The following is a 112194-nucleotide window of genomic DNA, read 5'->3' on the forward strand; positions in this document are numbered from 1 at the left end:
CCTCGCGCTCGTGCTCGGCGTGCTGTTCCTCGTGGTCGAGGCCCGCTTCGCCCGCGAGCCGCTGGTCCGGCTCGGGCTGCTGCGGCAGCGGTCCCTGGCGGTCGCGAGCGTGCTGGTCTTCTTCATCGCGCTCGGCCAGTTCGGGGCGTTCTACCTCGCGTCGATGTACCTGCAGAACGTGCTCCACTACTCGCCGCTGCAGGCGGGCCTCGCCTTCGTGCCGTTCAGTCTCGGCACGGTCGTCGGGACCATGGTCGGCATGCGGCTGGTCGCGGCCCGCGGTCCCTGGCTCCCGGTCCTGCTGGGGCTCGGCCTCACCGCCGTCGGCATCGGCTGGTTCGGCGCGATCAGGCCCGACGGCGCCTTCGTCACCGACATGCTCGGCCCGTCCCTGCTCGCCAGCGTCGGGCTCGGCACCTGCCTGGTCGCCAACACGTCCATGGGCACCACCGGCGTCGACCCGGCCGAGGCGGGCCTCGCGAGCGGCATGCTCAACGCCGCGCGCCAGATCGGTGGCAGCATCGGCCTCGCCGTCCTCGTCACGGTCGCCGGGTCGGTGACCCGGAACCACGACGGTGCGCCGCTGGTCGCCCTGAACGCCGGCTATGCGCGGGGCTTCCTGGTGTCCGGCTGCCTGATCGCGGTCGCGACGGTGATCTGCCTGGTCGCGGCACCGCGGGACGCGCGGTCCGCGGTTCGACGGACCTGACGGCGCCGCGCTGGCTACGATTCCGCGGAGAAAGGTGATGCGACGCCCATGACACCCCCCTCCTCCCCCGCGCGGCGGTCGGGTGCGTTCGCGGCGGTGCTGCGTCACCGGCGTGAGGTCGCCGGCCTGACCCAGGCCGAGCTCGCCGAGCGGTCCGGGATCGGTGAGCGGACGGTCAGCAACCTCGAGCGCGGCATCAACACCTCGCCGTACGCCAGCACGGTCCGGTTGCTGGCCGACGCGCTCGGCCTGACCGGGGCGACCCGCCAGGAGCTCCTCCAGGCCGCTCGCCGGGGCCCCGGCGAGCGGCCTGCTCCGACGGGCGGCTATCTCGGTGCGCTGCCGGTGTCGCGGCTGGTGGCGCGGGAGGCGGAGTGGACGACGATCGCGACCGCGCTGGGAGCCGTCGTCGAGGGGTCGGGCAAGGTCGTGCTGCTGGCCGGGGAGCCGGGCATCGGCAAGACCCGGCTAGCCCAGGAGGTCAGCGCTCGCGCCGCGGAGAGGGGCTTCCTGGTGGCGACGGGACGCTGCTACGAGGCGCGGCGGGAGACGCCGTTCGCCCCGATGCTCGAGGTGGCCGCCGCGCTGCACGCCGCTGTCCGGCCGCGGGACCGCGACGGTATCGTCGACCGGTGGCCGCAGCTCGCGACGCTGCTGCCCGACCAGCCGCCGGCGGCGGAGCCGCGGACCTCGGCCGTGCGGGCGATCGCGGCCGCGCCGGACGCGACGTATCGGCTCCACCGGGCCGCGACCGGTCTCGTCCGTGAGCTCGCCGCCGACCGGCCGGTCGCGGTCCTGCTCGACGACCTGCACTGGGCCGACGTCGCGACGGTCGAGCTCCTGGCGCACCTGGCCCGGCACACGGCCGGCGACCGGGTGCTGCTGATCGGGACCTACCGCGACACCGAGGTCGGGGTCACGCACCCGGTACGACGACTCGGCCGGTCGCTGCAGCGGGAGGGCCTGGTCCAGGTGGTGCCGGTCCCCCGGCTCGACCGCGGGGACACGGCCCGCCTGATCACCGACCGCCTCGACGAGGCCGAGGTCGCCGGTGAGCTCAGCACGCTGGTTCACCGCCAGACCGACGGCAACCCGTTCTTCGTCGTCGAGACCCTCGCCGCCCTCATCGATCGGGGTGACCTCGCCCGGCTCGACGGCGCGTGGGTGCGCAGGGAGATCGACGCCCTCGTCGTCCCGGCCAGCGTGAGCGAGGCGATCGCCGAGCGGGCCGACCGCCTGTCGCCGCCGGCGCGGCACGTGCTCGAGGCGGGCAGCGTGCTCGGTGAGGTGTTCGACCCGGCGGACCTGGCGGACCTGGCGGAGGAACCGGGGCTCGAAGCGGCACTCGACGAGGCGGTGGACGCCGGGCTGCTCACCATCGACGGCGGCCACTACGCGTTCGACCACAGCCTGACCCGCCAGACCCTGTATGCCGCACTGTCCCCGGTGCGCCGCCGCCGGCTGCATCTCGCGATCGGTCGCCGCCTCGCGGACCGGCCGGCCGCCGTACGTCGGCGACGGTCGACCGAGATCGCGCGTCATCTCGAGGCCGGGGACGACCCCGTCCGGGCCATGCCCTTCCTCCTCCTCGCCGGTGACGTGGCCGCCGGGCTGCACTCGCAGAGCGACGCCCTGCGGCACTATCGCCACGCCCTCGAGCTCGCCGACGAGGTGGGGGACGAGGCGGCGGCGGCCGCGGCCCGTGAGGGGCTCGGGCAGGTACAGCTCACCACGGCCGGCTACGACGAGGCGGTCGACCACCTGACCCGGGCCGCGGACGACCACCGTCGGCTCGGCGACCTCGGTGCCCGGCTGCGGGCCGAGGGGCTCCTGGCCCAGGCGCAGTATCGCCGGGGTCAGGGGGAGGCGGGAGCCGCCCGGCTCGCGGCGGTGGTGGCCGGCCTGGCGGAGGAGATCGGTCCGGGCGGTCAGGCCCCGGGGCTGTCCGCACTGTCCATCGGGCTCGCCCGCGTCCGGCTCGCGCTGGGCCAGCGCCGAGCGTGCCTGGAGGCCGCCGAGCACGCCGCGGCACTGGCGCGGCAGGAGGGCGCGGTCGCGAGCGAGGCGGACGCGGAGGCGCTGCGGGGCACCAGCCTGCTCTTCCTGGACCAGCCGGACGAGGCCGTCCGGGCCCTCGAACGGGCGCGCACCCTTGCTCGCGACGTCGACGCCCCGAACGTCGAGAGCGGCGCGATCCTCGCGCTGCAGTGGACGCTCACCATGCGCGGCGAGCTCGACCGGGCCGCGGTCATGGCGGACCGGGGCCTGGAGGTGACCCGCCGCACGGGCGACACCGACGCCGAGGCGCTGCACCTCGCCAACGCGGGGCTCACGGCGTTCTACCGGGGGGACCGGGACGAGGCGCAGCGACACCTCGAGACCGCCATGGAGCTCGCCCGGGCACACTCGCGCACCCTCTTCTCCGGCATCCCGCCGGCCTACCTCGGGGTGCTGCGCGCCGGGCAGGGCGACCCGGCGGCCGCGGCGCTCTGCTTCGCCGCCGCCGCGGCGGCGCCCAATCTGCAGACCTTCGAGTTCCGTGCGTACGTCGAGGCGCGGCGGGCGGCGCTGGAGCTGGTCGCCGGCGACCCGCGGACCGCCCTCGCCCGCCTCGAGCCGTGGCTCGACGTCGAGGCACCGACCCAGATCCACGACGTGATGCTGCTGGCCGTCGCGGCCGAGGCTTGTCTCGAGCTCGGGGGCGCCGAGGACCTCGACCGGGCGGAGGTGCTGGTGGCCCGTGCCCGGCGCCGGGCCGAGGCCACCAGGAACGTGATCGACGGGCTCGACGCCCGTCGACTGGAGGGCCGGTGCCTGCTGGCGCGCGGTCGTCGCGAGGAGGCGGCGGCCCTCCTGGAGGAGGTCGCGGCCCACGCGACGGCGGTGCCCTGCCCCGACGTCGTGGACCGGGTCCGCGACGACCTGGCCCGCCGGGCCTGACCGCCGAGCCCGCCGCACCGAGCCGAGCGACCCACCGACTGCCCACCGACTCCGCCGAGCGTCGTCCCCGCGGACGGCCGGGCTCCTAGCCTCGACTCGCCGACCGCCCGACGTCCGGGCCGTGCACGGACGAGCAAGGAGCTGCATCGTGGGGATCCAGCACAGGTACCAGCCGCGCAGGACGGGACTGTTCGTGCTTGCCGCGGCCCTCGTCGTCTCCGCGACCCAGGCGGCCGGGCCGGCCTCGGCCCGGGTGACGGCGGAGGATCCCCCGACCGACACGATCCTGATCCAGACCAACCCGCTGGTCGCCAGCACGAGCGTGCCGCCGCTGACCGTCAACGAGAACATCGGCACCGGGACGATCACGGTCACCAACCCCGGAGGCACCGCGCCGACCACCCAGCAGTGCGTCCAGGGCGTGACCGACGTCAGCTTCTGCCTCGGCACCTCCGACCAGCTCGTGTACCCCGATGACACCGAGCTCGGCCCGATCACCATCACCGACGCCCCCACCCAGGACAGCGGCCTGCCCGGCTCGGACCTGGACTGGATCATCGACGACGCCGTGAGCAGCGTGGCGCGCACCCACGGAGTCCGGGCCGACGACCTGGTGCGCAGCTACGCGCGCCCCGAGATCCGCGCGTTCGTGGCCATGCGGATCAACAGCATCCTCGACAAGAAGCTGTACGGCGAGCCGATGTCCCCGCAGGAGGACCGGGCCTACGTCGCGCTGGCGGAGATCTACAAGGCCAGGCTGGTCGCCAAGTCCAAGCGGGCACTGCGCGAGTACGACCTGTGGTCCGCGAACCCCTGCGGCTATCCCGTGCCCGCCCCTCCGCCGGGTCTGCCGTACGTCGCCAACGAGGTCGCGGCCAGCCCGGCCTGCCTGCCCAACCAGCTGGTGCAGGCCTTCAAGCTGATCAACAACACGCCGCCCGTCGAGGTGTTCGACGCGTGGGCGAGCTATCGCAACCCCTCGCCGCTCGTGGCCCACGGGAGCGACCCCGAGGTCGTGCGGATGCTCGGCGACACGATGGACAACTACGTCACCCTGGGCAGCCTGGGCGCGGCCCTGGCCGTCGGCGGTGCGACGGGCGCCACGATCACCGCGCTCAACCTGGCGTTGATCCACATCTGGTACTGCGAGGCCAGCAGCAACGGCGTCATCACCTGGACCCTGGCGAGCGGTGGCGTGGCCTCGGTCGTCGCGGCGGTGGTGATCGCGGCCCTCGTCGCCGCGATCGCGATCTGGAAGATCGTCGAGGACGCCAAGCCGGGCATCGAGCTGCGGCGCCGCGTGACCGAGTCGATCGCCAACAACGACCCGTTCGGGATCGCGGCCAGCCAGGCCGACTACGCCGGTCTCGACTACGACAGTCCCGACGGCCCGGAGGACCCGGCCGACGCGGGCAAGAAGGCACTGATCCACCAGGAGGACTTCAACCGGCAGCTCGCCTCGAACACCTACGAGTGGATGATGTTCGACGGCGACGGAGAGCTCGTGCCCGACCCGCTGACCGGGTGGAACGAGGCGGGGACGACCACCGAGGGCGACCTCAAGCTCGTCGACGACGGCACCGGTACGCCGGTGGAACCGCTGGTCGTGCTGGCTCCTGACGGCACCCGGGACCACACCGGGAAGCAGGTCTCCGGCTACCGGGTCAAGGTCGCCCGCGGCTGGCTGCTGGTCTCCACGCAGTACCTCGGCGAGGCTCCCTCGAACGTCTACGAGCCGCGGACGAGCCTGCGCTACCGGACTCCGTCCGGCGGCTCGGCGATGGTCTCGCTGTGGCGCGACCTCAACCCCGAGGGCTCCGCGAAGACCCGGTTCGTGCACACCCGGCCGCTCGCCGCGGGCGAGGACCCGATCGTCGAGGGTGCGAGCTTCGAGCCGACCGTCAGCGACACCTGGACGACGTCGTCGATCGGCTTCTCGCCCCGCACGGTGCGGCTCGACGCGGCCGCCGCCGAGCCCGTGGTCCCGCCAGTCTCGGTCGTGCCCAGCGCCCAGGGCTCGATGGTCGCCGGCACCGACGTCCGGCTGAAGGCCAACCTGTCCGACACCTCCGACGGCTCGGGTACCTACGCCTGGACCATCCAGCGCCTCGACGAGTCGGGCGCCGTCGCCCAGATCATTGCGATGCCGGGCAACGTGCCCCCCAACTCGTCCGGCTTCCCGGTCAAGCTCAGCGCTCCGGGCCGCTACCGGGCGATCGTCGACTACACCGACACCTCGCCCGTCCAGCACGCCTCCGGGCGGGTCGAGTTCACCGTCCTCCCACCCGAACCGGAGATCACGGGCACGAGTGCCGGTGATCCGCCGACGGTGCGCGACGACCGGGTCCTCGACGGCTCGTTGTCGCTCGACCTGAGGATGAAGCAGAACACGCCGTCCGACACCTTCGTCGTCGAGGTGGAGTGGGCCGACGACGCCCGCGGCCACAAGGTCGTGCAGACCTACGACGTCCAGTGCGTGGACACCGGCTCGAACACCTGCGACACGGGACCGCTGCCCGTCCCGGCACCGGGTGCGCCGCCGACCAACCCGCAGTGGAGCGCGTCGCCGACGTACCGCATCCCCGATGACCAGAACTACCTGCCCCAGGTGACGGCGCGGATCACCAACGGCTACGGCAACACCGTCACCCGGGTCTTCCCGATCACCGGCGAGCACCGGCCGTCGTACGACGACCTGACGCCGTCGGCGGCGATGCCGGTCGGCACCTTCACGCGGGTCGACCTCGTCGAGGTGTTCCCGTCGCCACTGCTCACCGAGAGCCAGAACCTGACGATCCTGCCGTACGTCTCCGCGATCGCGGACCAGCTGCCGGCGGGGGTGCACGCCGACATCGAGAGGCGCGCCGGGCACTGGTACCTCCAGCTGGCCGGAACGCCCCAGGCCGACGCGGTCGGCGCCTACACGTTCTACTTCCCCTTCGAGCAGGAGCCGATCGGCAAGGCGCTCCGCCCGGCCCCTGCCCTGGCGACCCTGGAGATCAAGGCGGCCACCGAACCCGGCTACCGGGCAGTCCTGCGGGGCACGCCGTCGGAGTTCCTGGACCGGCAGTACCGCAACGCCTATCCCGCCTACCAGGTGCAGGTCGCGCAGGTCCTCGAGGACGAGGAGGACGAGTACGGCACCTTCAGCGGTACGGTGAAGTGCCGGCTGACGGCCGGACCCACCGTGGTCTTCGACAAGCAGTGCGCGGCGAACGCGCCCTTCCCGTGGCCCACCGAGCTCTACAGCGACACGCTCGTCGCGTCGACGTATCTCGAGTCGGGAAGCCAGCCGCTGTCGGCCGACGGCGCGTACACCGTCGACCTCGGCACCCGGTTCGTCGACCCGGTGCTCACCCAGGTCGCCGCGCCCGCCGGAAAGGTGCGCTTCGGCCTGTCCCTGCGCGATCGCGACGCCGTGCTCCCGCCCTACAACGGCTACCAGGTGCTGTGCTCCGTCGACAGCGGCGTGTACGCCGCGTGCTTCGCCGACGGCACCCTGACGCTGCCCCTGCAGGTCGGCGTGCACCGCCTCGACGTCCGCGTCGTCGCGCCCGACCAGGCGGTCGGGACCGCTCAGGCGACCTGGCAGGTCGCCGTACCCGCGGGGCCGGTCAAGGTGAAGACGCCGCACAAGGCGAAGCGCCGCGGCGCGAAGGTGCTGGTCCGGGCGACCGGGTTGCTCCCGGGCGAGCGGTTCGTCGTGCGTATCGACGGGGTCCGGGTCGGGACCGGCACCGTGTCCGCGACCGGCGCCGTGCGGGCGAAGGTGCGGATCCCGCGCCGTGCCGACCTCGGCAAGGTGAAGGTCGTGGTCCGCGGGACGAGCTCCATCCGCAAGGGCACGAGCACGGTGCGGGTCGTCCGCTGACGGGGCGGACCCCGCCGGTCGGTCCCGCCGGTCAGTGGTGGAGGTCCTCCAGCACCTTGAGGTTGTGCCGGTAGCCCACCGTCTCGTAGCCGACCACCGTCACCCAGGGTGTCAGCGAGAGCACGAGCAGGCACCAGACCAGGTCGACGTCGGCCGTCGCCATCAGCACCGACGCGGCGATCGCCACGGCCGAGACGACGAGCAGCACGAGGTGGAAGGTGTCGAAGGTGCGGGTCAGCACCCCGTAGCCGGCGAAGAGCAGCAGGGTGAAGAGGGCGACCGGGATCGCCACCGTGAGCACGGTCGCGACCAGGCCGAGCTTCGAGTGGTGCTCGAGGTAGTAGGCGCCGACGTGCAGGCCGGCGCCGATCGCGACGATGCTGCCGAACAGGCCCATGTGGCCGTAGCCGAAGGAGAAGGAGCGCTCGGGCCGGGCGTGCAGGATGTCGCCGGTCGGCACGACGAAGTAGGACCACCAGATGCCGAAGGTCAGCGCCGTGCCGGCGAGCGCGAAGAGCCCGACGTCCCAGGTGAGGCCGCCCTCCGCGAGGGCGCTGATGGACGCCATCGTGCCGATCATCCCCTCGCCCAGCGCGATGATGACCATCAGGCCGTAGCGCTCCGCCACGTGGTGCGGGTGCCACGGTGTGCCGCCGCGGCGCCGCTCGGCGTACACCGGTCCGCCGATCTCGATGAGGAACGGCACCGCCATCGCGGCGAAGGTCGCGCCCACGGGCAGGTCGACGAGGGCGAGGGCGCACCAGAGCACCTGGGCGGCGAGGATCGAGACGATATAGGTCTGGCACACCGGCCGCCGGGCGGCGTCGTGCCGTCCGGCCCGCCACCACTGGAAGACCATCGCGACCCGCATCACGACGTAGCCCCAGACCATGAGGTCGTTGTTGAGCGTGTCGCCATGGTCGTAGACCGACGTGAACATCGGCCTCAGGCCGAGTGCGAACACGAGCACGCCCACCATCTGCAGCATGGTGGTCAGCCGGTAGATCCAGTCGTCGGTGTCGTACGCCGACGCGAACCAGGTGAAGTTGATCCAGGCCCAGGAGATGCCGAAGGTCGCGAAGCAGAAGGCGGCGATGCCGGCTCCGACGTGGTCCTCGGCCAGCGCGTGCGCGAGCTCGCTCGCCGCCGTACCGAAGGCGACGACGAAGGTCAGGTCGAAGAGCAGCTCCAGCGGGGTCGCGGCGCGGTGGTCCTCGTGCGGGTCGCGGCCGAGCATGCGGCGGGTGCGGTGCCGGACGTGCGGCGCGGTGCTCTCTGACATGGTCGGAAGTGTAGGGAACGCGGACGCCCGCGACGGTTCTGTCGGAGGTGAGCGGACCGGGTCGGGTTACCGGCTCCCGTCCGCGGGTAGGGGGTCGGGGGCCCACGCCGCGGCCCTCGCCATGGATCGACCAGACGGGACCCCCTATGCGCAAGCGACTGACAGCACTCGCCGCGATCGCGACCACCGCCCTCGGACTGGGGGCGCTCGCCGTCCCGACCGCGTCGGCGGCGACGGGATGGGAGACGGTCACGTCATGGGCCGGCGGCCGGACGCTGGTGTGTGCCACACCCAACAGCGACGGCACCTCGACGGTCTACGCCCGGTGGGACGGGCGCAAGTACCCGGACGTCGGCGGTGAGTTCCGGGAGTCCGGTGCCGGTGGTCTCGCACATGTCTCCGACGGCGGCTTCGCCATCTCGGGGTGGACTTACTCGCACAGCGACAAGGGCACGGTCGGCCCGACCGTCTCGCTCCAGCGGCCCAGCAACGGCTGGGTCTACGTGCTCTCGGGCTCGCAGGTGGGGATCACCGTCGAGGCGGTCGTGCCCGTCAAGACGCTCGCCACCTGCCCGGGCGCCGGTCGCGTCGTGTCCGCGGCCCGGCCGGCCGCCGCCGGCGAGGCGGCGCGTGCGGCGAAGTGCGTGTCGAAGAAGGAGTTCCGCCGTATCGACAAGGGGATGCGCCCCGGCGCGGTCAAGCGTGCTGTCGGCTTCGGCGGCCAGCAGGTGACCGCGGCCGAGTTCAGCGCGGTCCGCCTCTACGCCCGGTGCAAGGGTGGCTCCGTGGTGGTCAACTTCAAGCGCGCCGGGGCGGGGAAGCCGCTGAAGGTCGACAGCCGCTTCAAGGGCTGACCTCCTCCGGGGTCAGGGTCGCGGCCTGCGGCCCAGCAGCGCGAGGACGTGGACACCCGCGGATTCGTCGATGTCCACCGGCAGTGGTGGCGCGAACCGCTCGTCGCCGGCGAGCGCGATCCGTAGCGCCGAGGGGAGCAGGGCCGTGGCGAGCGGCTCGGGGAGGGGGCGGCCGTGTCCGGTCGACTGGCGCACGTCCCAGCCGTGGACCGCGATCTCGAGGGCGGCGATCCGCGCGATCGCATCGACGGCCAGCGGATGGCCGCCGACGTCGACGGACGGCTGGTCGGCGTTCATCCAGGCGGCGAGGAGGCTGCAGGCCTTCACCTGCAGTGACTGCACCCGGGTCTCCAGAGGAGTGGGTGCGGCACTGCTCAGGCCCACGGCGCCGTCGGCGGCCTCCGAGAAGGCGTCGAGGGCGTCCTCCATGTGGGCCAGCAGGTCGGCGAGGCTCCATCCGGCACAGGGTGTCGGACGGTCGACGTCGGCGCAGGTGATGGTGGCGAGGGCGCCGCTCGTGTAGTCGAGGGCGCGCTGCAGCAGGTCGAGGCCTGCGACCATCCCGTCCGGCGCGGTGGCGGCGGACACGGGACTCACACCGGGACGTAGTCGGCGGGAAGCCGTTCCGGGAGCCCGAACCGCGCGAACAGCCGGGCATCGAAGAACGCCGTCACGTGCTCGACCCGCAGCTGGTCGCCGGTCCCGGTCAGCTGCAGCACCTGCAGGTGGAAGGGCTCGAAGTGACCGTCGGGCTGGCGCATGTAGAGGCCGAAGGCCGGCTGGCCGTTGGCGACCGTCTCGAGCATCGGCATGTCGTTGCAGCCGCCCGGGCACTTGGTGCCGACGAGCTCGCCGATCGCGGACGCGCCCCGGTAGTGGTTGAGGAACGGGGGCATGTCCCAGGTGGCGTCGTACTTGAGCAGCTGGACGATCTGGTCGATGTCCTTGCGCCAGAACGCCTGCAGATAGGCGTCGAGCAGGGTGCGCTGGGCCTGGTCGAGGTCGGGCTCGACCGTGTCGGGGGACAGGCCGCGCTCGGCGAGCTGGGCGTGGGCACGCTGGAGGGCGGAGTTGACCGCCGCGGTCGTCGTGTCGAGGGCCTGGGCCGTCTCCGCAGCCGACCAGCGGAGCACGTCGCGCAGGATGAGGACGGCCCGCTGGCGGGCCGGCAGGTGCTGAAGCGCCGCGATGAAGGCGAGCCGGATGGTGTCGCGCTCGGCGATCTCGACCGCCGCGTCGGGGATCGGCTCCAGCCACGGCACCTCGTGGTCCTCGAGCAGCTCGTCCGACGGAGCGGAGTCGGCCGTCCCGAGCCCGGTCGGCAGCGGTCGGCGCGGCTTGGCCTCCAGATTGGTCAGGCACACGTTGGTGGCGATCTTGTAGAGCCAGGTGCGCACCGAGCTGCGGCCCTGGAAGCTCGCCGAGGCCTTCCAGGCGCGCAGGAAGGTCTCTTGGACCAGGTCCTCGGCCTCGTGCACCGACCCGCTCATCCGGTAGCAGTGGGCCATCAGCTCGCGCTGGTAGCGCCCGGTGAGGGTGTCGAAGTCGGCGAGCTCGTCACTCGCCGCGCCGGTCGCGCCGGTTGTCCCGGCCGTCACCGTCGTCGCTGTCGTCTTGGCCTCGGTCACCGTGATTCCCATCGCTACCCCCGTGGTCTCGCCAGTCTGCCTGATGGGTGTGACCGGGGTCGATCGGAAAACTCATCGTTGGGTCCTGCGCCACGGCCAGGACCTTCTCGGCGGCGGGGACGGCGAGGGCCCGGTCGGCGGGCACGAGCCCGATCCGGGTACGCCGGTCGAGCAGGTCGGCGACGTCGGCGGCGCCCTCGTGGGTGACGCCGAAGAACAGCTCGGCCCACACGGTCGGGATGCCCGCGCCGATCGGCGCGAGCAGCTCGAGCTCGGTCCAGCCGCTGGCCTCGACGGCCGCGGTGAGCGCGAGGCCCGCGTCGGCGCCGTACCGGCGGACCAGACGGGCCGCGCCGAGGTGGTCGGCCTTCGCGGCCTGCTCGGCGAGGGTCTCGCGCGGCGCGGCACCGGCCAGCGGAAGGGTCGTGGTGACGCACGGACCGGCGGCGAGGCCGGCGTGCGCGAGGGCCGCGTCGACGGCGTCCTCGGCCATCCGGCGGTAGGTCGTGAGCTTGCCGCCGACGATCGTGACGACGCCGGTCGTCGAGGTGAGGACGGCGTGCTTGCGGGAGAGGTCGGCGGTGGAGCCCCCCTCCTCCGGGCCACTGTCGAGCAGTGGGCGGAGGCCGGCGAAGGCGCCGACCACGTCGTCGCGGCGCAGGGGACGGGCGAAGGACGCGCCGACGACGTCGAGCAGGAAGCCGATCTCGACCTCGGTGGGCTCGGCGACGTCCGGCACCGGGCCGTCGACCGGCTCGTCGGTGAGGCCGACGTAGAACTGGCCGTCGGGCTGGGGGAGGACGAGGACGAAGCGGTTGGTCTCACCGGGGATCGGCGCGAAGACCGCGACGTCGAGTCCGGGCAGGGTCTCGGCGCGCAGTACCAGATGGGTGCCGCGCGAGGGACGGAGTCGGACGTCGTCGACCAGGTCGCCGGCCCAGACCCCGGCCGCGTTGATCACGGTGCGGGTGCTGACGGCCGTCGTGGCGCCGGTGAGCTCGTCGCGGAGGTGCACCCGACGGCCGGTCGCGGAGACGACGCGTGCGCGGGTGCGGACGTGCGCGCCGTGCGCGGCCGCGGTCCGGGCGAGGCTGGTGACCAGCCGGGCGTCGTCCTCGAGCTGGCCGTCCCAGCCGAGGTAGGCGCCGCGCAGCCCGGCGGTGCGCAGCGGCGGGGCGAGCCGACGGGTCTCGGCGGCGCTGAGCCGGCGCGGCCGGGGGAGGGTGTCGGCGCTCGTCCCGGCGGCGCGGCGCAGTAGGTCGCCGCCCAGGAACCCGGCGCCGGCGAGGGTGCCCATCGGCCTGCTGACACCGGCGGACAGCGGGATGATCGACGGCAGCGGGCGGGTGAGGTGCGGGGCCGTCGTCTCCATCAGGATCCCGCGCTCGACCGCACTCTCGTGGGCGATGCCGACCTGGCCGGAGGCGAGGTAGCGCAGGCCGCCGTGCACCAGCTTCGAGGAGAAGCGCGACGTGCCGAAGGCCAGGTCGTGGGCGTCGACGGCCAGGACCGAGAGCCCGCGGGAGACGGCGTCGAGCGCGACGCCGGCGCCGGTGACGCCGAGGCCGATCACGAGGACGTCGACCTCGGCGGGGACACCGGCGAGGCCGGGCGTGATGCGGGTGCCGGGCGATCGGGTGGTCATGGCGTGAGGCTCCGGGAGACGAGGGCATGCAGCTCGTCGTCGAGCGCGGGCTGGTCGACCCCGGCCCCCGATTCGTCTGTGTCGACCATGGTGTGGGCGGACAGCACGAAGCCGTGGGCGGCGAGCACCAGGCCGCGGGCGATGGCCCGGGGGTCCCCGTCGGTGATCGCGCCGGCGCGCTGACCTTCGGTGATCGCGGCCTCGAGGACCTGGAGGATCAGCTCCTGCGACCGGCCGCGGCGGGACAGCAGGTAGGGGAGGATCAGCTCGGGGTCGAGCTCGACGATGCGCGTGAACAGCTCGTTCTCACGCAGCGCGTGGACGGTCGCGACCACGGCGTCGGCGATCGCCTCCGGGGTGGGGGTCGCCGAGAGGTCGACCCGGTCGGCGACGAGCGTCCCCCACTCACGGGTCATCAGGTCGCCCAGCAGTGCTGGCATGTCGGACCAGGCCCGGTAGATCGTCATCCGCGAGACGGCTGCCCGCCGGGCCACCTCGGTGAGCGTGGTCCGGCGCCAGCCGACGTCGAGGATGCACTCCCGTGCGGCATCGAGATAGCCGTCGCGGGGGGTGTTTTCAGATTCGCCGTTGTGACGATGTGACGTCATGTGTAACACTGTAACACATGACCATCGAGCGCCCCACCGCCCTGCAGCCCGAGATGCCCGCCACGCGCTGGGGCGACCCGGCCCACGCCGCCGGCCTTCCCGACGGTGTGCGTGACCTCGTCGGCATGGTCTTCCCGATCCAGGAGACCCCCGCCCGGGCCGACGTCGTGGTGCCCGCGACGCGCCTCTCCGCGGCCGAGATCGCCGGCCTGCGTGCCCTCGTCGGCGACGCGAACGTCGTTCTTGACGACGGGCTGCGCCGTCGGCGCACCCGCGGCAAGTCCACGCCCGACCTGCTCCGTCAGCGGGCCGGCGACCTGTCCGACGCGCCGGACGTCGTCGTCCGCCCCGCGGGGCACGACGAGGTCGTCGCCGTGCTCGCGTACGCCGCCGAGCAGCGCATCGCGGTCGTCCCCTTCGGCGGCGGCACCGCGGTCACCGGCGGTCTCGTCGCCGACCCCGCCGGGCTCGCCGGCGTGCTCTCGCTCGACCTCGGCCGGATGCGAGGCCTGCTCGCGCTCGACCCGGTCTCCTCGACCGCGACCCTCGAGCCCGGCCTGCGCGGCCCCGAGGCCGAGGCCCTGCTCGCCGAGCACGGCATGATGCTCGGTCATTTCCCGCAGTCCTTCGAGTACGCCACGATCGGCGGCTTCGCCGCCACCCGCTCGAGCGGCCAGTCCAGCGCCGGCTACGGCCGGTTCGACGCGATGGTCGTCGCGCTGCGCGTGGCCACGCCCGTCGGCGAGGTGCGGCTCGGCGCCTCCCCTGCCAACGCGTCCGGCCCCGACCTGCGCGAGCTCTTCCTCGGCTCCGAGGGCGCCTTCGGCGTGATCACCGAGGTCACCGTCCGGGTCCGCCCGCTGCCCGAGGTCAAGGAGTACGAGGGCTGGCGCTGGGAGTCCTTCGCCGCCGGGTCCGACGCGATGCGCACCCTGGCCCAGTCGGACCTGCTGCCCACGGTCATCCGGCTCTCCGACGAGAACGAGACCGCGATCAACCTCGCCGACCCGGAGTCGATCGGTGGCGAGGGCGATGTCGATGGGGAGGGGGCCGGTTGCCTGATGATCGTCGGCTACGAGGGCACTCCCGCGGCCGTCGCCGCCAAGAAGGCCGCCGTCACCGCGGCGCTCACCGCGCTCGGCGGTGCCCCGCAGGGCTCCGGCCCGGGCGAGGCCTGGGCGCACGGCCGGTTCGACGCGCCCTACCTGCGCGACAGCCTGCTCGACGTCGGCGTCCTCGTCGAGACCCTCGAGACGGTCACCTTCTGGAGCAACCGCGAGAACCTCTACGCCCGCGTGAAGGCCGCGCTGCAGGCGAGCCTGGGCGAGGGCGCGATGGTGCTCTGCCACATCTCGCACGTGTACGCCACCGGCTGCTCGCTCTACTTCACCGTCGCCGCCCCGGGCGGCGGGGACCCGCTCGCCACCTGGCTCCCGGCCAAGGCCGCGGCGTGTGAGGCGATCGTCGCCGCCGGCGCCTCGATCACCCATCATCACGCGGTCGGCACCGACCACAAGCCCTACCTGACCGCCGAGATCGGCGAGGTCGGCGTAGAGGTTCTGCGTGCGGTCAAGAGGGCCGTCGACCCGGCCGGCATCCTCAACCCCGGGGTGCTGATCCCGTGAGCACGGCGGCCCGGGCCTTCGCCTTCCTCGTCAACCCCGCCGCGGGCGGGGGCGCGGCACCGAAGGTCGTCGTCCCGTTGGCGCGGATGCTGCGCGAGGCCGGTGCGGCGGTCGAGGTCACCTACACGACCTCGGTCGCGGAGACCCCCGCACTCGTCGACGCCGCTGTCGCGCGGGACGCGATCGTGGTGTCGGTCGGTGGCGACGGGATGCTCTCCTCGGTCGCGGGCTCGGTCGCCGAGCGCGACGGCGTGCTCGCCGTGGTGCCCGCCGGGCGGGGCAACGACTTCGCCCGGATGCTCGAGGCGCCCACCGACACCCACGCCCAGGCGCGGCTCCTGCTGGCCGGCGAGTCCCGGCGGATCGACCTGCTCCGGGCCACGCAGCCGGGGCCGGCCTGCCCGGCGTCGTACGTCGTGGCGGGGTCGGTGTACGCGGGCGTCGACGCCCGCGCGGCCGAGATCGTGGACCGGTCGCACTGGCTGCCGTCGAGGCTGCAGTACCCCGTCGCCGCTGTCCGGGCCCTCGCGACCTACCGCCCCGTCCAGTGCACCCTCGAGGTCGACGGCGTCCGCACCACCCATCAGGCGGCGACGGTCGTGATCGCGAACTCCCGGTTCTACGGCAAGGGCATGGCGATCGCGCCCGGCGCGGTCGTCGACGACGGCCTGCTCGACGTGATCGTGATCGAGGCGGCCTCCCGCACCGGCCTGATCCGCTCCCTCCCCAAGGTGTACGACGGCAGCCACGTCGCGCTCGACGAGGTGACGGTGCTGACCGGTCGGCGGGTCAGCCTCTCCGGGCGGCACCGCGGGGGTGCCGCGGTCCCGGTGGGCGCCGACGGTGAGGCGCTCGGCGCCCTCCCGGCCGACCCGGCCGATCCACTGACCGTCGAGCTGCTCCCCGGTGCCCTGCGGATCCTCGCCTGATCGCCGCCCGGCCGCTCTCTGAGAACCGTCCCGGTCCCAGGAATACCGGGGGTCGACGGGGCCTTGTGTCTCCATCATTTCAAGTTTGAAATAATGGAGCGACCATGACGACCTGCCCCACCCGTGCCCGCCGGGCGCACTCCGTCGCCGACGTCCCGGCGATCCCGCACGCCCGCGCCGACACACTCGAGCCCGCGGCGGTGCGCACCCGTGTCGTCGTGCCGCTGCGCTTCCCCGACGGCTACGCGGCGACGGCCGACGTGCTCACCTTCGACGGCCTGGCGGACGGCAGGGAGCACCTGCTGCTGGGTCTCGGCGCCTGGCGGACCCGGCTCGACGACCTCGCTCGCGGCGGCCCGGCGCCCCTCGTCCGGCCGCACAGCGAGTGCCTGACGGGCGACGTGTTCGGGTCCCAGCGCTGCGACTGCGGGCCCCAGCTGCGCGAGGCGGTCGAGCGGATCACCGACGAGGGCGGCTTCCTGCTCTACCTGCGCCAGGAGGGTCGCGGGATCGGCCTCTACGCCAAGCTCGACGCCTACGCCCTCCAGGACGCCGGCCTCGACACCTACGAGGCCAATGTGGCACTCGGCCGGGGCGAGGACGAGCGCGACTACCGGGCGGCCGCGCAGATGCTGCGGACCGTGGGCGCCGACCGGATCCGGCTGCTCAGCAACAACCCCGACAAGGCGCGCCAGCTCGGTGCCTACGGGGTGCGCGTCGACGAGCGGATCCCGACCGGGGTGCACCTGTCGCCCGCCAACGAGCGGTACCTCACGGTGAAGCGCGACCACACCGCGCACACCCTCGACCTCAGCGGCCGGCCGGCATGACCGACGCGACCGCTCCCGCCGAGCCGCGCTGGCTGGACGAGGAGGAGATGGCGGCCTGGCTGCCGTTCATCCGGGTCGTCCAGGAGCTGCCGCAGGCGATCGACCGACGGCTGCGGGAGGAGGCCGGCATCACGCACACGTACTACGCGATGCTGGCCAACCTGTCCGCCGTACCGGACCGCGCGCTGTCCATGGGCGAGCTGGCCCGGCTCACGACCACCAGCCCGTCCCGGCTGACCCACGCGATCGCGGTGCTCGAGGAGCGCGGCTGGGTGACCAAGCGGGACTGTCCGCACGACCGACGCAGCCAGTACGCCGTGCTCACCGACGAGGGCCAGGCGCTGCTGGAGCGGATCGCCCCCGGCCACGTTGCGCAGGTGCGTGAGCTGGTCTTCGACCGGCTCGCCCCCCACCAGGTACGCGCCCTCGCCGAGATCACGACGGCCCTCGTCGGCCCGACGGACGCCCTGGGCGAGGGCTGATCGGCCGGAGGCTCAGAGCTCCCACAGCGCTGCCACGGGGAGGCCGTACAACCGGTCGTCCAGCCGGAAGCCGTGCCGACCGGTGTTGAGCACGACCCCGGCGAGGAACCGATCACCGAGTTGGTCACGCAGCTTGCGGAGTCCGGTGAACTGGGCGCTTCGGAAGCTGGAGGCAGCCTTCACCTCGATGGCGATCACCCGCCCGCCGGACAGCTCGAGGACGAGGTCGACCTCGACTCCTGCGCGATCGCGGTAGTGGAAGAGGTCGAACTCGGTGGCGGTCCAACTGCGCTGACGGAGGACCTCCCCGACGACGAAGGCTTCGAGGAATGCGCCGAGGGCTTCGCCATACTCGATCTGACCGAGCTGATCCTCCGAGAGCCGGGCCATGCGGAGGGCCAGTGCGGAGTCGACGACGATGCACTTCGAGCGGCCGACCTCGCGCTTCGCGAGGTTCGGAGTCCAGGGCGCGACCGCGTGGATGAGGCCGGCATCGGCCAGGAGGTCGAGATATCCGGTGATCGTCACCGGCGGCACGGAGGTGCGCTCGGCGAGCCGCGCCTTGACCAGTTCAGAGGCCTGGGAGCCGGCGAGTGCCCGAAGGATCGCCGCTGCCCGGGCCGGGTCGACGTCGCGGCGCATCTCGGTGAGGTCGCGGCGGAGCAGGTTGTCGACGTAGGAGTCGATCCAGCGTCGACGGAATCCAGGGGCCGCGGCGCTCGCCTCGGGATAGCCGCCGGAGGCGATCGCCGTGATGTAGTCGTCTCGCCCCAGCTCGGTGGCGAAGTCCGTCAGCACGGACTGCTCGGACCGGGTGATCCCTGAGGTGAAGTCGTCGGGCCCCTGCCGCAGCTCGCCCTGGCTGAGCGGGTAGAGCGGCAACCGGATGACGCGGCCCGCGAGGCTGTCGGCGAGCCCGCGGACGCGCAGGTAGGACGCTGAACCGGTCAGGATGAACCGGCCCGGCCGCCGGTCGCCGTCGATCGCCACCTTGATGGGAAGGGTGGCTTCGGGCAGACGTTGGATCTCGTCGATGATGATGGGCCGGCCACCAGCGCGATCGATCAGGCCCGGGAGATCATGGGTCGCCGCTGCCCGGGTCTGTTCCTCGTCGAAGTTGAGGACGAGCGCATCCGGGGCCAAGCGCCGAGCCAGGGTGCTCTTGCCGACCTGGCGTGCTCCTTCGAGCACGATGCCGGGTGAATGCTCCAGCATCTCGGTCGCAGTGACCGCCAGGTGACGGTCGACGAAGGTGGGCACGGTCCCCGTGATGTGGGCCTATCCCGTTGAAACGCAACACCTATCCCGTTGAAACGCACAAGCCATCCCGTTGAAACGCAAGTTAGAACGACCAGATCAGCATCTCGGTCGGCACCGCCGCCGTCACGTCGTACGACGCCCCGTCGGTCACGCACAGCGCGTCGCCCGCGGCCAGCGGCTCGGCCAGGGACGAGCGGAGCAGCGCGCCGGTCGTCAGGAAGGCGTGCACGCGGGAGGCCGCGGGAAGGGCGAGGGTCTCGCCGGCGCCGAGCCGGACCACGTCGAGCGCCGCGCCCGCGACCCGCACGGACAAGGGGCCGCCGGCGCCGACCAGGCGCACGGGACCGGTGCCGGGAGCCGCGCCGGCGGTGGCCCGCGCGTAGGCGGGCGGGGCGCCCGGCTCGTCGGGGGTGAGCCAGACCTGGACGAACCGGGCCGGACCGTCGTCGCCCGCGATCTCGGAGTGACGCACGCCCGAGCCCGCCGACAGCACGCCGCAGTCGCCGGCCTGGAGCGTCACCTCGGCCCCCGTGCCGTCGCGGTGCACGAGGGAGCCGGACACCACCCAGGTGACGATCTCGAGATCCTGGTGCGCATGCTCCTCGAAGCCGGTGCGCCGGCCGAGGACGTGGTCGTCATGGCACACCATCGGCCCGAAGGAGAGGCGGTCGGGGTCGAGGTGCGGGCCGAAGGAGAAGCCGTGCTGGCTCAGCCGTCCGGGCTCGCGTTCGACGAACCGGGCGGTTCCCCTGCGGATCTCGACGCTCACGTGTCAGATTGTGCCGGTGTCATGGGAGGCTGGTCCGATGGGGGACAGGGTGGGGGATCTGGCGAGCCGTCTTCCGGCCGAGTTCCGGTTCGGCACCAGCACGGCGTCGTACCAGATCGAGGGGGCCGTGAGCGAGGACGGCCGCGGGCCGTCGGTCTGGGACACGTTCTGCGCGGAGCCCGGCCGGATCGTCGACGGCTCCAGCGGCGCGGTCGCCTGCGACCACTACCACCGTTGGCCCGAGGACGTCGCGCTGATGCGCTCACTGGGGGCGCCGGGCTACCGCTTCTCGATCGCCTGGCCGCGGATCCAGCCGTCCGGCTCCGGCGCGGTCAACCAGGCGGGCCTCGACTTCTACGACCGGCTCGTCGACGGCCTGCTCGAGGCGGGCATCGAGCCGATGGCGACGCTCTTCCACTGGGACCTCCCGCAGGCGCTGGAGGACGACGGCGGCTGGCTGAACCGCGCGACCGTCGACCGGTTCGCCGACTACGCCTCGATCGTCGGCGAGCGCCTCGGCGACCGGGTGACCGACTGGGTCCCGGTCAACGAGCCCAACGTCGTGACCCTGATGGGGTACGGCGTCGCGATGCATGCGCCCGGCAAGGCCCTCATGTTCGACGCGCTCCCCGTGGGGCACCACCTGCTCGTCGCGCACGGCCGGGCCGCGATCGCGCTGCGCGCCGCCGGTGCCACCAGTGTCGGCTGCGCCAACAACCACGCGCCGATCTGGCCGGCCAGCGACGACCCGGCCGACGTCGGTGCCGCGAAGCTCTTCGACCTGCTGTGGAACGCCCACTACCTGGAGGGCATGCTCCTCGGCCGCTACTCCGACGACCTGATGATGCTGCTCGAGGGCCACGTGCGCGAGGGCGACTTCGCGACCATGCGGCAGCCGCTCGACTTCTACGGCGTCAACTACTACAACCCGATGCGGATCGCCGCCGCCGACGAGACCGCCGAGCTGCCGTTCGAGTTCCGTGAGGTGCTCGGCTACCCGATGACCGACTTCGGCTGGCCGGTGGTGCCCGACGCGCTGCGCGAGTGGCTGATCACCTTCCGGGCGCGGTTCCGCGCCGCCGTACCCCCCATCGTCATCACCGAGTCCGGCTGCTCCTACGGCGTCGGGCCCGACGAGCACGGCGTGGTCGACGACCACCAGCGCGTCGACTACCACGCACTGCACCTGACGGCGGTCGCCGAGGCGATCGAGCGCGGCGTCGACGTCCGCGGCTACTACGCCTGGTCGCTCATCGACAACTTCGAGTGGTCCGAGGGCTACACGCAGCGCTTCGGCCTGGTGCACGTCGACTACGAGACCCAGCGGCGCACGCCGAAGCGGTCGTTCAACTGGTACGCCGCGCTGGTGGCCGAGCACGCCCGGCGCTCCGCCGAGGCCTGACGCTACGACGGGACGGTGGCGAGGCTGCCGCTCACCGACCGGTGCAGCTCGGCCGCCCGCGCCGCCGCGGCGGCGCTGCGCTCACCGTCGTCGCGCACGGCCGCGGCCTCCTGGTCGATCTGCCGCGCCGTCTCCGCGACGGTGCTCGTGCGGCTCCGGTCGAGCCGGCGGCGCTTGAGCAGGGCGCCGACGACGAGGCCGGCCCCGGCCCCCAGCGCCAGCAGTCCGAGGAGGAGGAAGCCGCCCGACACCGCGCCCAACAGGCAGCCGACGGCGCCGAGGCCGAGCAGCCCGATCCCGGTGGGCAGCAGGCGCCGGTCGAGGGGATGGCGCCGGTCGAAGCCGGTCATGACCCGCTGCTGCCAGTCGGCGCGGGCACCCTCGCGGTCGACGGTCAGCACCTCGCCGACGACCTCGACGGTCCGCGCGCCGGGTGCGGGCGCGGCGGCCTGCTGGACCAGCTCGTCCCCGATCGCGCCGAGCACGGGTGCGAGGACACGGCGGGCGACGGCGTACCGGCCGTCGGCCACCGGCTCCCCCAGGTCGCGCAGCAGCAGGCTGAGCACGTCGCCGGCACTCGCGTTCCAGATCCTCGCGTCGACCGCGACCCGCTCGTCGAGGAAGCCCATGTCGGCGCGCGCGGTCGCCATCCGGTCGAGGATCTCGGCCTCGCCGGGGGAGCCCTCGTCGATCAGCGAGCGCAGGCAGTCGGCCATCGGGTCCTCGGGCGCCTCCGGCACGGCGCCGCCGGCCGCGGGCTCCGTGGCCGACGGCTCGGCAGCCTCCGGAGCCGCTGACGGGACGCCCGTGCTGAGCACCTGGTGCAGCACCTCCAGCTGAGCGGCGGCCTTCTCGGCGGACAGGGCGTGGCGGTCGGCCGGCACCCGGCCCTCGAGCCACGCCGCGACCTCGTCGGGGCCGGCGCTGCCGGTGGCGGTGACCTGGCGGCCGAGCGCCTCGGCGAGCGCCTCGGCGAACGCCGCCGGGAGGCGGCCCTCGGCGATCGCGAGCCAGGCCTGGCGCTGCGCGTGGGTGACGACGAGGGCGTCGGGCAGGACGCCCTCGTCGGGCGCGGGCGCCCAGCGGGGATCGCGGGTGAGCGCGCCGATCAGGGTGAGGAGAAGGGCGGTCCGGCCGCGGTCACGCAGCGCCGCCTCCTCGAGGAGGGCCGCACCGCCGGCCTCGCCGCGCGCGGTGGCCGCCACCCCGCGCGCCGCCGCGGCCAGCCAGTAGCCGGGGACGTCGGCGGGCTCCAGCGACGCGCGCAGCGCCGCGCCGCCGGTGGCGACCACGGTCGACACGACCTCGCGGGCGTAGCGCCGGCAGGCCGCCGCGTCGGCGTACTGCCCCAGCTCGGAGCGGATGTCCTCATGCTCGACGAGGGCGACCAGGGCCCGGGTGAGCCGGTCGAGCTGGGCCTGGGTGTTGCCCTGCTGGGCCCGCATCTGCTCGGCCAGCCGGTTGCGCGCCCGGCGTTCCGCGGCCAGCTGGGCCTCGGCCTCCTCGATCCGCTGGTCCTGCTTCCAGTCGCCCCACGTGCTGCTCACCCGCGGTCCCTGCCCGGCGCTCGGACCGGGCAAACTCCCGGCGTACGCTCCGGTCCATGCGCGCAGTCCAGGTCGTCACTCCCACCGGTCCCGCCGACGTCGTCGTCCGCGAGGTGCCCGACCCGGCACCCGGTCCGGACGACGTCCTGGTCGAGGTGCACAGCGTCGGGGTGTCCTTCCCGGACCTGCTGCTCAGCCGCGGCCAGTACCAGCTGCGCCCGGAGCCGCCGTTCACGCTCGGCGTCGACTATGCCGGCGTCGTCGTGTCCGGACCGGGCTTCGAGCCGGGCCAGCGGGTCGCCGGCGTCGGCGGGTACGGCGGCGCTTCGGAGCTGGTCGCCGGTCCTCGCCTGTCGACCTTCGCGCTGCCCGACGGGATCGGCTTCGACGAGGCCGTGGCGCTGCCGATGAACTACCTGACCGCACTCTTCGCCCTCGACGAGCGGGCCGGGCTCCGCCCCGACGAGACCGTCCTCGTCCATGGTGCCGCCGGCGGTGTCGGCACCGCCACGATCCAGGTGGCCAAGGGACTCGGCGCCCGCGTCATCGCCGTGGCGAGCACGGAGGAGAAGGCGGCGTACGCGCGGGCGGCGGGCGCCGACGACGCGGTCCTCTTCGCCGGCTTCAAGGACGCCGTCACCGAGCTCACCGGCGGCAGGGGCGTCGACGTCGTCCTCGATGTCGTGGGCGGCGACGCGTTCACCGACTCGCTGCGCGTCCTGGCACCGCAGGGGCGCCTCCTCGTGGTCGGCTTCGCCGCCGGCGCCGGCATCCCCGAGGTCAAGGTCAACCGGCTGCTGCTCAACAACATCGACGTCCGCGGTGTCGGCTGGGGCGCCTACGCCTTCGCCCGGCCCGACTACCTCCAGCAGCAGTGGGCCCAGCTGGTGCCGATGATCGAGTCCGGTGTCGTCAAGCCGCCGGTCGGCAAGGTCTACCCGATGGCCGAGTTCGGCCGGGCGCTGGCCGACATGGACGACCGGGCGGCACTCGGCAAGCTCGTCGTGCGCCTGCGGGACTGATCCACCAGTGCGGCGGCTCGGCGCCCTCCTGTCCGGCTGGAGCGGCGGCGGCGCGGGGCGCGCGGCCGCCGTCCTGATCGTCGCCAACCTCGGTGCCGTGGTCCTGGCCTGGGCCGGGTGGGCGCTGTTCCTGCTCCCCGCGTTCTCCGACGCCCGGCTGCTGCCGAGCATCGTGATGTGGGCGTTCGCGGTCGTCGTGTCGATGACCCTGCTGGTGAAGCTCGGCTTCTGGGGCATGGTGGCGACCAGGGGCGTCGGGCATGGCGAGCACCTGCAGGGCTTCACCCCCGGGAAGGCGCTGGGGCTGGGCCTGCTGCGGTGGGCGCTGCAGATCGTCATGATCAGCGGCGTGTTCGCGGCGGCCGTGGTGACCACCGTCGACCTGCGCTGGTGGCACGTCTTCGGCACCGCCGAGATCCGCGGGCTGCCGGATCGGGTGGCCGCGGTGCCGATCCCGGACGACTGGGAGCCGACCTCGTCCGAGGTGGGCGACGACGGCGGCAACCACCACCCCAACATGCGCCACTGGCTGACCTACGACGTGCCGGCGGCGTACACCTTCGACGACCTGAAGGCCTGGCTGTCCTCGCCGGCCTGGACCGACCGCCCCGACGGCCGGTCCTTCGGCGCCATCCGGGTCGTGGGCTGCGACGCCGAGCAGCAGGCCTGTCGGGCGCAGCTCGTCCCGCCCGACGGCGAGGAGCCGGAGTACTTCGTGTACGTCCAGCGCAGTGATCCGTCGGGCGCCGATCCCGCGGTTGCCGAGGTGGACGTCCAGGTCACCTATCGGCAGTACGTCGAGCCCGACTGGGAGGTCAGCGCCGCCGTGGTGGCACGGGGGAGGGCCATCCCGGTGCCCGACGAGTGGATCCGGGACGACGAGGACTCGTCCGACAGCGACAGCGGGGAGTCCTTCAGCCGCTCCTTCGGCGTGCCCGAGACGTTCACGCCCGCCGACCTCGAGGCCTGGATCACGGGGCCGAGGTTCACCGATCCGGCCGCGGGCTCGCCGTTCGGTGCGATCACCCTGGACGAGTGCCGGTCCTACGACGGGGGCCGGCACGGCTGCGACGCGACCGTCGACGACAGCTGGTACACCGATGCCTACGACATGGAGCGCGCGCGGGACTGGGTCGAGGCGACGCTCGACACCGTGGACCACACGGTGCGGGTCTCGTTCCGGCGCACGGACCGGTACTGATCGGACCGGGTCAGCGGCGGACCAGGTCGATCGTCCACCACAGCTGCCTGCCCTCCGCGTGCACGCCGAGTCCGGCCAGCCGGAGCCGGCAGTCGAGCAGCACCGCGCGGTGCGGCGGACTGGCCAGCCAGCGCTTCAGCGCGCCACGGGCACTCATCGTGCCCATCGCGACCACCTCGCCCATGCGGGAGGCGTCGGCGTACCCCGCCGCGGCGATCCGGTCCCGCAGCGACGCCTCGCCGGGCACCTGGTGGGTGAGCGCGCGATGCGCGGCCATCGCCGTGGAGTGCGCCGCCGCCGAGGCGTGGAGACCCTCGGCGGGGCGCAGGCGGCGGCACCCGGCCTTGCGCCGCGCGCCGTTGACCTGGTGGAGCAGCCGCACCTCGATCCGGGCGGTGTCCGTCGCCGGCGGCACGCGGGCCGCGGCGGCTGTCCAGGTGGTTGCCGGGGCGGCGACCGGGCTGGCTGTTGCGGGCGGTGGCGCCGGGAGCACGGTCAGCAGTGCTGTCGCGACGACGGTGACGATGCTGACGACGGTGAGGAGGAGGGATGCCGAGCGCACGGGCAGCATCATGGCGGTGAACGGGGCGATCCGTCAGCCCCTCAGCGCACCCCGAAGTCCTGGGTCCACCACAGCCGGGGCCCCTCCTGCACCGCGCCGACGCCGACCTCGCGCAGGCCGCAGTCGAGGATGTTGGCGCGATGGGTCGGGCTCTCCATCCAGGCCTTCAGCACCGCGCCCGGGGTGGCGAACCCGGTCGCGACGTTCTCCGCGAGCCGCAGCCAGCCGTCGTACCCCGCCGCGGCCGCCCGCTGCCCGAGCGTCGGCTCGCCCGGCAGGTAGTGCGCCATGGTCCGCGCCGCCGCCATGGCGACGCTGTGGGTGCGGGCCGCCCGCCGCAGCTTGCGGTTGAGTCGCACCGGCGGACAGCCGTGCTCGGCGCGGTGCCTGTTCACGTGCCGGATCACCCGCTGCTCGAGGGCCGGGGCGAGCAGGAGCTCCTCGGCGCCGGCCGTGCTCACGGGCGCGCTTCCCGCCGCGGCCGGCGGCGACTGGAACGGCAGGACGGCGACGACCGCGAGGGCGACAAGAGCGCCGAGGAGTGCCATCAGGACGGTCCGGGAGCAGCGGGGCAGCATGTACCCGATCGTCGTGGGCGGAGGGTCCCGGCCGCGTCGGTGCTCCGTCTCGGCTCTCCTGGCCCCGAAGGGCTAGCAAAATCCGGCGATCGTGTCCCTCAGCGGGTCCCGAAGTCCTGGGTCCACCACAGCTGGTCGTCGTGGAGCACGACGCCGACACCGAGGTCGCGCAGGCGGCAGTTGAGGATGTTCTTGCGGTGGCTGGGGCTGTTCATCCAGGCGGTCATCACCGACTCCGGTGAGCTGAACCCCCGCGCGATGTTCTCCGCCACCAGCGTCCAGCCGCGGTAGCCCGCCCGGGTGATCCGCGTCGAGAACTTCGCCTCTCCTGGCAGCTGGTGGGACATCACACCCGCCACCGACATCGCCACGGTGTGCCGCCGTGCCGCCTTGCGCAGCTTCTTCGACGGCTTCAGCGCCCGACAGCCGTTGCTGGTGCGCTCGGCGTTGGTCAGCTCGAGGATCTGATCCTCCATGGCACGTTGCACCAGCTTGCGGGCCGGTACGACGTCCGGTGAGGCCGGACGCAGCACCGCCGTCGACGTCGTACCGGCGCTCGCTCCGGCCGACATCGGCGCGAGCAGCGCCAGACCGAGCGCGAGGCACCCCACCATTCCGAGTAGGCGGATCATGGAGCACCCATCGGTCACTCCGGTGGGCGGTCTGAGCGTGGTCCCGGAAAGTCAGGACGTTGGTCCCGGCAGGCGTCCCTGGTCCCGACTGCGTAGGCTCGGCGCGTGAGCATCCTCGACGACGCCCGCCCGGGCATGGACCTCGACATCCGCCCCCAGGACGACCTCTTCGGCCACGTCAACGGCACCTGGCTGACCGAGACGGAGATCCCGTCGGACCGGTCCAGCTGGGGGCCCTTCGTCCAGCTCGCCGACCAGGCCGAGGAGGACGTGCGGGCGATCATCACCGAGCTCGCCGCCTCCGCCGGCGAGAGTGCCGACGGGGGCAACGGGGACGCGCGCAAGATCGCCGACCTGTTCAACTCCTTCATGGACCTCGATCGGGTCGAGGCGGCCGGGATCGCCCCCGCCCAACCGCTCATCGACGGGGTCGCCGGACTGCGTGACGTCCGCGACCTCGCGGCGTTCCTCGGCGAGTTCGAGCGGATCGGCGGCTACGGCCTCTTCGGCTCCTATGTCGACACCGACGACCGGCAGTCCGACCGCTACCTCTTCCACCTCGTGCAGGGCGGGCTCGGGCTGCCCGACGAGTCGTACTACCGCGACGAGAAGTTCGCCGAGATCCGCGAGGCGTACGTCGGCTACCTCACCCGGCTGCTCGCCCTCGGCGGTCACGACGCCCCTGCCGCCGCGGCCCAGCGGATCCTCGCCCTCGACACCGAGCTCGCCCAGGGCCACTGGGAGCGCGCCGAGACCCGCGACGTCCAGAAGACCTACAACCTGCTCACCGGCGACGAGCTCAAGGCGCTGTGCCCGGCCTTCGACTGGGACGCCTATGTCACCAACCTGGGCGGACGCGTCGGCGGCGAGCACGCCACGATCGCCGAGGTCGTGGTGCGCCAGCCGTCGTACCTCGAGCACCTCTCCGGCGTCCTCGAGGCGACCCCGATCGAGGTCTGGCGCGACTGGTTCCTGTCCCGCGTGCTGCGCTCGGCGGCGCCGTACCTCACCGACGAGCTGGTGCAGGCCAACTTCGACTTCTACGGCCGCACCCTCTCCGGCACGCCGGAGCTGCGGGCCCGCTGGAAGCGCGCGGTCGCCTTCGTCGAGGGCGCGATGGGCGAGGCGGTCGGCAAGGAGTACGTCGCGCGGCACTTCCCGCCGACGTCCAAGGCGATGATGGACGAGCTGGTCGCCAACCTGCTGGCCGCCTACCGCCAGTCGATCAGCAAGCTCGACTGGATGACCGACGAGACCAAGGAGCGGGCCTACGACAAGCTCGCGACCTTCCGGCCCAAGATCGGCTACCCGGAGCGGTTCCGCGACTACAGTGCGCTGGTCGTCGTACCGGACGATCTGGTGGCCAACGCCCAGGCCGCCGCCGGCTTCGAGACCGACCGTCAGCTCGCCAAGATCGGCTCGCCGGTCGACCGCGACGAGTGGTTCATGCTGCCGCAGACCGTCAACGCCTACTACAACCCCGGCACCAACGAGATCTGCTTCCCCGCGGGCATCCTGCAGAGGCCGTTCTTCAGCCCCGACGCGCTCGCGGCCGAGAACTACGGCGGCATCGGGGCCGTGATCGGGCACGAGGTCGGCCACGGCTTCGACGACCAGGGTGCGCAGTACGACGGCGACGGGAACCTCAACGACTGGTGGACCACCGACGACAAGGCCGCCTTCGAGGTGAAGTCGAAGGCGCTGATCGCCCAGTACGACGGCTTCGCGCCGCGGAACCTGCCCGGCGAGCACGTCAACGGCGCGCTCACCGTGGGCGAGAACATTGGCGACCTCGGCGGCCTGACCATCGCGCACACGGCGTACCTCATCGCGGAGGGGGCGGCGGGCGGCGCGGTCTCCACGGAGGACCGCAAGACCCTGTTCCTCAACTGGGCCTACGTGTGGCGGACCAAGCGCCGTCTCGAGCAGGAGCAGCAGTACCTCACCATCGACCCGCACAGCCCGCCGGAGTTCCGCGCCAACATCGTGCGCAACCTCGACGAGTTCCACGAGGTCTTCGGCACCGCGCCCGGTGACGGTCTGTGGCTGGAGCCGGCCGACCGCGTCCGGATCTGGTGACGCGGATGCCGCACGCCTTCGACCCCGCCGTCGTCGACGCGGTGCTCGCCCACATGAACGGTGACCACCTCGACGACAACCTGCTGATCGTGCGCGCCCACGGAGTGCCCGAGGCGACCGCCGCCTCGATGAGCGACGTCGACGGCGATGCCGGGACCTGGACCGTCATCGGGCCCGAGGGCCCGGTCGGCGAGCGCCGGATCCGATGGCCGGGCGGCCCGATCGTCGAGCGCGCGGAGATCCGTCGCGAGGTCGTCGCGCTGTACGACGCCGCGTGCGCCGCGCTCGGCGTGGAGCCTCGCCCGCACTGATCCGCGTCCGCACTGCTCGGGCTCCGGGCTCAGGCTCCGGGCTCAGGCTCCGGGCTCAGGCTCCGGGCTCAGGCTCCGGGGAGCACGGCGCAGACGGCCCGGAGGGTGAGAGTGTCCCCGCTCTCGCTGAGGCCGGGCGACCACGCGGTTGCACCCGTGGCGGTGATCTCGACCTGGGCCCCGGCGCGACTGCTCGCCAGCCAGGCGTTCGCGGTGACGATCGAGGTGCCGCCGGGGCACGCGGCGACGGCCTTGTTCCAGCCGCCGTTGGGAACGGCCGCCGACGCGTTCACCACCACGACGCCGGTCAGCCCGCGGGCGGCGGCGGCGAGGTCGCTGCTCGTGAGGCTGCCGTCCTGGATGTCCGCACCGCCGAGGGATCCGTCCTTGATGTCCTTGGTGGTGACGGTGTTGTTCTTGATCTGCTTGCCGGTGATCATCGCGCCGGCGACGGCACCGCTCGTGCCGGCCGTCAGGACGAGGCCCGTGGCCACGGCGACGGCGGCGATGCCGGACTTGGTGAAGAGTGCCATGACGGCTCCTGGTCTGTTGCTGGTGGATGAGGGGGCCCGGTCAGGTGGGTCAGGTGGGTCAGGTGGCGTCGACCATCAGCCGCAGCAGCCTCTCGCTGACCGCGACGAGCTCCTCCTCGCTCATGCCGGTGGCCTGCGCGAGGTTGAGCGTGTAGACGACCTGGCCGACGAGCGCGCCCCCACCTACCTGGAGGTTCCCACCGCCGGCGACGGTGCCGATGTCCACGTACGCCGCGTCCCCGATGCCGGCGAGATCGTGTCGGGTCGGCTCGTCCATCGCGCCCTTCGAGCCCGACTGGTAGGCCTCGTACCCGCCGCCGGCCTCGACGTCGATCGCGCCGAGCGAGCCGCTGAGGGCCCGCGGGTCCTCCTGCTCGAACTCGCAGGCGTCGAACGGGCCGGTGCTCGTGGTCATCGCGGCCCCCACCGCCGCGGTGAGCTGGTCGGCGCTCACCAGGTCGCAGAACACCGGCAGGACCGCGTCGTCGGCGTCCCCGCCGTCCCCGTCATCCGTGCCGTCGGCGCTGGGCGCGCCGGTCGCGGCGGACGGCGTCGGGTCCGAACCGGACGCGGCATCGCCGTCGTCGCCGCAGCCCGCCACCAGCATCATCACGAGCAGCAGCCCGCCGATCGTCGCCCCATGCCGCATCTCGGCTCCTCCGTCTCTCGCGACGGCTGACTCTTCCGGACGGGGGTGGGGCGCGTCGGTAGGGAACAGTCGTAATTCGAGAACCGGTCCGATGGCCCCGTGGTCCGTGGGAGCGTTCGAGTCATGGACCGCGACCGCCTGCTCGCCGACGTGCTCCGGCACCTGGCCGACGGGACGGCGGAGGCGGGCCGCGAGGCGGCCCTGGCCGCGGCGCACGACGGTGACGCGGCGGCGTACGGCATCGCTGCGCTCGCGGACTTCTGGCTCGGCGACTTCGCCGACGCCACGCGGCATGCGACCACCGGGCTGGCCGCCGCGGACGACGACCGGGCACGGGGGCTGTGCCTCGCGGTCACGGTGCTCGCCGCGGGCGGCGACCTCGCCGCACCGGCCGCCGACGACGCCGCGCTGCGCGACCTGCTCGCCGCCGTGGACGACGCGGCCTCCCGGTGGTGGTCGGCGGTGCGGTACGTCGCGGCGGAGGCCGCCCTCGTGGGCGCCCGGATCCGCGACGCCGCGGAGCTCGACGCGGCGGGTCCGCCGGCCGGGGCGGCCTGGGCCGGCCACCCGTTCGCGACCCTGATGTGGGTCTGCCAGGCGCGGATCGCCGCCTTCTCCGGCCGGATCGAGCGTGCGGACGCGCTGCTCGGCACGGTCCGGGCATCGGTCGTGCCCGACAGTCGGCTCGCCCCGGTGGTCGAGGCGGTGGCGGTCCTGGTGCGCGGGAACGCGGGCGACGCCGACGGCATCCGGATCGCTGCGGAGATCGCCGCCCACGTCCCCGCCCGCCCGCGCGACTTCATCGACCGCGGGGCGCTGCTCCTGCTGTCGTACGGCGCCATCGCGGTCTACGACGTCGCCGCGGCCGCGGCGCTGGCCTTTCGCGCCGGCGCCGACGAGGCACTGAGCCGATGCACCCTCATCGACCGGGCGATCTGCTTCGAGATGCTGCTCCACGCCGCGCTGCTGGAGGAGGATCGCGGCGCGGTCGAGGCCTGGCTGGCCGCGCTGGCCGACCTCGCCGAGCACCGGGTCAGCGCGCCCACCGTGCAGCGCGCCCGGGCCCGGGTCGCCCTGGCCGCCGGCGACGCCGGCACCGCCGTCGCGCTGCTCACCGACAGCATCGCGGCCTGCGTCGCCGACGAGCGCGGGGTCGAGGCCGCGGAGGGGCAGATACTGCTCGCCCGCGCCCGGATCCTCGAGCGCGACCTCGGTGCCGCCTCGCGCAGTCTGCGCGCGCTCGTCGCCGACAGCGACCGGACCGGCTTCGGCGCCGTACGGCTGGCCGCGGGCGTCACTCTCGCCGCCTCGGGCCGCCGCCTGCCTCCGGTCGCCGGGGCCGGCTGGGACGGCCTGTCCACGCGGGAGGCGGAGGTGGCCCGCGCGGTGCTGGCCGGCCAGGAGGTCGAGGAGATCGCCGCGGCACTGTTCCTCTCCCCGCGCACCGTCCGCACCCATCTCTCGCGGGTGCTCTGTGCCTTCGGTGTCGCCACCCGGGTCGGCCTGCTCGCCGCGGTCAGCACCGTCGGGTCGTCGGGCGCCGGCGCTCCGGTCCTGAGCCCGCGTCAGGCCGAGGTCGCCGCTCTGGTTGCCTCCGGCCGCACCAACCAGCAGATCGCCGGCGAGCTCGGCATCTCCGTGAAGGGCGTCGAGAAGCACGTCGGTGACGTCCTGCTGCGCTGGAACGCCGGGTCGCGGTTCGAGTTGGCGCGGATCTGGTGGTCCGTCGCCTGAGCCGGTCCGTCCAACGGCCGGCAGCGTGGCGCACGGCCGCCAGGCGGCACGGTGCGAAGGTGGCGTGGGGATCGGGCTGGGTGGAGCGGCCGGCAGCGTGGCGCACGGCCGCGAAGCGGCACGGTGCGAAGCCCGCGGGGCGAGCGAAGCGAGTCCCGGGCGGCGAGCGCCGTATGCGACACGCTCGGCCCAACAAAAGAGGCGCAACCGCAGGCGTCTCGGGTCGCCTGCGGTTGCGTGAGCAAGCCTAGGGCACCGTCGCGGGGCGTGTCAGCGGAATCCCGGAAATCAGAGGAGCGGCCGGTGCTGCAGCTCGGTGACGGCCGCGATGGTCTCGAAGTCGGTGTCCTTGTGGAGCAGCGGGACCTCGTGCCGGATCGCGATTGCGGCGATGAGGCAGTCGATCTTCGAGCGCACCGTGCGCCCGTTGCGGCGCACGGCGCGATAGATGGAGGCCGCGGCGTGGAAGTCGAGCTCGGCATCGGCCGAGAGGGTCGTGGTCGAGCCGAGGATCCGCTCGATCCGGCGTACGGTGAGCTCGTCGGTCGGCCCCATCGAGAGCTCCATGACGATGGGCTCCGTCGTCGCCACCTCCTCCCGCCTGACCAGGTCGCGCAGCGGCTCGTTCCCCGGGTGCCCGGGCCGACGGAAGTAGTCGATCCAGACCGAGCTGTCGACCAGGGTCACCATGTCTCGACCGGGTCGTCGCGGATCTCGTCGAGGTCGCCGTCCCAGCCCATGCCTTCGTAGCTGAGGATCTCCTCCGGCGTGAGCTTCGGCCCGGCGGCCCGCCGCAGCGCGAAGTCGACCGCCTCCCGCTTGGTCCGCAGACCGTACTTCTTCATGACACGGGCGATCAGCTCGTCGTCGATCTCGATGTTGGTGCGTGTCATACACATACGTTACACCTCCCGGTTCGGATGCGGCCGACCGTAGCCGAGAAGGCCGACGCCGCGCCCGCGCCCGCCGCGGACCTGTGGACGACCCCGGTTCGGACATCACCTGTGGATGCGCGGGCGACCGTGTCGGGCGGCGCTGGTAGACACGGGACATGGACACCCAGGCCCCGACCGACGCAGCCGTCCGCGAACGCGCGGAGGAGCACCTCCGCGCACTGGTGGGCCGCGCCGACGCGACCTTGTACGACGACCAGTGGGCCGCGATCGCCGCGCTGGTCGTCGAGCGGCGCCGTGCCCTCGTCGTCCAGCGCACCGGGTGGGGCAAGTCGGCGGTCTACTTCGTGGCCACCCTGCTGCTGCGCGAGCGGGGCAGCGGTCCGACGGTCATCATCTCGCCGCTGCTGGCACTGATGCGCAACCAGATCGCCGCCGCGGAGCGGGCCGGCATCCGCGCGGTCACCGTCAACTCCACCAACATGGAGCAGTGGGAGGAGGTGCACCGCGCCATCGCGGCCGGCGAGGTCGACGTGTTGCTGGTCAGTCCCGAGCGCCTCAACAACCCCGGCTTCCGCGACGAGGTTCTCCCGCGGCTGGCGGCGACGTGCGGCCTGCTGGTGGTCGACGAAGCGCACTGCATCTCCGACTGGGGCCACGACTTCCGGCCCGACTACCGCCGGATCCGAACCCTGCTGCGCGACCTGCCCGACGGCATCCCGGTCCTGGCCACCACGGCCACCGCCAACCAGCGCGTCACCGACGACGTGGCTGAGCAGCTCAACGCTGCTGAGTCCGGCAGCGGTGACACCCTGGTGTTGCGGGGCAGCCTGGACCGGTCGTCGCTTCGCCTGGGCGTCGTCCGGCTGACGACCGCCGAGCAGCGGCTGGCCTGGCTCGCCGACCATCTGGCGGAGCAGCCCGGCAGCGGCATCGTCTACTGCCTGACCGTGGCGGCGACCCAGGAGGTCGCCGACTACCTCCGCTCCCGCGGGCACCGGGTGGCCGCCTACTCCGGCCAGACGGAGCAGACCGAGCGGCTGGCGCTCGAGCAGGCCCTCGTGGACGGTGAGGTCAAGGCGCTGGTGGCGACCAGCGCGCTCGGGATGGGCTTCGACGCCGCGCTCGGCTTTGTGGTCAACCTGGGGGCTCCGAACAGCCCGGTCGCCTACTACCAACAGGTCGGCCGCGCCGGCCGCGGTTCGGTCGACGACGCCACCGTCGTCCTGCTGCCGGCCACGGAGGACCGCGACATCTGGGCCTACTTCGCCTCACTCGCGTTCCCGCGCGAGGAGCTGGTCCGAGAGACCTTGACCGTGCTGGCCGAGGAGGGCCGCACGATGAGCACGGCCGCGCTCGAACCACGGGTCGACCTGTCCCGCAACCGGCTCGAGACGATGCTCAAGGTGCTCGACGTCGACGGTGCCGTCCGCCGGGTCCGCGGCGGTTGGGAGGCCACCGGCCGGCCGTGGGACTACGACGCCGAACGCTATGCGCGGGTCGCGTCGGCCCGCCAGTCCGAGCAGCAGGCGATGGTCGACTACCTCTCCTCCGACGTGTGCCGGATGCGCTACCTGCGCCGCCAGCTCGACGACCCGGCGGTGCTGGCCGATCCCGACTGGCGCTGCGGGCGCTGCGACAACTGCGGGGGGCTCCGCCTGTCCACGGACGTGTCCGCGGCTGCGGTCGAGGAGGCGGCCGACCGGATCGCCCGGCCCGGTGTGCCGATCGAGCCGCGCAAGCTGTGGCCGACCGGCCTGGCGGCGATCGGCGTCAGCCGGTCCGGGCGTATCAAGCAGCCCGCCGAGGAGGGCCGGGCGATCGCCCGGCTGACCGATCTTGGCCACGGCGCGGCGCTGCGGGGGTTGTTCGCGCTCCCGACCGACCCGACCACCGGCGGGCAGGACGGTCCGGTGCCCGACACGCTGGCCCGGGCGATGGTCACGATGCTGCAGGACTGGCAGCCCCAGGTCGACGCGATCGTGGTCGCCGAGTCCGAGCGCAGGCCCACGCTCACCGCTGACCTGGCCGCCGGACTGTCCCGGTTCCTGCGTGTCCCGATCGCCGGCCGGTGGGCGGTGGCCGACCCGTCGGTCGGCCCCGACCGCGGCGCCACCAACTCCGCCCAGCGGGTCGCCGCCGTGAGCCGGCGCTGCGCGCTCCGCCTCGACGATCCCGACGCGGTGCGCGACGCCCGGGTGCTGCTCGTCGATGACCGGCTGGTCACCGGCTGGTCGCTCACGCTCGGCGCGGAGGCGCTCCACGAGGCGGGGGCCGCCGCCGTGGTTCCGCTCGTGCTGGGCATCGCAGGCTAGGTGCCCGCCATCCCGGCGCCCTCCCGGCGCCGTGCCGGCGCAGGGGACCTGTAACTACCTGTCCTTGCCCCTACCTGATCGGTAGACCGGTACGGCAGAGGTAAGGACAGGTAGTTACAGCGCGGCGCTGAGCGTCGCTCGCCTGCACGTTCCCCGGGCTCTGCTCATCTAGAGTCGAAAGCATGACCGACGACGCTCCCGCGAACGGCACTCCCGAGCACCCCGTCGGCGGACCGCCGCCGGCACCGACCACCGGCCCGGCCACCGGCCCGGCCACCGGCCCGGCCACCGGCCCGGCCACCGGCCCGGGCGCCTCTCCGGACGCCCCTCCCGGCACCGCCATGACGCCACCCGCCGGGGCGATCGTCACCGATCCCGACCCCGCCACGGACGACCGCGGCGCCGGCAGCGTTCCCCCGCCACCGGTCGGAACCGGCCACCCGGATCCGATCGAGCCGGAGTTCCCCACCCGCGCGACCCGGGCGGGCAGCGCCGGAGGCGTGGTCGCGCTGGGGACCGGCCTGCTCGGTGCCGCGGTGGTCATCGCCGCCGTCCGGGCCCGCGACGACGGGGATCTCGACTGGTCCAACTACGGCGTCGGGCTGGGCGCCACCGCCGTGCTGCTCGTGATCGCCGTCCTCGGCGCGCTCGCGGACCGCCGTGCCGGCGGCCGCGCCCGGGAGGAGGTCGTCACCTGGCCGGGCGTCGTCGGGATCGGCGCCACCGCGCTGATGATCGGCGTCGGGATCAACCGTGACGACGACTGGGTCGCCTACCTCATCGGCGGCACCATGGTCGCGCTCGCCGTGATCGGCTACCTCGCGGCCCGGCGGGCCGCCTTCGTCGTCGTCGCGATCCTCGGCCTCGCCCTGGTCTACGGCGTCGCGTTCGACAGCGTGGTCGCCGACAGCATCGGTGACGGCCATCCGCAGGTCACCGCCGCGGTCCTCGTGGCCGTCTTCGTCGTCGTCGTCACCCTCCTCGGCTGGGCCCTGCCCAGCCGGGCCGTCTCCGGCGTCGCGGTCGGGGCGTTCGGCCTCGTCGGCTTCCTCGGGATCCTCGCGTCCTTCGCCGTCATGCGCTTCTTCGCCGGGGTCTTCGGCGGGATGTCGATGATGCTCGACCGCGAGACGGGAGACGTGACCTCCGTGCTGGCTGCCGGCGGCGGCTTCGAGGAGTCCGACGTGTGGTGGGTGGTCGCCCTCGGCGGCCTGCTCGCCGTGCTGTGGGCGCTGGCCGCCGCGGTGTCCAACCACTCCGGCTTCTCGCTGCTCGCCATCGCGATGCCGGCGCTCGGCGTCCCCCTCGCGTCGGTGGCGCTGGCGGCCGAGCACCCGACCCGGTGGGCCGCGGTCGTCGCCGCGTCCGGCGGGGTCCTGCTGCTCGGCGGCGTCTTCCTCGCTCGGCTGCGCGGACGTCGTACGAGCAGTCCCCAGGGGTAGGCGGCCGAGTAGGGGCTCCGGGCTAGGTTCCCCCTGTGAGCTTCGTTCCCGTCACCGGACCCGCGACCTTCCGGGCCGGTGACCCGGCGACGATCGAGTTCACCGATGCCGCGGGGGCACGCCGGGTGGCGCTGCCCGTCAGCGCGGCGCTGCCCGTCCTGAGCCGGTCGCGTGCCGACGACGACGCCCATCCCAGTGTCCAGCTGCTCAGCGGTGCGGCGCTGCTCGGGCTGCGCCTCGTGGCCGCCGGCAAGGTCGCGCCCGACGCCGCCGGCCGGGCCTGGCGGGTCGACGGGCTGGAGCCGCGCGATCAGGACGCGGTCGAGCGCCTCGCCCTCGCCCGCGCGTACGACGACCTGCCGGCCGCCGATGCCGCCGGCCTGGTCCGCGGGATGCTGGACGCGGTCGCGGACACGCTTCCGCGCGCGGCACCCAGCGGCCGTCGTGCCGCTGGCCCCGAGGCGCCGGCGCCTGCCGGCCCGGGGCGAGCGGAGGACTTCGCCGACCGGGTCCGGCACCGCCTGGCGGTGCGCCGCGACCGACGGCCCGACCGGGGCGCGGACGACGCCGTGCTGCCGGAGCTGGTGCGGGTCTCGCTCCGGGTCGAGGCCGACGAGGAGGAGCTCCTCGCCGGCACGGTCCGGGTGGTGCTCCAGGTCCACGACGAGCGTGACCCGTTGCACGTCCGCGACGCGGCCCTGCTGTGGACCGGCGGGCCGGCCGAGCACGGCTTCGGCAGCCGGGCGCGGGTGCATGCCAGCATCGCGCTCCGGGCCGCGGCGGACGCGTGGCCGGTGCTCGACCGACTGCTCGCCCTGGCGGTGCCCGACCAGCTCACCCTCGACGGAGCAGAGATCGGCAGCCTGCTCGACCACGTGGGCGCCTTGCGCGACACCCGCGTCGACGTGCACTGGCCACGCTCCCTCGGCCCGGACCTGACCACGCGTGCCGTGCTCGACCAGCGCCCCGCGGGGGAGGGGCGCTCCCTCGAGCTGCCGCTGCAGGACAGCCCCTTCTCGACGGACGGCCTGTTCTCCTTCTCGTGGCAGGTCTCCTTGCACGGCGAGGCGCTCACCGTCGACGAGATGGCCGAGCTCGCCCACGCCGCGAGCCCGGTCATCCGGCTGCGCGGCGCATGGACCGTGGTCGACCCGACCACCGCCGCGCGGGCCCGTCGGCGGCTGATCCGCAAGGCCACCGGTGCGCAGGCGCTGGCCGCCGCGCTCACCGGCGTCACCGAGCTGCCTGCCACGGGAGAAGTGCCCCGGGCGAGCGCCGAGGTCGTCGTCGGCGCCAGCCTGCTGCAGGTCCGCGAGCAGCTGCTCGGGGCGGCGACCCGGGCGCCGCTCGCCGAGCCGGCGGGCCTGGCCGCCCGGCTGCGCGACTACCAGCGGCACGGGCTGACCTGGCTCGCGGACCTGACCGGGCTCGGGCTCGGCGCCTGCCTCGCCGACGACATGGGCCTGGGCAAGACGGTCACCCTGATCGCCCTCCACCTGCACCGACTCGAGGACGGTCTCTCCCACGGCGGCCCGACCCTCGTCGTCTGTCCGGCCAGCCTCCTCGGCAACTGGGAGGCCGAGATCGAGCGGTTCGCGCCCGGCATATCCGTCCGTCGCTTCCACGGCGGCGCGCGCTCCCTCGACGGCCTGCGCGGCGGGTTCGTGCTGACCACCTACGGCACGCTGCGGCGCGACATCGACACCCTCGCCGGGCTCACCTGGGACCTCGTGGTCGCCGACGAGGCCCAGCACGTCAAGAACTCCCGTACGTCGACCGCGCGGGCGTTGCGCCGACTGACGAGCCGGGCGCGGGTCGCGCTGACGGGCACTCCGGTCGAGAACGACCTGACCGAGCTGTGGTCGATCCTCGACTGGTGCGTCCCCGGCCTCCTCGGCAGCCGCCAGGCGTTCCGCCGGGTGTGGGGTGCGCCGATCGAGTCCGGGGCGGAGCCCACGAAGGCCCGCCAGTTCGCCGATCTGATCGGCCCCTTCCTGCTGCGCCGCCGCAAGTCGGACCCGGGGATCGCGCCGGAGCTGCCGCCGAAGACGGAGACCGATCACCTGCTCGGCCTGACCCGGGAGCAGGTGGTTCTCTACGAGGCGTTCGTCAAGGACACCATGCAGCGGATCGAACGGGCCGACGAGGAGACCAGGCGTGGTCTGGTGCTCGCGCTGCTGACCGGGCTCAAGCAGATCTGCAACCACCCGGCGCAGTTCCTCAAGCAGTCCGGCGCGATCCGGCTCACGGGCCGCTCCGAGAAGCTGGAGCTGCTCGAGGAGCTGGTCGCGACCGTGCTCGCCGAGGGTGGGGCGGTCCTCGTGTTCACGCAGTACGTCGCCATGGCGCGGCTCGTCGAGCAGCACCTCACCGCGCTCGGGGTGCCCCACCAGTTCCTGCACGGCGGCACGCCCGTCGCTCAGCGCGAGGCGATGGTGCGCCGGTTCCAGGCCCCTGACGACGCCGGTGTGCCGGTGTTCCTGCTCTCGCTCAAGGCCGGTGGCACCGGGCTCAACCTCACGCGCGCCGACCACGTCGTCCACTTCGACCGCTGGTGGAACCCGGCGGTGGAGGAGCAGGCGACCGACCGCGCGTACCGGATCGGACAGACCCGGCCGGTCCAGGTGCACCGGATGGTCACCCGCGGCACCATCGAGGAGCGGGTCGCCCAGCTCCTGGACCGCAAGCGCCGGCTCGCCGACGCCGTCCTCGCCCGCGGCGACGCCGCGTTGACCGAGCTCAGCGACGAGGAGCTGCGCGACCTGGTCACCCTGCGCCGCGAGGCCCGGAGGGCCACCGGCTGATGCGGACCACCTTCAGCCGCCAGACCCGGCCTGTTCGCGGGACCCGCTCGTGGTGGGGCAAGGCCTGGCAGCGCGCGGTCGAGGAGGCGGCGTACTCCGACGCGGAGCTGCGTCCCGGTCGCACCCATGCCCGCCGGGGCGACGTGGGTGCGATCAGCATCGAGCCGGGCGGCCTGCTCGCCGCCTGCCGTGACGGCGACGACGCCTGGACGGTCGAGGTCGGCATCCCGGTCCTGGACGAGGCGGCCCGGACCGCGCTCGTCGAGGTCGTCGCCGCGGAGTCCGGCCGGATCGCCGAGCTGCTCGCGGGCAACCTCCCGCACGACCTCGTCGAGCACGCGGAGGAGGTCGGCGTCGAGCTGCTGCCGTTCGGCGGCGAGCTGACCGCGACCTGCACCTGCCCCCACTACCTCGACCCGTGTCCGCATGCCGTCGCGGTCCTGATCCAGGCCGGCTGGCTGGTCGACACCGATCCGCTGGTGCTGTTCGCGCTGCGCGGCGTCGACCGGGACCTGCTGCTCGCCGGCCTGCACGCGCGCACCAGCGCGCCGCCGGGATCGGGCGGATCGGACGGCGGCGGCGGGGCCACCGCCGACCTCGCCGACGACGTCGAGCTCGTCGTCGACGCGGCGGTGCGGGCCGAGCGGCTGCTGCCGCTCTTCGAGGCGGGTGTGGAGCTGCCCGACGGGCTGGTCTGACCGCCCCGGTCAGTCGACCAGCTCGGCGGGCGTGATGGTGACGGGGAACGGCAGCTCGGCCGTCCAGGACTCCTTGCCGGTGACGTCGGCGACCTCGACGTACTCACCGTCGCGCAGCTCCCAGGCGATCAGGCGCAGCTTGACCGGGTCGATCACCCAGTACGACGTGACGCCCGCGCGCTCGTAGCGCTTGAACTTGGTGTTGAGGTCGTACAGGGCGGTGCTCGGCGAGAGCACCTCGACGACCAGCAGTGGTGCGCCCTCGACGTAGCCGTGGGCGGCCGTGGGCCCCTTGGGGATGACGATGACGTCGGGCTGTACCGCCGTGTCTTCGCTGAGGATGTCGAAGGGTGCGGTCAGCACCTCCGCGCCGGGAGGCTCCGCCGCCAGGAGCAGACCGATCAGGCGCACGACAGCCCGTTGGTGGGGGCGACTGGGACTGGGCATCTCGATCAGCACGCCATCGATGAGCTCATATCGGATGCGTTCATCGCACAGCTCCGCCACGTCGAGCGCGGTCAGCGCGCGGCCGACGGGGATTCCCGCGAGCAGGTCCGCGCCAGGCGACAGACTGGTCATGACTCCCATGGTGCCTCACTTCCGCGCGATTCCCGAGTGTCCTCACGCCGTTCATCGTCACCGCCGCAGGTAGGCCGCGCCAGTGCGGTCAGCGTGCCTGTGGAGAACCGCCCGCCGTCACGCGAGCGGGCGGGCCAGGGCGTCGAGATGGTCGTCGAGCGACCGGGTGGCCGCGCGGCGGAGCCGGGGGTCGCGCATCGTGTGCAGTGCCAGCCCGTCGAGCAGCGCGTGGAGTGTCGTGGTCTCCCGTCCCAGATGGCGATCGGCAGCGACCTGGCCGGCATCGCGGAGGTCGGTGAGGCAGCGCAGGCACAGCCCGCGGATCGCCTCCTGGGCATCGTCGGCCAGTGCGGTCAGCTCCGCGTGCCGCGGGCCCTCGGCCAGCAGGGCGAGGTGGACGTGCATCTCGACGGTGCGCTCGTCGTCGAGGGGGAGCAGCTCACGCAGGGCCGCGACCGCCCGGCGGCGCGGGTCCCGCACCTGGCCGTGGCGAGCGACGCGCGCGGCGGCACGCTCATGGGCCAGGCGCATGGCGAAGGCGAGGAGCTCGGCCTTGGTCGGGAAGCTGTGTCGCAGCGAGCCGAGCACGAGGCCGGCCTCGGCGGCGACGGTCCGCAACGACACGGCGCCGACGCCCTCGCGGAGCACCAGCCGCCACACCGCCTCGCCGATCCGTTGCCGCCGCTCCTCGTGGTCGATCGTTCGCGGCATGGTCTGACATTAGCACGACTGTGCTACGGTCTCGGTTCTAGCATGCTCGTGCTACGAAAGGAGCGATCGTGTTCGTCGCCGGCTTCATCGCCGCCTCCGAGATCGGCCTGTGGGTGCTGCTCGGGCTCGGCCTCGCGCTGCGCTACGTGTTCCGCCGGCGCCGGGCGAGCACCGTCACGCTCGCCCTGATCCCGCTGCTCGACGTCGCCCTCGTGGTCGCGGTCGCGGCGGACCTGCACCGCGGTGCCGAAGCAGGTGCGACCCACGGCCTGGCCGGCATCTATCTCGGCTTCTCCGTCGCCTTCGGTCCGTCGATCGTGCGCTGGGCCGACGTCCGCTTCGCGCACCGCTTCGCCGACGGCCCGCCCCCGGTCAAGCCGCCCAAGCACGGACCGGAGCGGATGGCGGCGCTGTGGCGCGAGTGGTTCCGGGTCGTCCTCGCGGCGGCCATCGCGTCGGTCGTGCTGCTCGGGCTGGTCGCCCTCGTCGCCGACGGGGACCAGGACGGGGTCCTGCTCGACTGGACCCGCCCGCCGTGGACGCTCGTCGGTCTCTGGTTCCTCTTCGGGCCGCTGTGGGAGCTGCCCAGCTCGCGCCGTGGAGCTCAGCGCGACGAGGAGATGGCCAGCTCGCGCAGCTCGTCCTGATAGGCGGCGTAGGCGGTCCGCATCGCGCCCGCCGGCCAGTCCGCCGGCAGCAGGGCGGCGGGCAGCAGCGGGTCGGCCGCGAGATGGCGCACGACGTGCGCCGCGACGGCGAGCCGGGGCGCGGGCGCGGTCGTCCGCTCCAGGCGCCGCAGCAGGCGCCGCCCCTCCCGGGCCCAGGTGGTCAGGTCCCACAGTCGGGCGGCAAGGGCGGCGGGGTCCTCGTCGGGTGTGGCCGTGAAGGTGCCGAGGACCGTCTCGTCCGCATAGCCCCGTGGCCGCCGCAGGTTCGCCGGTCGGGTCCACACGCCCTCCCGCAGCTCCGCCAGGCGGTACGACGCCAGCTGCTCCCGCAGCGCCGCGCGCTCGGCTCCGGTGCGCCCGGTGACCACGACGACCGCCATCTCCCAGGCGCCCTTCCAGGCGGTCTCGGCGTCGAGGACGGCCTCGTCCTGGCGACGCTGACGGGCGGCGAGCCGCTCGCCGAGGGCGTAGCCGGCCGACTGGCCCGCCTCGGTCGCCGGATCGCGTCGCAGGTCGCCCGCGGCGACGGCTCGGGTGAGCGCGACCCGGACGGTCGCGGCGGGGATGCCGAAGTGCTCGCCCGCGCGGATCAGCTCGGCGGCGCTCATCCGGTCGGGGTGGGACCCGAGCAGCAGGCTCAGCATCACCGAGCGCGCCGACAGCGGGGCGATCTCGTCCATGCCCGTCATGCTACACATCTGGACACGGTTGTGGAGCAATGCGTAACATCGAGGAATGGCCGATGAAGCTCCGTGGCGCCGGGCCGCGACCGAGGGCGTGGACTCGCCGTACCGCGCCGCCCCGTCGCCGGGCGACGCGCCGCCGACGTACCGGACCCTGACCTACGAGGTCGACGGCCGGGTGGCGCGGCTGACCTTCGACCGGCCCGAGCAGGGCAACTCCATCACCCCGGACACGCCGATCGAGCTGGCCGACGCGGTCGAGCGCGCGGACCTCGACCCGCGGGTGCACGTGATCGTCCTGAGCGGTCGCGGCAAGGGCTTCTGCGGCGGCTACGACCTCGCGGCCAGCGCCGAGCACCTGATGGACGGCGGCATGACCGGCGGCGCACCGCGCAGCGGCACGGTGCTGGACCCGACCGTGCAGATGCTCAACCACGACCCGGCCGGGACCTGGGACCCGATGGTCGACTACGCGATGATGAGCCGCTTCACGAAGGGCTTCGCCAGCCTGCTGCACGCCGACAAGCCCACGGTGGCGAGGATCCACGGCTTCTGCGTCGCCGGCGGCACCGACATCGCGCTGCACTGCGACCAGATCGTGATCGCCGCCGACGCCAAGATCGGCTACCCGCCGACCCGGGTCTGGGGCGTGCCGAGCGCGGGGCTGTGGGCACACCGCCTCGGTGACCAGCGCGCCAAGCGCCTGCTGCTCACCGGCGACACCCTCACCGGCCGTGAGGCCGCCGCGTGGGGGCTCGCCATCGAGGCGCCGGAGCCCGAGGATCTCGACGAGCGCACCGAGCGGCTGGTGCAGCGGATCGCCGCGATGCCCCTCAACCAGCTGATGATGGTCAAGCTCGCCCTCAACTCCGCCCTGCTCGCCCAGGGCGTGCAGAACAGCCAGTTGATCAGCACCGTCTTCGACGGCATCTCCCGCCACACCCGCGAGGGCCACGCCTTCCAGCAGCGCGCCGCCCAGGCGGGCTTCCGGCAGGCGGTGCGCGAGCGCGACGGCGCGCCGTACGACGACCACGGACCAGCCACCAGCAACGTCACGAACAGCGAGGGATGATCGCCATGACCAGCACCCACGATGGCCAGGATGAAGTACTGAACCAGGTCCCGCCGCTCGTCGGCCACGACACCTCCTCCGACCCGGCGCTGCTCGAGGGCATCGAGCGGGAGGGGGCGGGCTGGGCCCTCGACGACATCCGCGCGATCGGCCGCCTCGCCGGCACGCCCGAGGCCATCGACCTCGGCCGGCTCGCCGAGCGCGTCCCGCCGCGGCTGCACACCCACGACCGCTACGGGCGCCGCATCGACGAGGTGGAGTACGTACCGGCGTACCACCAGCTCATGGAGACCGCCGTCTCCCACGGCATCCACGCGGCGCCGTGGGCCGACGACCGCCCCGGCGCGCACGTCGCCCGCGCGGCGAAGTTCTACTCCTGGAACGTCGACGCCGGCCACGGCTGCCCGATCTCGATGACCTATGCCGTCGTTCCGGCCCTGCGCGCGAACCCCGAGCTCGCCGCCCGCTTCGAGCCGCTGCTCACCAACCGCGAGTACGACTTCGGCCTGCGCGACCCCGAGACCAAGCGCGGCCTGATCGCGGGCATGTCGATGACCGAGAAGCAGGGCGGCTCCGACGTCCGCGCCAACACCACGACCGCGACGGCCCAGCCCGACGGGACCTACCGCATCGTCGGCCACAAGTGGTTCACCTCGGCGCCGATGTCCGACATGTTCCTCACCCTCGCCCAGGCCCCGGGCGGCCTGTCCTGCTTCCTGCTCCCGCGCGTGCTGCCGGGTGGGGAGGCCAACCCGATCCGGTTCCTGCGGCTCAAGGACAAGCTCGGCAACAGGTCCAACGCCTCGTCCGAGATCGAGTACGACAACGCCGTCGGCTGGCTCGTCGGCGAGGAGGGCAAGGGTGTCAAGACCATCGTCGAGATGGTCAACATGACCCGCCTCGACTGCGTGATCGGGTCGGCGTCGGGCATGCGGAGCGCACTGGTCCAGGCGGCCCACCACGCCCGCCACCGTGCCGCCTTCGGCAAGCTGCTGATCGACCAGCCGCTGATGCGCAACGTGCTGGCCGACCTCGCCGTCGAGTCCGAGGCCGCCACCACCGCGATGATGCGGCTGGCCGGCGCCAACGACCGGGCCATCCACGGCGATGCCGGCGAGGCCGCGCTGCGCCGTCTCGCGCTCGCCGCGACCAAGTACTACGTCTGCAAGCGTGGCCCGGTCGTCGCCAACGAGGCGCTCGAGTGCCTCGGCGGCAACGGCTACATCGAGGACTTCGACCTGGCGCGCATCTACCGGGAGGCACCGCTGATGTCGATCTGGGAGGGCTCCGGCAACGTCGCCGCCCTCGACGCGCTGCGCGCCATCGGCCGCGAGCCGGAGTCGCTCGACGCCTTCTTCACCGAGGCCGAGCTGGCCGTCGGCACCGATGCGCGGTACGACGACGCGCTGACCGCCTTGAAGAAGGAGCTCACGGACTTCGACGACATCGAGCTGCGCGCCCGCCGGCTGGTGGAGCAGATCGCGGTGGTCTTCCAGGCCGGCCTGCTGATCCGCTACGCCCCGACCGCCGTCGCCGACGCCTTCTGTGCAACCCGCCTGGCCCGCGACTGGGGCAGCGCCTTCGGCACCCTGCCCGCCGGCCTCGACCTCGCCCCGATCCTGGAGCGGATCGAGCCGGGATTCTGATCCGCCTGTCGTGGCGGTTCAACTACCGAATTCGTCGATGGTCCGGTCGGTTCACGACAAATTCGGTAGTTGAACCGCCGCATCGACCCCGAGCGCCCCCAGCGCCATCGACCCGAGCAGGTCCCGCAGCGCGACGTCGGGGATGCCGTGGCCGGCGCGGGGGGTGGAGTTGAGGAGGCCGAAGGTGGCCTGGGCGGCGGCATGCGCGCGGGCCTTGTCGAGGTCGGGGCGCAGGGCGCGGAGCTCGTCGGCCCACAGGTCGACGTACGCACGCTGGAGCCGGCGGACCTGCTCCCGGGCGTCCTCGGGCAGTGACTCCCAGTCGCGGTCCTGGACGATGATGAGCGGGCGGTGGCCGAGGGCGAACTCGACGTGCCAGTCGACCAGCCCGCGCAGCGCCGCCGCCGGGTCGCCGCTGCCGGCGGCCACCCGCTCGCGGCCCACCTCGAGCAGTCGCTCGCTGATGGAGGTCAGCATCTCGGCGAGCATCGCCTGCTTGGACGCGAAGTGCTTGTAGAGCGCAGGACCGGAGATGCCGCAGGCCGCGCCGAGGTCGGCGACGGAGACGCCGTGGAAGCCCCGCGCGGCGAACATGTCGGCTGCCACGGCCAGGATCTGCTCGCGGCGGGTCGGCTCGGTCACCCCCGAAGGCTAGTGGTCATCACCGCAGGTCGTCCCCTCGATGGGTCATGACGCGGTCGGTCCGACGCTGCTAGGCAGGAGGACGGTGCAGAGTGCGCCATCGACCTCGGAGGGAGCTGGGCATGAGCAAGGCAGCGATCAGGGTGGCAGCGACGGTGATGGCGCTCGCACTCGTGGCGGCCGGAGGGCCGGCCGTGGCCAAGCGCGGCGGGGACGGCGGCGACGGTCCGACCACCATCACCGCGCTCGACGGACCTCGTGGCATCGACGCGCTGGGGCGGGGCCGCACCCTCGTCACCGAGACGGGCGGCGACTTCAGCCTCGTCGTCGAACGCAAGCACAAGCCGGCCCGGGTGATCCCCCTCGGCAACCTGCCGACCGACTTCCCGCCGGCGATCGCCAAGGGTCCCCACGGCACGATCTACCTGCTCACCGGCGCGTCCGGGCCCCCGCCGGAGGAGTCGGCGCGGATGCTGCAGAGCGCCGCCGCGGAGCCGGCCGCCGGAACCACGCTCTTCAAGTGGCGGCCCGGGTGGGACGGGCCTCGGCCGGTCGCCGACATCGGGGCCTACCAGGCGACCGACCCCGACCCTGAGGACCAGGAGGGCTTCCCCGAGGACAGCAACCCGTTCGGCCTCGCCGCGCTGCGCGACGGCACCGTGCTGGTCGCCGACGCGGCGGGCAACGACCTGCTCCGGGTGTGGCCCGACGGACGCATCGTGACGGTGGCGCGCCTCAAGCCGCGTCTCGTGGAGGTGCCGGCCGGCCTGCCCGACGTACCGCCTGAGGAGGGTGGGCCGCTGCCGCCGGCGGGGACGCCGATCCTGGCCGAGGCGGTGGCCACGTCGGTCACGGTCGGGGCGGACGGCTACTGGTACGTCGGCGAGCTGCGCGGCTTCCCGGCCGCCCCTGGCACCTCGCAGATCTGGCGGGTGGCGCCGGGCGCGCAGGATGCCGTGTGCGACCCCGAGCATCCCTGGAGCGGCCCGTGCAAGCGGTACGCCGACGGCCTCACCTCGATCACGGACCTGGCCGCCGGCCAGGAGGGCGTCTACGCGCTCGAGCTGTCGAAGATGAGCTGGCTCGCCTTCGAGCTCGGTCTGCCGGGCTCCGAGGTCGGCGGGCTCTTCCTCGTGCGCAGGCCCGGCCGGAGCCCGCGCGTGGTCGAGCTGCTGCCGGACCAGCTGATCCTGCCGGGCGGCGTCGACGTGAGCGACCGGGTGTACGTCGTCGGGCCGCTGTTCGGGCCGGGGGCGCTGCTGCGGCTCCGCTAGCCTGATCGGAGCAAGGGATTGCCGAACAGGTTAATGGTCATTAACCTGTCCTTGTGTCCGAGACTTCCGAGCCCACGCTCCGTGACCTCGCCGCCGACCTGCGCGAGCGCCTCGACCGCGTGCGCCAGGGCGGCAGCGAGGCGGCCCGCACCAAGCACACCGACCGCGGCAAGCTCCTCGCCCGTGACCGCGTCGACGGGCTGCTCGACCCCGGCAGCCCGTTCCTGGAGCTGGCGCCGCTGGCGGCGTACGGCATGTACGGCAAGCCGGGCGACGATCACGCCGTCCCGGCTGCCGGCGTCGTCGCCGGCATCGGCCGGGTCGAGGGCCGCAACGTCATGGTCGTCGCCAACGACGCGACGGTGAAGGGCGGCACCTACTACCCGATGACGGTCAAGAAGCACCTGCGGGCGCAGACCGTCGCCGCCGAGAACCGGCTGCCGTGCGTCTACCTCGTCGACTCCGGCGGCGCGTTCCTGCCGATGCAGGACGAGGTCTTCCCCGACAAGGAGCACTTCGGCCGGATCTTCTTCAACCAGGCCAACATGTCCGCGCGCGGGATCCCGCAGCTCGCCGCGGTGATGGGCTCCTGCACCGCCGGCGGCGCCTACGTCCCCGCGATGTCCGACGAGACGGTGATCGTCAAGAATCAGGGCACCATCTTCCTCGGCGGCCCGCCGCTGGTGAAGGCCGCGACCGGTGAGGTCGTCAGTGCCGAGGACCTCGGCGGCGGCGACGTGCACGCCCGCAGGAGCGGGGTCGTCGACCACCTCGCCGACGACGACGCGCACGCGCTGCGGATCCTGCGCGGCATCATCGACACGCTGCCCATTGGGCAGAGACCGCATGCTGGAGGCCTGGAATTGCGCGGTTTGGTCCCAAACCGCGACCTTTCTGACGCGCCCGTCGAAGATCCGCACGAGTCGCCGGAGAGCATCTACGACGTGGTGCCGGCCAGCACCCGGACGCCGTACGACGTGCGCGAGGTGATCCGGCGCCTGGTCGACGGGAGCCGGATGCAGGAGTTCAAGCAGCTGTACGGCGAGACGCTGGTCTGCGGCTTCGCCCGGATCCACGGCCACCCGGTGGGCATCGTCGCCAACAACGGCATCCTGTTCTCCGAGAGCGCGCTCAAGGGCGCGCACTTCGTCGAGCTGTGCAACCAGCGCGGCATCCCGCTGCTGTTCCTGCAGAACATCTCCGGCTTCATGGTCGGTCGCGAGTACGAGAACCGCGGCATCGCCCGCGACGGCGCCAAGCTGGTCACCGCGGTCGCCTGCTCCGTCGTACCCAAGCTCACCGTCGTCATCGGCGGCTCCTTCGGCGCCGGCAACTACGGCATGTGCGGGCGTGCCTACGACCCGCGCTTCCTGTGGATGTGGCCCAACTCCCGGATCTCGGTGATGGGCGGCGACCAGGCGGCCAACGTGCTCGCCACCGTCGCCGGACGCGAGGACGATCCCGACGTGGAGGAGTTCAAGCGGCCGATCAAGGAGCAGTACGAGACGCAGGGCTCGCCCTACTACGCCTCCGCGCGGCTGTGGGACGACGGCGTGATCGACCCGGCCGACACCCGGCGGGTGCTCGGCATGGCGCTCGACGTCGTCACCGCCGTCCCCGTCCCCGAGCCGTCCTACGGCATCTTCCGCATGTGATGAGGACAGCGATGACGAACCAGATCAAGACCCTCCTCGTCGCCAACCGCGGCGAGATCGCCCGTCGCGTCTTCCGCACCTGCCGCGACCTCGGCATCCGCTCCGTCGCGGTGTACACCGACCTCGACGCCGACGCGCTCCACGTGCGCGACGCCGACGTCGCGCTGCGCGTGCCGGGCTATCTGGACGCCGACGCGGTGCTCGCGGCCGCGAAGGAGTCCGGTGCCGACGCGATCCACCCGGGCTACGGCTTCCTCTCCGAGAACGCCGGCTTCGCCGCGGCGGTCACCGGCGCCGGCCTCGCCTGGGTCGGGCCGAGCCCGCGCGTCATCGAGCAGATGGGCCGCAAGGACGCCGCCCGTGACCTGGCCGTCGCCGCCGGCCTACCGGTCGTGCCGTCCTATGCCGTCGACGAGGACCCGGCCTCCTTCGCCTACCCCGTCCTGGTCAAGGCCGCCGCCGGCGGTGGCGGCAAGGGCATGCGCGTCGTGCGCGCGGCGGCCGACTTCGACGCCGCCGTCGCGGCCGCGAAGCGCGAGGCGGCCGGCGCCTTCGGTGACGACACGATCCTGATCGAGAAGTACGTCGAGCGCGGCCGCCACATCGAGGTGCAGGTGCTCGGCGACAGCCACGGCACGGTCGTCCACCTCGGCACCCGCGAGTGCTCGGTGCAGCGTCGCCACCAGAAGGTCCTCGAGGAGGCGCCGGCCCCGGCGCTCGCCGACGAGCTGCGCGAGCGGATCCACACGTCGGCCGTCACGCTCTCCGCGTCGGTCGGCTACGAGAACGCCGGCACCATCGAGTACCTCCTCGACGCGAGCACCGGCGACTTCTACTTCCTGGAGATGAACACCCGGCTCCAGGTCGAGCACCCGGTCACCGAGATCCACAGTGGCACCGACCTCGTCGCGCTGCAGATCGCCGTCGCCGCGGGCGATCCGCTGCCGTTCGACCAGGCGGGGCTGCGCTTCGGTGGCCACGCGATCGAGGCCCGGATCTACGCCGAGGACGCCTTCGGCGGCTTCCTCCCGCAGGCCGGTACGGCGACCGTCGTGTCCTGGCCGGAGGGCGCGCGTGTCGACCACGCGCTCGAGTCCGGCCAGGTGGTGAGCACGTCGTACGACCCGATGCTCGGCAAGGTGATCGTCTCCGGGCGCGACCGCGAGGCGGCGCGGCGCGCCCTCGTCGCCGCCCTCGACGACACCGCGATCCTGGGTCTGACGACCAACACCGGCTTCCTGCGGGTGCTCGCGGCGGGGGACGAGTTCGCCGTCCCCGGCGGCATCGACACCGCCTGGCTGGACCGCCACGACGTGCCGGCGCCCGACCCGGCACCCGCCCGGGCGGTCGCGGCCCGGCTCTGGCTCGACGCCAACACCGCCGTGGGCGGCCCCTTCTCCGGTGACGGCTTCCGGATGGGCGCTCCCGCGGCCCCGGTCGTCGTGGAGTTCACCGACGGAGACGTGGTGGTGCGCGGCGGTGGTCGAACCGCTCGATCGAAGGACCCGATCGCCCGGGCGAGCCGGCACCATGTCGAGCTCGCCCACCAGGGCCAGCGCTACGTCTTCCACCGCCCTGACGCGAGTGCCGACCACGGCGCGGCCGCCGGCGACGGCACGATCGTCGCGCCGATGCCGGGCACTGTCCTCGACGTCAAGGTCGCCGTGGGCGACACCGTCGCCGAGGGCGACGTGCTCGGCGTCGTGGAGGCGATGAAGATGGAACTGGCCCTGAAGGCGCCGTACGCCGGCACCGTCACCGCCGTCGGTGCGGCCATTGGCCAGCAGGTCGCTCTGGGCGCCGAGCTGTTCGTCGTCGAGACCGAGGAGGCGTGATGGCGGCGCTGCCGATGGTCGTCCCCGAGCCGGGCCTGCCGACGGAGGTCACGATCTACGAGGTCGGCGCGCGCGACGGCCTGCAGAACGAGAAGGCCGTCGTCCCGACCGAGGTGAAGGCCGACTTCGTCCGCCGCCTGCTGGCCGCCGGCCTGCCGATCGTCGAGGCGACCAGCTTCGTGCACCCCCGGTGGGTGCCCCAGCTCGCGGACGCCGCGGACCTGATGACCAGCCTGACCGCCGATCTCGGCGACGCCGCCCGGCAGCTGCCCGTCCTGGTGCCCAACCAGCGTGGCCTGGACCGAGCGGTCGAGCTCGGCCTGCGTCATGTCGCGGTGTTCGCCTCGGCGACCGAGACCTTCGCGAGCAAGAACCTCAACCGCACGCTCGAGTCGCAGTTCGAGATGTTCGAGCCGACCGTCGCGGCCGCGCTGGCCGCCGGCATGGACGTCCGCGGCTACGTCTCGATGTGCTTCGGCGACCCGTGGGAGGGCGCGGTGCCGGTCGAGCAGGTCGTCGCCGTCGGCAGGCGACTGCTCGACCTCGGCGTCGGCCAGCTCAGCCTCGGCGACACCATCGGCGTCGCGACCGCCGGCCACGTGCGCGCCCTGGTCGCCGCCTTCGCCGCCGCCGGCATCGGCCCCGAGCGGCTCGCCCTCCACTTCCACGACACCTACGGGCAGGCGCTCACCAACGTCCACGCGGGACTGCAGTCGGGCGTCACGACGTACGACGCCTCGGCGGGCGGCCTCGGCGGCTGCCCCTACGCCAAGAGCGCCACCGGCAACCTGGCCACCGAGGACCTGGTCTGGTTCCTCACCGGCCTCGGCATCGAGCACGGCGTCGACCTCGACGCGGTCGTCGCCGCCAGCGTCTGGATGGCCGGCGAGCTCGGTCGACCCAGCCCGTCCGCGGTCGTACGGGCCATGAGGGGCGGCTGACCGGACGAGGCCTGCTGCGCGGCGCGCCGGCACGCACCTGGCGGCGTTGGCGTCGCTCGACGGACGACCCGGGTACGACTTCGCTCCGCCGCCTTGCCATGCACGCACCGGCGCACCGCTCGCGACGGCCTCACCCGGTCAGGCGCCCCTCGGTTCCGTGGATTCCTGACGCACCCTTAACGTTGGGCCATGAGTCGACGACGCGCCTGGGGCTGGGTGGCCGCGTTGCGGGCCGGGTCGACGACGCCGTGGCTCGCGTGGCCGACCGACGGCACCGGTGAGGGCGACGCGCTGGCCGCAGAGTTGCCGGGCGCCCAGCAGCTGGCGCTGCTGCGCCGGCTCAACCTGCACGCCGCCGCGGCCGGACGCACCGTCCCGACGGACATCGCCGACCGGGTCCTCGGCGCCGGCGTCTCCGGGCGTGGACGCAGCGAGCTGGCGCTGGTGGGCGTCGACGAGCCCGGACAGTCCCGTGAGGCCGGGAGCTCCGGGCAGTTCGGCCCGCGTCCCGTCGACCCCGACGCCCTCGCCGACGACGAGCTGCTGCGGGTCGCCAGCGCCCTGGTCGCCGACGACGTCGCGGTCGCGGCCGCCGTCCCCGATCCGGAGCCGAGCCTCGTCGAGAGGGTCCGGTCGGTACGCCGGCCGTGGGTGCGCTCGTTCGTCGTCGTCGGTATGCCGTGGCGTGCGGACGCCGTCCGTGCCGACCTGACCGCGCGCGGCCACCGTCCGGGCGGGCGCCGCCCGACGGCGTACCTCCTCGCCGAGGACCTCGAGACCGTCCTCGTCCAGGCCTGGACCTCCCGCTGCTTCGACCAGGGCGGCGCGACCTGGCGTGGCTTCGTGCGCGCCAACGCCGGCGCCGGCAACCTCCCCCCGCGCGCCGACGTCGCGCGGATGGCGCGCTCCGCCGCCTACAAGTACGGAGCCGAGCGGGTCCGGGTCGTCCTCGACGACCGGCTGATGGCCGACGAGCTCGGGGTGCCCCGGCTCGGCGCGCCGCCCCGGCTCGGCGCCCATGCCGTCGACCTGGTCCGCCGGGTGGGTGAGCCGCTCGGCCTGCTGGTGGCCTCGGAGGAGCGTCCGCGACTGCTCCGCGAGACCCTCGGCGAGCGTCTCGACGGTCGGGGGGGACCGCCGCCGACCCTCCCGCCGCGGTGGGACACCTGGCTGCGCACCCAGGCCGAACGCACCCGGCACGACCTCGCCGCCGCTCGCTACCCTGTGCTCGGCGACCTCGACCAGCTGCTGCCGCGCCCCCTCGGCTCCGAGCAGTCGGGCCCGGTGGTCCCGGTCGACGCCGAGGTGCTGTCCCTCGCGCTGGGCCTGCTCCTCGACCCCGTGACCGCGACAGCCAGGACCCAGGGCAAGGAGGACGCGTGAACCAGCCCACCGCGTTCCACGGCTCCCCCGCTGCACTCCGCCGCCGCACGACTCCGCGCGGCCGCACTACCCTGCGGGGACCCCGGTGAGTCGGCGGGTCCTGCTCCACGTCGGCACGCCCAAGACCGGGACGTCGTACCTCCAGGACGTGCTCTACAAGAACCGCAGCCGCCTGCTCAAGCAGGACGTCAGCTATCCGGCGGACCGGTTCGATGCCCACTTCCTCGCGGCGCTCGACCTGATGCGACTGCGCTGGGGCGGGCTTGAGGCCGAGGCGGTCGGTGCCTGGGACAAGCTCTCCGCGCAGGTCCGTGAGCACGACGGCACCTCGATCATCAGCCACGAGATCCTCGCCTCCGCCTCGCGCAGCCAGGTCGCGCGGGCGCTCGCCTCGCTCGGCCACCGGCCGGGCGGTGACACGAGCGACGGCGGCACCGAGGTCCACCTGATCCTCTCCGTGCGCGACCTCGTCCGGCAGATCCCCGCCGAGTGGCAGGAGAACGTCAAGCACCGGGCACGGTTCGGGTACGGCCGGTTCCTCGAGCTGATCCAGGACCCCGAGCGGGCGCACCGGGTCGGCGCCTGGTTCTGGGGTGTGCAGGAGATCCCCGACATCCTGGACCGCTGGGGCGCCGACCTCCCACCGGAACGGGTCCACCTGGTCACCGTGCCGCCGACGGGCGGCTCGCCCGAGCTGCTGTGGGACCGGTTCAGCACGGCGTTCGGCCTCGCCGAGCTCGACCTGAAGCTCACCACCCAGCGTGCGAACCCGAGCCTCGGTGTCCCCGAGTCGGCGTTGATCCGCCGGATCAACCGGGTCGCCGCCCGCGACCTGCCGCCGCAGCACTACCGGCCGCTGGTGCGCGAGCTGCTCGCGCACCGCACCCTCTCCAAGCGCACCAAGTCGGCGCGGCTCGGGCTGCCGCCGGACCAGTACCCGTGGGTGCGCGAGCTCACCGACAGCTGGATCGCCGAGCTGTCCCGCCGCGGGTACGACGTCGTGGGCGACCTGCAGGACCTGCAGGGTGCGCCCGCGCCGAGCGGGAAGTGGGTCGACCCGGACCACCCGCCGGAGCGGCAGGTGGCCTCGGCCGCCGTCGACGCGATCAAGGCGCTGCTGCTCGACAACGCCGAGGCGCATGCCGAGAACGAGCGGCTGCGCCGCAAGCTCGAGGTGGCCCGCCGCGAGCTGGTCCGGGCCCGCACCCCGCGGCTGATGCGGTCGATGGAGTGGACCGTGCACCGGCTCGAGAGCAGCGGCAAGGGCCGCCAGGCGCTGGAGGTCTACCGCAAGGCCAGGGGCCGGAACTCCCGCCCGGCATAGCGCCCGACCCGGTAGGTGCTCCAGCCGTCGGTCACCGCGCCGACGGCTCCGCCGACGAGCGGGACCCGCTTGCCGACCGTGGTGACCATCCGCTTGCCGATCACCCGGCCGATCAGCTCGCCCGCCAGCACGGTGGACACCGTGCGGTCCAGGGTCGGGTCGTGCTGCGGCGCGGTCGCGATCGCCATCGGCGGCGCGGGCAGCTGGTGCCGCTTCACCATCGACCTCACGGCGTCCTCGCCGAGGATGCAGACCAGGATCGCGTTGCGCACCCGCGGGTCGTCGAGGTCGTAGCCGCGCAGGTAGGCGATGCCGGCCACCATCCGGCACTGGATGATCGCGAGCCCGGTGATGCTCGCCGGTGCCACGATGGCGGCCGTGATCAGGCCGCCCAGGTTGGTCGCCAGGCCCTCCACGCCGGCGTACGCGACGTGGTTCTCGATGAGCTCCCGCACCGCCTTGTCGACGTTGCCGTGCTGCTCCTCGAGCTGGGCCCGCGCTGCCTGGGCCGCCGGCGGCAGCGGCCCGACGCCCACCAGGGCCCGGTGCAGGGCCTCGCGTACGAACGACTGGGTCAGTCCCGGGGCCAGCTGGGTGACCTTCGGGGCGAGTTGCTGGGCGGTGCGCAGTGCCAGGCCCTTCTTGAGCGACGCCATGACCCGATCGTAGGCGGACCCTCCATCCGACGGGCCTACCCTCACCTCCCGCCCTCATAGGATCGGCTCGTGCCCGTCGAGCCCGAGCCCAGCCCATGGGTCTTCCCGAGTCGGGCGGACCTGGCGGCGCTGCCGGTGCTCGACGACCCTGAGGAGTACGACGAGGACGAGGCCGACGACGGGGACGGGACCCACGACGGCAGCGACCTGGTCGCGGTGGGGGCCGATCTCGCGCCCGGCACCCTGCTCGCGGCCTACCGGCACGGGCTGTTCCCGATGCCCGAGGGACGCGCGATCGGCTGGTGGAGCCCGGCCCACCGCGGCGTGCTGCGCCTCGACGATCTCCGCGTCTCCCGCTCACTGCGCCGCTCGGCGCGGGACTTCGAGGTGCGGGTCGACACCGCCTTCGACGATGTCCTCGCCGCCTGCGCCGACCCGCGCCGTCCCCACGGGTGGATCGACGACCGGATCGCCCGGGCGTACGGCGAGCTCCACCGGCTGGGCTGGGCGCACTCCGTCGAGACCTGGCAGGACGGCCGCCTGGTCGGGGGCCTGTACGGCGTCGCGGTCGGGGGCCTGTTCGCGGGCGAGTCGATGTTCCACCACGTCACCGACGCGTCCAAGGTGGCGCTGCTCGGGCTCGTCGACGGGCTCCGTGCCGACGCCGACGGGGCCGTGGGCAACCGGCTGATCGACGTCCAGTGGGCCACGGCGCATCTCACGAGCCTCGGTGTGCGACAGGTCACCCGGGCGTCGTACCTGCGTGAGCTGGGCCGCCTGCTCGACGTGCCGACGGCCGCGTTCTGGCAGGCCTGAGCCGTTCCGGCACCGCGCCGGTCACGGATCGGCTACCTGCTGTTCGCCGCGCCTGTGAATAGTCTGAGCCGGGTGGGGGCAGGGTGACCGCGTGGTCGCCCGCTCGGCCGTGCCCTGCTCACGGGCCAGGTCGAGGCGCCCCGGCTCCCTAGGAAAGGAAACGACATGACCCCGATCAAGCGCCCGCTGGCCATCGCCGGCGCGGCCGTGCTGCTGGGCCTGACCCTGACCGCCTGTGGTGGCAGCAGCTACCCGACCGATGCGTCGGAGAAGGAGTTCTGCGAGGGCTTCGGTGACGTCATCACCGTCACCGGCGCCGTCGAGGGCGACGAGCCCACCGAGGACGAGTGGAAGGACCTCCAGAAGGCCTACGAGGACCTCGGCGACATCGGCACCCCCAAGGACATCGGCGACACCGAGCGCAACGGCTTCGAGGTCATGGTCGACACGATCACCGACCTCGACTACGACGAGGCGAAGAAGTCCTTCGGAGACGAGGACGGCGACGACTCCATCCCCGGCGTCTCCAAGGACGACGAGAAGGATGTCGACAAGTTCTCCGACTACCTCCAGGACACCTGCGCCGACCAGCTCGGCGGCTGAAGCATCCCAGGAAGGGAAGCCCCATGACTCTCATGAAGCGCCCGCTGGCCACTGCCGGCGCCACCGTCCTGCTGGCCCTCTCGCTCACCGCCTGCGGCGGCGGAGCGCCGAGCGACGCGTCCGTCGACGACTTCTGCGACGCCGTCGCCGACGCCAGCGGCCAGGAGTTCCTGACCGCCTTCCAGGAGAAGGACTACGACAAGATCGAGGACATCCTCAAGAAGGCGGCCGAGAAGGTCGAGGAGACCGGCACGCCGAAGGACATCCCCGACGACGCGCGCGAGGGCTTCGAGCTCCAGCTCGACGCGTACGACGACCTCGACGCGGACGACATCAAGAAGGCGCTGGAGGCCGAGACCGGCGAGGACCCGTTCGCCGGTGAGCTCTCGAAGGACGAGGAGAAGAAGGTCGAGGCGTTCATGACCTACCAGTCCGAGACCTGCTCCGACGTCAGCGCCCCGGACGGCGACGACCTGCCGACGGACCTTCCGACCGACCTGCCGACGGACCTTCCGTCGGATCTCCCGACGACCCCGGAGGACCTCGAGAGCCTCATGTCGGATCTCCCGACGTCCCCCGAGGACCTCGAGAGCCTCATGTCGGACCTGCCGACGAGCCCCGAGGACCTCGAGAGCCTGCTCTCGGACCTTCCCACGCAGTGACGCACTGCCCGCAACGACACGGCCCCGCCGACCAGGCCGTCCTGGTCGGCGGGGCCGCGTCGTACGCCGGGAGGCGGGATCAGACGACGTACGGCGGCTGGTCGCCGTCGGCGACCATCGCGCGTCCGGCCCGCTCCCACCCGAGCATGCCGTCGACGAGGTTGACGACGTCATAGCCTTGCTGCGCGAGGTAGGCGACCGCCCGGGCCGAGCGTCCGCCGGCCTTGCAGACCACGAGCGTCTGCGGTGCCTCGAGCTCGACGAACTCACCGAGCCGGGCGGGCAGCTCCATCAGCGGGATGTGCAGCGCGCCGTCGATGTGACCGGCGGCCCACTCGTCGTCCTCACGGACGTCGAGCACCACGAGGCCCTCGGGCAGCGGGTCCGGCAGGCCGTCGATCTCGGTCGTTGGGATCACGCGATCACTCTACGACGGCGACCCGGTCCTACTCGACGGCGAGTGCCGCCTCGGCCGGCCGCCCGCGGGTCGCCCGCCAGGCGGGGAGGACCATGGCGCCGAGCGTCAACAGGAGGGTCGCCGCGACCGTCGAGGCGTAGATCCACGGCGACCCTGGGGGGAGCACCGAGTCGAGGCGTTTGAGGCTGACCGGCACCAGGATCCCGACCGCGGCGGTGGTGCCCAGCGCGTGAAAATTGCCCATTCACGAGTCGCGGCCGAGCCCACTCTCCTACGCTTCGCGAGTGCCATACGAACGGCAATTTGCTGCCCCTCCAACAGCCACGCTCACGGTGCTGGAGAAGGCCATCCGTCAGTTGGAGAAGTTCCGGCGAACGGACCCCGCAGGTCGCACCATCGACTTCGGGACCAAGACCAGCGGTTGGTCGTGGGGATCGGCCTGGCGGATCCATGTCCAGCCGTCCGGATCCGGATGCGTAGCCGTCGCCACCATCGTGAGCGCAGGCAGCGCCGTCGCCGAGACCAGCGAGGGCAAGAAGATCCGTCGAATCTTCGACGTCGCCGAGACCCTGCTCCCGAAGCAGACGACCCCAGCCGCCAGTGGTCTGTTCGGCTCCAGCCCGCTCGAAGCACCCGACCTCGTCCCCAAAGTCCATCCCGACCTGCCAGACAAGCACCGGCACCTCGTCCACCCCATCCTGCAAGCCATCGCCGAGGCAGAGGCCGCAGCCGCAGCGGGTGACGTCGTCGCTGAAGAACTCGCCCTCAACCGCGCTACCCGCACAGCAGCCTCCGCAGGGATGCTCGCCATCCGGCCAGCGGCCTGGTGCGAACAAGAGATCCACGCTCGCACCGTCGCAGGTCGACTTCGCAAGAACGTCGAACTGCTCGGCAAGGTCGGAGCCAACCTCGTCATCATGTCCGACCGGGTCACCCAAGGCGAGAAGGTGCAGGCGATGGACGCACGAGTCACCGCGTCTGTCGAAGTCGGTGGAACCATCGTCCAGTCCACCCGACCCACACTCACCCGCATGGCGATGGGCTCGGTGCTGCCCGGAAGTGCGCTCCTCGTCGGCCTCGCGGTCCCAAAGACCAAGACGCGCGATCTGCGTACCGCGAGTTTCATCCTCGCCCACCCCGAATGGCGACTTATCGAACTCATCGACCCAGACGGCGCACACGAAGTCAGCGGCGTTGCCGCACAAGTCAACGCGAACGCCACGCTCCAGCGGGACCAAGCTGCCGTCCCGCCCCAGCAGCAACCGACCAGCATGGCCGACGAACTTCAGAAACTCGCTTCGCTGCGCGACGCAGGCGTTCTCACCGACGTCGAGTTTGCCGCCGCCAAGGCGCGACTCATCGGCTGAGCAGCCGGCCCGATCGTGTCAGACGGCTTGCCTTCGCCCGGCCAGCCCGGTAGGCGGGCTGTTCACGCAAAGTGAAACAGCGCCGGGACTCGTGTCCACGCAAGTGAGACGGCTACCCGCAAGCGCGAAATGGCCGCCTGAAGCGAAATGTGGTCACTCGATCTGAAATTTCGTAACGTTCTACTTGAGGAGCTTGCTCATCCGCCGGTCGGCGAGGGGCTTGCCGCCGGTCTGGCACGTGGGGCAGTACTGCAGGCTCGAGTCGGCGAAGGAGACCTCGCGCACGATGTCACCGCAGACCGGGCAGGGCTTGCCGGTCTGGCCGTGCACGGCCAGATGTGACTTCTTCTCCCTCTTGAGCTCGCTCGCCGCGAGACCGCGGGAGCGCTCGACCGCGTCGCCGAGGGTGTCACGGATGGCGGCGTACAACGTCGCCAGCTCGTCGTCCGAGAGGCTGTCGGACGGCTTGAAGGGCGACATCCGCGCGGCGTGCAGGATCTCGTCGGAGTAGGCGTTGCCGATGCCCGCGATGGTGCCCTGGTGGCGCAGCACGCCCTTGAGCTGCTTGCGTCCGGCGGCGGTGAGGATGCCGGCCAGCCGCTCCGGGGTGAAGTCCTCGGTGAGCGGGTCGGGGCCGAGGCTGGCGACCCCGGGGATGTCCATCGGATCGCGGACGAGGTAGAGGGCGAGCGACTTCTTGGTGCCGGCCTCGGTGATGTCGAGGCCGGGGGAGACGCCGTCCTGCTCGTCGAGGACGACGCGGACGGCCAGCGTGGACTTGGTGCTGGGCCGCGGCGGCAGTGCCGGGACCTCGTCCTTCCAGCGCACCCAGCCGGCACGCGCCAGGTGGAGCACGAGGTGGAGACCGCTGGCCTCGACGTCGAGGAACTTCCCGTGCCGGCGTACGTCGTCCACCAGGGCACCCTCGATGGCCGACAGCGGCGGGTCGTAGGTCTTGAGCGCGCTGAACGCGGCGATGTGGACGCGGGCGAGGGCACGCCCTGCCAGCCGGCCCCGCAGGTCGAGGGCCAGGGCTTCCACCTCGGGCAGCTCGGGCACGCGCTCAGCCTAGATGAACGAGTCCAGGGGATCGCACGCTCCGGCAGTCCGGGACATAGTCCTGTTTCCGGCTCCGGGCCATGACCCGGCTCCGGGCGTCACGTTGGTCGGTCGTCGGCGCCGCTCGGGGGCCCTCCATCCCTCTCCAGAAGGGCCTTCCCATGCACAGCAGGCACCTGACCCTGGGTTCGCTCGCGCTCGTGGCGCTCCTCGGTGCCGGTTCGGGCCTCGTCCCCGCCGCGGCCGCCACGCCCTCCGCTCCGACCGTCGCCGGTGGCGCGCCCGACTGCGGCCGGCCGGAGATCCCGGCCCAGTGGGGCAGCATCGAGCACCCGGCCGTCACCCGGGTCGTCGACGCCGTCACCCGCACCGAATGGCGCTGGCAGCGGTCGATCGGCACGGTCGAGCGGGAGTACGCCCGGGAGAGCGTCGCCCCCGTCGATCTCCTGCACTGGACCCGCTCCGTCGATGTCGTCGAGGAGACCGACCTCCCGGTCGGCGAGCAGCCCGCCGGGGAGGGTTGGGTCGCCGGCGCCACCGCCGAGATCTCGGCCGCCGAGGAGGAGCGGGTCTGGCTGCCCGACGGGGCGGTGCCCGACGCGGGGTTCGTGGCGACCGGCGCGACCCGGGCCGGGACGCCGCGTCTCGAGAGCACCGCCGTCACGTCGGTCCGGCCGCCGGTCGGCGACGGGTGGATGGCACTCCCCGGCTCCGCTGTCGACGTCGTCGTCACGGCCGCCCGTGAGCTCGTGGTCGAGCCGGCCTGGGTGGAGGACTTCGTCGTCGCGCCCGGACAGCCCGCGACGCCGCCCTGCCCCGCGCCGCACCACGGCGCCTGAGCCGCCGCGGCACCTGCCTCGGCGCCCAGCCTCAGGGCCTCAGGGCCTCAGGGCCTCAGGGCCTCGGGGCCTCAGGGCCTCAGGGCGTCAGGCAGCGAGCAGGGCGACGCTCAGCGCGAGGAAGCACACCAGGCCGACGAGACCGATGCCGAGCACGACCGTGGCCACCATCCGCATGCCCGGGGTGTGGTCCACCGAACCGGACCGGTAGGCAAGGGTCCGGATCACCCCGGCCGGGAGGGTGCCGGCTGTGACGATCAGCGCCACCGACCACGCGAAGAACACCGGATCCATGCTCCTGCGGTGCCCGGCCGGGGCCGCCGCAGACGGACGATGCGACACGCTAGCGATGTATAAGGAAGCCGCTAGAGAGGCCGATAGTGTCGGATCATGGACCCGATCCGCAACCCGTACGCACCCGGCGCCGGGCAGCGCCCGCCCGAGCTCGCGGGCCGCGACGAGCAGCTGACGGCCTTCGAGGTCGTCCTCGAGCGGGTCGCCCGGGGTCGCCCGGAGCGCTCGCTCGTGCTCACCGGCCTGCGCGGGGTCGGCAAGACGGTCCTGCTCAACGCGCTGCGCTCGGCCGCGGTCCGCAAGGGCTGGGGGACCGGCAAGCTCGAGGCGCGGCCCGACCAGTCGCTGCGCCGCCCGCTGTCGTCGGCGTTGCACCAGGCGGTGCGCGAGCTCGGGCACCCGGAGCCCGACGAGGCCGATCATGTGCTCGGCGTCATCCGGTCGTTCGCCCAGCGCGAGGCCGGCGCGGACGCCAAGCTGCGGGACAGGTGGTCGCCGGGGATCGCCGCGCCCGCCGTACGAGGTCGCGCCGACTCCGGCGACGTCGAGATCGACCTGGTCGAGCTGCTCACCGACGTCGGCGGCCTGGCGGCGGATGTCGGCAAGGGGGTCGCCGTGTTCATCGACGAGATGCAGGACCTCGGGACCGACGACGTGTCCGCCCTGTGCGCGGCCTGTCACGAGCTCAGCCAGAACGGCCTGCCCGTCATCGTGGTCGGGGCCGGCCTGCCCCACCTGCCGGCGGTGCTGTCCGCGAGCAAGTCCTACTCCGAGCGGCTCTTCTCCTACCAGCGCATCGACCGCCTCTCGCGCGAGGCCGCGGATCGGGCCCTCGTCGCCCCGGCCGCCGAGGAGGAGGCCGCATTCACGCCCGACGCCCTCGCCGCGATGTACGACGCCACGCGGGGCTACCCCTACTTCATCCAGGCCTACGGCCGATCCGTGTGGGACCTCGCTCCCCGCACGCCGATCACGGCCGACGACGTCGCCGTCGCGGGCCCGGAGGCCGAGGCCGAGCTGGCGGTCGGCTTCTTCGGATCCCGCTACGAGCGCGCCACGCCGGCCGAGCGCGACTACCTGCGCGCGATGGCCGACGCCGCGGTCGCCTCGTCCGACGACGGCGTCGAGGATCCGGTCGGCTCCGTGGCGACGGCCGACGTGGCCGGCGTCCTCGGGAAGAAGCCCCAGTCGCTCTCGCCCGCCCGGGACGCGCTGCTCAAGAAGGGCCTGATCTACTCCGGCGAGCGCGGCCGGATCGCCTTCACGGTGCCCCACTTCGGGCGCTACCTCCGCACCCAGGCGTAGGCCGCGTGGGCCGCGCGTGGGCGGTCTATCGCGGCGCCACGGCGGAGCCCAGCGGCACGATGAGCGGGCCGCCGGTCACCGGGTCCTCGATCAGCACGTTGGGCAGCCCGAAGACCTCCTCGACCAGCGCGGAGGTGATCACCTCGCGCGGCGGGCCCTCGGCCACGATGGCGCCGTCCCGCATGGCGACCAGGTGGGTGGCGTAGCGCGCGGCATGGTTGAGGTCGTGCAGCACGGCCACCAGGGTGCGACCTTCGCGGTTGAGGTGCGCGAAGAGCTCCAACAGCTCGATCTGGTGCGCGATGTCGAGGTAGGTCGTCGGCTCGTCGAGCAGCACGACCGGCGTCCGCTGGGCGAGCACCATCGCGACCCAGACGCGCTGGCGTTGGCCTCCGGAGAGCTCGGTGACCGGACGTGTCGACAGCGCGGTGGTCTGCGTGGCGGCGAGCGCGTCGGCCACGGCCGCGTCGTCCTCGGCGGACCACGGCTGCATCAGCCGCTGGTGCGGGAAGCGGCCGCGGGCGACGAGCTCGGCGACGGTGATGCCGTCGGGGGCCAGTGACGACTGCGGCAGCAGGCCGAGGCGGCGGGCGACCTCCTTGGGCCGGTAGGTCGCGATGTCGCGGCCGTCGAGCACGATCTGGCCGGTCCGCGGCGTCAGCAGGCGGGCGAGGCCGCGGAGGAGCGTGGACTTGCCGGACGCGTTCGGGCCGATGATCACCGTGAACGACCCGTCCGGCACGGCGACGTCCAGGTGCGCGCTGATGACGCGCCGGTCGTAGGCGAGCTCGACGCCGCGTGCCTCCAGACGCGCGTGCCCGGGTCCGTCCGTCATCTCTACCTCCGCAGCTCGCGAACGATCATCCACACCAGGAACGCCCCGCCCAGCACGACCGTGACCACGCCGGCGGGCAGCGTCACCGGCAGCAGGTGCTGCGCGACGAAGTCCGACACCAGGAGGAGCCACCCGCCGAGCAGCGCGCTCAGCGTGAGCGGGAGGTACGGCGTACCGGCCGCCCGTCGCGCGATCTGGGGCGCCGCCAGCGCGATGAAGGCCACCGGGCCGACGACCGCGGTCGCCACGCACACCAGGGCGACGCCGAGCAGCACGGCGGTCGCCTGCACCCGTCCGGGCCGCAGGCCGAGCGCCGCGGCGGCGTCGTCCCCGAGGTCGAGCTGCCGCAGGCCGGGAGCGAGCACGGCGCAGGCCGCGAGGAGCACGGCGACGCATACCCCCGCGCCGAGGACCTGGGGACCGGTGACCCCGTTGAGGCTGCCGGCACCCCAGGCGGAGGCGAACATCGCGGTCTCCACCTCGATCTGGAGCAACATCCAGGTGTTGGCCGATGCCAGCATCGCCGAGATCGCGATCCCGACCACGATGAACCGGAAACCCTCGATCCCGTCGCGGAGGGCCAGCAGGTAGATGAGCGCCCCGGCCACCGCGCCGCCGAGGACCGAGCCCGCCGTGACCAGCAGCCAGGACGTCCCGAGCAGCAGCACGGTCAGCAGCATGCCGGTGAACGCGCCGCTGGAGAGGCCGAGGATGTCGGGGCTGGCGAGCGGGTTGCGCGTGAGCGTCTGGAACAGGGCGCCGGACACCGCGAGCGCCGCGCCGAGCACGACGGCGGCCAGGACCCGCGGCAGGCGCCACTCCAGGACGACCGTCGGGGCCAGTCCCTCCCCGGCCCCCCGGAAGACGGCGATCACCTCGCCGGCTTCGAGGGAGAAGTCGCCGGTCATGAGGGAGAGCACCGACGTGACGACGAGGGCGGCGACGACGCCCGCACCCACCAGGAGACTGCGGGTGCGCAGGATCGCATGCATCCCGGCGGTGCCGATCCGATGGCGCCGGTGGCCGAACTCCACGCGAGGGATCGTGCTCACAGCGCGGCCGCCTTGCGGCGTCGTACCAGGACGATCAGCAGGGGCGCCCCGACGAACGCCGTGACGACGCCGACGGGCATCTCACCGGGCAGGACGAGGAGGCGCCCCAGCACGTCGGCGACCAGGAGCAGGGTCGGTGCGAGCAGGACGGTCCCGGCGAGGATCGTGCGCTGGTCCGGACCGAGGGTCCACCGGACGACGTGCGGGACCATCAGCCCGATGAAGGAGATCGGGCCGGCGACAGCGGTGGCCGACCCCGCGAGGAGAGTCACGGCGCAGACCACGAGCAGCCGGGTGCGTCGTACGTCGACGCCGTGGCTGCGGGCGAGGTCCTCGCCGAGCGCGACGGAGTTGAGACCACCGGCGACGACGAGCGCGAGCAGGAGGCCGAGGCCGGCGAAGGGCAGCACCGGCGCGAGGACGTCGAGTCCGCGGCCGAGCACCGTGCCCGCGTTCCAGCTGCGCATCCTGTCGAACGCCGTGGGGTCGCTCAGGCTCAGACCGGTCGTGAGCCCCGACAGCACGGCGCCGAGCGCGACCCCGGCGAGCGTGAGGCGGACCGGGTCGGCCGCGCCCCGGCCGGTGGATCCGATCACGTAGACCGCCACGGTCACGACGAGCGCGCCGGCGAAGGCGAGCCAGACGTAGCCGGCGATCGACTGGATGCCGAGGAGGCTGACGCCCAGGGCGACGCAGAACGCGGCACCGGCGTTGACGCCGAGGATCCCCGGGTCGGCGAGCGGGTTGCGGGTGAGCGCCTGCATCAGCGCGCCGGCAACGCCGAGCGCGATCCCGACGACGATGCCGACGATCGTCCGCGGCACGCGGAGATCGCGGACCACATACCGGGTCTCGGCCGTGCCGCCGTCGCCGAGCGCGGCCAGGACCTCGGCCGGGCTCAGCGGGTTCGACCCGACGGCCAGGGACAGCACGACCGCCACGCCGAGGGCCGCCGCGAGGCCCAGCAGCCAGCCCGGGCGTGGGGTGGAGCGTGGTCGTGCGGCGGTCCCGGCGTCGGGCGCGGTGGGGAGGTCCAGCGGCATCGAGGGAGCGTCAGCTGCCCTCGGCCAGGATCGCCTCGATGTCGTCGAGGACGGCCTGGCCGCCCAGCGGGCCGACACCGGCGACCCAGTAGGAGAAGTCGACCAGATGCGGGTCGGGGAAGGCGGCGGCGTTGTCCGCGACCGGCGTCGGGAGCGTGCTGGGGTCCGACGGGTCGGTGCTGGTGACGAACACGTGGTCGCCCTGGGCCTCGAGGATCCGCTCCGGCGAGATGTCGATCGAGATCGAGCCGGCCCAGTCCTGCTCGGGGATGGTGAACCCGACGCACTCCAGGGTGCTGCCGGCGAAGGAGGTCGGGCCGTAGATGCTCAGCACGGCCTCGTCGCGCGGGCGCACCAGCTGGGCGGTCGAGCCCTCGAGCCGGAACTCCTCGGCGATCGCGGCGCACCGCTCGTCGTACTCGGCGAGCAGTGCCGCGGCCTCGTCGGGCAGGTCCAGTGCCTCGCCCACGAGCCGCACGTTGTCCTGCCAGGGGTCCTCCTGCGAGGCCATGAAGACGGTGGGCGCGATGTCGCTCAACTGGTCGTAGAGGTCGGAGTGGCGCGACTCGGTGCCGATGATCAGGTCCGGCTCCTGCTCGGCGATCTTCTCCAGCGACGGCTCGGTCACCGTGCCGACGGCCTCGATCTCCGCGGCCGCCTCGCCGAGGTACGCCGGCACGCCGGTCTCCTCGCTGGCGACGGCGGCGCCGACGGGCGTGACGCCGAGCGCGACGGCCGTGTCGAGCTGCACCGGCTCGAGGACGACGACCCGCTTCGGCTCCTCGGGAACCGCGGTCGTGCCGCGGGCGTGCTCCACGTCATGGACCGGACCGGCGTCGGCCGCGTCGTCCTCCGACGAGCAGGCGGTGAGGGAGAGAGCGGCGACGACGGCCGCCGCGAGGAGGGCGACTCGCCGGACGGAGCGGGCGGCGTACGGGGCGCGGGGCATGCGGATCCTTCTGGTTCGAGAGCCGGGTGCGTCACCCTGCGGCGACGGCGGGAGGCCGCGGGAGCACGTCACCGCGGCAGCGGCCCCAACGCTAGAGGTTAGGCTTGCCTCAGTGCCACCGCGTAAGATGACACTTCATGTCCCGATCCCGACATCGTCCGGAGTGTCTGTGAGCCCGCGCACATCCGCTGCCGCGGTTCTCACCAAGCACCTCGTCGAGGACGCTCCCCGGTCGATCGACTGGCACACCCATCGTCGGCATGAGCTGCTCTGGGGCTTCGTGGGGGCCCGCACCGTCGAGACCGAGGGCATCGCCTGGACCCTGCCGCCGACCGCGGGTCTGTGGGTGCCGGCGGGCGTTCGGCACGCCGGCTTCGCCGGGGAGGGCGCACGCCACCACTACACGCTGGTGGACGCCGTGTGCTTCCCCGACCGGTGGGGGCGGCCGATGCTGGTGGCGATGCCCCCGGCGGTCCGCGAGCTGCTGCTCCACCTTCGCGACGCCTCGCTCAGTGCCGGGGAGCGGCACGATGCCGAGCGGGCGGTGATGAGCCTGATCAAGCCGATCGAGGGTGCCGGCATCGCCCTGCCCACCCCGACCGATCCGCGGGCGAGGGCGGTCTCGGTCGCGTTGGTGGAGGATCCGGCCGACCGGCGTACGGCGGAGCAGTGGGGCAGCGAGGTCGGCGTCTCCGGTCGCACCCTCGACCGCCTCTTCACCAGCCAGACCGGGATGACCTTCACCCGGTGGCGGATCCAGGCCCGGGTCCGGGCCGCGGTGCTGCTGATGGCGGACGGCCAGAGCGCCACGGCGGTCGCGCATCTGGTCGGCTACCAGACGGCGAGCGCCTTCGTCCGCGCCTTCCGGCAGGCCACCGCGACCACGCCCCGTGCCTACATGGCGGCGCTGCGCGACCAGCGGCCGGGCTGACGGCCACCCGGCTGTAGGTTAGGTACACCTAAGGCCCATTCCCCGGGTCCGTGGGAAGACGAGTGAGGAGCACAGCGTGTACGGAGAGGTCGTTGCGACGCAGCGCCTGACGCCCCAGTTGGTCCGAGTCGTTCTCGGCGGGCCGGGACTCGACGAGTTCGTGCCTGGCGAGGACGCCGACCAGTACGTCAACTGCTCGTTCCTCGCCGACGAGGTGCCGTACTCCGTGCCGTTCGACGACGAGGCCGTGCGTCAGCTGCCGCGCGAGCAGCGCCCGTTCCCCCGCAGGATCACGGTGCGTGCCTGGAGCGCGGAGCGCCGCGAGCTCACCCTCGACATCGCCGCCCACGGCGAGGTCGGGTACGCCGGGCGGTGGGCCTCCCGTGCCCAGGTGGGCGACCGTCTCCAGCTTCGCGGCCCGGCCGGCAGCTACCACCCGCACGCCGATGCCGACAGCTATCTGCTCGTGGGCGACGAGAGCGCGCTGCCCGCCATCGCCGCGTGCGCGGAGGCGGTGCCGGCGGGGCGCCCGGTCGTCGTGGTCGTCGAGGTCGAGGACGCCGCGGGAGAAGTAGCGCTGACCTCGCCCGGCGACCTCGACCTTCGCTGGGTGCACCGAGCAGGCCGTCACGACGGGCTCGACGACCTGCTCGCCGAGGCCGTGGCCGCGCTGCCCCGCCCGATCGGCACGGTGAGCGCCTTCGTGCACGGCGAGGCCGCGGCGACGCGTGCCGTGCGCCGGATCCTGCTGGGCGCGGGCATCGTCGACCCCGCGCGGCTCTCCTGCTCGCCGTACTGGCGACGTGGGCTGGACGACGAGGGTTGGCGCGCGGTCAAGGCGGCCTGGGTGCGCGAGGTCGCCGCCGAGACCTTCGGATGAGCCGGCCGGCTCGCCGAGGAGGGGCACGCGGACCGGCTCGTTCGCCGGGCGGACGCGATCAGCCGGAGGTGCCCGTCTCCGCCCGGCGGTAGGCGCCCGGGGTCAGCCCCGTCCAGCGCTTGAACGCGCGCACGAAGTTGCTCGGGTCGGCGTACCCCAGGAGCCGGGCGATGTCCTCGACGCCCATCGCCGACCCGCGCAGCAGCCGCAGCGCCTCGGCGCGCCGGGCGTCGGCCGACAGGTCGTGGAAGGTCGTGCCGGTGGCCTGCAGCCGCCGCTTGAGCGTACGGGTGGAGACGTGCATGGCCGCGGCCACCGCCTCGAGGCTGAAGCCCGCCGCCCGTGAGCCGAGCAGCGCCTGCACCCGCGCGACGACGTCGTCGGTCAGGCCGATCCGGTCGCGCTCACCGGAGAGCTCCTCCTGCGCGAGCCGGGCGGCCACCGCGTTCGCGGTGTCGAGCCGTTCGTCCAGTCGCTCCACGGGGAAGCGCACCTGGTGGACGCCGGTCCCGAACCGGGCCGGAGGCAGGCGCTCGCGGTAGCGCGCGAAGTGGTCCGGCTCGGCCCCCTCGAACCACAGCTCGACATCGTGCTGCGGCCGCCCGAGCAGGGCCGGGGTCATCCGGGCGAGCCCGGTGAGGAAGAGGTCGAACATGCACTGGCGGACCTCGCCCAGCGGCCGCGTCTCCCGGACGGCGACCGCGGCCTGGTCGCCGTCCAGCACCAGGCCGAGCGTCAGCATCGGCAGCCGGACGCCGCTGTACTCCACGCCCAGCTCGATCGCCTCCCGCAGGGTCGCGGAGGTCAGCAGCCCGAACCCCATGACGCCGTGCGAGGTCAGGCTGCTGCGCAGGCCGATCTCGTAGCCGAGTCCCGGCTCGCGGGTGAGGTGCATGCCGTGCAGCAGCAGGTGGCCGGCCTGGAGCGGGGTGAGCCGTCCCTGCGGGTCCTCGAGGGCCGTCGTGGACAGGCCGGCGGCGACTAGGAGCTCCGCCCCGACGCCGAACGAGGACGCGACCTCCTCGATCAGCAAGCCGTAGCCGACCGGCACCACGGGCTGGTCGAACCACTCGGTCATGGGCCACTTCCTACCTCCGCTGGCCCGTAATGACAACGACCTTGGCCTCCTCGGCCCTGGCCGGTGCCGCCGCGCGCGCGGATATTTGTCCCACCCCGCATGACTCGTGAAGACCTGAATCGGAGGACCGATGGACGCCAACCGGACACTGGATCGACGCCGCCTGCTCAAGTTCGCTGGAGGAGCCGCTGCCGTAGGAGCGCTGTCGCCCATCGGCGTCCCCGCGCTCTCCGCGCCCGCGCACGCCGCCGGCAACGGCTTCGGCCTCACCATCACCGACCAAGGGGTGTTCGGGCGGATGAACTACTTCCGCTTCGCGACCGCCCAGATCGGCTGGCAGCCCGGTGTCAACGTGCTCCTGCCCGACGACTACTACACCACCAACTGGCGTCGGTACCCGGTCCTCTACCTCCTCCACGGCGGTCTCCAGGACTTCCGCAAGTTCCACATGGAGGACGACATCATCGGGCTCACCGCCGGTCGCAAGCTGATCGTGGTCATGCCCGACGGCGGCGGTGCCGGCTGGTACAGCAACCCGGTCGCGTCCTTCAGCGGACCCCGGAACTGGGAGAGCTTCCACATGAACCAGGTCATCCCCTGGGTCGACGCGAACTTCCGCACCTACGCCGAGTACGACGGCCGCGCGGTGTCCGGGTTCTCGATGGGCGGGTTCGGCGCGCTCAAGTACACCGCGAAGTACTACGGACACTTCGCCTCGGTCAGCTCCCACTCCGGCCCCGCGAGCCTGCGGCGCGACGCCGGCCTGGTCGTGCACTGGGCGAACACCAGCTCCGCGGCCGTCGAGCTCGCGGGCGGCACGGTCTACGGAGCGCCCTTCTGGGACGAGGCGCGCGTCACGGCCGACAACCCGGTGCAGCGGCTCAACAGCTACCAGAACAAGCGGATCTTCCTGGTCTGCGGCCTCGACGAGGACATCAACGAGACCCCGGTCCGCGCCGGCCAGCGCGAGTTCCGCGGCCTGCTCGCCGCGCAGGGCATCCCGCACGAGTGGCACGAGCTCGCCGGCGGCCACTTCGTGCGTCGCGACATGCTGCAGCGCGACATCGACGGTGTGATCGCCCGGCTGAAGAAGGCCTGACCAGCGTCGCGGCGCGGAGCAGGCGGGATCGGTCAGCGTTTCCCTAGGCTGGCGCCATGACCGTCGCTCCGCGGGACGTCCCGAAGCCGCCGTCGCTGGTGGGCAGCGTGCTGCCTCCCGTGCTCTTCCTGCTCGCCGCGGGTGTCGTCGGCCCGATCTTCCTGGTGATGGGTCTGGTCTCCGGCGGCCCCGAGGCGGGCTGGCTGCTGCCCACCGGCGTCGGCATCACCGCGCTCGACGTGGTGATCGGCCTCCTCCTCGGTCGCGGCCGCTACCGCTCGGCCCAGAAGCTCTACCGGCTGCGGAAGGTCGGCCGCTCGGCGATCGCGGAGGTCCTCTCGTTCGACCACACCGGGGTCCGGGTCAACGACCAGCCGATGCTCCTGCTCAAGCTGCGCATCCGGGGTGCCGACATCACGCCCTTCGAGGTGCAGGCCCGCGAGACCGTCCCCGAGATCCACCTTTCGTTGCTGCACGGCGGTGAGCTCCCGGTCCTGGTCGATCCCGAGTCCCACGAGTGGGAGATCGACTGGGATGCAGCCCGCTCGTTCCGGCCCGCCGCACCCACCAGCGGGCCGACGCCCGCCGATCGCCTTGCCGAGCTCGATGACCTGCTCAAGCGGGACCTCGTCAGCCGCGAGGAGTACGACGCCGCGCGGGCCCGGATCCTCGGTGGGATCTAGGGTCCTGGCCTCGGCGGCCCCATAAATCGTTCGCACCGGTGCCCGCCCGGGTCCTAGGCTGGCCCCATCATGCTGATCCTCGCCTGACCCGACTCGCGCCCGCGGCCGTCCCTGCGTCTTCGACCAGTGCCCGGCGAGTCCGACCCCGTCACCGATCGGATCAGCCATGTCAGCGCCCTCCACCGCATCGCTCGCCCCGCTCGTCGTCCGCGACCTCACGGTCGCCTTCGGCCGCCGGACCGTCCTCGACGGGATCGACCTGATCGCCCAGCCGGGCCGGCGGATCGGCCTGATCGGCGAGAACGGCGCGGGCAAGTCCACGCTGCTGCGGGCGGTCACCGGCGCGTTGCCCGAGACCGCCCAGGTGGCCGGCACGATCGAGCGGCCGGCCGACCTGGCGTTCCTCACCCAGGAGCCGCCGTTCGACGATCGCGACACGATCGCCGACGTGCTCGCCACGGCACTGCGGCCGCTGCGCGACGCGGTGGCGAAGGTCGAGACCCTCGCCGACCGGCTGGACGAGCCCGCTGTCGCCGAGGAGTACGCCGGGGCGCTCGAGCTCGCGCTCGCCCACGACGCCTGGGACGCCGACCGGCGGGCGCTGCTGGCCGCCGGGCAGCTCGGTCTCGACCATCTCGCCCAGGACCGGCGGGTGGGGGCTCTGTCCGGCGGTCAGCGCACCCGGCTCGCGCTGGCGACCCTGATGACGCGCCGCCCGCAGTGCCTGCTGCTCGACGAGCCGACCAACCACCTCGACGACGAGGCCGTCGCGCTGCTCGTGGCCTTCCTGCGCGACCTGCCCGGCGTCGTGGTCCTCACCAGCCACGACCGGGTCCTGCTCGACGAGGTCTGCACCGATCTGGTCGACCTCGACCCGGTGGGCATGGGCACCGACGGCCGCGGGGGTCGCAGGTACGGCGGCGGGTGGACGGCGTACGCCGAGGCGCGGGCCGCCGCGCGGCGCCGCTGGGAGGAGAGCTTCGCCGCCCAGCAGGAGGAGCTGGAGCGGCTGCGCGAGGCGACGCGGATCGACAAGAGCGCCGTCGCGCCGGGCCGCGGACCGCGCGACAACGACAAGTTCATCCACGCCTTCAAGGGCGCCAACGTCGACCGCGCGCTGGCCCGGCGCAAGCGCGACGCCGAGCGTCGGCTCGAGGAGGCCGAGCGGACCCAGGTCCCCAAGCCGCCGGTGCCCCTCCGGCTGGCGACCGGCCTCACGGCACTGCCAGCCGCCGGCGGCCGCGCGGTCACCGTGCGCGACCTCACTGTCGAGGGGCGGCTCCGGCTGCCCGTCCTCGACCTCGCCGCCGGCGGTCATCTGCTGGTGACCGGCGCCAACGGGACAGGCAAGTCGACGCTGCTCGGCGTGCTCTCCGGGCGCATCGCGCCGACCACCGGCGTCGTCCAGGTCGGCGCGCGGCGGGTCGCCGAGCTCACCCAGGACCCGGTGTTCCCGGACCTGACCGCCAGCGCGCACGACGCCTACACGACGGCGGTCGGTCCCGACCTCGCCGTACGGCGCCCGCTGCGCGGCCTCGGCCTGCTGCACCCGCGCGAGCACCCGAAGCCGGTCGTGCTGCTGTCGGTCGGCCAGCGCCGCCGGCTGGCGCTGGCGATCGCGGTCGCCACCGAGCCGGACCTGCTGCTGCTCGACGAGCCCACCAACCACCTCTCGCTCTCGCTCGTGACCGAGTTGGAGGAGGCGATCGGCACCAGCCCCGGCACGGTCGTCGTCGCCTCCCACGACCGGTGGCTGCGGCAGCGGTGGGAGGGCGAGCAGGTCGAGCTCACCCGGTGATGCCTCACTGCCGCGTCGGCTGACAGACACATCGGGGAGTGCCGCAGTCACCAGATGACTGCGGAACTCCCCGATCAGGTGTCGTAGCAGTGCGGGCAGGTTGTGGCCGTGCCCTGCCAGCCGCGCAGCCGGAGCAGCCGCCCCACCATGGCGGCGGTCCGGCACGGGCGGCCGACGACCTGTCCGTAGCCGAGCCGGATCGTGTCCGCGCCGTCGAGCGCGGCCTCGAGATCGCGCTCGAGGTCCCGGTCGCGCTCGGCGGCGGTCTCATGCCCGAGTCGGCCGTCGAGCTCGACGACCTGCCGCCAGTGGGGGTCGCGGCCGGCGTACACGACGTCGCGGAAGAGCCGGCGCCCCCGCCGGTCGCGGTCGGGCACCTGGCGCAGGCCCCGGGGGAGGCCGTGCGGCCGCTCGACCCGCACCAGGAAGGCATGCTCGAGCACCGAGCAGTTCCCCTCGGCGATGTCGTCGAGCACGGCGGCGATCCAGGACCGCCGCGTCAGCCGCGCCATGGTGGTGGCCCGGTCGCGCAGCCGAGCGGCCGTCGTACGGCGCGCGCCGCACGCGTCGGCGAGGACCGCGATCGCGGCCAGCTCGTCGCGGGCCCGGTCCGCCAGCTCGATGACGACGTCGTCGTAGTGCCGGCGCGGCGGGCTGAGATGCGGCTGAGTGGCCGCGGCGAAGCGACGCGACCGGCGAACCCGGATCCCGGGTGTCGGTGTGAGGCGTCGGTCGTGCGGCACCATCAGCTCGATCGGCGCCCGCTCGTCGAAGCGCCACCGGCCGGGTCCTTCGTGCGCCCGGATCGCGGACCAGCCGTCCAGGGCCGCCGGCCAGTGGAGAAGCACGGCCGCCCAGGCGCGTTGTCGCCAGGTGAGCGGACCGGTGTGGTCGACGTACACGCCGAGATGGACCGCCACCCATTCCCGGCGCCGGATCCGCCGCCGGATGTCGGCGTCCGAGAGGCCGGCCGCGCGCGCCTGGCGGCGCGCGATCACTCCGTCCTGGGTGGACAGCAGCTGCTCGATCTCGTGCATGCGGACGTTGGTCCCCGGTGGCGTCGTCGGTCATGCCTGTGGGATCCGGAATCCACAGGCGGGCCCCGCGGCGGTCAGGTGGCGGGGGTGCTCCCCGGCGCATGCGTGCCGGACACGACCGTCGCCTCGCGCTCGTCGTCGTGGTGGACCGTGGCGGCCAGGCCGGCGCCGGCGAACGCGTCCCGCGCCGCGGGCGCCTGGTCGAGGGACACCTCGGAGAGCACGGTGCCGCCCGGGCGCAGCCAGGTGGGGGCGAGGGCGGCGACGCGGCGGAGCAGGTCGAGGCCGTCGGCGCCGCCGTCGACGGTGCCGCGCGGCTCGTGGTCGCGGGACTCGGGAGGCATCAGCGCCACGGCGGTGGAGGGGACGTAGGGGACGTTGGCGACGATGACGGCAGCACTGCCCCGCAGCGCGGGTGGCAGGGCCGAGGCGAGGTCGCCGACGGCGGCGGTCCCGCCGACCTCCTCGAGGTTGCGGGCCGCGCAGGCGACCGCCGCGGGGTCGATGTCGCCGGCGTGCAGCCGCAGGCCGGCCACGCGCCGCGCGAGGGCCAGGCCCAGTGCGCCGCTGCCGCAGCACAGGTCGAGGACGGTGTCGCCACGGGTGAGGAGCGGGGCCGCCAGCTCGACGAGGTACGCCGTGCGCTGGCGCGGGACGAACACGCCCGGCTCGACGGCGATCCGGCCGCCGTCGAACTCGACCCAGCCGACGACGTACTCCAAGGGCTCACCCGCGACCCGGCGTCGGACCAGGTCCTCGAGCAGCTCGGGTGACGTCGCCGCGGACCGGAGGACGGCGGCCTCCTCCTCGGCGAACACGCACCCCGCGGCGCGGAGCCGGGCGACGAGCGCGAGGTCGGGCACCCCGTCAGGGTAGGCGGGTCGCTCAGCCGCGCGGCATCAGCCACCAGCCGGCGAGGTAGAGCAGGATGCCGGCACCGCCGGTGAAGATGGTCGCGGCGACCATCAGCAGCCGGACCACGGTGGTGTCGATGCCGACGTGCGCAGCCACGCCGGCGCACACGCCGGCGACCATCTTGTCCTGCTCGCGGCGGGTCAGCCGGCGCGGTGCGGAGGGGCCGTGGGGGGCGGGGTAGCTCTCGTAGTTGCTCATGCCTCCACCTTGCCTCGCCGGCTCCCTCCGGACATCGGGGAACGACCCCGGTTCGACCCGGATCCGACCCTGAGGCCCTCCTCGGACCCAGCCGACCCGAGGGACCTGCCACAATCGGTGCGTGCCCACCGTTCGACCGCAGGTGGTCGCCCATCGCGGCGCCAGTCACGAGCTCGCCGAGCACACCCTGGGTGCCTACCTGGAGGCGCTCGGTGCCGGCGCCGGAGGCCTCGAGTGCGACGTGCGGCTCACCGCCGACGGCCATCTGGTCTGCGTGCACGACCGCGACCTGCGTCGTACGGCCGCGACCAAGGGCTTCGTCTCGACGATGGACCTCGCCGACCTCTCCGAGCTCGACTTCGCCGCCTGGAAGAACCCCTGGGCCGATCTCGACGACGAGGCGCCCGACGAGGACGAGAACCTGCGCGGCGTCCTCACCCTGCGCAAGCTGCTGGAGACCGTCGCCGACTACGACCGCCGCGTCGAGGTGGCGATCGAGACCAAGCATCCGACCCGGTACGGCGGACTCGTGGAGAAGCGGCTCGTCGAGATGCTGCGCGACTTCGGCTGGGACCGTGCCGGCGCGCCGGTGCGCGTGATGAGCTTCTCCTTCACCGCGCTGCAGCGCGTCGAGCGGCTCGCGCCCGAGATCCGGCTGGTCCAGCTGCTCGACAAGCCGACCTCGTGGCCGATGCTGCGCCGCGTGATCGGCCGCGACTGGATCGTCGGCCCCGGCATCAAGATGCTCCGCGACCACCCACGGGTCGGCGAGTCGATCGCCCGCAGCGGCCGCGACATCCACGTCTGGACGGTCAACAAGGAGAAGGACCTCGAGCGCTGCCTCGACCTCGGGGTCGCGGCCGTGATCAGCGACCGGCCGCGGCTCATGCTCGACCTGCTGGAGCAGCGGTTCGGGCCCGACCAGTAGGTTTCCGCGCATGGCGAAGAAGAACCGCACCAAGGCCTCGGCCGTCACCCCCGCGGGCGAGGTCGGCCCCCGGCAACCCTGCCCGTGCGGGTCGGGCAAGCGCTACAAGGCCTGCCACGGCGCGCCCGGCGGGGGCCAGGTCTTCGTCAAGCGCCCGTTCGAGGGACTGGCCTCGGAGTGCGACATCGTCGCCCTGCGTGAGCTGGTGCCGGCGGCGACCGCGTCGCTCACGCTCCAGGGTGAGTACGCCGACCGCGTGGTCAAGCTCTGCACGCTGCTGCCCATGGCGGCTCCCGCGCTCGTCCGCGACAGCGGCGAGATCTGGCTCGGCCTGCAGGTCCAGCACAACTTCGGCGACCCGGCGCGCGACCTCGGCGCGGTCCTGCTCGAGGCACTCGCGGCCGACCCCGGCGCCGGCATGGTCGGCCTGACCGCTCCGCCGGGCCCCGGTCCGCGGCTCCAGGACCTGGTCGCCGACGGCGCCCTCGCCGTCGAGGTCCACGACGGGTTCGACTACTGGGTCTCCGACATGGAGGCGAACTCGGAGCTGGCGCAGGCGCTGGAGCAGGCCGAGGGTGCCGCGTCGCCCACGGCCCGGCTCACCGAGGTGACGGCGGCGTACTGGACCCGGATGGGTGCCAAGGAGCACCTGCGCTGGGTGATGCCCGAGCCCGAGGACGCGCTGCTCGACGCTCTCGCCCGCCTGCACGTCTCCGGCGACGACGTGATCGTCCCGGACGCCCGGTTCGTCGGCATGTTCCGCGCCCACGGACTCCTCACCCCGGTCTGGGACCTCGCGGTCGGCACCGGCGCCGAGCCGCTCGAGGAGGCCGCGACGTCGTTCCGGGCCAAGCTCGACGCGGCGCTGGCCGACACGTCCGATCTCACCACCGAGCAGCGCTCGGCCCGCAACGGCCTGGCGAACCGCCAGGTCACCATCCGCTGACCCGGCGGGGCGGGCACGACACGCACGAGGGGCGGGACCGGCACGATGCCGGTCCCGCCCCTCGTCGTCGGTGCGGCGTCCCTCAGTAGGTGTACTGCTGGATGTCGACGTGCTTCTTCATGCCGCCGGCCTTCACGAAGACCGTCTTCATGGCCTTCAGCTTCGGGCCCTTGGGGACCTTCACGCCCTTGGGGGCCTTGGTCTTGGTGATCTTGTAGCAGTGCTGCGCCAACTTGTTGGTGCGGAAGGTCCAGCCCTTCTGCCAGCCCTTCTTCTTCGCGACCTTGTAGTAGGTCGTCACCGGCTTGTTCTTGTACGGCGCGGACAGCGGGCCGACCTCGGCGCAGAATTTCTTCGCGCTCTTCTCGATGTACTTGATGCCCCGCTCCACGTTGACCGTGAAGACCGGCGACGTCGCCGGCGTGTAGGTGTTGCTGCCGCTGGTGGCACCGGCGTAGACCGCCTGGTACTCGAACGACTCCGACAGCTGGAAGCCCTCGATGACGTACGCGCTGGTGTTGGCGGCCAGCGGCGTCCAGGTGCTGCCACCGATCGGCCGCGAGTTCAGGGTCAGGCCGCCGGCGTACACCCGGTTGCTGGTGCCGGTCTCGTAGACGTAGGCGTAGATGCTGTAGTAGTCGCCGTAGCCGGTGCCGGTCGCCGCGGGCGACTCGAACCGGATCTCGGTTGTCTTGGTGGCCTTGGCCGAGGCCGGGCCGGTCGCGCCGGCGAGGCTGGCGACCGCCATCAGCACCGCGGCCACGACGACGGCGAATGCTCGGGACATGCGCATGTAGCGGAACTCCTGTCTCAGTGGATCGGGCACGCCCCATGGCGTGCCGTCCACGACCTTCCCACGCGCCCGCGGTGGGAAACCGGACGGGGGTGGGGCATCACGGCGAGACCGTGGCCTGCAGCACCCAGACCTTCAGCCGCGAGTAGCCCTTGACGGAGATCCGGCGCAGTCGGCGGAAGCGGTAGGTGCCGGCGTGGTCGGTGTCGTCGTCGCCCTCGCCGCCGGTGAGTGCCGCGTAGGCGCCGAGGTCGATGAGGACCGAGCTCGGCCGCGCCACGGACGTGAGCCGGGCGGCGATGTTGACGACGGGCCCGAACACGTCGCCGAGGCGGGTCACCACCTCGCCGTACGCGATGCCGGCGCGGACCGCCGGGAACGGGTCGTCGGGGTCGGCGCCGCGGCGGGTGAGCTCGAGGGCGATGTCGGCCATCGCCTCGGCGGAGTCGGCGACGATGAGCAGCTCGTCGCCGATGTTCTTGATGATCCGGCCGCCGCGGTCGACGGTCAGGCCGAGCACGACGGACTCGAAGGACTCCAGCCAGCTCACCAGCTCGCGGTCGGTGAGGGTGCGTGAGCGCGACGTGTAGCCGACGATGTCGACGAAGCACACGGCCAGCGTCGCCGTCGGGCCGGAGGACCGCTCCGCCAGCAGACGTGAGCCGGCGCTGAGCAGATGCCGGCGCCAGACGTAGCTCTGCAGCTCCTGGACCCGCGGCAGGGTCTCGTCGGAGATCGCGAGCAGCCCCTCGGTGGGGTCGGCGCCGACCTCGGCGGCCACGGACGCGAGCAGGGCGACCTGCCAGTCGGCGAGCCGGGCGAAGCTGCGCCCCCAGGTCCGGACCAGGCCGTCCTGCCGGTCCTGGCTGAGGATCCCGAGGCGGATCAGGTCGCTGGTGAGCTGCAACGCCCGGACGTCGGCGGTGGTGAACGCCGCCGCGTCGTCGGGGACGTGGGCGAAGCCCAGCAGGTGCCACAGCTCGTTGGCCGTCGCGAGCGGTACGCCGGCCCGCTCCGCGACCTGTCGCTGGGTGAGCCAGGGTGCCTCGCCGAGCAGGTGCTCCTCGAGCGCGGCGACGACCCCGCCGTCCTGCTGGGCGGCGGGGTCGTCGGAGGCCGTCACGGCAGGAGAGCCCGGGCGGGCCGGGTCAGGCCGGGTCGCCGAGGCGCGACTGGGCGACCTCGACGAGTGCCTCGTGGAAGGCGGGCCACTCGGCGTCGAGCTCGCGCAGCGTGTCGTCGGTCAGGTGGATCGTGTCCAGTGGCGTCAGGGCGACCACGGTGGCGTTGCGCAGCCGCTGCCCGACGATCGCCGCCTCGCCGACGATGTCGCCGGGTCCGAGCTGGGCGATCTCGGCGCCGTCGCGGCGCACCGAGACGTTGCCCTCGAGGAGGATGTACGCCTTGTCGGCAGGGGTGTCCTCCCAGATCGGGGACCAGCCCTCGGGGAGCTTCACGCGCCGCCCCGTCGCGCTGATCCGCGCGATCTCCTGGGGTGAGAAGTGCTCGAAGAACGTTGCCATGCTGACCCTTTCGCTGTGCTGGGCGGAGATCCGCCCGGCTCGCCCTCTCTCCCCGACCTGTCACCGCCGACCCTAGTGCGCGGCGGGTCGGCGCGGGAGACAACTGTCACAACGTGTCCGGGACGGCTGCGTTATCCCGGGCGCCGGCCCGCGCGGCGTCGTACGGCAGCCTCAGCCGCGGAACGGGTCGGCCGGGTAGACCCCGAGCACCTTGATGTCGGTGGTGAAGAAGGTCAGCTCCTCCAGTGCCCGCTTGAGGCCGGGGTCGTCGGGGTGCCCGTCGACCTCGGCGAGGAACTGGGTGGCGGCGAACTCGCCGCCCACCATGTAGCTCTCCAGCTTGGTCATGTTGATGCCGTTGGTGGCGAACCCGCCGAGCGCCTTGTAGAGGGCGGACGGCAGGTTGCGGACGTTGAACACGAAGCTCGTGACGACCGGCCCGTTGCCCTGCGGCGCCTGGACGTACTCCGGTGAGAGCAGCACGAACCGCGTGGTGTTGTGGTCCTCGTCCTCGACGTCCTCGCGCAGGATCTCGAGCCCGTAGATCTCCGCGGCCAGGGGCGGTGCGATGGCGGCCTGGGTGGGGTCACCGGCCTCCGCGATCTCACGGGCGGCGCCGGCGGTGTCGCCGGAGATGATCGGCGCCAGCCCGAGCTCGCGGATCACCTTGCGGCACTGGCCGAGCGCGTGGACGTGGCTGTGCACGGTCCGCAGGGTGGCGGCGGAGGTCCCGGGGACCACCATCAGGTGGAACTGGATGCGCAGGAAGTGCTCGGCGACGATGTGCAGCCCCGAGTCGGGCAGGAAGTGGTGGATGTCGGCCACCCGGCCCGCGATCGAGTTGTCGATCGGGATGAGGGCGAGGTCGCAGTCGCCGCTCGCCACGGCAGCGAAGACGTCCTCGAAGGACGCGCAGGCCACCGCCTCCGCCTCCGGGTAGTGCTGCTTGCACACGATGTGCGAGTTGGCGCCGGGTTCCCCCTGGTACGCGATGCGGGCCATGCGCCAAGGGTAGGGCGTGGCACCGGCGCCGCCGCGGGCACCGTCCGTCCGCTGGGCGGGCTCGCCCGGACGGGCAAAGCAGGTTAGCCTCCCCTAAGCCATGACCGCCCTAGCCTCCCCGCGCGCCGAGCAGCGCCGCATCGGTACGCCGCGTCGCGTCGCCGCTCTCGTCGGCGCGGCCGCGGTGCTCGGCATGACCGTCGTGCTGAGCCTGATGATCGGCAACGAGTGGCTCAGCCCCGGCACCGTGCTGCGCGAGCTGGTCGACCCCGGCGCGACCCCGGCCCGCGACATCGTCCGCGGCCTGCGTCTGGACCGCACGGTGATCGCCCTCGTCGTGGGGCTCGCCCTCGGTGCCGCGGGCGCGCTGATGCAGGCGCTCACCCGCAACCCGCTCGCCGACCCCGGTCTGCTCGGCGTCAACGCCGGGGCGGCCGCCGCCGTCGTCACCGGGATCGCGCTCCTCGACGTGACGTCCGCCGGGATCCAGATCTGGTTCGCCTTCGCCGGGGCGGCGGCCGCGTCCGTGATCGTCTACGTGCTCGGGTCCGGTGGCCGGGCGAGCACCACGCCCGTCCGGCTGGCGCTGGCCGGCGCGGCGCTCACGGCCGTGCTGTCGTCGTACGTCAACGGGGTGGCGCTCTCCAGCCAGGCCGCGTTCGACACGATGCGCTTCTGGCTGGTCGGATCCGTCGTCGGGCGGGAGATCTCGGTGCTCGGCACGATCTGGCCGTTCCTCGTCGCGGGCGGGCTGGTCGCGGCGTTCGTGTCGCCGGCGCTCAACGCGATCGCGCTGGGGGAGGACACCGGCCGAGCGCTGGGCGTGAACCTCGGCCGGCTGCGGATCCTCACCGCGCTCGCGATCACCCTGCTGTGCGGAGCGGCGACCGCGCTGGCGGGCCCCATCGCCTTCCTCGGCCTGGTCCTGCCGCACGTCGCGCGGCACCTCGTCGGTCCCGACCAGCGCTGGGTGCTGCCGCTGTCCATGGTGCTCTCTGCCGCGCTGCTGCTCCTGGCCGACACCACCGGGCGGATCGCGTCGGAGCGGGAGGTCGAGGCCGGCATCATGACCGCCTTCATCGGGGCACCGCTGTTCATCGTCCTCGTCCGCCGCCGTCGACTGGCGCATCTGTGACCACCCCGCGCACCTCCCCACCGCCCGTGGGCGCCCCGGTACGCCGCCGCGCCGATCCCGCCGATCCCGCCGGCCCCTCCGGCCGCGGCGCCGGAGCCGTCGACCTCGGCGTCCGGTCCGTGCGGATCGGCCCCGTCGCGTTGCCCGTGGCGCCGCGCTCGGTGCTGGTCGTGGTGCTGCTGCTGGCTCTCGCCGTCGTCGTCGCCGTCTGCTCGGTGCTGTTCGGCGAGATCCAGATGGGCTTCCCCCGCCTGGTCGCGACGCTGAGCGGCGAGGGCTCGGCGTTCGAGGACTACCTCGTCATGGACTCCCGGCTCCCGCGGGTCGTCAACGCCCTCCTCATCGGACTCGCGCTCGGCATGTCCGGCTCGATCTTCCAGACGATCTCCCGCAACCCGCTGGGCAGCCCCGACGTCATCGGCTTCGAGACCGGCGCCTCCACCGGCGGGCTGGTGGCGCTCCTCGTGCTGGGCAGCGGGTTCGCCGGTGCCTCGGTCGGCGCGGTCATCGGCGGCCTGGCCACCGCCGTCGTCGTCTACGCCCTCGCGCTGCGCAACGGGCTCGACGGGCTCCGGCTGGTGCTGATCGGCGTCGGCCTCGGCGCGCTCCTGCTCTCGGTCAACTCGATGCTGATCGTCCAGGCCGACGTCTACGACGCGCAGGAGGCCGGCGGCTGGCTGGTCGGCAACCTGGCCGGCGCGAGCTGGGACGGTGTCGGCTGGCTGGTCGTGACGGTGAGCGTGCTCTGCCTGGCAGCGGTCGGGCTGTCCCGGCCGTTGATGATCGCCGAGCTCGCCGACGACAGCGCGGCCGGCCTCGGGCAGCGCACCGACCGGTTGCGCATGGTCGCGATCGCGGTGGGCGTGCTGCTCAGCAGCATCGCCGTGGCCGCGGCCGGGCCGATCGTGTTCGTGGCGCTCAGCGCCCCGCAGATCGCCCGCCGCCTGACCGGCGCGAGCGGGCCGAACCTCGTCACGTCCGGGCTGACCGGGGCCGTGGTCCTCGTGCTCGCCGACCATGCCGCGCGCGAGCTCTTCCAGCCGCGTCAGGTGCCGGTCGGCGTCGTGACCGGACTCATCGGCGGGGCCTTCCTCGCCTGGCTGCTGACCCGCGAATGGCGGAAGGGACACGCATGAGCACTCTCTCTGGCGACGGGACCGGGCAGCGGCTGCGGGCCGAGGCGGTGACCCTCGGCTACGACAAGCGGGTCATCAGCGAGGACCTCACGCTCGCCGTACCCGACGGGTCGTTCACGGTCATCGTCGGCGCCAACGGCTGCGGCAAGTCCACCCTGCTGCGCGGCCTGGCGCGCCTGCTCAAGCCGCGCTCGGGCGCCGTGCACCTCGACGGGCAGGCGATCCAGCGGTACTCCTCCAAGGAGGTCGCCCGTCGACTCGGCCTGCTGCCCCAGGCCCAGGTCGCGCCGGACGGGATCACCGTCGCCGACCTGGTCGCGCGCGGGCGGTACCCCCACCAGAGCCTGCTGCGCCAGTGGACCCGCGACGACGAGGAGGCAGTCCGCGAGGCGCTGGCCGCCACCGACATCGGCGACCTGGCCGAGCGGCTGGTCGACGAGCTCTCCGGCGGCCAGCGGCAGCGGGTCTGGCTCGCGATGGCGCTGGCGCAGCGCACCGAGATCCTGCTGCTCGACGAGCCCACGACGTACCTCGACATCGCCCATCAGGTCGAGGTCCTCGACCTGTGCGAGCGGCTGCGGACCGAGCGCGGCTACACGCTCGTCGCCGTGCTCCACGACCTCAACCTGGCCTGCCGCTACGCCACGCACCTGGTGGCGATGAAGGACGGCGGCGTGGTGGCGGAGGGCTCCCCGGCGGACGTGATCACCGAGGAGCTGGTCGAGGACGTCTACGGCCTCGCCTGCCGCGTCGTCCCCGACCCCGAGTGCGGGACACCGCTCGTGATCCCGCGCAAGAACGTGTCGACGACCCCGTCGGCCCCATCCGAGGAGGAAACCAGATGACCCGACGACGGTTTGGCGCGCGCCGCGCCCCGATCGCGGTGGCCACCGCGTTCGCGGCGGCGGTCGCCCTCAGTGGCTGCAGCGGCGACACCGACCCGGGCGCGAAGGACGACGCCGGCGACGACACGCTCGCCGAGTGCCAGTCCGCCGCACCGACCGGGGGCTTCGAGTACGTCGACACCCGCGGTACCGAGGTCAGCCTCGACGAGGTGCCGACCACCGTCGTCGCCCAGAACAGCATCGCCGCCTCCTTGTGGGACGCCGGCTACAAGGTCGACGGCATCTACGGCGAGCTCGGCGACGACCCGGCATCGGCATACCAGCGCGGCAACGTGGACCTCGCGGAGCTCACCACGCTCGGCAAGACGTGGGGCGAGTTCGACGTCGACGCCTTCGCTGCCATGGAGCCCGACCTGCTGCTCGACTTCTCCTTCTCCGGCGAGCTCTGGTACGTCCCGAGCAAGCTCGAGAAGCAGATCAACGACCTGGCGCCGATCCTCGGGCTCAACGGTCAGCCGAAGGACATCGACGAGGCCATCGAGCTCTTCGTGGACCTCGCCGGCAAGCTCGGCGCCGACACCACCTGCAACGAGGAGCTCCTCGATGCCAAGGAGGACTACCAGGAGGCGCTGGCGGCCGTCACCGCCAACGAGAAGGACCTGAAGGTCCTCGTCGCCTCGGGCAGCGAGACGTCCCTTTGGGTGGTCAACCCCGACGAGCTCCCGGAGACCGGCACACTCAAGTCCGCCGGCGTCGACCTGATCAGCGCCGAGGGCGCCTCGAACGGCAAGGTCTTCACCGAGCTCAGCTGGGAACAGGCCCCCGGCTTCGCGGACGCCGACGTCATCCTCATGGACATCCGCAACACCGACGCCGTCAAGGAGAAGATGAAGGGCATCGACACCTGGGCCAACCTGCCTGCCGTCAAGGCCGGCCAGGTCTACGAGTGGTACGCGGGTGCGCCGTACTCCTACCAGGCGTACGCCGAGATCTTCGACGAGCTGGCCGACCAGCTCGAGGACGCGAAGCCGCTCGGCTGACATCGCGGCAGGCCGGGTCGGCCCGGCGCGTGCGGACGCGCCGGGCCCGGCCGGGTCCGTACCGTTGCCCGCATGGCCGTCGCGCTCTCGATCCTCGCCCTGCTGCTCGCCGCGGCCGCCCTCGCGGTCGCGCTCCGCAACGGACGGGCCGCCGCCGCGGGTGGCGGAGAGGACCTGCCGGCCGATGCGGCGGGCCTACGTCGCGAGGTCGCCGCGCTGCGGGCCGAGGCGGTGGGCGCGCTGCGCCACCTCGCCGTCGTCCGCTACGACGCCTTCGACGAGATGGGCGGCCGGCTGTCGTGGTCGCTCGCGCTGCTCGACGACGCCGGTGACGGCGTCGTCCTCACCTCGATCCGGGGTCGCAACGAGGCCCGCACCTACGCCAAGTCCGTCGCGGGGTGGAGCAGCGAGCAGGAGCTGTCGCCTGAGGAGGCCGAGGCGGTCGCCCATGCGCGGCTCGCCCGCAGCTAGCTGCTAGCTGCGGGGCACGCGCACCAGCACCCGGCCGTGGATGCACTCCATCCGCAGCTCCGAGCCCAGCCCGATGGTGTCGCCGTCCAGCTGGCGCGGCACCTCGCCCGACGCCCGTACGACGACCTTGCGGCCCGTCATCCGCGCGACGGACTCGCCGGCGTTGCGCTCGCGCCGGGTCACGACCCGCAGCACGAGCGGGATCCAGCTGAGGAAGCGCCGCGGGTAGAGCAGGACGACATCGAGCTGGCCGTCATCGATGGCCGCGTCGGGAAGCAGGTTCATCCCGCCCTGCAGGCTGCCGACGTTGCCGATCACGCAGGTGCGGGCGCGGTGCTTGGTGAACGGGCCGTCGTCGACGGAGATCTCCAGCTTCATCGCCGGGAACATCAGGCCCTTGAGCCCGGACAGCACGTAGGCGAGCCAGCCGACCTTCTTCTTGAGGTCCTCGTTGACGCCCTCCATGATCGCGGCGTCGAAGCCCATGCCGGCCATCACCATGAAGTGCGAGGGCTCGATGCCGTCGCCGTCGACCTCGACCATGTCGATGGCCCGGTCCTGGCCGGTGAGCGCGATGTCGATCGCGGCGCGGATGAAGAGCGGGATCTCGAGGTTGCGGGCCAGCAGGTTGCCGGTGCCCGCCGGTACGACGCCCACCGGGATGCCGGTGCCGGCGAGCTCGGCGCACACCTCGCGCACGGTGCCGTCCCCGCCGCACACGATGACGAGGTCGGCTCCTTCGACCGATGCCTGCTCGGCCTGGCCGGTGCCGGAGTCCTCGACGGTGGTGAGGTACCAGCGCGGCTCGTTCCAGCCGGACTCCAGGGCCAGCTGGGTCACCAGCGACCGGAACTGCTCCACTGACTCGACCTTGATCGGGTTCAGCACGACCGCCAGGTTGCGCGCCGACGGGAACGGCTCGGGCAGCGGCTCGGCCTTGCGCGCATGGCTGCGGGGGAGCGGGTTGTAGAGCGCCACCCCGAGCAGGAGGACACCGAGGCCGAGCAGCGTGCCGCCGACGACGTCGCTGGGGAAGTGGCGCCCGAGGAGGATCCGGTCGGCCGCGACGAGCACCCAGACGAGGACGGCGAGGGTCATGAGCAGCCGCCGGATGCCGGGGCGCCGGACGAGCATCACGGCGAGCAGCACCACGAGGCCGCTGAACGCGGCCGCGGCGGAGGTGTGCCCGGAGGGGAACGCGTTGGAGTGGAGGAAGTACTCCGGGTCCTGCCACACCGGCCGACCGCGACCGACCAGCACCTTGGTGCCGTAGGTGAGGAGGGCGGTCGCCGCCATCACCGCCGCTACCAGGATCCCGGCCCGCCGATGGCCCTTCACGAACAGCGCGACGGCGATCACCGCGGTGATCGCGGTCATGCAGGCGGTGCCGAAGGCGACCTCGACCACGCGCAGCGGGTGGCCCAGCCACTCCTGGTCACCCGCCCACGTGCGTGCCGACTCGCCGTGACCGTCGAGGTCCATCACCCAGGCCCACTCGGCGGCCACGGCCCCGGCCACCGCGCCGAAGAGGGCGAGCAGGATCAGGGCGGCCAGCAGGGGAGTCCGTCGGGGTCGGTCGAGCACCCCCGGAGAATAGGTCAACTGCGGCCGGGACCGCGCAGCGGCGGGGCGGTGGTCCTCCGCCCGGATCAGGCGCCGATCGTCCCCGGCGCCGGCTCGAACGGGGTGAAGAACGGGTTGGCCGGAGCCCCCTCGACCGTGAGCACCAGCGCCGGGACGGAGACGCCGTCCAGCTGCTCGCGGATGATGTCGGCGTGACCGGCGTGACGCGCGAGCTCCTCCACCTGGTGCAGCAGGAAGAAGCGCAGGTGGATCGGCTGCGGCTCGAACCGGCCGTGCCACGGCTCTGCCGGCGCGAGCACCTCGGCGCCCGGATCGGCGTCGGCCAGCGCGGCGAGCAGGTCGGCGCGCGCGGCGTCCCAGGCAGCGAGGACCTCGAGCGTCGTCTCGTCGTCGGTGAGCCGGAACTGCGCGAGGTAGGCCGCGACGCCCGCCTCGCTGGTGTCGTGGGCCGCCGCCTCGCCGCGCAGGCGCCCCACCGCGCCACGCATCCCGTGGAGGGTGTGCTTGAGGAGGCCGCCGATCGACAGGTCGCTGCGACAGGGCGTGGCCCGGGCCTGCTCCTCGGTCAGGCCGTACGCCGCGGCCCGGATCGCGTCGAGCTGCTGGTCGATGTAGCGGGTCAGGCTGGTGATCTCGTCGTCGAGGGCGGGTGCGTACATGAGGCGGCTCCGATTCCGGGTGGGGGTGACGTCGTCAACCTAGGAGCGGGCACCGACACCGGACCGTCACGCTCCCCGACTACCGTCGGGGACATGACGTCCCCCTCCTCCGTGACCCCCTCCGCCGTGACCCTGGGCCGCTCCGGCCTCGTCGTGTCCCGTGTCGGCCTCGGCTGCAACAACCTGGGCCGTCCGGGCGCCGCCACCGAGTCGCAGGAGGGCAGCGACCGTGTGGTGGGCGCCGCTCTGGACGCCGGGATCACCCTCTTCGACGTCGCCGACACGTACGGCGCCACGCCCGGTCTCGCCGAGGAACGGCTCGGGCGATCGCTGGGCGCCCGCCGGCCCGACGTGATCGTCGCCACCAAGTTCGGCATGGACATGGGTGGGATCAACGGGCCGGACTTCGGCGCCCGCGGCTCGCGCCGCTACATCCGCACCGCCGTCGAGGCCTCGCTGCGCCGCCTCGGCACGGACTGGATCGACCTCTACCAGTTCCACACCCCCGACCCGCGCACCCCGATCGAGGAGACGATGTCCGCCCTCGACGACCTGGTCCGCGCGGGCAAGGTGCGCTACCTCGGGCACTCGAACCGGTCCGGCTGGCAGATCGCCCAGGCGGCGTACGTCGCGCGCGAGCTCGGCGTCGAGCGGTTCGTCTCCGCTCAGAACCACTACAACCTCACCGACCGCCGCGCCGAGCTCGAGGTGCTGCCGGCCGCCCGGGAGCTCGGGCTCGGGGTGCTGCCGTACTTCCCGCTGGCCAACGGCCTGCTCACCGGCAAGTACGCGTCCGGCTCCGCTCCCGAGGGCACGCGGCTGGCCCGCACCCGCCGGCATCTCCTCGAGGACGCCGTCTCGCCGACGCTCCAGGCCTACTCGGCGTTCGCCGCCGCCCGGGGCGTCTCGGAGGTCACCGTCGCGATCGGCTGGCTGCTGGCCCAGTCGCCCGTCTCGTCGGTCATCGCGGGCGCGACCTCGCCCCAGCAGGTCGCCGCCAACGCCGCGGCCGACGCCTGGGTCCCCACCTCCGAGGACCTCGCCGAGCTCGACCTGCTCTTCCCCGCCCCCGACCCGATCTCGCCGTTCTGAGGCTGTGGCCGTGCAGGAATCGCCGCTGAGGAGGTGCTTCCTGCGCTTCTTGACCGTTGCAACGCGCAAGAAGTGGCAGTTTCACCGCTTCAGCGGCGATTCCTGCACGGCGCTTCAGACACAAACCGATGCGCGGGGTGTGGGGCCCGGCGGCTAGCCTGAGCGGCATGATCGACCCGCGCATCCTCCGCGACGAGCCCGACCGCGTCCGTGCCTCGCAGGCCAAGCGCGGGGCGTCTCCCGACGTGGTCGACCGCGCGCTGGAGGCCGACACCGCGCGCCGCGCGGCCATCGCCGCCTTCGAGGAGAAGCGCGCCGCGCAGAAGACCTTCGGCAAGCAGGTCGCGCAGGCGAGCGGTGACGAGAAGCAGGCCCTCCTGGCCCAGGTCAAGCAGCTCTCGGTCGAGGTGAAGGACCTGGAGGCCGCGCAGTCCGGCGCCGACGAGGCCTGGACGACGGCCCTCAAGGCGATCCCCAACGTGGTCGCCGACGAGACCCCCGCCGGCGGCGAGGACGACTTCGTGGTCCTCGAGGAGGTCGGTACGCCGCGCGACTTCGCCGCCGAGGGCTTCGAGCCCCGCGACCACGTCGAGCTCGGCCGCATGCTCGGCGCGATCGACCTCGAGCGTGGCGCCAAGGTCAGCGGCAGCCGCTTCTACTTCCTCACCGGCGTCGGCGCCCAGCTCGAGCTGGCGCTGGTCAACCTCGCCATGGAGCAGGCCCGCAACGCCGGCTTCACGCAGGTGATCGCGCCGTCGCTCGTGCGCACGGAGGCGATGGAGGGCACCGGCTACCTCGACCAGGGCGGCGGCGAGGACATCTACCGGATCGAGGGCGAGGACCTCTACCTCGTCGGCACCTCGGAGGTGCCGATGGCGGCGTACCACTCCCAGGAGATCCTGGACGGCGACAGCCTGCCCCGCCGCTACGCGAGCTTCAGCCCGTGCTTCCGCAAGGAGGCCGGCTCGCACGGCAAGGACACCAAGGGGATCATCCGGGTCCACTGGTTCGACAAGGTCGAGATGTTCGTCTACGCCACGCTCGAGGACGCCGCCGCCGAGCACCAGCGGCTGCTCGCGTGGGAGAAGGAGTTCCTCGGCAAGCTGGAGCTGGCCTACCGGGTGGTCGACATCGCCGCGGGCGACCTCGGCGGCAGCGCGATCCGCAAGTTCGACTGCGAGGCGTGGATCCCGACCCAGGGCAAGTACCGCGAGCTGACCTCGACCTCCAACTGCACCGACTTCCAGACCCGGCGCCTCGACACCCGCGGCCGCTTCGGGGACAGGACAGGCCCGATCGCCACCCTCAACGGGACGCTCACCGCGATCACCCGCGCGATCGTCGCCGTGCTCGAGACCCATCAGCAGGCCGACGGATCGGTGCGGGTCCCGAAGGCGCTGCAGCCGTTCATGGGTGGCCTCGAGGTCCTCGAGCCGGTGCAGAGGTGAACCACCCCACGACGAGCACGCCGGCACCGGGCGAGCCCGGCTGGAGTCCGCGCCTGGTCGCCCTCGACATCGACGGCACCCTGCTCAAATGGGTGGCGGGGCTCGGGATGAGCCACGAGGAGGTCACGCCCGCGGTGCACGACGCCGTCCAGCGGGTCCTCGACTCCGGCGCCCACATCGTCCTCTCGTCGGGCCGCGCGCCGCACAACATGACGGTCGTGGCCGACAAGCTCGCTCTCCACGGCCACGGCGAGAAGCTGTGGATCGTCGCCGCCAACGGCGCGGTCGTGCTGCGCTACCCGCCGGCCGAGGTGGTCCACGAGGTCACCTTCGACGCCCGCCCGGCGGTCGCCGCCGTCCTCGAGCAGCACCCCGACGCGCTGGTCGCGGTCGAGGAGCGCGGCGTCGGCTACCGCGTGTCGGGTGCGTTCCCCGACGGCGAGCTCGGCGGTACGACGATCGTGGCCGCCGTCGAGGACATGGTCGCCGAGCCCGTCAGCCGCGTGATCATCCGCGACCCGAAGGCCACCGCCGAGGACTTCGTGGCGCTCGCGGCCAATCTCGGCCTGCACGGCACCGACTACATCGTCGGCTGGACGGCGTGGCTCGACCTCGCGCCCGTCGGGGTCTCCAAGGCGTCCGGCCTCGAGTACGTCGCCCAGCAGCTCGGCGTCGACCGGGCCGACGTGCTCGCCATCGGCGACGGCCGCAACGACATCGAGATGCTGCAGTGGGCCGGTCGCGGGGTCTCGATGGGCCAGGCGGTCGACGACGTGAAGGCGGTCGCCGACGCGGTGACCGACTCCGTCGATGACGACGGCGCCGCCGTCGAGATCGGGCGCTGGTTCCCCGCCGCTGGATCTGGTGGGATGGACAGGTGAGGTCCCCCCGACTGCTCCGTGCCGCCCTGCTCGCGGTGCCCGCGACGCTCGTCGTGCTGCCAGGGGCCGCGTCGGGGCTGGAGGGCGGCCTTCCCGCTGAGTGCGCGCCGGTCGACCTCACCGACGAGATCGCCGTCGACCAGCGCGCGGCCGCGTCGGACGACGTCTTCGTCGGCCGGGTCGACGCCGCGACGCCGACGGCCGGTTCGGGCCGGGTCGCCTACGGCGTCACCGTGCGGCGCACCTGGCGCGGTGACGTCGCCAAGGGCCAGCAGGCCGCGGTCACCGTCGACTGGCCGGTCGGCGCGCAGCCGGGCGTGCAGCAGGGGGCGTCGTACCTCTTCTTCACCCGCGACACCGTCGACGGGATCGTCGCCGACGCCTGCGGCGGCGCCGTGTTGCTGCCCAAGGGGCTGACGCCGAAGATCGCGGCGACGCTCAAGGCCTATCTCGCGTCCGTCGAGCCGCCGCCCGTGCCGGAGCCGCCGCCCGCGCCGGTCGCCTTCCACCAGCCCGACGAGCCGCTGGGCGACCCGCCGCAGATCGGGCGGGTGCTCGCGTCCGGCGGCGCGATCAGCCTGATCGGCCTCCTCGGCCTGTTTCTGGTCTCCCGCCTGGGCCGACGCCGACCCTAGGCTGTCGGCTCAGAGGTACATCCCGCCGGAGGACGGCTGATCGCCGCCCTGCTGGTCCGGGGCGGCCTGCTCGTGCGGCTGGCCGCCCGGCGCGCCACCGGGTCCGCCCGGGCCACCGAGGCTCATGCCCGGGGGCAGGGCGCGGCGGATCTGCTCGAACTGCGCGCGTGCCGCCATCTGCTGGGCGTAGATCGCGGTCTGGATGCCGTGGAAGAGCCCCTCGAGCCAGCCGACCAGCTGGGCCTGGGCGATCCGCAGCTCACCCTCCGACGGGATCGTGTCCTCGGTGAACGGCAGTGAGAGGCGCTCCAGCTCCTCCACCAGCTCGGGGGCCAGGCCCTGCTCGAGCTCGGCGATCGACGAGCGGTGGATCGCGGCGAGCCGGGTGCGGCTGGCCTCGTCGAGGGGCGCGGCCTTCACCTCCTCGAGGAGCTGGCGGATCATGCTGCCGATCCGCATCACCTTCGCCGGCTGCTCGACGAGGTCGGTCAGCCCGCGCTCGCCGTCGCCGTCGTCGTCACCGGTCTGGCTGGTCTGACCGGCCTGGCCGGCCTGCTCGACAGCGGAGGCGGGGACGGTGCCGATCGGCTGGCCGTCGGGCCCGATGACGACGATCTGCTCTTCGCTCCCAGAGGCGTTCTCGCTCATGCCCCCAACCTACCGGCACCCCCGCGCTCGGCCCGGCCGCCCGACTGATCCCCTCGTTGGGGGATGGCGCCGCCGTCGCGTCGGCGTAGGTTGCCAACGGGCCCGGCCGGGGCCCGGTGTGAGCTGCCTCGACCGGTTCTGCGGACCTGCACGACCCAGAAGCGCGACCGAGGAGGCAGCACGATGTTCATCCAGATGATCCAGGGCCCCTGCACCCGGCAGGACGAGGTCCACACGATGCTCGAGGAGTGGCGCCGTGACCTGGCCGCCGGCGCGACCGGCTGGCTGGGCGGCACCTATGGCTTCACCGACGACGACCAGCTGATGGCGGTCGTCCGCTTCACGTCCCGCGACGCCGCGACGGCCAACTCGGACCGTCCCGAGCAGGGTGCCTGGGCCGAGCGGCTCGGCGCGTTGATGGACGGTCCGCCCGTGTTCCACGACTGCGACGACGTCACCCTGCTCCTCGACGGCGGCTCCGACGAGGCCGGCTTCGTCCAGATCATCACGGGGCGGGTCGACGACCCCGGCCGCCTCAAGGCGATGCTGGCCGACACCACGACCCTGCACGAGATGCGCCCGGAGATCCTGGGCGGGACGCTTGCGATCGAGCCCGACGGCTCCTTCGTCGAGACGGTGGCCTTCACCTCGGAGGAGGCCGCGCGGCAGGGTGAGCGGATCGAGCCGCCCGCCGACGTACGCCGCGAGCTGGCGTACGCGATGCAGGACGCGACCTTCCACGACCTCCACCACCCGCGCTTCCAGAGCGCCTGAGGAGGGCCGTCCGATGCTGCTGGAGGGCTGTCAGGTCACCGCGAACATCCCGGCCGCGGATCTCGAGCGCGCCCGTCGGTTCTACGCCGACACCCTCGGCCTCGAGCCGGTCGACGAGAACCCGGGCGGGCTGGTCTACCGGACGGGTGGCACGGACTTCTTCCTCTACGAGACGCAGGAGGCGGGGAAGGCCGGGCACACCATCGCCCAGCTCCACGTGCCCGACGTCCGGCCCGTGGTCGAGGAGCTCAGCGCGTCCGGCCTGACTTTCGAGCACTACGACATGCCGGGCGTCACCTGGGACGGTGACGTGGCCGGGATGGAGGGCATGGGCCACGCCGCCTGGTTCAAGGACAGCGAGGACAACATCCTGTGCCTGGACGACAGCAGGCCGGTCTGATCAGGGGGTGAGCACGACCTTGCCGACCGCGTCGCCGGACTCGATCATCCGGTGCGCCTCGGCGACGTCGTCGAGCGGGAGCACAGCGGACACGACCGGCCGGATCGTGCCGTCGGCCACGTGCGGCCACACGTGCTCGACGACCGACGCGCAGATCCGGGCCTTGCCCTCGACCGGGCGCGACCGGAGGGCGGTCGCGATGACGGCGCCGCGCTTGGACAGCAGCTGGCCGATGTTCAGCTCGGCCTTCGCGCCGCCCTGCATGCCGATGATGACGAGACGGCCCTCGTCGGCGAGGACGTCGACGTTGCGGGCGAGGTACTTCGCGCCCATGCTGTCGAGCACGACGTCGGCACCGGCGCCGTCGGTGGCCGCCCGCACGACCTCGACGAAGTCCTCGTCGCGGTAGTTGATCGCCACCTCGGCGCCCAGCTCGCGGCACCGCGCGAGCTTCTCCTCGCTGCCCGCGGTGGTGAGCACCCGGGCGCCGGACGCCGCGGCCAGCTGGATCGCGAACGTGCCGATCCCGCCGCCACCGCCGTGGACGAGGAAGGCGTCGCCCGGGCGCAGCCCGGCGACCATGAAGACGTTCGACCACACCGTGCACGCCACCTCGGGCAGCGCCGCGGCGCTCACCAGGTCGACGCCGTGGGGGACGGGCATGACCTGCCCCTCCGGTACGACGACCCGGCTCGCGTAGCCGCCGCCGGCCAGCAGCGCGCACACCTCATCACCCACCGTCCACGCCGTCACGCCGGGGCCGACAGCGGTGACGGTGCCGCTGCACTCCAGCCCGATCACGTCCGAGGCGCCGGGCGGCGGCGGGTAGAACCCCTGGCGCTGGAGCAGGTCGGCCCGGTTGACCGCCGTGGCGGCGACGTCGAGGAGGACCTCGCCGGGGCCGGGCACCGGGTCGGCGAGCTCGGTGACGAGAAGGGTCTCGGGGCCGCCGGGGGCGGTCTGGGTGACAGCGCGCATGCAGGCAGTCTGACAGTCGGCGTGGTGGCCGGCCGGCGTCAGACCAAGGAGTCCTCGTCGGAGTAGTCGGCGTCCGCCAGCTCCTCGAAGTCGACGTCGACGTCCTCCTCGGCGGGCGCGCCGGCCGGCCGGTCCCACGACTCGGCGAGGGCCTGGGCCTTCGCGGCGAGCCGCTCGACGGCGTCGGGGTCGGCGCCCCGCTCGCCCGCGGCGAAGCCGAGCAGGAAGGAGGTCACGAATCCGGCAGCGGGGTGGACGTTCTCGTGCGTGATCCCGGCGAGGTCGACCAGCAGGCCCTCGTCAGCCTCGGCCTCGATGTCCAGGACGTCGCACAACTCGTCGATCCAGTCGTGGAGGTTCACCCGACCAGAGTGATACGACGGCCCGCCCGGTGACAAGGGTTTCGGACAGTCCGGGGTCAGTCCAGAGATGGTCCCTGGGAGGCGATGTCGCGCAGGTCGCTCCAGGTGTCGATGTCGCGGGCCTCGTCCCCGACCGGCGCCACCGCGACCAGGTCGAGCGGCGCCAGCAGCGCGCGGACCGACAGACCGTGCTGGCCCTCGTGGTCCGGCCGGACCGCGTCCAGGCGGGCGGTCTCCACGACGAACGCCAGCTGGCGGCGGCCGTCGGCGTCCGCGAGCACCGCGCCCTCGTGGCCCACCGCCGCCTCCTGCAGCCGGCGGAAGGTGCCGGAGTGCAGCCGCGGCATGTCGACCGCGAGCACCGCGAGCGTCGGGAACGTCCGCAGCAGCATGTCGCGCCCGGTCAGCAGCCCGGCCGCCGGCCCGCCGAACCGCGGCTCCTCGCGCACGAAGGTCACCGGGCGCTCGGTCGGCACCGGGTGCCCCACCACGACCACCTCGCTCGCGTCGACCACGGCGTCGAGCGCATGCTCGAGCAGCGGACGACCGTCCACCTCGATGGACGCCTTGTCGACCCCGCCCAGGCGCGACCCCTGCCCGCCGGCCAGCACGATCGCCGCATATCCGGACAGTCCGCGCTCGATCACCACGCCCCCGAGTCTCCCAGAGTGCCGGGTTCCGGGCGGGCCTACGCTGGCACCGTGACCAGTCCCACCCCCCGACAGCTCCGCCTCACCCTGGTGCAGGCCGCGTCGGCGCTCGACCCCGCGACCAACCGGGACGCCCTCACCCGCCTCACCGCCGAGCATGCCGGGGACGCCGACCTCGTGGTGTTCCCGGAGGCCTACGCCCGCGACTTCGGCGAGGCCGGCTCCGACGTCAGCCCGTACGCCGAGCCGGTCGACGGTCCGTTCGGCACCGCGCTCGCTACTGCCGCGGCGGCACAGGGCACCACGGTCGTCGCCGGCATGTTCGAGTCCGGCCCGGACCCCGAGCGGCCCTACAACACCCTGCTCGTGCGCGGCGCCGTCGCGGCGTCGTACCGCAAGGTGCACCTGTACGACTCCTTCGGCTACCGGGAGTCCGACCGGCTCAGCGCCGGTCCGCTCGAGCCGGTCGTCATCGACGTCCGTGGCTGGCAGGTCGGGCTGATGACCTGCTACGACCTGCGGTTCCCCGAGCTCGCGCGCGCCCTGGTCGACCGCGGTGCCGAGCTGATCGTCGTGCCCGCGGCCTGGGTCGCCGGGCCGCGCAAGGTGCACCACTGGCGCACCCTGCTGGCCGCCCGCGCCATCGAGAACACCGTGTACGTCGCCGCCGTCGGCCAGCCCGCGACCCGCTACTGCGGCCACTCCCTGGTGCTCGACCCGTTCGGCGAGGTGCTGGCCGAGGCCGGCCCGGGCTCACCCGAGGAGCCGGAGGTCGTCCGGACCGTGATCGAGCGCACGGTGCTGGAGGAGGCCCGCCGCGTCAACCCGTCGCTCCGCAACCGCCGCCTGCCTCCCGCCGAGCTGTAACTACCCGTCCAGGTCACTGGCGTACTGGTCTACGGGTCAGGTAGCGACAACAACAGACAGTTACAGCTGTCGCCTCCGCTGCGCTGCCACACACCGGATAGGCTGCTCCTCCGTGTCCCGCACCCCCTCTCGTGTCCCGCTCGAGCAGCGCATCGGCGAGTTCGGGGCCTCGCGGGCACCGCTGACCATCTGGTTCGTCCTGGTCGTCCTCGCCGCGGCTGGCCTGGTCTGCGCGATGCTCCCGGTCGGACCCGTCTGGTTCGGGACGGCGGGCGCGGTCGGCGTCGCGACCGCCTTCACCTGGGGCCTGGCGGCTCGGACCGGAGGCCGCCCGCTGGTCTTCGCCCCGCTCGCGCTGGCCTGCGGCCTGGCCGCCGTGGCCTCGGACAACGAGCTGCTGCTGACCGGTGCCGCGGTGGGGACCTCCGCCGTCGCCGCCGTCCTCGGCGTCATGATCACCGTCCCCGCGGCCGGGATCGCCACCGCGGCCCGTGAGTGCGTCGTCGGCCTGCTGGTGGCCGGGGTCGGTGCCATGGCCACGGTGGGCTTCGAACCGGCGATCCAGAAGGAGCGCTTCGAGTACGTCGGGCTCGGGCTCGCGTTCGTGGGCGCCATCGTGCTCGTCCATCGCCTCGGCGCCGGCTTCCACGGCCTCGGCCGCCGCGGCCTGATCATCGTGGCGATCGGCGCGGTCGTGCTCGCCGCGACGCTGCTGTACGCCGAGCTGTTGCGCCGCTACGGCTCCACCGGCCTCGTCGACCAGCTGCTGGACTGGGTGGCGTGGAGCCGCGACACGCTCGGCGCCTTCCCGCGCCCGATCGCGAGCGTCCTCGGCGTCCCGGCCCTCGCCTACGGCTGCCACATGCGGGCCCGGCGCCGCCAGGGCTGGTGGGTGTGCGCCTTCGGCGTCGCCGCGACCTCCTCGACGGCCACCGCCCTCGCCAATCCGGCCGTCTCCGTGCAGGAGGCGGCCCTGTCGGTCGTCTACGGCCTGGTCGTCGGCCTGGTGCTCGGCTGGCTCCTCATCCGGCTCGACCTCGCACTCACCGGCAACCGCGGGCGGGGCAGCCGCGTGGCCGAGCAGGCGGCCGCCGTACGCCCGGAGCCGGGGCGGTTCGCGCCGCTGCTCTGAGGGCGCCCCGGCTTGTAACTAAGGGTTACAGCGCGGATTTCGCTGCACGAGCACCCGGGTAGGTGTCACAGCACCCGGGTAGATGCCCTCGCTGCTGCGCGCCGCCGCAGCAGCCGCTACGCAGAGGGGGCGGGATTCGAACCCGCGGTAGGTCTCCCTACGACCGCTTTCAAGGCGGTTCCGATCGGCCACTCCGGCACCCCTCCTGAGTTCGGTACGACGCACGCGCCGGCCGGACACGCCGTCGAGTCTAGTGGGCGCGCTGCCGCTGCTTTGCCCCGTCCTCGCCCGGCGATGAACAATGCCGGTCATGAGCAGCACGCAGCCCAACCGGGTCACCGACTACCGCCTCGCCCCGCCGGTGATGGCTCGCTTCGTCGGGGCGTACCTCGTCCTGCTCGCGCTGGTGCTGCTCGTCGTGACGGCCGCGGTCGTGGCGGCCGACCTCAACGCCGACCTGCTGGTGCTCGTCCTCGGCGTGGGGATCCTGGGACTGATCGGCCTCGCGTGGTGGCTGCGCTCGCGGCTGGTCGTCGTCCGGCTCACCGAGGCCGGCTACCAGGTCCGGATGATCCGCGCCGCCGGCGCGACCGAGGCCCGCTGGAGCGAGGTCGAGGATGCGGTGGCGGCCGCGCCCTCGGGCATCGACTGCCTGGTGCTGCGTCTGCGCGACGGGCGCAGCACGACCATCCCGATGCAGCTCGTCGCCGCCGACAAGGACGACTTCGCGCGCGACGTACGGGCGCATCTGCGGCGCGCCGCGCGCTGAACCAGGACCCGGGAGTCCGCCGTCGGGGGGCCGATTGGGCCGCTCCCCGGCGATCCTTGTAGCCTTGCCCACGCTGGCCGGTCTGTGACCGGTGCGGTGGAGGAGGCGTCGCCTAGTCTGGTCTATGGCGCCCGCCTGCTAAGCGGGTTTGGGGCTACAACCCCATCGAGGGTTCAAATCCCTCCGCCTCCGCCGCGAGACGAGGCCCCCGGTCGACACGGCCGGGGGCCTCGCATATTCCCCTGGTTTGGGGAAGGATGTTTGAAAGCGTCCTGTGGGGGTAGGCGCCTGCGGCTCGGGTACCCGGAGGGACGGCGCCCGGCCGCCCACCAGTGAGGGGAACACTCATGAAGAAGCTCGCTCGCAAGACCGCTTTCGCGCTGGCCGCGCTCATCACCGCAGCCGGCATCGTCTCACTCCCGACGGCGGCCGAGGCCGACACCGGCTGGGGCTGGCGGGTCTTTCCCGGCGCGCACCGCTGACGGAGGCGCTCGGGTCCTGTCTGGTCAGGACGGCGTGACGTCGTCGTCCTGACCGGCGATGCCCAGCGTCCCCATCGTGTAGCCGAGCTGGAAGCGGGTCTCGGCGTCGTACTCCTCCTTGAGCTCGGCCACGTACCCGGCGTACGTCCGCGGACTGACGCCGAGCCGCTTCGCACTGACCGCGTCGGCGTGCCCCTCGATCAGCATCCGGATCGTCATCGACCGCTGCTCCGACGCGATCTCCTTCGTCACGCTCTGTCCCGCGCTCGCGAACGGTCGCCCGCGGGCGAACGCCCGCTCGAAGACGTCGACGAGATAGGCCACGATCGCCGGCTCGCGTACGACGACCGCGGTCGCCAGGCTGTCGGCGGCCGGGATGAGGGCGACCCGGCGGTCCACCACGATCATCCGGTTGAAGAACTCGTCGAGCGTGCGGACCTCCGCGCCGTGCTCGGTCACCGTGGCGACGTACTTGTGCGTGGCGGGGTGCCGGCGGGCGCTGTGCTGGTAGAGCGTCCGCATCGTCAGGCCCCGCTTGAGCGCGGCCACGTCGCGGACCGCCGCCTCGGCCACGGTCTTCGCGCTGCGCGTCGCCTGCGGCTGCGCCGTCAGCAGTTCCTCCTGGGCCTCGCTGACCAAGGTGGTGAGGTAGGGGTTGATCGCCTCGCCGTGCAGGTAGAGGAACGGCCCCGACTCGCTCGCGGCCGGCGAGCGGCGCCAGCTCTGCGCGAGGTGCGAGAAGGCGCTCGCCCACCGCGCCGACTCCTCCAGCAGGCGCGCGCCCTCGTTGCCCAGGGGGGTCACCACCCGCGACTGCGCGTTGCTCGGCTCCAGTGGTCGCCAGGTCTTGCGCGTCGCGTCCAGCTGCAGCAGACCCAGCTCGACCAGCAGGTCGAACGCCCGGCGCAGTGACGCCCCGTCCTCCAGTCGCGGATCGTCCGCCGCCAGTCCGCCCTCCGCGAGCACCTGCTCGTAGAGTCCGATCGCCTCCTCCTCGAAGAGGGCCCGGTCCTCGGGCTCGTAGGAGGTCATGGCGTCATGCTTCCACACCGTCCCGGGCCCGGTGGCGGCGGTGATTCGGCATCTATGGGCCCCCTCGGCTATTCTCGTGCGGTCGCCCGGCGACGAGCGCCTGTAGCTCAACGGATAGAGCATCTGACTACGGATCAGAAGGTTTGGGGTTCGAATCCCTACAGGCGCGCAGATCGGATTCACCGCATGACCTGCGCAAACAGGTTCCGAGGCCCGCTTCCCCAACCGGGAGGTGGGCCTTTCTCGGCCCAGAAACTGGCTCAAAAACTATTCGGGGCCGCTTTGTCGTCTTCGGTCGGCTCGGGTCGCGAGTCCCCCCAACGTCCCCCCGCGTCCCCCCGGATCTGTGATCGCTCGGGACTGGTTTCTGCACCTTGGTGCCACATGGAGACCACCACGCACCCCAGCACCCTGACCACGACCGCAGCCGACACCCTGCTCCTCACCCTCGACGAGGCCGCCCGGCAGCTGTGCTGCGCACGCCGCAGCGTCGAGCGCCACGTCGCCAGCCACCGACTCCACGCCGTCCACCTCGGCCGGTCCGTGCGCATCGAGCGTCGCGAACTGGAGCGTTTCATCGCCCGGATGCGAGACGGGAACGGGCAGGTGCGGGATGAGTAGGCCACGCAAGGCCGCTGAGGAGACCACCTCCACGATGTACCAAGGCGCCGACGGCAAGTGGCACGCCCGCGTCACCATGGGCCGGCGGCCGGACGGCAGCACCGCCCGTAAGCACGTCCAGCGGCGGACGAAGGCAGAGCTGCGCGACGTAGTCCGCGACCTCGAACGTCGCCGCGACGCCGGCACCTTCGTCTGGACCAGCGATGACATCACGCTGGGTCAGTGGCTCGAGCACTGGCTCGAGTCCGTGCTGCCGATGACCGCGCGATGGAAGACGCTGTCGACGTACCGCAGCCAGATGCGCGTCCACGTCACACCTGCCCTGGGACAGTGGCGACTCAGCGAGATCCGCCCCGAGCATCTTGAGGAGCACTACCGAGGGATGCAGACCGACGGCCACTCTGCGCACGTCATCCGCGGCGTCCACCGTGTCCTGCGGTCCGCCCTGAACGAAGCGGTACGCCGTCGCCGGCTCGCCATCAACCCCGCAGTGGTCGCCAGGCCACCTCGGGCCGAGGACATCGAGGTCGAGCCGCTCTCGGTCGAGGAGAGCCGCCGCGTCATCGCGGCCGCGCAGTCCACCCTGCACCCAGCTCGATGGTCGATCGCCCTGTCGCTCGGACTGCGGCAGGGCGAGACGCTCGGACTCCTCTGGCCAGACGTCGACCTCGACGACGGCGTCCTCCGGATCCGGCGAGCCGTCCAGCGCCACACCTGGGAGCACGGCTGCCAGCTCGATGACGGTTCGCCATCCTGCGAGCGAAAGCGCGGCGCCGAGTGCGAGCACCGGACAGGCGGCGGGCTCCAGCTCGTCGAGCCGAAGACCAAGGCATCGAAACGGACCATCGTGCTGCCCCAGCCGCTCGTCGATGAGTTGAAAGCGCACCGCGCGGTGGTCAACCGCCGGCGACTCGCGGCGGGAGCGGACTGGGACAGCGACCACGACCTGGTCTTCCCAGCGGCGAACGGCGGGCTCATCGATCCAGCCCGGGACCACACCGAATGGAAGGCTCTCCTAGAGCGAGCCGGCGTCAGGGAGGTCCGCCTCCACGACGCCCGACATACAGCAGCAACCCTTCTCCTGCTGCAGAACGTCGACATCCGGACCGTCATGTCCATCATGGGCTGGACCGAGATGGCCACCGCCCAGCGCTACACCCACGCCGTTGACGAGCTACGACGTCGCGCAGCTCGACAGATGGGGACGCTTCTCTGGGATGGACAGGCGGGAGGGTGAACCATGGATCGCATCCGGAGGTAGGGCATTGCGCCCACTGTGGGCGCCCACACCGCCCACTATGACGCAGGTTCACGGCGCCCTGCCAGGTGCGTGCCCGCAAGCGGTAGTTGCAGGAGCGGAGTTGTTGAGTTCGAGTGATTTGGCTGTACCGCGTGTTGTGCGGGCTGCTGACGATGACGTGGTGCCCAACGGGCCGGCGGTCGCCTGATCAGGCCGACGAAGTCGCGTCTGTCTGCGAGTTCCGGACGGCCTGGTAGGCGAGACTGGTGATCGCCTTCTGGAGCTCGGCGTAGTCGTCAATTTCGTCTTGTGGGTCCTCGTGGAGCTTGAACCGCGATCGCCACGACGCGAGGGTCTTCAACACTTCGTCTGCTTCGGCCGAGTAGTCGAGCTGGGCTTCGATCTGCTCGATCAAGTTGAGAACGTCCTCACGGCGTGCCGCTCCCTTCTGGGTGCGGGTGAACTCGCGCTTGATGCGGTTGATTCGCGATGAGATCTGGTCGACGTCTCCGGCGCGGACGCTCTCACGCTGAAGGTAGGCGAGCCGCGACAGGAGTGTGCCGAAGTTCTGCTGGGCGGTCGTGAGGTCAGCAGCCGTGGTTACTCGCGTTCCGGTGTCGTCGTCCTCCCCCGCGAGGATTTCGGTGACCGCTCGTGCGAACGCGATCTTGTCGAGGTGGAAGTCGTCGACCTTCGCGGCGGCGGCGATCGCGCTCTGTAGCGCGTCGAGCAGACCCTTAACTCCGGCATCTGAGCCGTCTTCACCGAAGACCATCGCCTGGGTGAGGTTGAGGCCGTGCACGTCGACAGCCGGAACGAACTCGCGGCAGTAGCGGGCTGCCGCGTCGATCGCGATGTTGAGTGGTAAGAGGTCCTCGATCGCAATCGCTCCGCAAGGGTTGTCGACCGCGTCAGCGTTGATGGCTTCACCGATCTGGAGGACGAACCGGTCGTCCATGACCGGCTTGCCGTTGTTCCCTCGCGTCTGGAGGTCTTGGCGGGCCTTGTCGCCGGGCTTGTCGGAGTCGAGCAGAGCGACGATCGCTGGCTTCTCGACGTCACGGCCACGGGCGAGGTAGACCATGTACGGCACATGTTCGGTGCCGCCGGCCGGGACGATCGTAATGGCGTTGAGGTCGAGCCGGTCACGTGACGCGACCTTGACCGTCTTGAGCCACCGTGTCGCCCCAGCAAGGAGCACCTGGTCGGAGGGGCCCTCGACGACCAGGTTGCAGCCCGAGATGAAGGTGGTTTCGGCGACGAAGCTCCCGAACGCCGACCTGAGGGGTTCGTAGTGGTTGGCTGCGACGCTGCGTACGACTCGGGTCCCCTCGTCGTACTCGCCTTTCTCGAGAACACGGATCCGTCGAGCGTCGTTCTTGTCGATCAAGAACGGTGAGTGGGTGACGTAGACGACCTGGACCGGCTTCCTTTCAGGGTCCTGCGGGTGTGCGAAGTCTTCAAAGATGCGGAGCAGGTCCTGCTGCGCCGAGGAGGAGAGGAACCGGTCGGGCTCATCCATCAGCAGCACTTCGGGCCGAGTGTCGTCGGCACGCTCGTGTGCGAGGTACTGGACGAAGTACGACAGGTAGTACTTAAGGCCGTCACTGCGCTCGTCGAAGCTGTACGACTTGCCGGTGCGGTCGCGGATCTCGAACTGGAGGTCGAAGTCGAGGGCCGACACGACCAGTTCGAAGTGGGAGTCCTGGGACCACCACTTCGGGAAGTTTAGGGCTCTGGCGATCTTGTCGTTGAGGGTATCGACGAGACTGGACGCGTAGCCGTTCTTGTTCTTGACCGCGTTCGCGAGTTCGGCGATCTGTTCACGCTCGATCCGTGCCACCTTGAACAGGAGGTCGGCGCCGAGTTTGTACTGCTGCAAGGTCGCCGGGTCTGGAGTCTCGACGATGTTCGCGGGTGAGAAGTTCGCTGCGATCGCTGCGGCGGACCCTTGGATCGTTGTCTCGTTGGCGAACAGGCCCGAGTGGGTCTTGAACCGGTCGATGATCGAGGTGACGAAATCCCGGCTGAGCGCCTTGTCCGGTGTGTCTCCGATCAGGAAATCCCAGGGGATGGAGTTGGGCAGCGGGACGTCGGCGTCGATCTCGGTGATGGCCGGCATTCGGAGCTTCTCGATGAGGGTCGGCTTCTTGACCTGGTAAGCCTCGGACCAGACACCGCTGGTCTCGACGTAGGCGCGCAGCCTATAAGCGGAGTTCATCCTGAAGAGGGCGAAGCGGGTGGGGTCGCCGATGTCGGTCGCTCCTGTCATCTCGGAGATGACCTTGACGTCGTCCGGGGTGATGTCGGTGAAGATGGCGCCGAATTCGGGGAGCACCATCTCGGCGCCGTCTCCGAAGTAGGGGGAGTAGCGGCAGAAGTCGCTTCGGTCGTACCCGGTCCCGTTGAGGGCGGCTTTGATGGCGCGGAGGATCTGGCTCTTGCCGGACTCGTTCGCGCCGACGATGGTGGTGGTGTCTGGTTCGAGCATGAGGCTGACGAACGGGTAGTCGCTGCCGTTGGGGGTGGTGTCCCACGGGTCGGGTGTGTAGTTCTCGTGGGAGGCGCGGAGGTAGTCGTAGTTGAGCGACCGGTAGAAGCGCGTGTAGATCTTGCGGAGTCGCATGGTGGGCCGCCTCCAGGCGTCGCCGAACGATATCGGCATCTTCGATGGCTGTTCCGGGGGTCGGACCGGGCGCCGCGAACGCAGTGTTCGACGCGCGGTGGCCGACTCACGCTAAATGCGTGACCGCGTCGCTCCAACCTACGGCGACTCGTGTCGAGATTTGCTATTTTCGCTCGATTGGGTTGTCACGAGTTGCGAGGCGGTGCGAGATCGAGTCACGACTTCAAGTCGCACCCTCGACGCGCGCAAGTGCCGACCCGGCCTGTGATTACGGACATCTCCGCCTCGCGCGGACTGGGACTGAGCAGATCTGTGCCAGGTTCGCGACCAGGACCACATCACTCGTCCGTGATCTTGGCCGACGTGGGCAACGACCCCAGTGGGAAGTCCGGGTGCAGCCTCGAGCGGCCAGGCACTCGGCTCGGAGATTGTGTGAACTCGGTGGAGACGATCGTGCAGCATGGTCGCCATGCAGCTCCGCGAGAAAGTCCGGTGATTTCTGATGACGTCGTCCAGTGCCGGGTCGCCCAACGAAGAGGTTCCAGACCTGATTGTGGATGCTCGACACGAGGCAGCCCGCATACGTGAGGAAGCGCGCGAGCAGGGTGCGGCGATCGTCAGCGAGATGCGTGAATCGGCGCAAGGCGAAGCGGTGCGGATCATTGAACACAGCAAGCGACTTATCGAACGCGACCGCCGCAACTCACTGCGCGAGATGTTGCAACCGACGTCACGAGCTGTCAGCAGCAGCTATGCGCCACCAGTCCACACGCGCCTGACAAGCGATGGCGGACCAAGGGTCGACCTGCTCGATGTCTCCGACGACGCGCGTGCACTCGGATCGCTGCTCGCTTCACGGTCGCTGACACCGCCGTTCGTGCTCGGCATCTACGGAGAATGGGGGAGCGGCAAGTCGTTCTTCATGCGACAGGTCGAGGCCAACATTCGAGACTTAACGAAAAGCAAGGTGCCCGGCTCTCCGTTCTGTCGCAACGTCGCGCACGTCTGGTTCAACGCATGGCACTACGAAGACGGCAATTTGTGGGCAAGCCTTATCGACCAGATCTTCGATGTGCTAAGTGAACGTCCCAGCCGCTATCAAGCCCTAGTCCGCGAAGCCATCGAGAATCTGACAAGTGCCGAAGAGGTCACCGCAGTGGCCGAGGCTCGCGTCCAAGCAGCCTCAGATCGTGTCCGCCAGGCGAACGATGCCCTCGACATCGCCCAACGACGCCGTGACGACGCCGTCACCGAGGCCCGGAGGGTCCGAGCTACCGACCTCTGGCAGACGATCACGGTGGCCGCCGCAGACGATGGTCTTGCAGACCAAGTCCGCAGCGCCGCCGGCGAGCTTGGTCTCAATAGCGTCGCCGAAACAGCGACCGAGCTACGCGCGGCCACGGAATCAATCCGCGACACCGCAGACCGTGCACGCGCGCTAGCGACCGTCGGAGGGCTGAGGTCGCCGATCGCCATCGCGATCTACGCCTGGGTCGTTGTCGCCACTGTCGCGGTCCTCGTAGCGTTCCTAGTCGAGGACTGGGGACAGGCGTCGGCATCGATAGCCCTCTACTTCGGCCAGGTCGTCGCAATCGGATCGTCGGCTGCTGCATGGCTCAAACGTCAACAACAGACGGCAAGGCGCCTCCTCGCTCCTGCGGAGCGGCTTCAGGCCAGGTTGGACAGGCAGGTGGAGGCGGCACAGGTCGAGCACGCTGCCGCTCTGGCCGCCGCCGAGGACGAGCTCCGAGCGTCCCAAGCCGAACTACAGGACGCTAGGGCCACCGCTGCTGCCGCCGAGATTGGCGCTGAAAACGCTCGCCGCGAGCGCCATGACTTGACCGGCAGCCGGCTGCTCCACACATATCTGCAAGACCGAGCCGAGAGCACCGATTATCAGAACTATCTCGGTGTCGTCGCACTCGCACACCGCGACTTGCGCGACCTCGTCGAGTTCATGAACGCCGTCGACTCTGACGACAACGATCGACTCGAGCGGATCATCTTGTACATCGACGACCTCGACCGCTGCGAGTCTCAAACGGTCGCCGACGTCCTCGCCGCCATCCATCTGCTCCTTGCTCTTCCGCTCTTCACCGTCGTCGTCGGTGTCAGTCCACAACGGCTCGAAAGGTCTCTGAGCGAGACCCGCGAACACCTCCTCGGTGCTGTCGACGGCGAGAATGCCAACACCTACCTCGAGAAAATCTTCCAACTCACGTTCACGTTGAGACCGATGACAGCAGCCACGACCCGGAACCTCCTGTTCGGGCTTGCCTTCGAATCGATTCACGGCGCCGACGAACTGTCCACGACCCCGGATCTCCACGCCCGCCATCGAGGGCCCGAACAAGACGACGCACTAGACGACATGGGAACGAGTGGCGGCCCCAACCCCGACGGCAGTCGCCGCTACCGGACGCGACTCGGTGACAACCCGTCACCGTCGCCCACCACCCTCGCGTCGGCGCTCAACCTCGACGAACGAGAGTTCGGACTCATCCAAACCGTTGCGCCGCTGCTCTCCACGACGCCTCGACGATCCCAGCGGTTTCTCAACCTGTACCTGGCACTCCGAGCCCGTTACCCCGACTCCGACCAGGCATACGACCAGCTCCTCACCACCACCGCGATCGCGCTTGGCGTCCCCAACGCGTTGCAGGCAACTCTGGATACCCCTCCACGCCAGCACAGCACCGCAGCACGTGAACTCCTCGAACACTCCACCGGGGTCGAGATAGAGAGGTTGAACCAGACGATGTTCGACAACTCCAACGAGATCGCGCTCTCTCGAACAGAGCTCGACCTCTGGATAGATCGGATCTGGCCTTACTTGCCGCGCGGCTACCAACCCGTCTTCATGGCGGACGAGGACGGCGGACGAGGACCGGCCGGTCCCTGATAGCGAAAGTCCCGATCGCCCGGACTGGTCAGCTGCTCGAAAGGCAGCGGACGTCGGTCATCCGGTCGTGACGGGATTTCGAAGGGGACCGGGAGCTTTCGGGTGGCGAGACTGCGCCCGGGGCCGATCTTATCGCCGGTCTTCAAGGTAGGGCCCGGTGCACTCCGAGGTGCGTCCTTCCGCCGCCTTTGCAGCGCGGCAGCGCGAGCGGTTCGGACGTGGCGAGAACGATGTCGGAGCTCTCGAAGTCGCGCGAGCGAGTCTCGAGCGTCCTGCAGGTCGCTTCCGCGTCCGACGTCTGCGCTCGATGCTGACACCGACGGCGAGCATGGTGCGCATACAGCGATGAAGTGCCACACACCTAGTGCATTGTCGGTTGAGTTGCGTCCGGCGCAATCACCGGCGGCGCCAGTGCGTGCCTGGGCGGGGCCGGCGAAGGCGCTCCAGCTCGTCGGCGACGCTGCTCCACTTCGCCTCCTTGAATGCGCCGCGGGCGTCGCGGTCGGCGAGTTCGCGCAGGATTCGTCGGCAGGCGCCGGGGGAGTCCAGGGCTGCGTGGACGTGTTCGTCGAGGCTGGTGGCTTCCTTGATGAACGTGACGGCGGTGTGGCCTGCTTCGGCGGCTCGTCGCTCCTCGGACGCGAGTCGGCGGCAGGCGCTGCTGCACCACCGTCGCGGACGGCCCGGCCTGGGGCGGTCGGAGACGGGGAACGGTTTCCCGCAGCGAGGGCAGGCCGTGATCATTGGTCGCGCTCTACGGTGAGTGTCCAGTCCGCGACGGTGCGGGGATGCCAACGCAGGTGTTTGCCGACACGGAACCCTTTAGGGCCAAGTCCCTTTGCTCGCCAGGCGTAGATGGTCTTGACCGGTACGCCGAGGTGGTCGGCCAGATCTGCAGCGGTCCAGAGACGTTCACCGGTGCTGTCGTTCCCGGTTTTTGCGGGAGTGCTCGGTCGTGACGAAGACTGCACAGCTCGCCGAGGCCGTGCTGATTTGCGCGGTGGTTGCGGTGGCAGCTCCTCCCAGAGACTTGGTTGGTCCTGTTCGTGCTTGTCGTTCCTCATCGCAGCCTCGTCCCGATCCCGTGGATGCCCGTTGCGCCACTGTTGGTCTCCTAGGGGGCGAGTTGTTGTGGGTGCGATCACCGCCAGCACGGGATGACGGCGAGTCGTCCGATCCGAGCGCTGCTCTGCTTGGAGTCGCCGTGCCGGACACGATGGGGACGCGGGGCTCATCGAGCGGCGAGCGCATTGCGCCGGACGATTTCACCCCGACAATGCAAGAGGTGTGTGGCACTTCGTCGGTCGCGGAAATCTGGGGGGACGCTGAGGGGCGCGGGTGACGGCTGGGGCGTCGGGTTCGGATCGGGCTGGCTGGACGGCTCAGTGAGTCGGTGGGGAGCGGATTTCGAAGGGTTCTGGGGTTCGGTGATCGCTCGGGGACCGGGAATGTCGTAGGTGACTGTCAGAGTCCATGTCGACACGAGTGAGGACCGGATGAGTCAGCAGACGATCAAGCAGCAGGCGCGGCGTACGGCGCGGGAGATGGCCGAGAAGCGGCGCAAGGAGCGCGAGGAGCGGGAGCGCCGGGTGATCGACCTGGCCGAGCGGGTCATGGTCGCGATCGGTGAGCGCGACGCTGCGGTGGCTGAGACCGAGAAGCGTGCGGGTGAGGCGCTGCGGGAGTTGACCGAGGTCGAGGGCCTGTCCCTGGGCGAGGCCGTCGAGTGGTGCGGCGAGACGATCACCGTGCGGGAGGCGACGCGGCTGCGGCGGCTGGCCGCCACAGCTCGCCCGTGACGCCATCGATCGCCGCTGCCGCGACCGATCGTGCGTGCACATCGAGCCCAACGCTCGTACGCTCGGTAAACACCGGGGCCTCCCACAATTGTCGGATAGGCCAAGCAGGCAGCCCCTGCTCGGTAACCCACGAATCTTGTGAGTGAGGCCCCGGCCCGCAACCGCCTCAAGGCCGAGCCGGTCACGTCATACCGTCTAGGTAGACGGCCAGCGCATGTGGGGCGAAGAGCTCGGCCGCCTCCGGCGCCAGCAGCCCAACTTGCTCTGCGAAGCCTGTGGTGTGTCGCTCCGCGAGCTCCCCGGCGTCCGAGCCTTTGCCGGCGGCCAACAGTTCTAGAGGGCCCCGGTGCTCGATCTGAAGATCCTGTGCAATGGATCACCACTCATCCGACCCTGCAAGCCCTTCCGTCATTAATCTAGCAAACTGCGCCACTCAGGCTGGACAACATCATCGACGCAATCACGTTGCCCGAGAGTCGGGCCAGGCCCAGGTGGAACTCCACGTCCGCGTGATGAAACTCGTGGAGATTGCGAGCCTCGTCCATGGCGTCAATGAGTCGCGGGGCTGGTTAGCGCCTCATCAGGGACGGGCGCGTTGATTTGCCGCAACGCCCCGCACTCGAGCATCACGCGCGTACGAACGGACCGGAAGGCTGCTCGTCGCTCGTGCATACGGAGGGCGGATGTCCACCCGGCCTCGTGGTCGGCACGACGATCGCGCCGGCTTGAGGTCCCGATCCAACGGAACTCTTGACGACACCCCACCGGGTCAGGCCCGAGGAACATCATCGGGTGCCTTCGATGGTCAGTGCTCACGGCGGACCGCTACGCCAGGAGTGCGCCGGACCTTCCGGCGCCAGTGCAACACGACCGAGCGCGAGGTCGCGGTGTCGCAGGACTCGGCGGTGGACTTATAGTCCGACTCTAACAGTCGGACTATTGACTGAGTGTTTCCAGCGCTCTAGCCTGGGCGGCTGTGACAGCGGTCACGGTCATGCACAAGCCCTGAGGAGGGCCCGATGTCCGACGAACTCCACGGTTTCGCCGATCAGCGCTTCGCGGAGGTCCGCGAGCTCGTCGCACACAACCTCCGTTCGGGCGAAGAGCTGGGCCTTTCGCTCCATGTGGACGTCGACGGCGATGGTGTTCTGGACCTGTGGGGTGGGTACGCAGACTCAGCCCGCGAGCGACCCTGGCGCCATAACACCATCGTAAACCTGTGGTCCTCGACGAAGCCCGTCACCAACATGGCGGCGCTGCTGCTAGCCGACCGGGGACTGATCGACCTCTCGACCCCGGTCGCCGAATACTGGCCAGAGTTCGCTGCCCACGGCAAGGAAGCCATCGAGGTCAGACACGTCATGTCTCACACGTCCGGGGTGTCCGGTTGGGAGACGCCGTGGGTGATCGAAGACATGTACGACTGGGAGCGGTCGACCGCACAACTGGCTCGTCAGGCGCCATGGTGGGAGCCGGGCACCGCATCGGGATACCACGCGTGCAACTTGGGACAACTCGTCGGGGAAGTCGTGCGACGTGTCACGGGCATGACGTTCAAGGAGTTCGTCCGGGAGGAGATCGCGGTTCCCCTCGGGGCCGACTTCCAGATCGGCGTCGTTGAAGCCGACGATCCCCGTGTCGCCGAGATCATCCCTCCGCCGCCAACTGGTTCCGACTTCAGTGCAGTCCCGCCCGATCATCCGATGGTCAAGACGTTCACCGGACCCGTCGGCGATGCCCAAGCAGCGAACACGATCGGGTGGCGCCGGGCCGACATGGGTGCACACAACGGTCACGGCAACGCACGTTCCTTGGCCAGGATGCTGTCCCCCATCTCCCGCGGAGGCGTCGTGGACGGGAAGAAGATGCTCAGCCCGGACACCATCGACCGCATATTCGAAGAGCAGGCCAATGGCATCGATCTCGTGCTCGGCGTCCCTCTGCGGTGGGGGATCGGGTTCGCGCTCCCGGAGCCGCGGACGGTGCCCTCCATTCCGGATGACGGTCGCCGAACGTGCTTCTGGGGTGGTTGGGGTGGGTCGATGGTGGTCATGCATCCAGACGATGGAGTGACCATCGCTTACGCCATGAACAAGATGGCTCCCGGGATCATCGGGTCGGACCGCTCAAACGCCTACATTTCGGCAATCTACGAGGCGCTGTCCTGAACGTCGCTGCCATTTGGCGAGACGGGCGTCACACATCTGTGCCATCTGCTCAATGCTTTGGCGCCGTTCGAGCCTCAATACTGAGTGAGCTCCGGCCAGTGGGCTGGGTCACATTCAGGTGGACGAAGCCGACCTGCGCTCGAAAGCGCCGGCGGCCGAGAGGGCGAGGAACACTTGATCGACAAGTCTACGCAGCTGCTGCTGGAGGCGATCGCGCAGAACCGCACGCGCCCCCTCGTCGACTCCTCGCCCGCGGAAGCCCGTGCCGCGGGTGCCGGCGCCTGGGTGGCCTTTGGCCGTGGTCCCGAGATGTATCGAGTCTTTGACAAGTCCGTACCTGCGCGGGACGGAGCGACTTTCCCCGTACGGATCTTCGTCCCGTCTTCCAGTTCGCGGGGTGTAGTCGTCTACTTCCACGGTGGCGGCTTCGTCCTCGGGGAGATCGACGGCTACGACACCCTCGCTCGCACCCTCGCGGCCGCAGCGAACACAACAGTGATCTTGGTCGGTTATCGGCTCGCGCCGGAGCACCCGTTCCCCGTCCCGGTTGATGACGCCTGGGACGCGTTTCAGTGGGCGGCGAGTGAACTCACCGATGTTCCGGGAATTGCAGGGCGGTGGGTCGTCGCCGGCGACAGCGCTGGAGGCAACCTTGCCATCAACACCGCGTTGCGTGCAGCCGACGCGGGCCGGGAGATCGCTGCAGCGCTCCTAGTCTACCCGGTGACCGACACCGACGTCGATCGACCCTCGTATGTGGATCCGCAGAACCAACTCCTCATCACCCGCGACAGCATGCGCTGGTTCCTCGACCACTACCTCGGAGCCACGGATCGGAGCGACCTCCGGGCGAGCCCTCTCCGGGTTGATGACCTCGCCGGATTCCCGCCCACGGCCATGGTCCTGGCAGAGCACGATCCCCTCCTGGATGAAGGCACTGAGTTCGCCGCGCGACTTCGTTCCGCTGGCGTACCGGTGCAACTACGGCTTTTCGATGGGCAGATGCACGCGTTCTTTCAGATGGTGAACGTCCTGCCTGCCAGCAACGAGGCCATCGAATGGCTTGCCGCGTATCTCCGCAACGCGGTGTTCACGAACAGACAGGAAGTGTCATGAGCAAGTCCACCACCGAACCTTCGCGCCACGACGTTGTCATCATCGGGGCGGGATTCTCCGGAATGCTGCTGATCCACCGGTTGCGCGATGAGCTCGGCTACGACGTCAAGGTCCTCGAGCGCGGCGAGGACGTCGGCGGCACCTGGTTCTGGAACCGCTACCCCGGCGCACGGTGCGATTTCGAGTCGGAGTTCTACTCCTACTCCGACGAGGAGATTCAGCAGGAATGGGACTGGTCCGAGAGGTACGCGGCGCAGCCGGAGATCCTGGATTACATCAACTTCGTTGCTGATCGCTGGGACGTACGCCGCAGTATCGAGTTCGACACGACCGTCACTTCGGCGGCCTTCGATGAGGAGCGCGACGTCTGGATCGTGGAGACCGATCGCGACGCCACCTTTGAGGCGAGGTACCTCATCGCCGCCACTGGCAACTTGTCCGTGCCGTCCGAGCCGAGCTTTCCGGGCATGGAGACCTTCACCGGCCCGATCCACCACACCGGCCGCTGGCCGAAGGGCGGGGTCGACTTCAGCGGACAGCGCGTGGCGGTGATCGGCACTGGGTCGTCCGGGATCCAGTCGATTCCCCTCATCGCCGAGCAGGCCGCGGAACTGACGGTCTTTCAGCGCACGGCGACGTTCACCGTGCCGGCAGCCAACCGGCCATTGACCGAACGGGAGCGGCAGGTCACCAAGCAGAACTACCCCGTGCTCCGGGAGGCGGCCACGCACACGCGCGCAGGGATC

Annotated in this window: 108 protein-coding genes and 3 tRNA genes (2 of these 111 only partly in view); 64 read left to right on the plus strand and 47 right to left on the minus strand. The window is 72.1% G+C overall.

All coding sequences use genetic code 11. The features are described 5' to 3' along the window. The 3 genes from KVF89_RS01345 to KVF89_RS01355 all read left to right on the plus strand — a co-directional run. Positions 1-709, plus strand: partial view of an MFS transporter gene (locus tag KVF89_RS01345; protein ID WP_257422701.1) — the final stretch only. It extends 722 nt beyond the left edge of the window; 709 of the gene's 1431 nt are visible here — the last part of the coding sequence; its start codon lies off the left edge, out of view; it ends in the stop codon at positions 707-709. Between the two features lie 48 nt (positions 710-757). Next, the gene (locus KVF89_RS01350; protein WP_257422702.1) at positions 758-3649 is read left to right on the plus strand and encodes an ATP-binding protein; all 2892 of its coding nucleotides are present in this window, start codon (positions 758-760) and stop codon (positions 3647-3649) included. A 148-nt stretch (positions 3650-3797) separates the two neighbouring features. Further along, positions 3798-7520 (plus strand): hypothetical protein, encoded by a 3723-nt coding sequence (locus KVF89_RS01355; RefSeq protein WP_257422703.1) that lies wholly within the window; start codon positions 3798-3800, stop codon positions 7518-7520. Positions 7521-7551: 31 nt separating this feature from the next. On the opposite strand, the gene KVF89_RS01360 is transcribed toward KVF89_RS01355, so the two are convergent. Next, a complete protein-coding gene (locus tag KVF89_RS01360) occupies positions 7552-8802 on the minus strand; it encodes a low temperature requirement protein A (protein ID WP_257422704.1) in 1251 nt (416 codons plus the stop codon). 146 nt (positions 8803-8948) lie between these two features. On the opposite strand from KVF89_RS01360, the gene KVF89_RS01365 reads away from it, so the two are divergent. Continuing rightward, the gene (locus KVF89_RS01365) at positions 8949-9656 is read left to right on the plus strand and encodes a hypothetical protein (protein WP_257422705.1); all 708 of its coding nucleotides are present in this window, start codon (positions 8949-8951) and stop codon (positions 9654-9656) included. 12 nt (positions 9657-9668) lie between these two features. Here KVF89_RS01365 and KVF89_RS01370 read toward each other — a convergent pair whose 3' ends face one another. Genes KVF89_RS01370 through KVF89_RS01385 form a run of 4 tightly spaced genes read right to left on the minus strand, consistent with a single transcriptional unit; the run spans position 9669 to position 13537 of the window. Then, positions 9669-10244 carry a TIGR03086 family metal-binding protein gene (locus tag KVF89_RS01370; RefSeq protein WP_257422706.1) on the minus strand — a complete coding sequence of 192 codons (576 nt, stop codon included), beginning with the start codon at positions 10242-10244 and terminating at the stop codon, positions 9669-9671. A gap of 5 nt (positions 10245-10249) precedes the next feature. Continuing rightward, positions 10250-11284 carry a sigma-70 family RNA polymerase sigma factor gene (locus KVF89_RS01375; protein ID WP_257422707.1) on the minus strand — a complete coding sequence of 345 codons (1035 nt, stop codon included), beginning with the start codon at positions 11282-11284 and terminating at the stop codon, positions 10250-10252. Further along, positions 11214-12929 carry a glycerol-3-phosphate dehydrogenase/oxidase gene (locus KVF89_RS01380; RefSeq protein ID WP_257422708.1) on the minus strand — a complete coding sequence of 572 codons (1716 nt, stop codon included), beginning with the start codon at positions 12927-12929 and terminating at the stop codon, positions 11214-11216. The genes KVF89_RS01375 and KVF89_RS01380 overlap by 71 nt, the downstream gene beginning before the upstream one ends. Continuing rightward, entirely contained in the window at positions 12926-13537 is a 612-nt protein-coding gene (locus KVF89_RS01385) for a TetR/AcrR family transcriptional regulator (protein WP_257422709.1), read from the minus strand. Before KVF89_RS01385 ends, KVF89_RS01380 begins: the two co-directional genes overlap by 4 nt. Before the next feature lie 17 nt (positions 13538-13554). Between KVF89_RS01385 and KVF89_RS01390 the strand changes: the two genes are divergently transcribed. From KVF89_RS01390 to KVF89_RS01405, 4 genes are all read left to right on the plus strand, one after another. Then, positions 13555-15162 carry an FAD-binding oxidoreductase gene (locus KVF89_RS01390; RefSeq protein ID WP_257422710.1) on the plus strand — a complete coding sequence of 536 codons (1608 nt, stop codon included), beginning with the start codon at positions 13555-13557 and terminating at the stop codon, positions 15160-15162. After that, positions 15159-16091, plus strand: a complete 933-nt coding sequence (locus KVF89_RS30305) for a diacylglycerol/lipid kinase family protein (RefSeq protein WP_257422711.1) — start codon at positions 15159-15161, stop codon at positions 16089-16091. Before KVF89_RS01390 ends, KVF89_RS30305 begins: the two co-directional genes overlap by 4 nt. Before the next feature lie 104 nt (positions 16092-16195). After that, positions 16196-16921 carry a GTP cyclohydrolase II gene (locus KVF89_RS01400; protein WP_257422712.1) on the plus strand — a complete coding sequence of 242 codons (726 nt, stop codon included), beginning with the start codon at positions 16196-16198 and terminating at the stop codon, positions 16919-16921. Further along, complete coding sequence (locus tag KVF89_RS01405; RefSeq protein ID WP_257422713.1) at positions 16918-17403, plus strand: MarR family winged helix-turn-helix transcriptional regulator; 486 nt, start codon at positions 16918-16920, stop codon at positions 17401-17403. Before KVF89_RS01400 ends, KVF89_RS01405 begins: the two co-directional genes overlap by 4 nt. 12 nt (positions 17404-17415) lie before the next feature. Here KVF89_RS01405 and KVF89_RS01410 read toward each other — a convergent pair whose 3' ends face one another. Both KVF89_RS01410 and KVF89_RS01415 read right to left on the minus strand, forming a co-directional pair. Continuing rightward, complete coding sequence (locus KVF89_RS01410) at positions 17416-18663, minus strand: ATP-binding protein (RefSeq protein ID WP_257422714.1); 1248 nt, start codon at positions 18661-18663, stop codon at positions 17416-17418. Between the two features lie 82 nt (positions 18664-18745). Further along, positions 18746-19432, minus strand: a complete 687-nt coding sequence (locus KVF89_RS01415) for a pirin family protein (protein ID WP_257422715.1) — start codon at positions 19430-19432, stop codon at positions 18746-18748. 37 nt (positions 19433-19469) lie between these two features. On the opposite strand from KVF89_RS01415, the gene KVF89_RS01420 reads away from it, so the two are divergent. Continuing rightward, positions 19470-20834 (plus strand): GH1 family beta-glucosidase, encoded by a 1365-nt coding sequence (locus KVF89_RS01420; RefSeq protein WP_257422716.1) that lies wholly within the window; start codon positions 19470-19472, stop codon positions 20832-20834. A 2-nt stretch (positions 20835-20836) separates the two neighbouring features. Here the strand turns inward: KVF89_RS01420 and KVF89_RS01425 are convergent, their stop codons facing one another. Next, on the minus strand, positions 20837-22381 hold the full coding sequence (locus KVF89_RS01425; RefSeq protein WP_257422717.1) for a hypothetical protein: 1545 nt from the start codon (positions 22379-22381) through the stop codon (positions 20837-20839). A 56-nt stretch (positions 22382-22437) separates the two neighbouring features. On the opposite strand from KVF89_RS01425, the gene KVF89_RS01430 reads away from it, so the two are divergent. Both KVF89_RS01430 and KVF89_RS01435 read left to right on the plus strand, forming a co-directional pair. Continuing rightward, on the plus strand, positions 22438-23403 hold the full coding sequence (locus KVF89_RS01430; protein WP_257422718.1) for an NADPH:quinone oxidoreductase family protein: 966 nt from the start codon (positions 22438-22440) through the stop codon (positions 23401-23403). A 7-nt stretch (positions 23404-23410) separates the two neighbouring features. Then, positions 23411-24604, plus strand: coding sequence for a hypothetical protein (locus KVF89_RS01435; protein WP_257422719.1), 1194 nt, complete (start codon positions 23411-23413; stop codon positions 24602-24604). Positions 24605-24614: 10 nt separating this feature from the next. Here the strand turns inward: KVF89_RS01435 and KVF89_RS01440 are convergent, their stop codons facing one another. The 3 genes from KVF89_RS01440 to KVF89_RS01450 all read right to left on the minus strand — a co-directional run bounded on the left by KVF89_RS01440 (position 24615) and on the right by KVF89_RS01450 (position 26376). Then, the gene (locus KVF89_RS01440; RefSeq protein ID WP_257422720.1) at positions 24615-25166 is read right to left on the minus strand and encodes a CAP domain-containing protein; all 552 of its coding nucleotides are present in this window, start codon (positions 25164-25166) and stop codon (positions 24615-24617) included. A 41-nt stretch (positions 25167-25207) separates the two neighbouring features. After that, positions 25208-25744 (minus strand): CAP domain-containing protein, encoded by a 537-nt coding sequence (locus KVF89_RS01445; protein ID WP_257422721.1) that lies wholly within the window; start codon positions 25742-25744, stop codon positions 25208-25210. A 98-nt stretch (positions 25745-25842) separates the two neighbouring features. Then, positions 25843-26376 (minus strand): CAP domain-containing protein, encoded by a 534-nt coding sequence (locus tag KVF89_RS01450; RefSeq protein WP_257422722.1) that lies wholly within the window; start codon positions 26374-26376, stop codon positions 25843-25845. 105 nt (positions 26377-26481) lie between these two features. Between KVF89_RS01450 and KVF89_RS01455 the strand changes: the two genes are divergently transcribed. Both KVF89_RS01455 and KVF89_RS01460 read left to right on the plus strand, forming a co-directional pair. Continuing rightward, positions 26482-28455 carry a M13 family metallopeptidase gene (locus KVF89_RS01455; protein ID WP_273475274.1) on the plus strand — a complete coding sequence of 658 codons (1974 nt, stop codon included), beginning with the start codon at positions 26482-26484 and terminating at the stop codon, positions 28453-28455. A gap of 5 nt (positions 28456-28460) precedes the next feature. Beyond that, positions 28461-28766: a DUF2470 domain-containing protein gene (locus tag KVF89_RS01460; protein WP_257422723.1), complete on the plus strand. Its 306-nt coding sequence runs from the start codon at positions 28461-28463 to the stop codon at positions 28764-28766. Between the two features lie 68 nt (positions 28767-28834). Here the strand turns inward: KVF89_RS01460 and KVF89_RS01465 are convergent, their stop codons facing one another. Both KVF89_RS01465 and KVF89_RS01470 read right to left on the minus strand, forming a co-directional pair. After that, positions 28835-29299 carry a hypothetical protein gene (locus tag KVF89_RS01465; protein WP_257422724.1) on the minus strand — a complete coding sequence of 155 codons (465 nt, stop codon included), beginning with the start codon at positions 29297-29299 and terminating at the stop codon, positions 28835-28837. Positions 29300-29357: 58 nt separating this feature from the next. Next, a complete protein-coding gene (locus KVF89_RS01470) occupies positions 29358-29948 on the minus strand; it encodes a hypothetical protein (protein ID WP_257422725.1) in 591 nt (196 codons plus the stop codon). A gap of 123 nt (positions 29949-30071) precedes the next feature. Here KVF89_RS01470 and KVF89_RS01475 point away from each other — a divergent pair, with 123 nt between their 5' ends. Then, positions 30072-31682, plus strand: coding sequence for a helix-turn-helix domain-containing protein (locus KVF89_RS01475; RefSeq protein WP_257422726.1), 1611 nt, complete (start codon positions 30072-30074; stop codon positions 31680-31682). 288 nt (positions 31683-31970) lie between these two features. Here KVF89_RS01475 and vapC read toward each other — a convergent pair whose 3' ends face one another. Together vapC and KVF89_RS01485 are read right to left on the minus strand one after the other, a co-directional pair. Further along, entirely contained in the window at positions 31971-32372 is a 402-nt protein-coding gene (gene vapC, locus KVF89_RS01480; protein ID WP_257422727.1) for a type II toxin-antitoxin system VapC family toxin, read from the minus strand. Then, positions 32366-32575: a type II toxin-antitoxin system VapB family antitoxin gene (locus KVF89_RS01485; protein ID WP_257422728.1), complete on the minus strand. Its 210-nt coding sequence runs from the start codon at positions 32573-32575 to the stop codon at positions 32366-32368. Before KVF89_RS01485 ends, vapC begins: the two co-directional genes overlap by 7 nt. Before the next feature lie 158 nt (positions 32576-32733). Here KVF89_RS01485 and KVF89_RS01490 point away from each other — a divergent pair, with 158 nt between their 5' ends. The 4 genes from KVF89_RS01490 (at position 32734) to KVF89_RS01505 (ending at position 39834) form a co-directional block, all read left to right on the plus strand. Beyond that, positions 32734-34890, plus strand: coding sequence for a RecQ family ATP-dependent DNA helicase (locus KVF89_RS01490; protein WP_257422729.1), 2157 nt, complete (start codon positions 32734-32736; stop codon positions 34888-34890). 182 nt (positions 34891-35072) lie between these two features. Next, on the plus strand, positions 35073-36332 hold the full coding sequence (locus KVF89_RS01495) for a hypothetical protein (protein WP_257422731.1): 1260 nt from the start codon (positions 35073-35075) through the stop codon (positions 36330-36332). 35 nt (positions 36333-36367) lie between these two features. Beyond that, on the plus strand, positions 36368-39136 hold the full coding sequence (locus KVF89_RS01500; protein ID WP_257422732.1) for a DEAD/DEAH box helicase: 2769 nt from the start codon (positions 36368-36370) through the stop codon (positions 39134-39136). Next, the gene (locus KVF89_RS01505; protein ID WP_257422734.1) at positions 39136-39834 is read left to right on the plus strand and encodes an SWIM zinc finger family protein; all 699 of its coding nucleotides are present in this window, start codon (positions 39136-39138) and stop codon (positions 39832-39834) included. Before KVF89_RS01500 ends, KVF89_RS01505 begins: the two co-directional genes overlap by 1 nt. A 9-nt stretch (positions 39835-39843) precedes the next feature. Here KVF89_RS01505 and KVF89_RS01510 read toward each other — a convergent pair whose 3' ends face one another. Both KVF89_RS01510 and KVF89_RS01515 read right to left on the minus strand, forming a co-directional pair. Beyond that, entirely contained in the window at positions 39844-40413 is a 570-nt protein-coding gene (locus KVF89_RS01510) for a Uma2 family endonuclease (RefSeq protein ID WP_257422735.1), read from the minus strand. A gap of 117 nt (positions 40414-40530) precedes the next feature. Further along, a complete protein-coding gene (locus tag KVF89_RS01515) occupies positions 40531-41124 on the minus strand; it encodes a TetR/AcrR family transcriptional regulator (protein WP_257422736.1) in 594 nt (197 codons plus the stop codon). A gap of 68 nt (positions 41125-41192) precedes the next feature. Here KVF89_RS01515 and KVF89_RS01520 point away from each other — a divergent pair, with 68 nt between their 5' ends. Then, entirely contained in the window at positions 41193-41771 is a 579-nt protein-coding gene (locus tag KVF89_RS01520; protein WP_257422738.1) for a hypothetical protein, read from the plus strand. On the opposite strand, the gene KVF89_RS01525 is transcribed toward KVF89_RS01520, so the two are convergent. After that, positions 41729-42472: a PaaX family transcriptional regulator C-terminal domain-containing protein gene (locus KVF89_RS01525; protein ID WP_257422741.1), complete on the minus strand. Its 744-nt coding sequence runs from the start codon at positions 42470-42472 to the stop codon at positions 41729-41731. The two genes, KVF89_RS01520 and KVF89_RS01525, sit on opposite strands and share 43 nt — an antisense overlap. Before the next feature lie 55 nt (positions 42473-42527). On the opposite strand from KVF89_RS01525, the gene KVF89_RS01530 reads away from it, so the two are divergent. Then, complete coding sequence (locus tag KVF89_RS01530; protein WP_257422742.1) at positions 42528-43547, plus strand: crotonase/enoyl-CoA hydratase family protein; 1020 nt, start codon at positions 42528-42530, stop codon at positions 43545-43547. 5 nt (positions 43548-43552) lie between these two features. Next, positions 43553-45193, plus strand: a complete 1641-nt coding sequence (locus tag KVF89_RS01535) for an acyl-CoA dehydrogenase family protein (protein ID WP_257422743.1) — start codon at positions 43553-43555, stop codon at positions 45191-45193. A gap of 51 nt (positions 45194-45244) precedes the next feature. On the opposite strand, the gene KVF89_RS01540 is transcribed toward KVF89_RS01535, so the two are convergent. Further along, the gene (locus KVF89_RS01540; protein WP_257422745.1) at positions 45245-45835 is read right to left on the minus strand and encodes a TetR/AcrR family transcriptional regulator; all 591 of its coding nucleotides are present in this window, start codon (positions 45833-45835) and stop codon (positions 45245-45247) included. A 122-nt stretch (positions 45836-45957) separates the two neighbouring features. Here KVF89_RS01540 and KVF89_RS01545 point away from each other — a divergent pair, with 122 nt between their 5' ends. The 6 genes from KVF89_RS01545 (at position 45958) to KVF89_RS01570 (ending at position 54247) form a co-directional block, all read left to right on the plus strand. Continuing rightward, positions 45958-47109 (plus strand): ScyD/ScyE family protein, encoded by a 1152-nt coding sequence (locus KVF89_RS01545; protein ID WP_257422747.1) that lies wholly within the window; start codon positions 45958-45960, stop codon positions 47107-47109. Positions 47110-47162: 53 nt separating this feature from the next. Further along, positions 47163-48764, plus strand: coding sequence for an acyl-CoA carboxylase subunit beta (locus KVF89_RS01550; RefSeq protein ID WP_257422748.1), 1602 nt, complete (start codon positions 47163-47165; stop codon positions 48762-48764). 11 nt (positions 48765-48775) lie between these two features. Next, positions 48776-50599, plus strand: a complete 1824-nt coding sequence (locus tag KVF89_RS01555; RefSeq protein ID WP_257422750.1) for an ATP-binding protein — start codon at positions 48776-48778, stop codon at positions 50597-50599. Then, positions 50599-51540, plus strand: coding sequence for a hydroxymethylglutaryl-CoA lyase (locus KVF89_RS01560; protein ID WP_257422751.1), 942 nt, complete (start codon positions 50599-50601; stop codon positions 51538-51540). The genes KVF89_RS01555 and KVF89_RS01560 overlap by 1 nt, the downstream gene beginning before the upstream one ends. A gap of 189 nt (positions 51541-51729) precedes the next feature. Further along, on the plus strand, positions 51730-52923 hold the full coding sequence (locus KVF89_RS01565) for a hypothetical protein (RefSeq protein ID WP_257422753.1): 1194 nt from the start codon (positions 51730-51732) through the stop codon (positions 52921-52923). Positions 52924-53008: 85 nt separating this feature from the next. Beyond that, positions 53009-54247, plus strand: a complete 1239-nt coding sequence (locus KVF89_RS01570) for a hypothetical protein (protein WP_257422755.1) — start codon at positions 53009-53011, stop codon at positions 54245-54247. Here the strand turns inward: KVF89_RS01570 and KVF89_RS01575 are convergent. Next, a complete protein-coding gene (locus tag KVF89_RS01575) occupies positions 54208-54903 on the minus strand; it encodes an EcsC family protein (protein ID WP_257422756.1) in 696 nt (231 codons plus the stop codon). The two genes, KVF89_RS01570 and KVF89_RS01575, sit on opposite strands and share 40 nt — an antisense overlap. Before the next feature lie 69 nt (positions 54904-54972). On the opposite strand from KVF89_RS01575, the gene aat reads away from it, so the two are divergent. From aat to KVF89_RS01590, 3 genes are all read left to right on the plus strand, one after another. Further along, entirely contained in the window at positions 54973-55719 is a 747-nt protein-coding gene (gene aat / locus KVF89_RS01580; RefSeq protein WP_257422759.1) for a leucyl/phenylalanyl-tRNA--protein transferase, read from the plus strand. Positions 55720-55884: 165 nt separating this feature from the next. Further along, a complete protein-coding gene (locus tag KVF89_RS01585) occupies positions 55885-56322 on the plus strand; it encodes a hypothetical protein (protein WP_257422761.1) in 438 nt (145 codons plus the stop codon). 23 nt (positions 56323-56345) lie between these two features. Then, positions 56346-56984, plus strand: a complete 639-nt coding sequence (locus KVF89_RS01590) for a hypothetical protein (protein WP_257422762.1) — start codon at positions 56346-56348, stop codon at positions 56982-56984. A gap of 79 nt (positions 56985-57063) precedes the next feature. Here the strand turns inward: KVF89_RS01590 and KVF89_RS01595 are convergent, their stop codons facing one another. Both KVF89_RS01595 and KVF89_RS01600 read right to left on the minus strand, forming a co-directional pair. Beyond that, positions 57064-57402, minus strand: a complete 339-nt coding sequence (locus KVF89_RS01595; protein ID WP_257422764.1) for a rhodanese-like domain-containing protein — start codon at positions 57400-57402, stop codon at positions 57064-57066. Between the two features lie 28 nt (positions 57403-57430). Continuing rightward, a complete protein-coding gene (locus KVF89_RS01600; protein WP_257422766.1) occupies positions 57431-57646 on the minus strand; it encodes an ABC transporter permease family protein in 216 nt (71 codons plus the stop codon). A gap of 88 nt (positions 57647-57734) precedes the next feature. Between KVF89_RS01600 and KVF89_RS01605 the strand changes: the two genes are divergently transcribed. Beyond that, complete coding sequence (locus KVF89_RS01605) at positions 57735-58769, plus strand: SHOCT domain-containing protein (RefSeq protein WP_257422768.1); 1035 nt, start codon at positions 57735-57737, stop codon at positions 58767-58769. A gap of 180 nt (positions 58770-58949) precedes the next feature. Here the strand turns inward: KVF89_RS01605 and KVF89_RS01610 are convergent, their stop codons facing one another. Beyond that, complete coding sequence (locus KVF89_RS01610; protein ID WP_257422770.1) at positions 58950-59828, minus strand: Fpg/Nei family DNA glycosylase; 879 nt, start codon at positions 59826-59828, stop codon at positions 58950-58952. Positions 59829-59989: 161 nt separating this feature from the next. On the opposite strand from KVF89_RS01610, the gene KVF89_RS01615 reads away from it, so the two are divergent. Further along, a complete protein-coding gene (locus KVF89_RS01615; protein WP_257422772.1) occupies positions 59990-60667 on the plus strand; it encodes a hypothetical protein in 678 nt (225 codons plus the stop codon). Between the two features lie 87 nt (positions 60668-60754). Here KVF89_RS01615 and KVF89_RS01620 read toward each other — a convergent pair whose 3' ends face one another. Beyond that, the gene (locus KVF89_RS01620) at positions 60755-60961 is read right to left on the minus strand and encodes a hypothetical protein (protein ID WP_257422773.1); all 207 of its coding nucleotides are present in this window, start codon (positions 60959-60961) and stop codon (positions 60755-60757) included. Positions 60962-61057: 96 nt separating this feature from the next. Here KVF89_RS01620 and KVF89_RS01625 point away from each other — a divergent pair, with 96 nt between their 5' ends. After that, positions 61058-62266: an ATP-binding protein gene (locus KVF89_RS01625; RefSeq protein WP_257422775.1), complete on the plus strand. Its 1209-nt coding sequence runs from the start codon at positions 61058-61060 to the stop codon at positions 62264-62266. Between the two features lie 25 nt (positions 62267-62291). Here KVF89_RS01625 and KVF89_RS01630 read toward each other — a convergent pair whose 3' ends face one another. Genes KVF89_RS01630 through KVF89_RS01645 form a run of 4 tightly spaced genes read right to left on the minus strand, consistent with a single transcriptional unit; the run spans position 62292 to position 66145 of the window. Further along, positions 62292-63101, minus strand: coding sequence for an ABC transporter ATP-binding protein (locus KVF89_RS01630; RefSeq protein ID WP_257422777.1), 810 nt, complete (start codon positions 63099-63101; stop codon positions 62292-62294). A gap of 2 nt (positions 63102-63103) precedes the next feature. Then, the gene (locus KVF89_RS01635; RefSeq protein WP_257422778.1) at positions 63104-64153 is read right to left on the minus strand and encodes a FecCD family ABC transporter permease; all 1050 of its coding nucleotides are present in this window, start codon (positions 64151-64153) and stop codon (positions 63104-63106) included. Further along, the gene (locus KVF89_RS01640) at positions 64150-65196 is read right to left on the minus strand and encodes a FecCD family ABC transporter permease (RefSeq protein WP_257422780.1); all 1047 of its coding nucleotides are present in this window, start codon (positions 65194-65196) and stop codon (positions 64150-64152) included. Before KVF89_RS01640 ends, KVF89_RS01635 begins: the two co-directional genes overlap by 4 nt. Positions 65197-65206: 10 nt before the next feature. Further along, on the minus strand, positions 65207-66145 hold the full coding sequence (locus tag KVF89_RS01645) for an ABC transporter substrate-binding protein (protein WP_257422782.1): 939 nt from the start codon (positions 66143-66145) through the stop codon (positions 65207-65209). Positions 66146-66314: 169 nt separating this feature from the next. Between KVF89_RS01645 and KVF89_RS30310 the strand changes: the two genes are divergently transcribed. Both KVF89_RS30310 and KVF89_RS30315 read left to right on the plus strand, forming a co-directional pair. Beyond that, positions 66315-67076: a helix-turn-helix domain-containing protein gene (locus tag KVF89_RS30310; protein ID WP_257422784.1), complete on the plus strand. Its 762-nt coding sequence runs from the start codon at positions 66315-66317 to the stop codon at positions 67074-67076. Positions 67077-67152: 76 nt separating this feature from the next. Continuing rightward, a complete protein-coding gene (locus KVF89_RS30315) occupies positions 67153-67956 on the plus strand; it encodes a siderophore-interacting protein (RefSeq protein WP_257422786.1) in 804 nt (267 codons plus the stop codon). 58 nt (positions 67957-68014) lie between these two features. Here KVF89_RS30315 and KVF89_RS01660 read toward each other — a convergent pair whose 3' ends face one another. Beyond that, positions 68015-69034: an AraC family transcriptional regulator gene (locus tag KVF89_RS01660; RefSeq protein ID WP_257422788.1), complete on the minus strand. Its 1020-nt coding sequence runs from the start codon at positions 69032-69034 to the stop codon at positions 68015-68017. Between the two features lie 130 nt (positions 69035-69164). Here KVF89_RS01660 and KVF89_RS01665 point away from each other — a divergent pair, with 130 nt between their 5' ends. From KVF89_RS01665 to KVF89_RS01675, 3 genes are all read left to right on the plus strand, one after another. Continuing rightward, the gene (locus KVF89_RS01665) at positions 69165-70133 is read left to right on the plus strand and encodes an alpha/beta hydrolase (RefSeq protein ID WP_273475464.1); all 969 of its coding nucleotides are present in this window, start codon (positions 69165-69167) and stop codon (positions 70131-70133) included. A 56-nt stretch (positions 70134-70189) separates the two neighbouring features. Continuing rightward, positions 70190-70816, plus strand: coding sequence for an SHOCT domain-containing protein (locus tag KVF89_RS01670; RefSeq protein WP_257422789.1), 627 nt, complete (start codon positions 70190-70192; stop codon positions 70814-70816). Positions 70817-70982: 166 nt separating this feature from the next. Next, positions 70983-72614: an ABC-F family ATP-binding cassette domain-containing protein gene (locus KVF89_RS01675; protein ID WP_257422791.1), complete on the plus strand. Its 1632-nt coding sequence runs from the start codon at positions 70983-70985 to the stop codon at positions 72612-72614. Between the two features lie 74 nt (positions 72615-72688). Here KVF89_RS01675 and KVF89_RS01680 read toward each other — a convergent pair whose 3' ends face one another. The 3 genes from KVF89_RS01680 to KVF89_RS01690 all read right to left on the minus strand — a co-directional run bounded on the left by KVF89_RS01680 (position 72689) and on the right by KVF89_RS01690 (position 74764). Next, entirely contained in the window at positions 72689-73651 is a 963-nt protein-coding gene (locus KVF89_RS01680) for a hypothetical protein (RefSeq protein WP_257422792.1), read from the minus strand. Between the two features lie 74 nt (positions 73652-73725). Beyond that, a complete protein-coding gene (locus KVF89_RS01685; protein ID WP_257422793.1) occupies positions 73726-74514 on the minus strand; it encodes a putative protein N(5)-glutamine methyltransferase in 789 nt (262 codons plus the stop codon). 22 nt (positions 74515-74536) lie between these two features. After that, complete coding sequence (locus KVF89_RS01690; RefSeq protein ID WP_257422795.1) at positions 74537-74764, minus strand: PspC domain-containing protein; 228 nt, start codon at positions 74762-74764, stop codon at positions 74537-74539. 121 nt (positions 74765-74885) lie between these two features. Here KVF89_RS01690 and KVF89_RS01695 point away from each other — a divergent pair, with 121 nt between their 5' ends. Together KVF89_RS01695 and KVF89_RS01700 are read left to right on the plus strand one after the other, a co-directional pair. Next, the gene (locus KVF89_RS01695; RefSeq protein ID WP_257422796.1) at positions 74886-75692 is read left to right on the plus strand and encodes a glycerophosphodiester phosphodiesterase; all 807 of its coding nucleotides are present in this window, start codon (positions 74886-74888) and stop codon (positions 75690-75692) included. Positions 75693-75702: 10 nt separating this feature from the next. Continuing rightward, entirely contained in the window at positions 75703-76638 is a 936-nt protein-coding gene (locus KVF89_RS01700; protein ID WP_257422798.1) for a DUF5926 family protein, read from the plus strand. A gap of 82 nt (positions 76639-76720) precedes the next feature. Here KVF89_RS01700 and KVF89_RS01705 read toward each other — a convergent pair whose 3' ends face one another. From KVF89_RS01705 to KVF89_RS01720, 4 genes are all read right to left on the minus strand, one after another. Beyond that, positions 76721-77431 carry a hypothetical protein gene (locus KVF89_RS01705; protein WP_257422799.1) on the minus strand — a complete coding sequence of 237 codons (711 nt, stop codon included), beginning with the start codon at positions 77429-77431 and terminating at the stop codon, positions 76721-76723. Positions 77432-77531: 100 nt separating this feature from the next. Continuing rightward, positions 77532-78554, minus strand: a complete 1023-nt coding sequence (locus KVF89_RS01710; RefSeq protein ID WP_257422801.1) for an adenylate/guanylate cyclase domain-containing protein — start codon at positions 78552-78554, stop codon at positions 77532-77534. A 25-nt stretch (positions 78555-78579) separates the two neighbouring features. After that, positions 78580-78954 carry a Crp/Fnr family transcriptional regulator gene (locus KVF89_RS01715; protein WP_257422803.1) on the minus strand — a complete coding sequence of 125 codons (375 nt, stop codon included), beginning with the start codon at positions 78952-78954 and terminating at the stop codon, positions 78580-78582. A 171-nt stretch (positions 78955-79125) separates the two neighbouring features. Continuing rightward, positions 79126-79956 carry a prephenate dehydratase gene (locus KVF89_RS01720; RefSeq protein WP_257422804.1) on the minus strand — a complete coding sequence of 277 codons (831 nt, stop codon included), beginning with the start codon at positions 79954-79956 and terminating at the stop codon, positions 79126-79128. Positions 79957-80056: 100 nt separating this feature from the next. Here KVF89_RS01720 and KVF89_RS01725 point away from each other — a divergent pair, with 100 nt between their 5' ends. The 5 genes from KVF89_RS01725 (at position 80057) to KVF89_RS01745 (ending at position 84583) form a co-directional block, all read left to right on the plus strand. Further along, positions 80057-81091, plus strand: a complete 1035-nt coding sequence (locus KVF89_RS01725; protein ID WP_257422806.1) for an iron chelate uptake ABC transporter family permease subunit — start codon at positions 80057-80059, stop codon at positions 81089-81091. Further along, complete coding sequence (locus KVF89_RS01730) at positions 81088-82227, plus strand: FecCD family ABC transporter permease (RefSeq protein ID WP_257422807.1); 1140 nt, start codon at positions 81088-81090, stop codon at positions 82225-82227. The genes KVF89_RS01725 and KVF89_RS01730 overlap by 4 nt, the downstream gene beginning before the upstream one ends. Next, positions 82224-83072: an ABC transporter ATP-binding protein gene (locus KVF89_RS01735; RefSeq protein ID WP_257422809.1), complete on the plus strand. Its 849-nt coding sequence runs from the start codon at positions 82224-82226 to the stop codon at positions 83070-83072. Before KVF89_RS01730 ends, KVF89_RS01735 begins: the two co-directional genes overlap by 4 nt. Continuing rightward, the gene (locus KVF89_RS01740; RefSeq protein WP_257422811.1) at positions 83069-84112 is read left to right on the plus strand and encodes an ABC transporter substrate-binding protein; all 1044 of its coding nucleotides are present in this window, start codon (positions 83069-83071) and stop codon (positions 84110-84112) included. Before KVF89_RS01735 ends, KVF89_RS01740 begins: the two co-directional genes overlap by 4 nt. Before the next feature lie 72 nt (positions 84113-84184). Beyond that, entirely contained in the window at positions 84185-84583 is a 399-nt protein-coding gene (locus KVF89_RS01745; RefSeq protein ID WP_257422812.1) for a DUF4446 family protein, read from the plus strand. 3 nt (positions 84584-84586) lie between these two features. Here KVF89_RS01745 and KVF89_RS01750 read toward each other — a convergent pair whose 3' ends face one another. Together KVF89_RS01750 and KVF89_RS01755 are read right to left on the minus strand one after the other, a co-directional pair. Further along, a complete protein-coding gene (locus KVF89_RS01750; protein WP_257422814.1) occupies positions 84587-86167 on the minus strand; it encodes a bifunctional phosphatase PAP2/diacylglycerol kinase family protein in 1581 nt (526 codons plus the stop codon). Between the two features lie 65 nt (positions 86168-86232). Then, entirely contained in the window at positions 86233-86826 is a 594-nt protein-coding gene (locus tag KVF89_RS01755) for a mycothiol transferase (protein ID WP_257422815.1), read from the minus strand. 93 nt (positions 86827-86919) lie between these two features. Here KVF89_RS01755 and KVF89_RS01760 point away from each other — a divergent pair, with 93 nt between their 5' ends. The 4 genes from KVF89_RS01760 to KVF89_RS01775 all read left to right on the plus strand — a co-directional run bounded on the left by KVF89_RS01760 (position 86920) and on the right by KVF89_RS01775 (position 90882). Continuing rightward, positions 86920-87918 carry an aldo/keto reductase gene (locus KVF89_RS01760; RefSeq protein WP_257422816.1) on the plus strand — a complete coding sequence of 333 codons (999 nt, stop codon included), beginning with the start codon at positions 86920-86922 and terminating at the stop codon, positions 87916-87918. Positions 87919-88085: 167 nt separating this feature from the next. Next, positions 88086-89366 (plus strand): serine--tRNA ligase, encoded by a 1281-nt coding sequence (serS, locus tag KVF89_RS01765; RefSeq protein WP_257422818.1) that lies wholly within the window; start codon positions 88086-88088, stop codon positions 89364-89366. After that, a complete protein-coding gene (locus KVF89_RS01770) occupies positions 89363-90247 on the plus strand; it encodes an HAD family hydrolase (protein WP_257422820.1) in 885 nt (294 codons plus the stop codon). The genes serS and KVF89_RS01770 overlap by 4 nt, the downstream gene beginning before the upstream one ends. After that, positions 90244-90882 (plus strand): hypothetical protein, encoded by a 639-nt coding sequence (locus KVF89_RS01775; protein WP_257422821.1) that lies wholly within the window; start codon positions 90244-90246, stop codon positions 90880-90882. Before KVF89_RS01770 ends, KVF89_RS01775 begins: the two co-directional genes overlap by 4 nt. A gap of 9 nt (positions 90883-90891) precedes the next feature. Here the strand turns inward: KVF89_RS01775 and KVF89_RS01780 are convergent, their stop codons facing one another. Beyond that, a complete protein-coding gene (locus KVF89_RS01780; RefSeq protein ID WP_257422823.1) occupies positions 90892-91530 on the minus strand; it encodes a bacterial proteasome activator family protein in 639 nt (212 codons plus the stop codon). Positions 91531-91713: 183 nt separating this feature from the next. Between KVF89_RS01780 and KVF89_RS01785 the strand changes: the two genes are divergently transcribed. Together KVF89_RS01785 and KVF89_RS01790 are read left to right on the plus strand one after the other, a co-directional pair. Then, the gene (locus KVF89_RS01785) at positions 91714-92304 is read left to right on the plus strand and encodes a hypothetical protein (RefSeq protein ID WP_257422824.1); all 591 of its coding nucleotides are present in this window, start codon (positions 91714-91716) and stop codon (positions 92302-92304) included. A 13-nt stretch (positions 92305-92317) separates the two neighbouring features. Beyond that, positions 92318-92704: a VOC family protein gene (locus tag KVF89_RS01790; protein ID WP_257422825.1), complete on the plus strand. Its 387-nt coding sequence runs from the start codon at positions 92318-92320 to the stop codon at positions 92702-92704. Here the strand turns inward: KVF89_RS01790 and KVF89_RS01795 are convergent, their stop codons facing one another. Genes KVF89_RS01795 through mobA form a run of 3 tightly spaced genes read right to left on the minus strand, consistent with a single transcriptional unit; the run spans position 92705 to position 94694 of the window. Beyond that, positions 92705-93682, minus strand: a complete 978-nt coding sequence (locus KVF89_RS01795; RefSeq protein ID WP_257422827.1) for an NAD(P)H-quinone oxidoreductase — start codon at positions 93680-93682, stop codon at positions 92705-92707. A 38-nt stretch (positions 93683-93720) separates the two neighbouring features. Continuing rightward, entirely contained in the window at positions 93721-94044 is a 324-nt protein-coding gene (locus tag KVF89_RS01800; protein ID WP_257422829.1) for a DUF6457 domain-containing protein, read from the minus strand. A 56-nt stretch (positions 94045-94100) separates the two neighbouring features. After that, entirely contained in the window at positions 94101-94694 is a 594-nt protein-coding gene (gene mobA, locus KVF89_RS01805; protein WP_257422831.1) for a molybdenum cofactor guanylyltransferase, read from the minus strand. A 51-nt stretch (positions 94695-94745) separates the two neighbouring features. Here mobA and KVF89_RS01810 point away from each other — a divergent pair, with 51 nt between their 5' ends. Together KVF89_RS01810 and KVF89_RS01815 are read left to right on the plus strand one after the other, a co-directional pair. Continuing rightward, entirely contained in the window at positions 94746-95561 is an 816-nt protein-coding gene (locus KVF89_RS01810; protein WP_257422833.1) for a carbon-nitrogen hydrolase family protein, read from the plus strand. A 112-nt stretch (positions 95562-95673) separates the two neighbouring features. Next, positions 95674-96693 (plus strand): hypothetical protein, encoded by a 1020-nt coding sequence (locus tag KVF89_RS01815; RefSeq protein WP_257422835.1) that lies wholly within the window; start codon positions 95674-95676, stop codon positions 96691-96693. Between the two features lie 121 nt (positions 96694-96814). Here KVF89_RS01815 and KVF89_RS01820 read toward each other — a convergent pair. Next, positions 96815-96899 (minus strand) — tRNA-Ser (locus KVF89_RS01820). Between the two features lie 104 nt (positions 96900-97003). Here KVF89_RS01820 and KVF89_RS01825 point away from each other — a divergent pair. The 3 genes from KVF89_RS01825 to KVF89_RS01835 all read left to right on the plus strand — a co-directional run bounded on the left by KVF89_RS01825 (position 97004) and on the right by KVF89_RS01835 (position 97944). Further along, positions 97004-97462, plus strand: a complete 459-nt coding sequence (locus KVF89_RS01825) for a hypothetical protein (RefSeq protein ID WP_257422837.1) — start codon at positions 97004-97006, stop codon at positions 97460-97462. A gap of 101 nt (positions 97463-97563) precedes the next feature. Next, positions 97564-97654 (plus strand) — tRNA-Ser (locus KVF89_RS01830). Between the two features lie 155 nt (positions 97655-97809). Continuing rightward, the gene (locus tag KVF89_RS01835) at positions 97810-97944 is read left to right on the plus strand and encodes a hypothetical protein (RefSeq protein WP_257422839.1); all 135 of its coding nucleotides are present in this window, start codon (positions 97810-97812) and stop codon (positions 97942-97944) included. 24 nt (positions 97945-97968) lie between these two features. Here the strand turns inward: KVF89_RS01835 and KVF89_RS01840 are convergent, their stop codons facing one another. Next, a complete protein-coding gene (locus tag KVF89_RS01840) occupies positions 97969-98976 on the minus strand; it encodes a phospholipase D-like domain-containing protein (RefSeq protein WP_257422841.1) in 1008 nt (335 codons plus the stop codon). 96 nt (positions 98977-99072) lie between these two features. On the opposite strand from KVF89_RS01840, the gene KVF89_RS01845 reads away from it, so the two are divergent. From KVF89_RS01845 to KVF89_RS01855, 3 genes are all read left to right on the plus strand, one after another. Further along, positions 99073-99145: transfer RNA gene (locus KVF89_RS01845), tRNA-Arg, on the plus strand. Between the two features lie 215 nt (positions 99146-99360). Next, a complete protein-coding gene (locus KVF89_RS01850; protein WP_257422842.1) occupies positions 99361-99597 on the plus strand; it encodes a helix-turn-helix domain-containing protein in 237 nt (78 codons plus the stop codon). After that, on the plus strand, positions 99590-100834 hold the full coding sequence (locus KVF89_RS01855) for a tyrosine-type recombinase/integrase (protein ID WP_257422844.1): 1245 nt from the start codon (positions 99590-99592) through the stop codon (positions 100832-100834). Before KVF89_RS01850 ends, KVF89_RS01855 begins: the two co-directional genes overlap by 8 nt. A 211-nt stretch (positions 100835-101045) precedes the next feature. Here KVF89_RS01855 and KVF89_RS01860 read toward each other — a convergent pair whose 3' ends face one another. Further along, a complete protein-coding gene (locus tag KVF89_RS01860; RefSeq protein WP_257422846.1) occupies positions 101046-103463 on the minus strand; it encodes an AAA family ATPase in 2418 nt (805 codons plus the stop codon). A 502-nt stretch (positions 103464-103965) separates the two neighbouring features. Between KVF89_RS01860 and KVF89_RS01865 the strand changes: the two genes are divergently transcribed. After that, the gene (locus KVF89_RS01865; RefSeq protein ID WP_257422848.1) at positions 103966-106365 is read left to right on the plus strand and encodes a P-loop NTPase fold protein; all 2400 of its coding nucleotides are present in this window, start codon (positions 103966-103968) and stop codon (positions 106363-106365) included. 740 nt (positions 106366-107105) lie between these two features. Here KVF89_RS01865 and KVF89_RS30545 read toward each other — a convergent pair. After that, complete coding sequence (locus KVF89_RS30545; protein WP_372497836.1) at positions 107106-107600, minus strand: helix-turn-helix transcriptional regulator; 495 nt, start codon at positions 107598-107600, stop codon at positions 107106-107108. A 261-nt stretch (positions 107601-107861) separates the two neighbouring features. Here KVF89_RS30545 and KVF89_RS01870 point away from each other — a divergent pair, with 261 nt between their 5' ends. Beyond that, the gene (locus KVF89_RS01870; RefSeq protein ID WP_257422850.1) at positions 107862-108164 is read left to right on the plus strand and encodes a hypothetical protein; all 303 of its coding nucleotides are present in this window, start codon (positions 107862-107864) and stop codon (positions 108162-108164) included. Positions 108165-108580: 416 nt separating this feature from the next. On the opposite strand, the gene KVF89_RS30550 is transcribed toward KVF89_RS01870, so the two are convergent. After that, positions 108581-108709 carry an FCD domain-containing protein gene (locus tag KVF89_RS30550; protein WP_372497837.1) on the minus strand — a complete coding sequence of 43 codons (129 nt, stop codon included), beginning with the start codon at positions 108707-108709 and terminating at the stop codon, positions 108581-108583. A gap of 474 nt (positions 108710-109183) precedes the next feature. On the opposite strand from KVF89_RS30550, the gene KVF89_RS01875 reads away from it, so the two are divergent. From KVF89_RS01875 to KVF89_RS01885, 3 genes are all read left to right on the plus strand, one after another. Beyond that, positions 109184-110332 (plus strand): serine hydrolase domain-containing protein, encoded by a 1149-nt coding sequence (locus KVF89_RS01875; protein WP_257422852.1) that lies wholly within the window; start codon positions 109184-109186, stop codon positions 110330-110332. 174 nt (positions 110333-110506) lie between these two features. Continuing rightward, complete coding sequence (locus KVF89_RS01880) at positions 110507-111448, plus strand: alpha/beta hydrolase (RefSeq protein WP_257422854.1); 942 nt, start codon at positions 110507-110509, stop codon at positions 111446-111448. Continuing rightward, positions 111445-112194, plus strand: the beginning of a protein-coding gene (locus KVF89_RS01885) for a flavin-containing monooxygenase (RefSeq protein WP_257422856.1). 909 nt of this gene lie beyond the right edge of the window; 750 of the gene's 1659 nt are visible here — the first part of the coding sequence; the start codon lies at positions 111445-111447; its stop codon lies beyond the right edge, outside the window. Before KVF89_RS01880 ends, KVF89_RS01885 begins: the two co-directional genes overlap by 4 nt.

This window comes from Nocardioides carbamazepini (assembly GCF_024614185.1).
GTDB lineage: Bacteria > Actinomycetota > Actinomycetes > Propionibacteriales > Nocardioidaceae > Nocardioides > Nocardioides carbamazepini.

Coding starts and splice junctions, on each gene's coding strand:
- KVF89_RS01510 (WP_257422735.1), bottom strand. CDS start 40,413: ATGACCAGTCTGTCGCCTGGCGCGGACCTGCTCGCGGGAATCCCCGTC.
- KVF89_RS01725 (WP_257422806.1), top strand. CDS start 80,057: ATGACCGCCCTAGCCTCCCCGCGCGCCGAGCAGCGCCGCATCGGTACG.
- KVF89_RS01400 (WP_257422712.1), top strand. CDS start 16,196: ATGACGACCTGCCCCACCCGTGCCCGCCGGGCGCACTCCGTCGCCGAC.
- KVF89_RS01795 (WP_257422827.1), bottom strand. CDS start 93,682: ATGCGCGCTGTCACCCAGACCGCCCCCGGCGGCCCCGAGACCCTTCTC.
- KVF89_RS01755 (WP_257422815.1), bottom strand. CDS start 86,826: ATGTACGCACCCGCCCTCGACGACGAGATCACCAGCCTGACCCGCTAC.
- KVF89_RS01590 (WP_257422762.1), top strand. CDS start 56,346: ATGACTCTCATGAAGCGCCCGCTGGCCACTGCCGGCGCCACCGTCCTG.
- KVF89_RS01745 (WP_257422812.1), top strand. CDS start 84,185: ATGGCCGTCGCGCTCTCGATCCTCGCCCTGCTGCTCGCCGCGGCCGCC.
- KVF89_RS01450 (WP_257422722.1), bottom strand. CDS start 26,376: ATGATCCGCCTACTCGGAATGGTGGGGTGCCTCGCGCTCGGTCTGGCG.
- KVF89_RS01670 (WP_257422789.1), top strand. CDS start 70,190: ATGACCGTCGCTCCGCGGGACGTCCCGAAGCCGCCGTCGCTGGTGGGC.
- KVF89_RS01420 (WP_257422716.1), top strand. CDS start 19,470: ATGGGGGACAGGGTGGGGGATCTGGCGAGCCGTCTTCCGGCCGAGTTC.
- KVF89_RS01780 (WP_257422823.1), bottom strand. CDS start 91,530: ATGAGCGAGAACGCCTCTGGGAGCGAAGAGCAGATCGTCGTCATCGGG.
- KVF89_RS01675 (WP_257422791.1), top strand. CDS start 70,983: ATGTCAGCGCCCTCCACCGCATCGCTCGCCCCGCTCGTCGTCCGCGAC.
- KVF89_RS01405 (WP_257422713.1), top strand. CDS start 16,918: ATGACCGACGCGACCGCTCCCGCCGAGCCGCGCTGGCTGGACGAGGAG.
- KVF89_RS01600 (WP_257422766.1), bottom strand. CDS start 57,646: ATGGGCAATTTTCACGCGCTGGGCACCACCGCCGCGGTCGGGATCCTG.
- KVF89_RS30545 (WP_372497836.1), bottom strand. CDS start 107,600: ATGAGCCCCGCGTCCCCATCGTGTCCGGCACGGCGACTCCAAGCAGAG.
- KVF89_RS01785 (WP_257422824.1), top strand. CDS start 91,714: ATGTTCATCCAGATGATCCAGGGCCCCTGCACCCGGCAGGACGAGGTC.
- KVF89_RS01790 (WP_257422825.1), top strand. CDS start 92,318: ATGCTGCTGGAGGGCTGTCAGGTCACCGCGAACATCCCGGCCGCGGAT.
- KVF89_RS01360 (WP_257422704.1), bottom strand. CDS start 8,802: ATGTCAGAGAGCACCGCGCCGCACGTCCGGCACCGCACCCGCCGCATG.
- KVF89_RS01680 (WP_257422792.1), bottom strand. CDS start 73,651: ATGCACGAGATCGAGCAGCTGCTGTCCACCCAGGACGGAGTGATCGCG.
- KVF89_RS01720 (WP_257422804.1), bottom strand. CDS start 79,956: ATGGCCCGCATCGCGTACCAGGGGGAACCCGGCGCCAACTCGCACATC.
- KVF89_RS01690 (WP_257422795.1), bottom strand. CDS start 74,764: ATGAGCAACTACGAGAGCTACCCCGCCCCCCACGGCCCCTCCGCACCG.
- KVF89_RS01560 (WP_257422751.1), top strand. CDS start 50,599: ATGGCGGCGCTGCCGATGGTCGTCCCCGAGCCGGGCCTGCCGACGGAG.
- KVF89_RS01640 (WP_257422780.1), bottom strand. CDS start 65,196: ATGCCGCTGGACCTCCCCACCGCGCCCGACGCCGGGACCGCCGCACGA.
- KVF89_RS01850 (WP_257422842.1), top strand. CDS start 99,361: ATGGAGACCACCACGCACCCCAGCACCCTGACCACGACCGCAGCCGAC.
- KVF89_RS01835 (WP_257422839.1), top strand. CDS start 97,810: ATGAAGAAGCTCGCTCGCAAGACCGCTTTCGCGCTGGCCGCGCTCATC.
- KVF89_RS01545 (WP_257422747.1), top strand. CDS start 45,958: ATGAGCAAGGCAGCGATCAGGGTGGCAGCGACGGTGATGGCGCTCGCA.
- KVF89_RS01365 (WP_257422705.1), top strand. CDS start 8,949: ATGCGCAAGCGACTGACAGCACTCGCCGCGATCGCGACCACCGCCCTC.
- KVF89_RS01485 (WP_257422728.1), bottom strand. CDS start 32,575: ATGACACGCACCAACATCGAGATCGACGACGAGCTGATCGCCCGTGTC.
- KVF89_RS01735 (WP_257422809.1), top strand. CDS start 82,224: ATGAGCACTCTCTCTGGCGACGGGACCGGGCAGCGGCTGCGGGCCGAG.
- KVF89_RS01475 (WP_257422726.1), top strand. CDS start 30,072: ATGGACCGCGACCGCCTGCTCGCCGACGTGCTCCGGCACCTGGCCGAC.
- KVF89_RS30550 (WP_372497837.1), bottom strand. CDS start 108,709: ATGGACGAGGCTCGCAATCTCCACGAGTTTCATCACGCGGACGTGGAG.
- KVF89_RS01495 (WP_257422731.1), top strand. CDS start 35,073: ATGACCGACGACGCTCCCGCGAACGGCACTCCCGAGCACCCCGTCGGC.
- KVF89_RS01630 (WP_257422777.1), bottom strand. CDS start 63,101: ATGACGGACGGACCCGGGCACGCGCGTCTGGAGGCACGCGGCGTCGAG.
- KVF89_RS01555 (WP_257422750.1), top strand. CDS start 48,776: ATGACGAACCAGATCAAGACCCTCCTCGTCGCCAACCGCGGCGAGATC.
- KVF89_RS01525 (WP_257422741.1), bottom strand. CDS start 42,472: ATGGACGAGATCGCCCCGCTGTCGGCGCGCTCGGTGATGCTGAGCCTG.
- KVF89_RS01760 (WP_257422816.1), top strand. CDS start 86,920: ATGACGTCCCCCTCCTCCGTGACCCCCTCCGCCGTGACCCTGGGCCGC.
- KVF89_RS01490 (WP_257422729.1), top strand. CDS start 32,734: ATGGACACCCAGGCCCCGACCGACGCAGCCGTCCGCGAACGCGCGGAG.
- KVF89_RS01660 (WP_257422788.1), bottom strand. CDS start 69,034: ATGACCGAGTGGTTCGACCAGCCCGTGGTGCCGGTCGGCTACGGCTTG.
- KVF89_RS01840 (WP_257422841.1), bottom strand. CDS start 98,976: ATGACCTCCTACGAGCCCGAGGACCGGGCCCTCTTCGAGGAGGAGGCG.
- KVF89_RS01390 (WP_257422710.1), top strand. CDS start 13,555: ATGACCATCGAGCGCCCCACCGCCCTGCAGCCCGAGATGCCCGCCACG.
- KVF89_RS01870 (WP_257422850.1), top strand. CDS start 107,862: ATGAGTCAGCAGACGATCAAGCAGCAGGCGCGGCGTACGGCGCGGGAG.
- serS (WP_257422818.1), top strand. CDS start 88,086: ATGATCGACCCGCGCATCCTCCGCGACGAGCCCGACCGCGTCCGTGCC.
- KVF89_RS01585 (WP_257422761.1), top strand. CDS start 55,885: ATGACCCCGATCAAGCGCCCGCTGGCCATCGCCGGCGCGGCCGTGCTG.
- KVF89_RS01470 (WP_257422725.1), bottom strand. CDS start 29,948: ATGCGGCATGGGGCGACGATCGGCGGGCTGCTGCTCGTGATGATGCTG.
- KVF89_RS01825 (WP_257422837.1), top strand. CDS start 97,004: ATGAGCAGCACGCAGCCCAACCGGGTCACCGACTACCGCCTCGCCCCG.
- KVF89_RS01715 (WP_257422803.1), bottom strand. CDS start 78,954: ATGGCAACGTTCTTCGAGCACTTCTCACCCCAGGAGATCGCGCGGATC.
- KVF89_RS01530 (WP_257422742.1), top strand. CDS start 42,528: ATGGCCGATGAAGCTCCGTGGCGCCGGGCCGCGACCGAGGGCGTGGAC.
- KVF89_RS01350 (WP_257422702.1), top strand. CDS start 758: ATGACACCCCCCTCCTCCCCCGCGCGGCGGTCGGGTGCGTTCGCGGCG.
- KVF89_RS01625 (WP_257422775.1), top strand. CDS start 61,058: ATGGACCCGATCCGCAACCCGTACGCACCCGGCGCCGGGCAGCGCCCG.
- KVF89_RS01460 (WP_257422723.1), top strand. CDS start 28,461: ATGCCGCACGCCTTCGACCCCGCCGTCGTCGACGCGGTGCTCGCCCAC.
- KVF89_RS01700 (WP_257422798.1), top strand. CDS start 75,703: ATGGCGAAGAAGAACCGCACCAAGGCCTCGGCCGTCACCCCCGCGGGC.
- KVF89_RS01665 (WP_273475464.1), top strand. CDS start 69,165: ATGGACGCCAACCGGACACTGGATCGACGCCGCCTGCTCAAGTTCGCT.
- KVF89_RS01535 (WP_257422743.1), top strand. CDS start 43,553: ATGACCAGCACCCACGATGGCCAGGATGAAGTACTGAACCAGGTCCCG.
- KVF89_RS01705 (WP_257422799.1), bottom strand. CDS start 77,431: ATGCGCATGTCCCGAGCATTCGCCGTCGTCGTGGCCGCGGTGCTGATG.
- KVF89_RS01445 (WP_257422721.1), bottom strand. CDS start 25,744: ATGCTGCCCCGCTGCTCCCGGACCGTCCTGATGGCACTCCTCGGCGCT.
- KVF89_RS01575 (WP_257422756.1), bottom strand. CDS start 54,903: ATGGCGTCGCTCAAGAAGGGCCTGGCACTGCGCACCGCCCAGCAACTC.
- KVF89_RS01740 (WP_257422811.1), top strand. CDS start 83,069: ATGACCCGACGACGGTTTGGCGCGCGCCGCGCCCCGATCGCGGTGGCC.
- KVF89_RS01860 (WP_257422846.1), bottom strand. CDS start 103,463: ATGCGACTCCGCAAGATCTACACGCGCTTCTACCGGTCGCTCAACTAC.
- KVF89_RS01385 (WP_257422709.1), bottom strand. CDS start 13,537: ATGACGTCACATCGTCACAACGGCGAATCTGAAAACACCCCCCGCGAC.
- KVF89_RS01620 (WP_257422773.1), bottom strand. CDS start 60,961: ATGGATCCGGTGTTCTTCGCGTGGTCGGTGGCGCTGATCGTCACAGCC.
- KVF89_RS01430 (WP_257422718.1), top strand. CDS start 22,438: ATGCGCGCAGTCCAGGTCGTCACTCCCACCGGTCCCGCCGACGTCGTC.
- KVF89_RS01645 (WP_257422782.1), bottom strand. CDS start 66,145: ATGCCCCGCGCCCCGTACGCCGCCCGCTCCGTCCGGCGAGTCGCCCTC.
- KVF89_RS01380 (WP_257422708.1), bottom strand. CDS start 12,929: ATGACCACCCGATCGCCCGGCACCCGCATCACGCCCGGCCTCGCCGGT.
- KVF89_RS01515 (WP_257422736.1), bottom strand. CDS start 41,124: ATGCCGCGAACGATCGACCACGAGGAGCGGCGGCAACGGATCGGCGAG.
- KVF89_RS01875 (WP_257422852.1), top strand. CDS start 109,184: ATGTCCGACGAACTCCACGGTTTCGCCGATCAGCGCTTCGCGGAGGTC.
- KVF89_RS01865 (WP_257422848.1), top strand. CDS start 103,966: ATGACGTCGTCCAGTGCCGGGTCGCCCAACGAAGAGGTTCCAGACCTG.
- KVF89_RS01465 (WP_257422724.1), bottom strand. CDS start 29,299: ATGGCACTCTTCACCAAGTCCGGCATCGCCGCCGTCGCCGTGGCCACG.
- KVF89_RS01505 (WP_257422734.1), top strand. CDS start 39,136: ATGCGGACCACCTTCAGCCGCCAGACCCGGCCTGTTCGCGGGACCCGC.
- KVF89_RS01855 (WP_257422844.1), top strand. CDS start 99,590: ATGAGTAGGCCACGCAAGGCCGCTGAGGAGACCACCTCCACGATGTAC.
- KVF89_RS01615 (WP_257422772.1), top strand. CDS start 59,990: ATGCACAGCAGGCACCTGACCCTGGGTTCGCTCGCGCTCGTGGCGCTC.
- vapC (WP_257422727.1), bottom strand. CDS start 32,372: ATGGTGACCCTGGTCGACAGCTCGGTCTGGATCGACTACTTCCGTCGG.
- KVF89_RS01565 (WP_257422753.1), top strand. CDS start 51,730: ATGAGTCGACGACGCGCCTGGGGCTGGGTGGCCGCGTTGCGGGCCGGG.